At 65.0% G+C, this 99,338-nt stretch carries 85 protein-coding genes, 2 tRNA genes and 2 pseudogenes; 47 read left to right on the plus strand and 42 right to left on the minus strand.

The genetic code is table 11. The features are described from left to right. Nucleotides 1-287: 287 nt before the first annotated feature. Both SMD10_RS11515 and SMD10_RS11520 read right to left on the minus strand, forming a co-directional pair. A tRNA-Lys gene (locus SMD10_RS11515) sits at nt 288-363 on the minus strand. A 71-nt stretch (nt 364-434) separates the two neighbouring features. Continuing rightward, nucleotides 435-1,154 carry a hypothetical protein gene (locus SMD10_RS11520; protein WP_331685838.1) on the minus strand — a complete coding sequence of 240 codons (720 nt, stop codon included), beginning with the start codon at nt 1,152-1,154 and terminating at the stop codon, nt 435-437. 213 nt (nt 1,155-1,367) lie between these two features. On the opposite strand from SMD10_RS11520, the gene SMD10_RS11525 reads away from it, so the two are divergent. The 5 genes from SMD10_RS11525 (at nt 1,368) to SMD10_RS11545 (ending at nt 7,470) form a co-directional block, all read left to right on the plus strand. Continuing rightward, nucleotides 1,368-2,105: a cytochrome c biogenesis CcdA family protein gene (locus tag SMD10_RS11525; protein WP_331685839.1), complete on the plus strand. Its 738-nt coding sequence runs from the start codon at nt 1,368-1,370 to the stop codon at nt 2,103-2,105. A gap of 128 nt (nt 2,106-2,233) precedes the next feature. Beyond that, entirely contained in the window at nt 2,234-3,622 is a 1,389-nt protein-coding gene (gene glmU / locus SMD10_RS11530) for a bifunctional UDP-N-acetylglucosamine diphosphorylase/glucosamine-1-phosphate N-acetyltransferase GlmU (RefSeq protein ID WP_331685840.1), read from the plus strand. A 127-nt stretch (nt 3,623-3,749) separates the two neighbouring features. Beyond that, on the plus strand, nt 3,750-5,576 hold the full coding sequence (glmS, locus tag SMD10_RS11535) for a glutamine--fructose-6-phosphate transaminase (isomerizing) (protein WP_331685841.1): 1,827 nt from the start codon (nt 3,750-3,752) through the stop codon (nt 5,574-5,576). Nucleotides 5,577-5,725: 149 nt separating this feature from the next. Then, a complete protein-coding gene (locus SMD10_RS11540) occupies nt 5,726-6,424 on the plus strand; it encodes a DUF502 domain-containing protein (RefSeq protein WP_331685842.1) in 699 nt (232 codons plus the stop codon). Nucleotides 6,425-6,480: 56 nt separating this feature from the next. Further along, on the plus strand, nt 6,481-7,470 hold the full coding sequence (locus SMD10_RS11545) for an amidohydrolase family protein (RefSeq protein WP_331685843.1): 990 nt from the start codon (nt 6,481-6,483) through the stop codon (nt 7,468-7,470). Nucleotides 7,471-8,314: 844 nt separating this feature from the next. Here SMD10_RS11545 and recG read toward each other — a convergent pair. Next, entirely contained in the window at nt 8,315-10,423 is a 2,109-nt protein-coding gene (recG, locus tag SMD10_RS11550) for an ATP-dependent DNA helicase RecG (RefSeq protein ID WP_331685844.1), read from the minus strand. Between the two features lie 96 nt (nt 10,424-10,519). On the opposite strand from recG, the gene SMD10_RS11555 reads away from it, so the two are divergent. Then, on the plus strand, nt 10,520-10,816 hold the full coding sequence (locus SMD10_RS11555) for an FAD assembly factor SdhE (RefSeq protein ID WP_331685845.1): 297 nt from the start codon (nt 10,520-10,522) through the stop codon (nt 10,814-10,816). Continuing rightward, nucleotides 10,813-14,319: a transcription-repair coupling factor gene (gene mfd, locus SMD10_RS11560; RefSeq protein WP_331685846.1), complete on the plus strand. Its 3,507-nt coding sequence runs from the start codon at nt 10,813-10,815 to the stop codon at nt 14,317-14,319. Before SMD10_RS11555 ends, mfd begins: the two co-directional genes overlap by 4 nt. Before the next feature lie 89 nt (nt 14,320-14,408). Here the strand turns inward: mfd and SMD10_RS11565 are convergent, their stop codons facing one another. Beyond that, nucleotides 14,409-16,007 carry a flagellar biosynthetic protein FliO gene (locus SMD10_RS11565; protein WP_331685847.1) on the minus strand — a complete coding sequence of 533 codons (1,599 nt, stop codon included), beginning with the start codon at nt 16,005-16,007 and terminating at the stop codon, nt 14,409-14,411. 321 nt (nt 16,008-16,328) lie between these two features. Between SMD10_RS11565 and cckA the strand changes: the two genes are divergently transcribed. After that, nucleotides 16,329-18,851, plus strand: coding sequence for a cell cycle histidine kinase CckA (gene cckA / locus SMD10_RS11570; RefSeq protein ID WP_331685848.1), 2,523 nt, complete (start codon nt 16,329-16,331; stop codon nt 18,849-18,851). A 3-nt stretch (nt 18,852-18,854) separates the two neighbouring features. Here the strand turns inward: cckA and SMD10_RS11575 are convergent, their stop codons facing one another. Next, nucleotides 18,855-19,796, minus strand: coding sequence for a pseudouridine-5'-phosphate glycosidase (locus SMD10_RS11575; protein WP_331685849.1), 942 nt, complete (start codon nt 19,794-19,796; stop codon nt 18,855-18,857). Nucleotides 19,797-19,803: 7 nt separating this feature from the next. Then, nucleotides 19,804-20,757 (minus strand): PfkB family carbohydrate kinase, encoded by a 954-nt coding sequence (locus SMD10_RS11580; protein ID WP_331685850.1) that lies wholly within the window; start codon nt 20,755-20,757, stop codon nt 19,804-19,806. Between the two features lie 177 nt (nt 20,758-20,934). On the opposite strand from SMD10_RS11580, the gene recA reads away from it, so the two are divergent. Together recA and alaS are read left to right on the plus strand one after the other, a co-directional pair. Then, nucleotides 20,935-22,008, plus strand: coding sequence for a recombinase RecA (gene recA / locus SMD10_RS11585; protein WP_331685851.1), 1,074 nt, complete (start codon nt 20,935-20,937; stop codon nt 22,006-22,008). Nucleotides 22,009-22,380: 372 nt separating this feature from the next. After that, entirely contained in the window at nt 22,381-25,044 is a 2,664-nt protein-coding gene (alaS, locus tag SMD10_RS11590) for an alanine--tRNA ligase (protein WP_331685852.1), read from the plus strand. A gap of 98 nt (nt 25,045-25,142) precedes the next feature. On the opposite strand, the gene SMD10_RS11595 is transcribed toward alaS, so the two are convergent. Beyond that, nucleotides 25,143-25,520, minus strand: a complete 378-nt coding sequence (locus tag SMD10_RS11595) for a VOC family protein (protein WP_331685853.1) — start codon at nt 25,518-25,520, stop codon at nt 25,143-25,145. A 78-nt stretch (nt 25,521-25,598) separates the two neighbouring features. Further along, nucleotides 25,599-26,813 (minus strand): NADP-dependent isocitrate dehydrogenase, encoded by a 1,215-nt coding sequence (locus SMD10_RS11600; protein ID WP_331685854.1) that lies wholly within the window; start codon nt 26,811-26,813, stop codon nt 25,599-25,601. Nucleotides 26,814-26,963: 150 nt separating this feature from the next. On the opposite strand from SMD10_RS11600, the gene SMD10_RS11605 reads away from it, so the two are divergent. The 3 genes from SMD10_RS11605 (at nt 26,964) to murI (ending at nt 30,078) form a co-directional block, all read left to right on the plus strand. Next, nucleotides 26,964-28,442, plus strand: coding sequence for a carboxylesterase/lipase family protein (locus SMD10_RS11605; protein ID WP_331685855.1), 1,479 nt, complete (start codon nt 26,964-26,966; stop codon nt 28,440-28,442). A 74-nt stretch (nt 28,443-28,516) separates the two neighbouring features. Beyond that, a complete protein-coding gene (locus tag SMD10_RS11610; protein ID WP_331685856.1) occupies nt 28,517-29,296 on the plus strand; it encodes an RNA methyltransferase in 780 nt (259 codons plus the stop codon). Further along, nucleotides 29,293-30,078 carry a glutamate racemase gene (murI, locus tag SMD10_RS11615; protein ID WP_331685857.1) on the plus strand — a complete coding sequence of 262 codons (786 nt, stop codon included), beginning with the start codon at nt 29,293-29,295 and terminating at the stop codon, nt 30,076-30,078. Before SMD10_RS11610 ends, murI begins: the two co-directional genes overlap by 4 nt. Before the next feature lie 27 nt (nt 30,079-30,105). Here murI and SMD10_RS11620 read toward each other — a convergent pair whose 3' ends face one another. Beyond that, complete coding sequence (locus SMD10_RS11620) at nt 30,106-30,621, minus strand: hypothetical protein (RefSeq protein WP_331685858.1); 516 nt, start codon at nt 30,619-30,621, stop codon at nt 30,106-30,108. A 152-nt stretch (nt 30,622-30,773) separates the two neighbouring features. On the opposite strand from SMD10_RS11620, the gene SMD10_RS11625 reads away from it, so the two are divergent. The 4 genes from SMD10_RS11625 to SMD10_RS11640 all read left to right on the plus strand — a co-directional run bounded on the left by SMD10_RS11625 (nt 30,774) and on the right by SMD10_RS11640 (nt 33,612). Then, nucleotides 30,774-30,932: a YqaE/Pmp3 family membrane protein gene (locus tag SMD10_RS11625; RefSeq protein ID WP_331685859.1), complete on the plus strand. Its 159-nt coding sequence runs from the start codon at nt 30,774-30,776 to the stop codon at nt 30,930-30,932. A 215-nt stretch (nt 30,933-31,147) separates the two neighbouring features. Next, nucleotides 31,148-31,765, plus strand: a complete 618-nt coding sequence (gene rpsD, locus SMD10_RS11630) for a 30S ribosomal protein S4 (RefSeq protein WP_331685860.1) — start codon at nt 31,148-31,150, stop codon at nt 31,763-31,765. A 141-nt stretch (nt 31,766-31,906) separates the two neighbouring features. Beyond that, on the plus strand, nt 31,907-32,779 hold the full coding sequence (gene ttcA / locus SMD10_RS11635; protein ID WP_331685861.1) for a tRNA 2-thiocytidine(32) synthetase TtcA: 873 nt from the start codon (nt 31,907-31,909) through the stop codon (nt 32,777-32,779). Then, nucleotides 32,776-33,612: an inositol monophosphatase family protein gene (locus SMD10_RS11640; protein WP_331685862.1), complete on the plus strand. Its 837-nt coding sequence runs from the start codon at nt 32,776-32,778 to the stop codon at nt 33,610-33,612. The genes ttcA and SMD10_RS11640 overlap by 4 nt, the downstream gene beginning before the upstream one ends. 19 nt (nt 33,613-33,631) lie before the next feature. On the opposite strand, the gene SMD10_RS11645 is transcribed toward SMD10_RS11640, so the two are convergent. The 9 genes from SMD10_RS11645 to purC form a co-directional block, all read right to left on the minus strand. Next, nucleotides 33,632-34,912, minus strand: a complete 1,281-nt coding sequence (locus SMD10_RS11645; protein WP_331685863.1) for a multidrug effflux MFS transporter — start codon at nt 34,910-34,912, stop codon at nt 33,632-33,634. Between the two features lie 298 nt (nt 34,913-35,210). Then, nucleotides 35,211-35,558: a Grx4 family monothiol glutaredoxin gene (gene grxD, locus SMD10_RS11650; RefSeq protein ID WP_331685864.1), complete on the minus strand. Its 348-nt coding sequence runs from the start codon at nt 35,556-35,558 to the stop codon at nt 35,211-35,213. A gap of 144 nt (nt 35,559-35,702) precedes the next feature. Next, the gene (locus SMD10_RS11655; RefSeq protein ID WP_331685865.1) at nt 35,703-35,936 is read right to left on the minus strand and encodes a BolA family transcriptional regulator; all 234 of its coding nucleotides are present in this window, start codon (nt 35,934-35,936) and stop codon (nt 35,703-35,705) included. Nucleotides 35,937-36,031: 95 nt separating this feature from the next. After that, nucleotides 36,032-38,251, minus strand: coding sequence for a phosphoribosylformylglycinamidine synthase subunit PurL (purL, locus tag SMD10_RS11660; RefSeq protein ID WP_331685866.1), 2,220 nt, complete (start codon nt 38,249-38,251; stop codon nt 36,032-36,034). 84 nt (nt 38,252-38,335) lie between these two features. Continuing rightward, nucleotides 38,336-38,926 (minus strand): hypothetical protein, encoded by a 591-nt coding sequence (locus SMD10_RS11665; protein WP_331685867.1) that lies wholly within the window; start codon nt 38,924-38,926, stop codon nt 38,336-38,338. Between the two features lie 215 nt (nt 38,927-39,141). Then, nucleotides 39,142-39,504: a hypothetical protein gene (locus SMD10_RS11670; RefSeq protein ID WP_331685868.1), complete on the minus strand. Its 363-nt coding sequence runs from the start codon at nt 39,502-39,504 to the stop codon at nt 39,142-39,144. Nucleotides 39,505-39,581: 77 nt separating this feature from the next. Next, nucleotides 39,582-40,262 (minus strand): phosphoribosylformylglycinamidine synthase subunit PurQ, encoded by a 681-nt coding sequence (gene purQ / locus SMD10_RS11675; protein WP_331685869.1) that lies wholly within the window; start codon nt 40,260-40,262, stop codon nt 39,582-39,584. Between the two features lie 17 nt (nt 40,263-40,279). Then, nucleotides 40,280-40,522 carry a phosphoribosylformylglycinamidine synthase subunit PurS gene (gene purS, locus SMD10_RS11680; RefSeq protein WP_331685870.1) on the minus strand — a complete coding sequence of 81 codons (243 nt, stop codon included), beginning with the start codon at nt 40,520-40,522 and terminating at the stop codon, nt 40,280-40,282. Nucleotides 40,523-40,587: 65 nt separating this feature from the next. Continuing rightward, nucleotides 40,588-41,352 carry a phosphoribosylaminoimidazolesuccinocarboxamide synthase gene (gene purC / locus SMD10_RS11685; protein WP_331685871.1) on the minus strand — a complete coding sequence of 255 codons (765 nt, stop codon included), beginning with the start codon at nt 41,350-41,352 and terminating at the stop codon, nt 40,588-40,590. Nucleotides 41,353-41,605: 253 nt separating this feature from the next. On the opposite strand from purC, the gene SMD10_RS11690 reads away from it, so the two are divergent. Next, nucleotides 41,606-41,935 carry a DUF1476 domain-containing protein gene (locus SMD10_RS11690; protein WP_331685872.1) on the plus strand — a complete coding sequence of 110 codons (330 nt, stop codon included), beginning with the start codon at nt 41,606-41,608 and terminating at the stop codon, nt 41,933-41,935. A gap of 126 nt (nt 41,936-42,061) precedes the next feature. Here SMD10_RS11690 and SMD10_RS11695 read toward each other — a convergent pair whose 3' ends face one another. Both SMD10_RS11695 and SMD10_RS11700 read right to left on the minus strand, forming a co-directional pair. Continuing rightward, entirely contained in the window at nt 42,062-42,622 is a 561-nt protein-coding gene (locus SMD10_RS11695; RefSeq protein ID WP_331685923.1) for an RBBP9/YdeN family alpha/beta hydrolase, read from the minus strand. Between the two features lie 89 nt (nt 42,623-42,711). Further along, nucleotides 42,712-43,881, minus strand: a complete 1,170-nt coding sequence (locus SMD10_RS11700; RefSeq protein ID WP_331685873.1) for an ISAs1 family transposase — start codon at nt 43,879-43,881, stop codon at nt 42,712-42,714. A gap of 176 nt (nt 43,882-44,057) precedes the next feature. Between SMD10_RS11700 and prfB the strand changes: the two genes are divergently transcribed. Continuing rightward, nucleotides 44,058-45,186 (plus strand): peptide chain release factor 2 gene (gene prfB / locus SMD10_RS11705; protein ID WP_331685874.1). Its coding sequence is split into 2 segments (ribosomal slippage): nt 44,058-44,126 and nt 44,128-45,186, totalling 1,128 coding nucleotides; the frame shifts between segments, so codons are not numbered across the junction. Nucleotides 45,187-45,222: 36 nt separating this feature from the next. On the opposite strand, the gene SMD10_RS11710 is transcribed toward prfB, so the two are convergent. Then, nucleotides 45,223-46,542 carry a M23 family metallopeptidase gene (locus tag SMD10_RS11710; protein WP_331685875.1) on the minus strand — a complete coding sequence of 440 codons (1,320 nt, stop codon included), beginning with the start codon at nt 46,540-46,542 and terminating at the stop codon, nt 45,223-45,225. 171 nt (nt 46,543-46,713) lie between these two features. Continuing rightward, the gene (locus tag SMD10_RS11715) at nt 46,714-47,190 is read right to left on the minus strand and encodes a peroxiredoxin (protein ID WP_331685876.1); all 477 of its coding nucleotides are present in this window, start codon (nt 47,188-47,190) and stop codon (nt 46,714-46,716) included. Nucleotides 47,191-47,416: 226 nt separating this feature from the next. On the opposite strand from SMD10_RS11715, the gene SMD10_RS11720 reads away from it, so the two are divergent. Then, nucleotides 47,417-50,758, plus strand: a complete 3,342-nt coding sequence (locus SMD10_RS11720; RefSeq protein WP_331685877.1) for a hypothetical protein — start codon at nt 47,417-47,419, stop codon at nt 50,756-50,758. Between the two features lie 9 nt (nt 50,759-50,767). On the opposite strand, the gene tyrS is transcribed toward SMD10_RS11720, so the two are convergent. Continuing rightward, the gene (gene tyrS / locus SMD10_RS11725; protein ID WP_331685878.1) at nt 50,768-52,024 is read right to left on the minus strand and encodes a tyrosine--tRNA ligase; all 1,257 of its coding nucleotides are present in this window, start codon (nt 52,022-52,024) and stop codon (nt 50,768-50,770) included. A gap of 101 nt (nt 52,025-52,125) precedes the next feature. Here tyrS and SMD10_RS11730 point away from each other — a divergent pair, with 101 nt between their 5' ends. Together SMD10_RS11730 and SMD10_RS11735 are read left to right on the plus strand one after the other, a co-directional pair. After that, entirely contained in the window at nt 52,126-53,259 is a 1,134-nt protein-coding gene (locus SMD10_RS11730) for an anhydro-N-acetylmuramic acid kinase (RefSeq protein ID WP_331685879.1), read from the plus strand. 9 nt (nt 53,260-53,268) lie between these two features. Next, complete coding sequence (locus tag SMD10_RS11735) at nt 53,269-54,027, plus strand: nucleotidyltransferase domain-containing protein (protein WP_331685880.1); 759 nt, start codon at nt 53,269-53,271, stop codon at nt 54,025-54,027. A 35-nt stretch (nt 54,028-54,062) separates the two neighbouring features. Here the strand turns inward: SMD10_RS11735 and SMD10_RS11740 are convergent, their stop codons facing one another. Beyond that, nucleotides 54,063-54,737 (minus strand): alpha/beta hydrolase, encoded by a 675-nt coding sequence (locus SMD10_RS11740; RefSeq protein WP_331685881.1) that lies wholly within the window; start codon nt 54,735-54,737, stop codon nt 54,063-54,065. Nucleotides 54,738-54,935: 198 nt separating this feature from the next. Here SMD10_RS11740 and SMD10_RS11745 point away from each other — a divergent pair, with 198 nt between their 5' ends. From SMD10_RS11745 to SMD10_RS11795, 11 genes are all read left to right on the plus strand, one after another. Then, complete coding sequence (locus tag SMD10_RS11745; RefSeq protein ID WP_331685924.1) at nt 54,936-56,129, plus strand: cysteine desulfurase family protein; 1,194 nt, start codon at nt 54,936-54,938, stop codon at nt 56,127-56,129. 135 nt (nt 56,130-56,264) lie between these two features. Next, entirely contained in the window at nt 56,265-57,791 is a 1,527-nt protein-coding gene (gene sufB, locus SMD10_RS11750) for a Fe-S cluster assembly protein SufB (protein ID WP_331685882.1), read from the plus strand. After that, complete coding sequence (locus SMD10_RS11755; protein WP_331685883.1) at nt 57,788-58,117, plus strand: antibiotic biosynthesis monooxygenase family protein; 330 nt, start codon at nt 57,788-57,790, stop codon at nt 58,115-58,117. The genes sufB and SMD10_RS11755 overlap by 4 nt, the downstream gene beginning before the upstream one ends. A gap of 10 nt (nt 58,118-58,127) precedes the next feature. After that, entirely contained in the window at nt 58,128-58,883 is a 756-nt protein-coding gene (gene sufC / locus SMD10_RS11760) for a Fe-S cluster assembly ATPase SufC (RefSeq protein WP_331685884.1), read from the plus strand. A 2-nt stretch (nt 58,884-58,885) separates the two neighbouring features. After that, nucleotides 58,886-60,142 (plus strand): Fe-S cluster assembly protein SufD, encoded by a 1,257-nt coding sequence (gene sufD / locus SMD10_RS11765; RefSeq protein ID WP_331685885.1) that lies wholly within the window; start codon nt 58,886-58,888, stop codon nt 60,140-60,142. Between the two features lie 229 nt (nt 60,143-60,371). After that, nucleotides 60,372-60,752: a VOC family protein gene (locus tag SMD10_RS11770; protein ID WP_331685886.1), complete on the plus strand. Its 381-nt coding sequence runs from the start codon at nt 60,372-60,374 to the stop codon at nt 60,750-60,752. Then, the gene (locus SMD10_RS11775) at nt 60,742-61,992 is read left to right on the plus strand and encodes a cysteine desulfurase (protein WP_331685887.1); all 1,251 of its coding nucleotides are present in this window, start codon (nt 60,742-60,744) and stop codon (nt 61,990-61,992) included. The genes SMD10_RS11770 and SMD10_RS11775 overlap by 11 nt, the downstream gene beginning before the upstream one ends. A gap of 73 nt (nt 61,993-62,065) precedes the next feature. Further along, entirely contained in the window at nt 62,066-62,419 is a 354-nt protein-coding gene (locus SMD10_RS11780) for an SUF system Fe-S cluster assembly protein (protein WP_331685925.1), read from the plus strand. 256 nt (nt 62,420-62,675) lie between these two features. Continuing rightward, nucleotides 62,676-62,873 (plus strand): VOC family protein, encoded by a 198-nt coding sequence (locus SMD10_RS11785; RefSeq protein ID WP_331685927.1) that lies wholly within the window; start codon nt 62,676-62,678, stop codon nt 62,871-62,873. A 55-nt stretch (nt 62,874-62,928) separates the two neighbouring features. Further along, complete coding sequence (gene sufA / locus SMD10_RS11790; protein WP_331685888.1) at nt 62,929-63,306, plus strand: Fe-S cluster assembly scaffold SufA; 378 nt, start codon at nt 62,929-62,931, stop codon at nt 63,304-63,306. A gap of 11 nt (nt 63,307-63,317) precedes the next feature. Beyond that, on the plus strand, nt 63,318-63,689 hold the full coding sequence (locus SMD10_RS11795; protein ID WP_331685889.1) for a TfoX/Sxy family protein: 372 nt from the start codon (nt 63,318-63,320) through the stop codon (nt 63,687-63,689). A 25-nt stretch (nt 63,690-63,714) separates the two neighbouring features. Here SMD10_RS11795 and SMD10_RS11800 read toward each other — a convergent pair whose 3' ends face one another. The 4 genes from SMD10_RS11800 to parE form a co-directional block, all read right to left on the minus strand. Beyond that, entirely contained in the window at nt 63,715-65,163 is a 1,449-nt protein-coding gene (locus SMD10_RS11800) for a DEAD/DEAH box helicase (RefSeq protein WP_331685890.1), read from the minus strand. A 250-nt stretch (nt 65,164-65,413) separates the two neighbouring features. Further along, the gene (locus SMD10_RS11805) at nt 65,414-65,968 is read right to left on the minus strand and encodes a hypothetical protein (RefSeq protein ID WP_331685891.1); all 555 of its coding nucleotides are present in this window, start codon (nt 65,966-65,968) and stop codon (nt 65,414-65,416) included. Between the two features lie 233 nt (nt 65,969-66,201). Next, a complete protein-coding gene (locus SMD10_RS11810) occupies nt 66,202-66,852 on the minus strand; it encodes a hypothetical protein (RefSeq protein WP_331685892.1) in 651 nt (216 codons plus the stop codon). 806 nt (nt 66,853-67,658) lie between these two features. Then, nucleotides 67,659-69,698, minus strand: a complete 2,040-nt coding sequence (gene parE / locus SMD10_RS11815; protein WP_331685893.1) for a DNA topoisomerase IV subunit B — start codon at nt 69,696-69,698, stop codon at nt 67,659-67,661. Between the two features lie 279 nt (nt 69,699-69,977). On the opposite strand from parE, the gene SMD10_RS11820 reads away from it, so the two are divergent. Continuing rightward, nucleotides 69,978-70,841 (plus strand): alpha/beta hydrolase family protein, encoded by an 864-nt coding sequence (locus tag SMD10_RS11820; RefSeq protein WP_331685894.1) that lies wholly within the window; start codon nt 69,978-69,980, stop codon nt 70,839-70,841. A gap of 90 nt (nt 70,842-70,931) precedes the next feature. On the opposite strand, the gene glnA is transcribed toward SMD10_RS11820, so the two are convergent. Continuing rightward, nucleotides 70,932-72,341, minus strand: a complete 1,410-nt coding sequence (glnA, locus tag SMD10_RS11825) for a type I glutamate--ammonia ligase (protein WP_331685895.1) — start codon at nt 72,339-72,341, stop codon at nt 70,932-70,934. A 54-nt stretch (nt 72,342-72,395) separates the two neighbouring features. After that, nucleotides 72,396-72,734: a P-II family nitrogen regulator gene (locus SMD10_RS11830; RefSeq protein ID WP_331685896.1), complete on the minus strand. Its 339-nt coding sequence runs from the start codon at nt 72,732-72,734 to the stop codon at nt 72,396-72,398. A gap of 285 nt (nt 72,735-73,019) precedes the next feature. On the opposite strand from SMD10_RS11830, the gene SMD10_RS11835 reads away from it, so the two are divergent. Beyond that, entirely contained in the window at nt 73,020-74,531 is a 1,512-nt protein-coding gene (locus SMD10_RS11835) for an NAD(P)H-hydrate dehydratase (RefSeq protein ID WP_331685897.1), read from the plus strand. Between the two features lie 65 nt (nt 74,532-74,596). On the opposite strand, the gene SMD10_RS11840 is transcribed toward SMD10_RS11835, so the two are convergent. Next, on the minus strand, nt 74,597-74,962 hold the full coding sequence (locus SMD10_RS11840; protein ID WP_331685898.1) for a DUF2019 domain-containing protein: 366 nt from the start codon (nt 74,960-74,962) through the stop codon (nt 74,597-74,599). Nucleotides 74,963-75,552: 590 nt separating this feature from the next. Further along, nucleotides 75,553-76,359: a DUF72 domain-containing protein gene (locus SMD10_RS11845; protein ID WP_331685899.1), complete on the minus strand. Its 807-nt coding sequence runs from the start codon at nt 76,357-76,359 to the stop codon at nt 75,553-75,555. A 50-nt stretch (nt 76,360-76,409) separates the two neighbouring features. On the opposite strand from SMD10_RS11845, the gene SMD10_RS11850 reads away from it, so the two are divergent. Both SMD10_RS11850 and SMD10_RS11855 read left to right on the plus strand, forming a co-directional pair. Next, complete coding sequence (locus SMD10_RS11850; protein WP_331685900.1) at nt 76,410-76,679, plus strand: type II toxin-antitoxin system Phd/YefM family antitoxin; 270 nt, start codon at nt 76,410-76,412, stop codon at nt 76,677-76,679. After that, complete coding sequence (locus SMD10_RS11855; RefSeq protein WP_331685901.1) at nt 76,676-77,065, plus strand: type II toxin-antitoxin system VapC family toxin; 390 nt, start codon at nt 76,676-76,678, stop codon at nt 77,063-77,065. Before SMD10_RS11850 ends, SMD10_RS11855 begins: the two co-directional genes overlap by 4 nt. A 6-nt stretch (nt 77,066-77,071) precedes the next feature. On the opposite strand, the gene uvrA is transcribed toward SMD10_RS11855, so the two are convergent. Further along, entirely contained in the window at nt 77,072-79,954 is a 2,883-nt protein-coding gene (gene uvrA, locus SMD10_RS11860; RefSeq protein WP_331685902.1) for an excinuclease ABC subunit UvrA, read from the minus strand. Between the two features lie 294 nt (nt 79,955-80,248). On the opposite strand from uvrA, the gene ssb reads away from it, so the two are divergent. Next, the gene (gene ssb / locus SMD10_RS11865) at nt 80,249-80,764 is read left to right on the plus strand and encodes a single-stranded DNA-binding protein (protein ID WP_331685903.1); all 516 of its coding nucleotides are present in this window, start codon (nt 80,249-80,251) and stop codon (nt 80,762-80,764) included. Nucleotides 80,765-80,804: 40 nt separating this feature from the next. After that, nucleotides 80,805-81,716, plus strand: coding sequence for a 5'-methylthioadenosine/S-adenosylhomocysteine nucleosidase (locus SMD10_RS11870; protein WP_331685904.1), 912 nt, complete (start codon nt 80,805-80,807; stop codon nt 81,714-81,716). A gap of 40 nt (nt 81,717-81,756) precedes the next feature. On the opposite strand, the gene SMD10_RS11875 is transcribed toward SMD10_RS11870, so the two are convergent. The 6 genes from SMD10_RS11875 to SMD10_RS11900 form a co-directional block, all read right to left on the minus strand. Then, the gene (locus tag SMD10_RS11875) at nt 81,757-82,710 is read right to left on the minus strand and encodes an ABC transporter permease (protein ID WP_331685905.1); all 954 of its coding nucleotides are present in this window, start codon (nt 82,708-82,710) and stop codon (nt 81,757-81,759) included. Beyond that, nucleotides 82,700-83,638: an ABC transporter ATP-binding protein gene (locus SMD10_RS11880; protein ID WP_331685906.1), complete on the minus strand. Its 939-nt coding sequence runs from the start codon at nt 83,636-83,638 to the stop codon at nt 82,700-82,702. The genes SMD10_RS11875 and SMD10_RS11880 overlap by 11 nt, the downstream gene beginning before the upstream one ends. Continuing rightward, on the minus strand, nt 83,635-84,813 hold the full coding sequence (locus SMD10_RS11885) for an NEW3 domain-containing protein (RefSeq protein WP_331685908.1): 1,179 nt from the start codon (nt 84,811-84,813) through the stop codon (nt 83,635-83,637). Before SMD10_RS11885 ends, SMD10_RS11880 begins: the two co-directional genes overlap by 4 nt. Nucleotides 84,814-85,030: 217 nt before the next feature. Continuing rightward, nucleotides 85,031-85,999, minus strand: a complete 969-nt coding sequence (locus SMD10_RS11890) for a cation diffusion facilitator family transporter (protein ID WP_331685910.1) — start codon at nt 85,997-85,999, stop codon at nt 85,031-85,033. Nucleotides 86,000-86,022: 23 nt separating this feature from the next. Next, nucleotides 86,023-86,682, minus strand: coding sequence for a MarC family protein (locus tag SMD10_RS11895; protein WP_331685911.1), 660 nt, complete (start codon nt 86,680-86,682; stop codon nt 86,023-86,025). A 113-nt stretch (nt 86,683-86,795) separates the two neighbouring features. Continuing rightward, nucleotides 86,796-87,827 carry an NAD-dependent epimerase/dehydratase family protein gene (locus SMD10_RS11900; protein ID WP_331685913.1) on the minus strand — a complete coding sequence of 344 codons (1,032 nt, stop codon included), beginning with the start codon at nt 87,825-87,827 and terminating at the stop codon, nt 86,796-86,798. A 429-nt stretch (nt 87,828-88,256) separates the two neighbouring features. Here SMD10_RS11900 and gyrA point away from each other — a divergent pair, with 429 nt between their 5' ends. The 8 genes and pseudogenes from gyrA (at nt 88,257) to SMD10_RS11940 (ending at nt 97,803) form a co-directional block, all read left to right on the plus strand. Then, nucleotides 88,257-91,013, plus strand: a complete 2,757-nt coding sequence (gene gyrA, locus SMD10_RS11905; protein WP_432757228.1) for a DNA gyrase subunit A — start codon at nt 88,257-88,259, stop codon at nt 91,011-91,013. A gap of 452 nt (nt 91,014-91,465) precedes the next feature. Further along, nucleotides 91,466-91,972, plus strand: coding sequence for a pantetheine-phosphate adenylyltransferase (gene coaD, locus SMD10_RS11910; protein WP_331685915.1), 507 nt, complete (start codon nt 91,466-91,468; stop codon nt 91,970-91,972). 236 nt (nt 91,973-92,208) lie between these two features. Further along, entirely contained in the window at nt 92,209-92,757 is a 549-nt protein-coding gene (locus SMD10_RS11915) for a peptidylprolyl isomerase (RefSeq protein WP_331685916.1), read from the plus strand. A 114-nt stretch (nt 92,758-92,871) separates the two neighbouring features. Further along, nucleotides 92,872-93,342, plus strand: a complete 471-nt coding sequence (locus SMD10_RS11920) for a peptidylprolyl isomerase (RefSeq protein WP_331685917.1) — start codon at nt 92,872-92,874, stop codon at nt 93,340-93,342. A 107-nt stretch (nt 93,343-93,449) separates the two neighbouring features. Next, nucleotides 93,450-94,508 carry a tRNA preQ1(34) S-adenosylmethionine ribosyltransferase-isomerase QueA gene (gene queA, locus SMD10_RS11925; protein WP_331685918.1) on the plus strand — a complete coding sequence of 353 codons (1,059 nt, stop codon included), beginning with the start codon at nt 93,450-93,452 and terminating at the stop codon, nt 94,506-94,508. 4 nt (nt 94,509-94,512) lie between these two features. Further along, a complete protein-coding gene (tgt, locus tag SMD10_RS11930) occupies nt 94,513-95,643 on the plus strand; it encodes a tRNA guanosine(34) transglycosylase Tgt (RefSeq protein WP_331685919.1) in 1,131 nt (376 codons plus the stop codon). Nucleotides 95,644-95,975: 332 nt separating this feature from the next. Next, nucleotides 95,976-96,179 carry a hypothetical protein gene (locus SMD10_RS11935; protein WP_331685921.1) on the plus strand — a complete coding sequence of 68 codons (204 nt, stop codon included), beginning with the start codon at nt 95,976-95,978 and terminating at the stop codon, nt 96,177-96,179. 408 nt (nt 96,180-96,587) lie between these two features. Continuing rightward, nucleotides 96,588-97,803, plus strand: a pseudogene (locus tag SMD10_RS11940) (integrase core domain-containing protein). 44 nt (nt 97,804-97,847) lie between these two features. On the opposite strand, the gene SMD10_RS11945 reads toward SMD10_RS11940, so the two are convergent. The 3 genes and pseudogenes from SMD10_RS11945 to SMD10_RS11955 form a co-directional block, all read right to left on the minus strand. Next, a tRNA-Ser gene (locus SMD10_RS11945) sits at nt 97,848-97,937 on the minus strand. 78 nt (nt 97,938-98,015) lie between these two features. Next, complete coding sequence (locus SMD10_RS11950; RefSeq protein WP_331685922.1) at nt 98,016-99,167, minus strand: tyrosine-type recombinase/integrase; 1,152 nt, start codon at nt 99,165-99,167, stop codon at nt 98,016-98,018. A gap of 39 nt (nt 99,168-99,206) precedes the next feature. After that, nucleotides 99,207-99,338, minus strand: a pseudogene (locus tag SMD10_RS11955) (IS5/IS1182 family transposase); the annotation flags it as partial.

Genomic DNA, 99,338 nt, shown 5'->3' on the forward strand with positions numbered 1-99,338 from the left:
GCGCGACAGACCGCCCTCCAGCACCGCCGAAACCACCCGAGCTCGCAAATCCATCGAATAGGGTCGCGCCATCCGTGCTGGCCTCCAACTCCAGCCCGTATGGTGAATCACATTTCCAGCCCCCAGGGAATCCCAGCCCGATTCCGCCTATAGCCATCCCGCTCTAGCAACTCTCGTGTGAACGCCCCGCGAACACGAAAATCACATGTGTGACGTGTGACGGCTCACATGACGCCCCATGTTCCCGTCTCGTTCTCATCGTCTATCGGCTAAGTGATTGAAATCACTGGTGAGCGCGCAGGGGCTCGAACCCTGGACCTACTGATTAAAAGTCAGTTGCTCTACCAACTGAGCTACGCGCTCATCCATGACATCCGGCGGAAACAGCCGGCCGGGCCGCTGCCCCTGCGCCAGGATGCCGCCTTGTAGCCATTTCACAAGGGAGCATCAACCTCGTTTCCGTCGCCCGTGCGAAGGCGGATCGGCGCGCCGTCCGTTTCGGTGGTGCCGGAGGCCGATGTCGTGGCCTGCGAGCCGGCCGTCGTGCCGCTTGTAGATGCCGGGGCGGACGCAGCCGGCGACGCGGGGGCCGGCTCTTCGATGCTGCCGGTCGTCAGCTCGCTCTGGGTCGATTGAGGAGCCGTCGTCGCCAATTCGTCCGGCGTCCGGATGGACCGGGCCGCCAATCGCGCCTGGCGCCGTGCCAGGATCGCGGAGTTCTGGTCGGCGTAGCTCACGCAGTCGTCGATGACCGGAGCGCACAGCGTGTCCCGGCCGCTGGCCGCGTCGTTGTCGCCGGCATAGGCCAGCCGGCGCACGCGACCGTCGATGAAGAGGAACTGCACCTTGCAATCGCCGCCCGACGAATAGTTGATCGACGGCGTAGCCAGCCCGAAGACCAGAGGCGCCGTGACCGTGGCGCCGCCGTTCTTCTCGTCGAACTCGTAGCTCCAGATCTCGGTGCCGGCGTCGTCGTTCACCCGCGTGCGGGTCGGAAAGCCGGCGCACATGACGACATCGTCCTTGCTGAATCCGAGAACCGACTGGCGCGCCCGCTCGACCGAGCTGAACTCGTTGGGAACCATGCATCCCGAAAGGCCGATCAGCGACAGGCTTGCCAGAGAAACGAGGGCGAACAGGCGTCTCGGTCGCATGGGCACTCGGCATCTCGTGGAAAGGGAATGCTGCGGTGCAGCATCTAAATCCAACACGGTTTGTCAACTTTGGTTCCGCCACCGCGAAGCCATTTGCCGCGCAGGGCGGCGACCGATAGAAGGTGGTCGTTCGCGGATCGCCGTCCCCGAGACACCCACCGCTGCGGCGGAAACGGCGGCCGACGGCGATGGTTCAACGAAAGGCATGCTCCGATGATCTCGGACGTCTCCTATCCGACGGCGGTGCTGGCAGGCGCACTGTCCTTTCTGTCGCCATGCGTTCTGCCCCTGGTGCCGCCTTATCTGTGCTACATGGCCGGCGTGACGGTGGACGATCTGAAAGATGGGCCGGCTTTGCGGCTCGGTTATGGCCGGCTGATCGGGACGGCGATCGTCTTCGTTCTCGGGTTCTCGACGGTTTTCGTGCTGCTGGGCGCCAGCGCCAGCTCGATCGGCTTCATGCTTCGGCGCAACCTCGACTGGCTCGGCGTGGCGGCGGGCATCCTGATCATCGTCATGGGCCTCAATTTTCTCGGCGTGTTCCGCCTTTCGATGCTGTCGCGCGAACTCAGGCTGCGCTCGCCGGACAAACCGCGCAGCGTGTTTGGCGCCTATCTGATGGGGCTGGCCTTCGCCTTCGGCTGGACGCCGTGCATCGGTCCCGTGCTCGGCGCGATCCTGGGCCTGGCGGGCGCTCACGACACAGCGGGCGAGGGCGCGCTGATGCTCGCCTTCTATTCGGCCGGGCTCGGCATTCCCTTCGTGCTCGCGGCGACCTTTTCGGGAGCGTTTTTGAAGATGATGACCCGCTTCCGCCGCTATTTCGGCGTGGTCGAAAAGGCGATGGGCGGACTTCTGGTCGTCACCGGCGTGCTGTTTCTCACCGGCGGGATGCAGACCCTGTCCTTCTGGCTGCTCGAAACCTTTCCCGCGCTTCAGACGATCGGCTAGCGGCGGCATACCGTCTCCGGTCGCGCTCTGTCCTGCCGAACGTCCTCAACATCGAGCGATCGTGATATAGCGATCGCCGCCCGGCGCGTTTGCGCCGGTCCATCGAATCACCTCTGCGAGAGCATCTCATGCCCCGAACCTGCCTGTCGATCATCTTGGCCGCCGGCGAAGGAACGCGGATGAAATCCGCCAAAGCCAAGGTCCTGCACCAGGTCGCGGGTCTGCCGATGGTTCGCCATGTGGCCAATACCGCGGCGGCGGCCGGATCGGACCGTTTGGCGCTGGTGATCGGCCGCGATGCCGAGGAGGTGGAGACGGAGGTACGCAAGGCCCATGCCGACCGCGTGTCCACCCACGAGCAGACCGAGCGTCTCGGCACCGCCCATGCCGTGCTGGCGGCGCGCGGGGCGATCGAGGAAGGCTTCGACGATCTTCTGATCCTCTACGGCGACACGCCGCTCATTCGGCCCGAGACGCTGACGCGGGCCCGCGCGGCGCTGCTGGCCGGCGCCCATATCTGCGTCATCGGCTTCCGTGCCGAGGACCCGACCGGCTACGGACGGCTGATCGAGGCGGACGGGCAGCTGATGGCGATCCGCGAGGACAAGGACGCCAGCGAGGCCGAGCGGCTGCTCAATTTCTGCAACAGCGGCGTCATGGCGATCCGCGGCATGGTCGCGCTGGATCTGATCGAACGCGTCGGCAACGACAACGCCAAGGGCGAATACTATCTCACCGACATCGTCGCCATCGCCCGCGCCGCGGGCGGCACGGTGCGCGCCATCGAGGCGGCTGAGGACGAGGTGATGGGCGTCAATTCCCGCGTCGAGCTGGCGCGCGTCGAGGCGACGTGGCAGGCACGCAAGCGCCGCGAGATGATGCTGGCCGGCGTCACGCTGGTCGCGCCGGAAACGGTGTTCTTCGCCCACGACACGTCGATCGCCTCCGACGTGACGATCGAGCCGAACGTGGTCTTCGGTCCCGGCGCGACGGTGGAGACCGGTGCCGTCATCCATGCCTTCAGCCATGTCGAGGGCGCGGTGGTGGGCGAGGGCGCCTCGGTCGGCCCCTTCGCCCGGCTGCGACCCGGCGCGGACCTCAAGACCGGCGCCAAGGTCGGCAATTTCTGCGAGGTGAAGAATGCGGTCGTCGCCGAAGGCGCCAAGGTCAATCATCTCACCTATATCGGCGACGCCACGGTGGGGGCGAAGTCGAACATCGGCGCCGGCACCATCACCTGCAACTACGACGGTGCCTTGAAGCACCGCACCGAAATCGGCGCCGGCGTGTTCATCGGCTCCAACTCCTCGCTCGTCGCCCCGGTGTCGATCGGCGAGGGCGCCTATGTCGCCTCGGGCAGCACCATCACCGAGGACGTTCCGGCCGATGCGCTGGCCTTCGGCCGGGCCCGCCAGGTCAACAAGGAAGGCCGGGGCAAGGCGGTGCGCGAGCGCGCCCAGGCCGCGAAGGCGGCCAAGACGGCGCGCAAGGCCAAGGCCGGCAAGCCGGCATCGTAAGACCGGCTGTTCACCATCGTATATGGAAAGTGATGCTCGACGACGACCGCGCCGTGTATGAAGGTCGAGGTCGTTGGAGACCACGCGGATCGAGACCACACGGATCGAGACCACACGGAGGAACGCGATGTGCGGGATCATTGGCATCGTCAGCCGTGAGCCGGTGGCCGGGCGACTGGTCGACGCTCTGAAACGCCTGGAATATCGCGGCTACGATTCGGCGGGCGTCGCCACGCTGGAAGCCGGCCGGCTGACGCGGCGGCGCGCCCAGGGAAAGCTGGTCAACCTGGAACGCGTGCTGGCGCAGCGTCCGCTCGAAGGCGCCATCGGCATTGGCCATACCCGCTGGGCGACGCACGGCGCGGCCACCGAGGGCAACGCCCATCCGCATGCGACGCCCAAGGTCGCGGTTGTCCATAACGGCATCATCGAGAATTTCCGCGAGCTGCGCTCCGAACTGGAAGCGGACGGCTACAGCTTCGAAAGCCAGACCGACACGGAGACCGTCGCCCATCTGGTGACGCGCGAACTCGACGCCGGGGCCAGCCCCCAGGCCGCCGTGCAGCGCTCGCTGGGCCGCCTGGAGGGCGCCTTCGCGCTCGCCTTCGTCTTCGAGGGCCACGACGATTTGCTGATCGGCGCGCGGCGGGGCTCGCCGCTGGCGGTCGGCGACGGCGAGGGCGAGATGTTCCTCGGCTCGGATGGGATCGCGCTGTCGCCGTTTACCGAGGCCGTGCGCTATCTGGAGGACGGCGACTGGGTGGTGCTGACGCGCCAGGGCGCCGAGATCTTCGACGAGGCCGGCAATCCGGTGACGCGGCCGGTCCGCCGCGCGACGGGCCGGACGTTCTATGTCGACAAGGGCGATTTCCGCCACTTCATGCAGAAGGAGATCCACGAGCAGCCCGAGGTGATCTCGCATACGCTTTCGGCCTTCGTCGACATGGCCAGCGGCCGCACGCGGCTGCCGATGGGCCAGGAAATCGACTTTACCAAGGTGCGCCGGATGGCGATCTCGGCCTGCGGCACCGGTTACTATGCCGGGCTCACCGGGCGCTATTTCTTCGAACGCTACGCGCGCATTCCCTGTGATATCGATGTCGCCTCCGAGTTTCGCTATCGCGAAAGTCCGCTCGACGGCGTCGATCTGGCGCTGTTCGTCTCCCAGTCGGGCGAGACGGCGGATACGCTTGCCTCGCTGCGCCATGCGAAGGCCGAAGGGCTGACGACCGCCGCGGTCGTCAACGTGGCGGAATCGACCATCGCGCGCGAATCCGATCTCGTCTGGCCGACGCTGGCCGGGCCGGAAATCGGCGTCGCCTCGACCAAGGCCTTCACCTGCCAGCTGATCGCGCTCGCCGCGCTCGCCGTGCGCGCGGGCGCAGAGCGCGGTGTCCTGGGCACGGACGAGGAACTGGCGCTGACCGAGGCGCTGGCCGAGGCACCGAGGCTGGCGAATGCCGCGCTCAGGCTGGACGCCCGTATCGAACGGCTCGCGCACGACATGGCGACCAAGCGGCATGCGCTGTTCCTGGGACGCGGCTTTTCCTATCCGCTGGCGCTGGAGGGCGCGCTCAAGCTGAAGGAAATCAGCTACATCCATGCCGAGGGCTACGCCGCCGGCGAGCTGAAGCACGGTCCGATCGCGCTGATCGACGATACCATGCCGGTGGTGGTGGTGGCGCCGAGCGACCGCGTGTTCGAAAAGACGGTCTCCAACATGCAGGAGGTCGTGGCGCGCGGCGGGCGCATCATCCTTTTGACCGACGAGAAGGGCGCGAAGAGCGGCGCGGTCCAAGACGCCGAGACGATCGTCCTGCCGGCGATGCCGGAGATCCTGACGCCGATCGTCTACGCCATTCCGTTGCAGCTTCTCGCCTATCACACGGCGGTTCACATGGGGACCGACGTCGATCAGCCGAGAAATCTCGCCAAGTCGGTCACGGTCGAGTGATCAGGTTGGATCAGGAAAATGCTGCCCTGCAACAGAGCCGGACTTGAAAAACGCCGTCAATAGAAAGAGATGTTGAGGGATCCGCACATCGAGCGGAGCTGCAGCGGCCTGCCGCGCAAGGTGATGCTCTCGAGAGGGTGACTGCCGGCATGACGCGGCTTCGCACGTATTTTCTGACCGGTTTCGTGGTGCTGGCCCCGCTGGCGATCACAATCTGGCTGACCTGGTCCTTCGTCCAGTGGGTGGATGGCTGGGTGACGCCCTATATTCCCGCCCGCTATACGCCGAACACCTATCTGCCGTTTCCGATTCCCGGCTTCGGGCTTCTGGTGGCGCTGGTGACGATCACCCTGGTCGGCTTCCTGGCCGCCAACCTGATCGGCCGTACGGTGCTGGGCTGGGGCGAGCATTTGCTCGGGCGCATGCCGCTGGTCAGAACCGTCTATACGGCGCTGAAGCAGATCTTCGAGACGGTGCTGTCCGACCGCGCGTCGTCGTTTCAGATGGCGGGCCTGATCGAATATCCGCGCAAGGGTCTGTGGTCGCTTGCCTTCATCGCCACCAGCGCGCGGGGCGAGGTGGCCACGATCTTCGCCGAGGATGGGGTGGAGGCCTATGCCGTGTTTCTCCCGACGACGCCGAATCCGACATCCGGTTTCCTGCTGTATGTGCCGAAGGAAGACGTGCGCATTCTCGACATGACGATCGAGGAGGCGGCCAAGCTGATCATCTCGGCCGGGCTGGTGACCGCCGATCGTGAGCGCCAGGTCAAGAGCGTCAAGGAAGCCTCGCGCGAGGTCGAAGCCCAGATGCGGCCCCGGCCACGCGCGACGGAACTGGCGGAATAGCCCGCCGGCGAGACTGAACGCCGCCGGGCTGCGGCATGTGTCGAAAGCGTCCCCTCATGAAGATCGTCGGCCTGGAAGAGCATTTCGTCACGCCTGCGGCGCTGTCCGCATGGCGCGGGCTGGACCCGCGCTGGCGCGACCCGGCCTTTCAGATTTCGGAGCGCGGCGAGATCGGAGCGCGGCTGGCCGATCTCGGCGACCAGCGCAGTGCGGACATGGACGCGAGCGGCGTCGACGTTCAGGTCCTGTCGCTGACGGCCGCCGGCCTGCACGGCCTGGAGCCGGCGGACGCCGTAGCCTTGCAGAGCGCGACCAACGACCTGCTGGCCGAGACGGTGCGGGCGCGGCCCGATCGCTTCCAGGGGTTCGCGACGCTGGCCGCGCCCGCCCCGGACGCGGCCGCGCAGGAGCTGGAACGCGCGGTCAGGAGCCTCGGCCTGAACGGCGGCATGCTGTTCGGCCGCACGCGCGAGCGCAATCTCGACCATCGCGACAACTGGCCGATCTTCGAGACGGCGGCGGCCTTGCGCGCGCCGCTCTACATCCACCCGCAGTCGCCGCAACCCGAGGTCCGCGAGGCGCTTTATGGCGGCCTGGGCGACCTCGGAATGGGACTGGCGACCTTCGGGGTGGGCTGGCACTACGAAACGGGCATCCAGATTCTGCGCATGGTGCTGGCCGGCGTGTTCGATCGCTTTCCCGATCTCCAGCTCATCACCGGCCATTGGGGCGAGGTGGTGCTGTTCTTCCTCGATCGGATCGACAATCTGACCGGCCCGGCCAAGCTCGACCGGCCGATCTCCGACTATTTCCGGCACAACGTCTCGGTCACGCCGAGCGGCGTGTGGAGCCAGCGCTATCTGCGCTGGGCCATGGAGGTCCTCGGTCCCGAGCGCATCCTGTTTTCGGCCGACTACCCTTACGTCTTCACGCCGGACGGCGGCGCTCGCCATTTTCTGGAAACGGCCGACCTGTCGGACACCGATAAGACCGCGATCGCGCACGGCAACTGGGACCGGCTCGTCGCCGACATCCGCCGGGGCTGAGAACCGCTCCCGGACACGGTTGGCGGCGAAGGCGACGCGGATGCTGAAGCGATGATCATTCCTCCCGCGAGATGGGAGGGGTCAATCTTCAGCCGAAGCGGACGTAGAGTTCGTACAGGCCTCGATCGACGAGGGCAGAGGCCTAGTAGTCCCCGATATTAATACGATGCATGTCGCTAGCATGAAAGTCGACGCTATCTGGAAGCATAAAGACCAATCGAGAAATGGCATAGTCCACGACTTCTGGCGACCTAGCCTTTCAAAGTTGGGTTCCGTAGGCAGCAACTCGCCTTTGACAGCAGCTTCAGCGCAGGATGCCCAATAGTTGCGTTTATGTCGATCAAGACGATGTGCATTCCAGGTGCCTCGCACCCATAGCGCATGGACCAAGACAGCGATGTATACAAGCCAGACCTCCCAGCCAAGATCTTTATCGGTTGTAAAATTGATGCCAAATGCCAACACCGCCCAAAGTGCAACGGTTACCTGCCACTCTATTTTCTGCCTACCAGCATAGCTTTCATGCCAATCTCGAGAGAGATCAATAAATAACTCCAGATTTTTCTCTGACATACGACATCTCCATCAAAAGGTTGGCACATGAGTCAATCACGAAGCGGCCGGACGGATTCTGGGGGATCACAGAAGCACGCGGACGGCGCGCGTGCCGGCACAACAGGCACAGCTCGCTCCTCCGATCCATGTAAAGAAGCTACTTCAGATGCCATTTCTCTACGTCAATCGGCCGAAGATAGTGATCCTCGGCGCGAGTGCGACAGTTACGGCGAACTGAGTGACATGGGAGCGCTATCCGGCCACCCCACCTCGGCCTAGAGTGGGGCAGCTACCCCGAGCGCAGCAGCCGCACCGCCTCGTCTCTCCCGAATAGATAGAGCAGCGTCCGCAGAGCCTCGCCGCGGGGCGTCTGGAGCTCCGGATCTTTGGCGAGGATCATGCGGGCGTCGTCACGCGCGATCTCCAGAAGGTCGGCGTGGTGCTCCAGCCGCGCGATCTTGAAGCCCGGCAGGCCGGACTGCTTGGTGCCGAGCAGGTCGCCTTCGCCGCGCAGCTTCAGGTCTTCCTCGGCGATGCGGAAGCCGTCCTCGGTCTCGCGCATCACCGCGATGCGAGCCTTGGCGACCTCGCCGAGCGGCGGGCGATAGAGCAGCACGCAGGACGACGGTTTCGAGCCGCGCCCGACCCGGCCGCGCAGCTGATGCAGCTGTGCGAGGCCGAAGCGCTCGGCGTGCTCGATGACGATGATCGTGGCGTCCGGCACGTCGACGCCAACCTCGATCACCGTGGTGGCGACGACGAGGCGGGTCTGGCCGTCCTTGAACGCGGCCATGGCGGCGTCCTTTTCCTCGCCGCTCATGCGCCCGTGGACGAGCCCGACCTGGTCGCCGAAATGGGCGCGCAGGCTCTCGTAGCGCTCCTGGGCGGCGGTCAGATCGCTCTTTTCCGACTCCTCGACGAGCGGGCAGATCCAGTAGATCTTCTCGCCCTGGTCGATCGCTTGGCCAGCCCTGGCCACGATCTCGGAAAGCCGGGCGTCCGGTACGGCCACCGTGGTGATCGGCTGGCGTCCCGGCGGCTTGCCGGCCAAACGCGAGACGTCCATGTCGCCGAAGGCGGCAAGCACCAGCGTGCGCGGGATCGGCGTCGCCGTCATCACCAGCAGGTCCGGGCGCTGGCCCTTGCGGGTCAGGTTGATGCGCTGGTGGACGCCGAAGCGGTGCTGCTCGTCGACGACGACAAGGCCGAGATCGTGATAGACGACGTCATCCTGGAAGAGTGCGTGCGTGCCGACGACGATCTGGGAGCGGCCGGAAGCGATCGCGTCGAGCTTTTCGGCGCGTGCCCGGCCGCTGTCACGTCCGGTCAAAAGCACCATCTCAAGTCCCGCCGCCTCGCAGAGCTGCACGAGGCCGGCATGGTGCTGGCGCGCCAGAATCTCGGTCGGCGCGAGCAGGGCGGACTGCGCGCCAGCCTCCGCCGCCGCCGCCATCGCCATCAACGCCACCACCGTCTTGCCCGAACCCACGTCGCCCTGGAGCAGCCGCAGCATGCGGTCGGGCTCCGCCATGTCGGCGAAGATTTCGTTCAGCGCCTGATCCTGGGCGTCGGTCAAGCGGAAGGGCAGGGCGGCGAGGATGGCGCGGCGCAAATGGCCGTCGCCCGCCAGACTGCGCCCCTTGGCCTTCTTCATACGCTGGCGCGACAGGCCGAGCGCCAGCTGGCCGGCCAGGAACTCGTCATAGGCGAGGCGGCGGTGGGCGGCACTTTCCGGCGCCACAGACAACGGATCGGCCGGATTGTGCAGCCGATCGATCGCCTCCTCGAAATTCGGAAAGGTCTGGCGGGAAACGACGCTCTCGTCGATCCATTCGGGCAGCGCCGGCGTGCGCTCCAGGGCCGACAGCACGGCCTTGCGCAGCACCTTGGGCGACAGGCCGGCCGTCATCGGATAGATCGGCTCGACCATCGGCATTGAATCGGCTTCGTCCAGAGGACAGACGAAATCCGGATGCACCATCTGCGGCCGGCCGTTGAACCATTCGACGCGGCCCGAGACGAGCATGGTCTCGCCGACCGGCAGCAGCTTGTCCAACCATTGCGGCTGGCCGCGGAAATAGACCAGCGCGATCTCGCCGGTCTCGTCGTCGGCGAACACCCGATAGGGCGCGCCCTTGGCCGCCCGATTGGGCGCCTGGTGACGGTCGATGCGCACGGTCAGCGTGACGATCGAGCCTTCCGGGGCGGTGGCGATCTCGCCGCGCTGGCGCCGGTCGACCACGCCCGAGGGCAGGTGGAACAGAAGGTCGCGCACCCGCGCCTCGCCCGGTGCCCCGGCCGGCATGAGCAGGGTTTGCAGAAGAGCCGCGACGCGCGGCCCCACGCCGCCTAGAACGGACACCGGAGCGAACAGCGGATCGAGCGTGGACGGGCGCATGGGCGAGACCTTTATCCCACCCGAGCGGCGAGACAAGGCTGACAGGCGAAATCGCTCCCTATATAGAGACGACATCCCTTGAACGAGACGAAGACGATGACTGGTACTGAGCGCTCTTCGAGCGATCTCGACGTCCGCCGGCGCAAGGCGCTGTTCCGCTCCTGGCATCGCGGCACCCGCGAAATGGATCTGGTGCTCGGCCGTTTCGCCGACGCCGAGATCGCAAACCTGCCCGATTCCGAGCTGGAGGACTACGAGCGCCTGATGGAACTTCCCGACGTGACGCTGTTTTCCTGGCTGGCCCAGAACGAACCGGCGCCGGAAGAATACGACACGCCGCTGTTCCGGCGGATCAAGCAGTTCTACGCCGTGGGAGATGTCGCACAGTCATGAGCCTTCCGGCCAAACTCGACAAGGCACTGGCGGCCGGCGGCGGCCTGACGATCGGGCATGTGGCGGACGGCTATGACGCCTTCCTGCTGGCCGAGATCGCCAGGCGGCGCGGCGAGGCGCCGATCGTCTTCGTCATGCGCGACGGCGCCCGCATGGGTGAACTGGAAGATGCCTTGCGCTTCGTGGCGCCGGAGCTTCCGGTGCTCGGTCTGCCCGGCTGGGACTGCTTGCCCTATGACCGCGTCGGCCCGTCGAGCGAGGCGGCGGCACGCCGGCTGTCGGCGATGGCGGCGATCGGCGCCCTGCGGCAGAACCCGCACCGCGCGATCATCCTGACCACGGCCAACGCGCTGTTGCAGAAGATGCCGCCTCTGGAAGTGCTGCAGGCCGAGTCGATCTCGGCGCGCGCCGGCAACCGGCTGGCCATGGACGCCATCATCGCGGTGCTGACGCGCGGTGGGTTCGAGCGGGTGGCCACGGTGCGCGAGCGCGGCGAATACGCGGTGCGCGGCGGCATTCTGGATCTCTTCGCGCCGGGTGAAGAGGAGCCGGTGCGGCTCGACTTTTTCGGCGACACGCTGGAGACGATCCGCTCCTTCGATCCCCAGAGCCAGCGCACCACCGGTCAGCGCAAGACCTTCGAACTGTCGCCGGTCAGCGAAGTGGCGCTGAAGGACGAGACGATCAGCCGTTTCCGCTCCAACTACGTCCGCCGATTCGGTGCGCCGGCGCGCGACGACGCGCTCTATACGGCGATCAGTGAGGGCCGCCGCTTTTCCGGCATGGAGCACTGGCTGCCGCTGTTCTACGAAAAGCTCGACACGCTGTTCGACTATGCGGCGGGCTTCACCGTGGTGCTCGACCATCTGGTCGGCGAGGCGGTGGGCGAGCGCCGCAAGACCATCGACGATCACTACCAGGCGCGCCGCCAGAGCGTCGCCGAGGGCTCCGCCGACAGCGTGCCCTACCATCCGGTCGAGCCGGACGCGCTCTATCTCTCCGAGGACGAGCTGGCCGGCGGGCTGGCGAGCGCCGATCCGATCCGACTGTCGGCCTACGCCACCACCGACGCCGGAACGCCGGAAACCTATAATCTCGATGTCGTGCGCGGCCGCAATTTCGCGGGCGAACGCCAGGCGGGCGACGTCAACGTCTTCGAGGCGGCCGTCGCGCATATCGCCAGCCAGCGCGCCAGCGGCAAGCGTGTGGTCGTCGCCGCATGGTCGGAGGGCTCTCGCGACCGCCTTTGCCAAGTGCTGGAAGAGCATGGTCTCGGTGGCCTGGCGCCGGTGGAATCGCTCTCCGAGGCGTTGGCGCTCGACAAGTCGAAGGTCGCCGCGGCGGTGCTGGGCATTGAGGCGGGCTTCGAGGCCGGCGATCTCGCCGTCATTGGCGAACAGGACGTGCTGGGCGATCGGCTGGTGCGGCGCGGCCGCCGCAAGAAGCGCGGCGCGGACTTCATCTCCGACGTCACCGGGCTCAACGAGGGCGACATCGTCGTCCACGTCGACCACGGCATCGGCCGCTTCGTCGGCCTTCGCACCATCGAGGCGGCTGGCGCGCCGCACGATTGCCTCGAGCTGCGCTACGCCGGCGAGGATCGGCTGTTCCTGCCGGTCGAGAACATCGAGCTTCTGTCGCGCTACGGCGGCGAGGGCTCCGACGCGGTGCTCGACAAGCTCGGCGGCGGGGCCTGGCAGGCGCGCAAGGCCAAGCTCAAGAAGCGCCTGCTCGATATGGCGGGAGCCCTGATCCAGCTTGCCGCCCAGCGGATGACGCGCGGCGCGCCGAAACTGGTGCCGCCGGACGGGTTGTGGGGCGAGTTCGCCGCGCGCTTCCCCTATGAAGAGACCGACGACCAGATGGCGGCGATCGACGCCGTCGTCGACGACCTCGCCGAAGGCCGGCCGATGGATCGGCTGATCTGCGGCGACGTGGGTTTCGGCAAGACGGAAGTGGCGCTGCGCGCGGCCTTCGTCGCGGCCATGAATGGTTTGCAGGTTGCCGTCGTCGTGCCGACGACGCTGCTCGCCCGCCAGCATTACAAGACCTTCGCGGCGCGTTTCCGCGACCTTCCGCTGACCGTCGGCCAGGCGTCCCGTCTGGTCACGGCGAAGGATCTGACGGCCACCAAGAAAGGCCTCAAGGAGGGCACGGTCGACATCGTCGTCGGTACCCACGCGCTGCTCGGCAAGAGCGTCGACTTCAAGAACCTCGGGCTGCTCATCGTCGACGAGGAGCAGCATTTCGGCGTCAAGCACAAGGAACGGCTGAAGGAGCTGAAGTCTGACGTTCACGTCCTGACGCTGTCGGCGACGCCGATCCCGCGCACGCTTCAATTGGCGCTGACCGGCGTGCGCGAACTGTCGCTGATCACCACCGCGCCGGTGGACCGCATGGCGGTCAGGACCTTCGTCGCGCCCTTCGATCCGCTGGTGGTGCGCGAGACGCTGCTGCGCGAGCGCTATCGCGGCGGGCAGAGCTTCTACGTCGTGCCGCGGATCAGCGATCTCGCAGGCATCAAGGAGTTTCTCGACGACCACGTCCCGGAGCTGAAGGTCGCCGTCGCTCATGGGCAGATGCCGGCCGGCGAGCTCGACGACATCATGAACGCCTTCTACGACGGCCAGTACGACGTGCTCTTGTCGACCACCATCGTCGAATCCGGGCTCGACATCCCGTCGGCCAACACGATGATCGTGCATCGCGCCGACATGTTCGGCCTCGCCCAGCTCTATCAGCTTCGCGGCCGGGTCGGGCGCTCCAAGCAACGCGCCTACGCGCTCTTGACCATTCCGGCAAACAAGACGCCGACGGCTGGCGCCGACCGCCGGCTGAAGGTGCTGCAGTCGCTCGATACGCTGGGCGCCGGCTTCCAGCTCGCCAGTCACGATCTCGACCAGCGCGGCGCCGGCAATCTGCTCGGCGAGGAGCAGAGCGGCCACATCAAGGAGGTCGGCTTCGAACTCTACCAGCAGATGCTGGAGGAGGCTGTCGCCGAGATGAAGGGGGACGCGGCCGCGACGGATGGCCAATGGTCGCCGCAGATCAGCGTCGGCACGGCGGTGATGATCCCCGAGAGCTACGTGCCCGATCTGCAGCTTCGCATGAGCCTCTATCGCCGCCTGGCCGATCTCGACGACCCGCGCGAGATCGATGCCTTCGGGGCTGAGCTGATCGACCGGTTCGGACCGATGCCGACGGAAGTCGACCATCTGCTCAAGGTGGTCTTCGTCAAGGCGCTGTGCCGGCAGGCGAACATCGAGAAGCTCGATGCCGGGCCGAAGGGCATCGTCATCCAGTTCCGCGACAAGAGCTTCGCCAATCCGGCCGCGCTGGTCCGCTATATCGGCGAGCAGGGTGTTCTGGCGAAGATCCGGCCCGACCAGTCGATCGTGCTGCAGCGTGACTGGCCGACGCCCGAAAAGCGCCTGAACGGGGCGGCCGTGGTGGCGACACAACTCGCCAAGTTCGCCGAACAGGCCAACCAGCAAGCCGCCTGATCGTCGTCATGGCACCGGCGGAAAACTCCGCCGGTGCAGCAGATGCGTGCGGCCGCTCGGCAGTTGCCGCCCGGTCCCGCCAGAGATTCTCAGCGGCGCTCCGGCGCGTCGAGCGAGAAGTCGCCCAGCAGCGCCTCCATCTCCTCTTCCAGCGTCTTCGGCCGCGACGCGGTGCCCTTCGTTTCGCCGTCGGTGAACGCTGCAGGTTCAGGCTCCTGCGATGAAGGCTGCTGCAGAGGCGACGACGCGCCGGCCGCCGTGCGCGAGGGCGAGATCGGATCGTCAGCATCCTCGGTGAAGAGCCGGGCCAGCGAGGGACGCGGCTGGACGTCGGGCTGAGGCGGCCGCGCGGGCATCGGGCTGTCGGCGGCGGGTACGGGGCTTTCCTGCGCCGCGCTCTGTTGAGGCCGAGGCGGCTGCGGCAGTTCGGGTTCGATCCGTGGCTCGCGGCGCGGCGGGAATGTCGGCCGGCTGGGGCGAAGGTCGAGCGGCCGCGGTTCGACGGCCGGCGCTGGCGAGCCTTCGCGGCTGCGGCTCTGCTGTACGTTGGTGACGAAGCTGCGAACCGAGAGTGGTCCTCGACCGACCGTATCGGCCCCGTCGAGCAACGAATCCTCCGGCTTGATGGAAGGGACGAACGGCTCGCGCTGTTCCTCCGTGGGCGCGGTGGGTTCGGCCGAAACGCGTGCCGCATCGCGGCGCGGCTCCCCAGCCTGCGGAGACGCAGCGACCGCCGAGGGCTGCGACACCGGCGCCGGTGTCGCACTCGCCCCGACACGGCCGCTACGGTCGCCCGCCGATATCGCCGGCTGTTCGGCCTGCCTGGCTGGTGCCGTTACCGGCTGCTGCGGCCAGGTCGGTGTCGTTACCGGACGTGGAGGAGCGGCGGGGCGCACCGGTTCTGCCGGCGCTTGATCGCTGCCTTCCACAGAGCGGGAGCGGAGAAACGAGGGGGCCGGTGCCGCTGGCTGCCGCGGCGCGCTTAGGCGCGGGCTGGCCGGCGCCGACGACGGTTCCTGCCGGGCAGCCGGCGCGGCGACACGCTCGTCCGGGACAACCGGTTGGACCGACGGCAACGGTGCATCGGCATGGGACGCATCGGCATCGTCGGGGTCCCGCTCTTCGGCCTCTTCGGGAGCCGAGAAGACCGGCCACTCGACGGGAGCGGTGGGCGTCTCCGCCGGTAGGATCGTCGGCAACGGCGCCACGCTCGGCTCGGTGACAACCGCCGCTGCCGCCGTGACCTGGGGCGGTTGCGTCTTGGGTTCCGGGCGCCGCGTCGCCGGGACGGGCGCTTCCGGCTTCAGACGGGCCGGTCGCGGCGCGGCCTGCGGCGGAGCGCCGGTAGCGACGTCGTCCGCCGAGGATTCGGCGAGGTCCGGCCAGGGTTCGGAGAACAGCGGCGGCTGCCGCTTGGCGGTTTTGCCGGTTCGGGCGATTCCAGGCTCCACCAGCATGTCGTTTTGCCCGCCGACGAGAAGAAGGTGCTCGACATCGTCGCGGCGGATCAGCACCAGCTTCCGCTTCGGATCGATGTTGACGGCGTCGACGATGCCGAGTCGCGGCTGCTTGCCCTTGGCGCCGGCGCGTAGCGAGCCGGTGAAAAACTTGCGAATGATCCAGACCGAGACGAGAGCCAGCCCGATGACGATGGCGGCGGCCATGAAGGTCCAAACGATTTGAGCCAAGCCCTCTCCCAGGAGTTCTACAAGCCAAGCTCGCATCGTTTTGTCCTCATTTTCGTTCCGAGTCGGATCATCGGCGGCAGCTGGCCGCGAGCGCTCCGTTGAATTTCCGCACCATGTGGGGCATGGGATGAGTTGCGCAACTGCGAAGTGTCAAGAGCTTAGGGCAAAACACTCGAGGGAAATCATCCGTATTGCAACCAAAAGATGTCGCCGAGATAACAGGCTCGGCCGGACGCGGCCGGGCGCCGTTGCGGTACTCGCCTTGTCGTGCCTTTTCGGTCCAAGATGCGGCCGCAGGAAGCAGATCACCATAAGGACCAGATGAAAGTGGTAGCGGGCAACATGGGCGAAAAGCCCCTCGTGGACCGAACCGGTAGCGCCAGCGGCATTCGCCGCCTCCTGATCCTGGGCGGATTCATCCTGGTCATGGCGGCTGGGCTGGCCCTTGCCGGAAATTCCTACGGTGGCCGGGCGCTGTTGGTGACGTTCGCCATCCTGGCCATGGTGGGGATGCTGACGATCTTCGCCTTGGCGCTCGGGCTGGTGCAACTGGGCAGTCGGGCCGCCGACAGCGGCATCGCCCGCGACTATCTCGACAGCCTGGCGGTCGGAACGCTGATCGTCGATCGCCGTGGCCGAATCATTTATGCCAACCGCGCCTATGGCGAGGCGACGGGCGCGGCCTCGGCTGGCGACGTCAAGGGCATCGAGCGCCTGCTGGCGCGCGAACCCGACGCCTCGGAGGCGATCTATCGTCTGGCCAGCCTGGCCCGCGAAAATCTGTCCGGGCAGGAGGAATTCCGTCTGCCGCGGCCGCTCGCCGGCGCCCCGGCCAACGATCCGCGCTGGTATCGCGTGTCGGTGCGCCCGCTCGCTCATCGCGGCGGACCGCTGCTCGCCTGGCAGATCGCCGACATTACGGCGGAGCGTGAGAAGGAAGAGACGTTCTTTAAGGATCTGCAGCACGCGATCGACTACCTCGACCACGCGCCGGCGGGATTCTTCTCCGACGACCGGTCCGGGCGGCTCGTCTACATCAATGCGACGCTCGCCAACTGGCTCAAGATCGACCTCGGCTCCTTCCAGCCGAGCACCCGATCGATCAGCGACTTCATCGCCGAGGATTCGCTGCCGCTTCTGGAGGCAGATCTCGATTCGGAAGACGCGAGCGACAAGGCGATCGATCTGGACCTGATCACCGCGGACGGCCACCGTTTGCCCGTCCGCCTGCTGCGCAGCGTCGGCGGCGAAAACGGCACTGTCGGCCTCAGCCGCACCCTCGTTCTCAACCGCAGCGTCGAGCCCGGCGGTGCCGATGCGCTGCAGGTCGCCGAGGTCCGCTTCACGCGCTTCTTCAATTCCTCGCCGATGGCGATCGCCGCGCTCGACGAGACCGGCCAAGTGCTGCGCGCCAATGCCGCCTTCGCCCGGATGTTCGGCCAGACCACCGGGGGCAACATCCTCGGCGGCCTGAACGAAGAATCGCATACGCTCCTCAAGCAGGCTCTCTCCGCCGCCAAGCGGGGCGAAGCCGACATCGCGCCTGTCGATGCCGAGATTCCGGGCGCTCAGGGGCGGACGCTGAAGCTCTATATGAGCGCCGTCTCCGACATCACGGACGAGTCCGGCGACGCCGCCATCCTGTATGGCGTCGATATCACCGATCAGCGGGCCCTGGAGGAACAGTTCGCCAAGAGCCAGAGAATGCAGGCGATCGGCAATCTCGCCGGCGGCATCGCGCACGACTTCAACAACGTGCTGACGATCATCACGGCCTCGGTCGACTTCCTGCTCTTGAACCACAAGACCGGCGATCCGTCCTTCCAGGATCTGCTCTTGATCAAGCAGAGTGCCAATCGGGCGGCTTCGCTGGTGCGCCAGCTGCTCGCCTATTCGCGGCGGCAGACCATGCGCCCGAAGATGCTGAACCTTACCGACGTGATCGCCGACATGAACCTGCTCCTGCAGCGGATTTCCGGCGATCTGGTCAAGTTGGAGCGCCATCACGCCCGCGATCTCTGGCCGGTGATGGCCGATATCGGGCAGTTCGAGCAGGTGATCACCAACCTCGTCAAGAATGCCCACGACGCCATGAGCAGCGAGGGCGGCAAGATCACCATCTCGACGCGCAACGTGCCGTCCGACGAGGTAAAGGCCCTGGGTTATGCCGAGATGAACGAGGGCGACTTCGTTCTCGTCGAGGTCGCCGACACCGGCTCCGGTATGCCGCCGCAGGTCGCCGAACGGATCTTCGAGCCGTTCTTCACGACGAAGGAGATCGGCAAGGGCACCGGCCTCGGCCTGTCGATGGTCTACGGCATCATCAAGCAGTCGGGCGGCTTCATCTTCGTCGAATCGAAGGAGGGCGAGGGCACCACCTTCCGCATCTTCCTGCCGCGCCATATCCCGACCGCGCTGGAGGCCCCGCGTGCCGAAGGCGCCGTGGCGCAGGCGGGAGCCAAGACGGATCTGTCCGGCACCGCCTCAATCCTGCTCGTCGAGGACGAGGACCAAGTTCGCGCCGGCAACATGCGTGCGCTGAAGATGCGCGGCTACGAGGTGCACGAGGCGGCTTCGGGCGTCGAGGCGCTGGAGGTGATGGAGGAGCTCGACGGCAAGATCGATCTGGTGGTCTCCGACGTGGTGATGCCGGAGATGGACGGACCGACGCTGCTGCGCGAACTGCGCAAACAACACCCGGGCCTGAAGTTCATCTTCGTCTCGGGCTATGCCGAGGACGCCTTCGCCAAGAACCTGCCGGAAGGCGAGAAATTCGGCTTCCTCGCCAAACCCTTCAGCCTTCGCGACCTCGCCATCGCCGTCAAAAGCATGCTCGAGGAATAGCGTTTAGGACGAGAGGCCGGCGGCCACGTCGGCGGCCTTCAACGCGCCCGCGATTCGGGCCGCCACACGCGCGTTCGATTCCACCAGCGCGATGTTGGTGGCAAGCGTGCGACCTTCGCTCAGCTCGAACATGCGATTGAGCAGATAAGGCGTCACGGCCTTGTGCGTGATGTGGGCGGCGTCGGCATCGGCCAGGGCCTGGTCGATCCACGCCCCGACGGTGGAGTTGTCGATGGCCGAGGCTTCCGGCACCGGATTGGCGACCAGCATGCCGCCGGTCAGGCCCAAGGCCTGGCGAGCGCGCTGAAACGATGCAACGGCATCGGCGGTATCGAGCCGCAGGGGGGCCGCCAGACCGGACGAGCGGGACCAGAAGGCGGGAAGGTCGGAGGTATCAAAACCGACGACAGGAACGCCTTTTGTCTCCAAAACTTCAAGTGTTTTCTCAATGTCGAGAATGGCCTTCGCCCCGGCGGAGACGACGATCACCGGCGTGCGTGCGAACTCCTCCAGATCGGCGGAAATATCGAAGCTTTCGGCCGCGCCGCGATGCACGCCGCCGATGCCGCCGGTGGCGAACACCTCGATGCCGGCGAGCGCCGCCGCGATCATCGTCGCGGCAACCGTCGTCGAACCAGTCCGGCCGGTGGCGATGGCATAGGCCAGATCGGCGCGCGACAGCTTCAGCGCATCCTTGGTCTGGGCGAGCGCCTCGAGCTGCGGCCGTTCCAGGCCGATGGTCAGTTCTCCGCCGAGCACCGCGATGGTCGCCGCCAGCGCGCCTTCCTCGGCAACGATCGCTTCGACCTTTTCGGCCATTGCGAGATTCTGCGGCCAGGGCATGCCGTGCGTGATGATCGTCGATTCGAGGGCGACGACCGGCTTGCCGATGGAAAGAGCGTCGGCCACCTCGCGCGACAGTTTGAAGGGCGGGGTCGTGGGCATGGAAATCTTATCCTTCGAAATAGCACTCGGGGGCCGGCAGGGCGTTCGCGATCTCTGGAACGTCCCGCTCGAAGCCTGTCGCCGTCAGCGTGCCCGTCGCAATCCGGATCATCGCGGACGCCATCCCGAGGCGGGCTCCTTCATAAAGCGACAAGCCGCGGCAGAGCGACAGCAGGGCGATACCGGCGAGCGTATCGCCGGCGCCGGTGACATCCATGGAATCGGAGATCGGGATGGGCGCCTGCAATTGCACGGCGCCGTCCTCCAGGATCGCTGCCGACCGCGGCCCGTCGGTCACGACGGCGCGCCGGCAGCCCAGAGCACGAAGACGGAAGGCGAGGGCGCCGACACCGGCGTCGGGGTCGCCCTGGGCCAGGGCACAGGCCTCGGCCCGCGATACGAACAGCACCGACAGGTCCGGCAGCGCGCCGCTCAGCCGCACCACCTTGGCCGGCGACACGCCGATCGCCGCGGATGGCCGCGCGCCGGCCTCACGGACGAAATATTCGACGCTTCTGGGCGGCAGGTTGGCGTCGACCAGCAGGGCGTCCGCTTCTGCGATCATCGTGCGGATATGACGGCGCTGGAACGCCCGTGGCGACAGGAGATCGTAGAGGGCCATGTCGGCGATACCGGCAACCAGATCGCCGCGGTCGTCGAGAATCGCGGTATAGCTCGGTGTCGTGCGGTCGAGCCACGTCAGCGGACAGTCGTGAATGCCGGCCTCCGCCAAGGTCTGTCCGACCAGCTCTCCATCCGCATCGCCGCCGCGCGCGCCGAGATACGTGGCCTTCGCGCCAGCCGCGCGAAGCGCCAAACCGGCGTTGAGTACCGAACCTCCGGCCTGGGCGACCAGGCGCCCGGGGTTGGACGCGGCGGGCACGAAGCCATCGACGGCGCGCGCACGGCGGTCGATATGAGCGGCGCCGGCCAGGAGAATCACGGGATGGGACGAAGGCATGGCGTCTCTTTTCACCATTTCGCAACACTTGGCTAGGTGGCGGGCCTGCCCGAATCGGCTCGTGGAGCGGGAACAAAACAAGATCATCTCTTGTATAGCGAGAACAAATAGAGTACATAGGGTCGGAAACGGCACGATTGCGTCGACCCTCAACGCGTGGAATAAGGTCCCGTCCCCATGGCTCAGAACATGCTTCGTCTCGTAGAGGATAATTCGTTGGACAAGGATAAGGCTCTCGATGCCGCCCTGGCGCAGATCGAGCGGGCGTTCGGCAAGGGCTCGATCATGCGGCTCGGTGCCAACGACAAGATTGTCGAGGTCGAGACGGTTTCTACGGGCTCACTCGGACTGGATATCGCGCTCGGTGTCGGCGGCCTGCCGAAAGGCCGCATCGTCGAGGTTTACGGACCGGAAAGCTCGGGCAAGACCACGCTGGCGCTTCACACGATCGCGGAAGCGCAGAAGAAGGGCGGCATCTGCGGCTTCGTCGACGCCGAGCACGCGCTCGATCCGGTCTATGCGCGCAAGCTGGGGGTCGATCTCGAAAATCTCCTGATCTCGCAGCCCGACACGGGCGAGCAGGCCCTAGAAATCACCGACACATTGGTGCGCTCCGGTGCGCTGGACGTGCTCGTCGTCGATTCGGTCGCAGCTCTGACGCCGCGTGCCGAGATCGAAGGCGAGATGGGCGATTCTCTGCCGGGCATGCAGGCCAGGCTGATGAGCCAGGCACTCCGCAAGCTAACGGCATCGATCGCCCGGTCGAAATGCATGGTCATCTTCATCAATCAGATCCGCATGAAGATCGGCGTGATGTTCGGTTCTCCGGAGACGACGACGGGCGGCAATGCCCTGAAATTCTATTCGTCCGTGCGCCTCGACATCCGTCGTATCGGCGCGATCAAAGATCGCGACGAGGTCACCGGCAACCAGACGCGCGTCAAGGTGGTCAAGAACAAGCTCGCGCCTCCCTTCAAGCAGGTCGAGTTCGACATCATGTATGGCGAGGGCGTGTCGAAGACCGGCGAACTGATCGATCTCGGCGTGAAGACCGGGATCGTCGAAAAGTCCGGCGCCTGGTTCTCCTACAACAGCCAGCGGCTGGGCCAGGGGCGTGAGAACGCCAAGCAGTTCCTGCGCGACAATCCCGATACGGCCAACGAGATCGAACTGGCGATCCGCCAGAATGCCGGATTGCTGGCCGATCAGATGCTCGACAGTGGCGAAGAGGGCGACGCGGCCGAAGAATAGACGCGCGGTCGGCGGCCCGACGGGGCGCCCGAGAAAACGATGATATCGGGCGCGGCTCTATGCAAGGGGTCGCGCCCTTCGTCGTTGCAGCGCGGGAAACGCCATCGCACGCGGCCGCGGCAATTGCGCGGGCTGCGGTGGACGCGTAGCCGCCGCTAGGTCGAAACCGCAGGGCGCCGCAAAGTCAGGCGCCGGATGGACAGCGCCCGGTCCCCTCGGTAAATAGCGCTCTCGACCGGCAACGGCCGTTTGGTCGGCCGGATCGGACGGGTGTTGCTTTATAGATGACCGGCGCCGGTGGTGCTGCTCTTCCCGACCGGGCAAGAGTTGCCGCCAGCGACGGTATAACGATGGTTTTGCGAAGGTTCTCCGATGAGCGGCGTGAACGAAATCCGGTCGACATTTCTCGACTATTTCGCCAAGGACGGGCACGAGAAGGTGCCGTCTTCGCCGCTGGTGCCGCGCAACGATCCGACGTTGATGTTCACCAACGCCGGCATGGTGCAGTTCAAGAATGTCTTCACCGGTCTTGAACAGCGGCCCTACAAACGCGCGACCACGGCGCAGAAGGTGGTGCGCGCCGGCGGCAAGCACAACGATCTCGACAATGTCGGCTACACCGCGCGGCATCACACCTTCTTCGAGATGCTCGGCAACTTCTCCTTCGGCGATTATTTCAAGGACCACGCGATCGAGCTCGCCTGGACGCTGATCACCAAGGAGTTCGCGCTACCGAAAGATCGGCTGCTGGTCACCGTCTATTCCGAGGACGACGAGGCCGCGGCCCTGTGGAAGTCGATCGCCGGCTTTTCCGACGACCGGATCATTCGCATTCCGACGTCGGACAATTTCTGGACCATGGGCGAGACTGGTCCGTGCGGCCCATGCTCGGAGATTTTCTATGATCAGGGCGAGGATGTGTTCGGCGGTCCTCCGGGAAGCCCCGACGAGGACGGCGACCGTTTCCTGGAGTTCTGGAATCTGGTTTTCATGCAGTACGATCAGGTCGACCGGGAAACGCGGCTCGACCTGCCGCGCCCGTCGATCGACACAGGCATGGGCCTGGAGCGTATGGCGGCCGTGCTGCAGGGTGTGCACAGCAACTACCAGACTGATCTCTTCCGGCGCCTGATCGGCGCGGTCGAGGATGCCGTCGGCTCCGAGGCCAAGGGCGATGCGGCGCCGAGCCACCGGGTCATCGCCGACCACATCCGCTCGACGGCATTCCTCATCGCCGACGGCGTGCTGCCCTCGAACGAAGGCCGCGGCTACGTGCTGCGCCGGATCATGCGGCGCGCCATGCGCCATGCCCGGCTGCTCGGCGCGCAGGAGCCGGTGCTTTACCAGATCCTGCCGACGCTGGTCTCGGAGATGGGGCGCGCCTATCCCGAACTGGTGCGCGCCGAGGCGCTGACCACCGAAACGCTGAAGCTGGAGGAGAAGCGTTTCCTTCAGACGCTCGACCGGGGCCTCGCCCTGCTTGCGGAAGAGACGCGGTCGATGTCGAAGGGCGATCTGCTCTCCGGCGTGACGGCATTCAAGCTTTACGACACCTATGGCTTTCCGCTCGACCTGACCCAGGACGCGCTTCGCCAGCGCGGCATTGCCGTCGATCTCGCCGGCTTCCAGGACGCCATGGAGCGCCAGCGCGCCGAGGCGCGCAAAAGCTGGGCAGGATCCGGCGAGGCGGCGGCCGAGAGTGTCTGGTTTGCGATCCGCGAGCGGGTCGGGCCGACCGAGTTCCTGGGCTATGATACCGAGCGCGCCGAAGGCGTGGTGGTGGCCGTGGTCAAGGACGGTGCCGAGTGCTTCTCGGCCGAAGCCGGCGACGAGATCTCGCTGGTGCTCAACCAGACGCCGTTCTACGCGGAATCCGGTGGCCAGGTCGGCGACACCGGCCGGATGCGCGGCGAGAATTCCGAGATCGAGATCACTGATACGCAGAAGATGGCGGACGGCCTGTTCGTGCATCGCGGCAAGGTTGCCAAGGGAACGATCAGGCCGGACCAGGCGCTCGAACTGATCGTCGACGGCGAGCGCCGCGGCCGCACGCGGCTCAACCATTCGGCCACCCATCTTCTCCATGAGGGCCTGCGCGAGGTGCTCGGCATGCATGTGGCGCAGAAGGGATCGATGGTCTCGCCGGAGCGGCTGCGCTTCGACTTCTCCCACCCGAAGCCGGTGGAGCCTTCGCAGCTTGCCGAAGTGGAACGGCTGTCGAATGCGATCGTGCTGCAGAATGCGCCGGTCGAGACGCGGATCATGGCCGTCGACGACGCGATCGAACTCGGCGCGATGGCGCTGTTCGGCGAAAAGTACGGCGACGAGGTCCGCGTCGTGTCGATGGGTACGGCGACGGAAGGCGAAAAGGCTGGCCGAACCTATTCGATGGAGCTGTGCGGCGGCACCCATGCGCGCTCGACCGGCGATATCGGCCTGATTCACGTGGTCTCCGAGGGCGCCGTCGGCGCTGGCGTGCGCCGGATCGAGGCGCTGACCGGTGCCGCTGCGCGCGACTATCTGCTGGAGCAGGACGCCCGGGTGCGCCGCATGGCTGCGACGCTCAAGGTGGCGCCCGCCGAGGCGGCCGAACGTCTGGAGACGATCGTCGAGGAGCGCCGCCGGCTGGAGCGCGAGCTGGCCGAGGCCAAGAAGAAGCTGGCGCTGGCGGGCGATGGCGGCGGCAACGCCGGCGAGGCGACCCGAGAGGTCGGCGGCGTCAAATATCTGGGCCGCGTGCTGAGCGGCGTATCGGGCAAGGACCTGAAAGGCATGGTCGACGAGGCCAAAGCTTCTCTCGGGTCCGGCGTCGTCGCCTTCGTCGGCGTGGCCGATGGTAAGGCGAGCGTGGTGGTCGGCGTCACCGGGGACCTCACCGAGCGCTTCGATGCCGTGGCGCTGGTGCGCGCGGCGAGCCAGGCGATCGGGGGCAAGGGCGGCGGCGGGCGTCCCGACATGGCTCAGGCCGGAGGCCCGGATGCGTCCAAGGCCGATGAAGCGATCGCCGCGGTGGAGCAGGCCCTGGAAGCCGCCTGAGGCGGACGGAGGCCTATCAAGCCGTCCGATTCCCGATCAGGCGGCTTGATTCATTCCATCCGAGCGGTCGTCCGATCGTCTCGGCGTCGTGATCGCAATCAGCCGTCGACGGATCGGGCATTCTCGGAAAAGTCCGGGCGTGATGGGCCAACCACGCAGAAACGGTGACCGGTCGGAGCCTCCATCACAATCCAGGTCTTGATCGCGGCAATCCGTTTCGCGCCCAGCGCTTCCAGGCGCTTCGCCTCCGCCTCCTTGTCGTCCGTCTCGATATCCAGATGCACGCGCGGCGAATGATCGACCGCCTGGATGAGCACTCTCGGCTCGCCGTCCGGCATTTTCAGAACGGCATATCTGCCGTCTTCGTCGATCTCGCCCGAGCACCCGAAGAGGCCGGACCAGAAGGCGAGTGCGCCTTCCAGTTCCGTCGTCTGGCAGTCGACGACAAGGCATCCCAGTCGGCTTTTGTGAGCCATCGATCCTCCTCCGAAACGACAAACCCGGCGTGGAGGCATCCGCGCCGGTTTCGAACCTAGACGACCTGCCTGCTTCGGCTAGGCGGCCATGACCTTTTTCAGGTTTTCGTCGAGCTTGTCGAGGAAGCCGTTGGTGGTGAGCCACGACTGCTCGGGGCCGATCAGAAGCGCCAGATCCTTGGTCATGTAGCCGCTCTCGACGGTGTCGATGCAGACCTTTTCCAGCGTTTCGGCGAAGGCCTTGAGGTCGGCATTGTCGTCGAGTTTGGCGCGATGCGCGAGACCGCGCGTCCATGCGAAGATCGAGGCGATCGGGTTGGTCGAGGTCTCCTGGCCCTTCTGGTGCTGGCGATAGTGCCGGGTCACCGTGCCGTGTGCGGCTTCGGCCTCCACGGTCTCGCCGTCCGGCGTCATCAGCACCGAGGTCATCAGGCCGAGCGAGCCGAAGCCCTGCGCCACGATGTCGGACTGCACGTCTCCGTCGTAGTTCTTGCAGGCCCAGACATAGCCGCCCGACCACTTCAGCGCAGCCGCCACCATGTCGTCGATCAGGCGGTGCTCGTAGGTCAGGCCCTTGGCGTCGAACTGGGTCTTGAACTCGGCGTCGAAGATCTCCTGGAAGAGGTCCTTGAACCGGCCGTCATAGGCCTTGAGGATCGTGTTCTTGGTCGAGAGATAGCAAGGCACGCCGCGCTGCAGCGAATAGTTGAAAGAGGCGCGGGCGAAGTCCTTGATCGACTCGTCGAGATTGTACATCGCCATTGCCACGCCCGAGGCCGGGGCGTCGAACACTTCGTGCTCGATCGTCTCGCCGTCCTCGCCGACGAACTTGATCGTCAGCTTGCCCTTGCCGGGGAACCGGAAGTCGGTGGCGCGGTACTGATCGCCATAAGCATGGCGGCCGACGATGATCGGCTGGGTCCAACCGGGCACCAGTCGCGGCACGTTCTTCATGATGATCGGCTCGCGGAAGATGACGCCGCCCAGGATGTTGCGGATCGTGCCGTTGGGCGAGCGCCACATCTTCTTGAGCCCGAATTCCTCGACGCGGGCCTCGTCGGGGGTGATCGTGGCGCACTTCACGCCGACGCCGTATTTCTTGATGGCATTGGCGGCCTCGACCGTGATCTGGTCGTCGGTCTCGTCGCGCTTCTGGATCGACAGGTCGTAATAGTGCAGGTCGACGTCGAGATACGGGTAGATCAGCTTGTCCTTGATGAACTGCCAGATGATCCGGGTCATTTCGTCGCCGTCCAGCTCCACGACCGGATTGTCGACCTTGATCTTCGCCATGAACCTCTTCCTCTGCACGTGGCCAGCCGGATACACCGGCAATTTGCGGTGAATCTGCAGCCGAATGTCAAACTGTCGCGCCTATAACACTGCGACAGCAAGACGCAAAGCAGTTCGCGCCCGCAAAGGCCGTACGGAAACGGAGTCGGATTGGACGCCTTGATCCTCGTCGATGCCCCATGTGGGCCGATCCTCGGACAGCGTGACGAGACGGGCTGTCGTTTTCTCGGCATTCCCTATGCCAGGCCGCCGCTCGGCGACCGACGCTTTGCCGCGCCCGAAGCGCGGGAGCGTTTTTCGGCGCCTTGGGAGGCCTTCGCCTACGGTCCGGCGGCGCCGCAGAAGCGCGCTCTGCCGCAACCGATCGGAAGCTTCATGGCGGCCGTCCGGCGGTTCGACGAGGACTGTTTGTCGCTGAATGTCTGGACGCCGGCGACCGACGGAGCGCGCCCGGTGCTGGTCTTCATCCACGGTGGGGGCTTCATCATCGGGTCGAGCGCGCAGTATCCCGGCGCCGATTTGGCGGTCCGCGGCGACGTCGTCGTGGTCACCATCAACTATCGGCTGGGCCTGTTGGGCTTCAACGGATTCGCGGAACTGTATCCGGATGATCCGCGATTTGCGGCCAATGCCGGCCTGCTCGATCAGGCTCTGGCGCTGCAATGGATCAGGACGAACATCGCGGCTTTCGGTGGCGATCCCGACCGCGTGACCCTCGCGGGCGAATCGGCTGGAGCAGCCTCGGTCGCCTTCCACCTCGTCCATCGGCCGTCCTGGCCGCTGTTCAACCGAGCGATTCTGCAGTCCGGCGGGCTCAACATGTTCTGGTCGCGCCGCGAGGCTGTGGAGGTCGCGGCCGACGTGGTGACGGCTCTCGACGCCGACGCCGAGCCCGGCCGCCTGTTCTCCCTGCCGGCCGCCGCATTTTCGCGGGTTCTGCGAAAGCTGGGCAAGACGCAAATGGGCATCCTGGCGCGGCCCTATCTGGACGGCATTCAGGTGCCCGAGCGGCCGCTGCGCGAGCTTTACGCCCTGGCCAAGCCCGTACCGCTCCTGGTCGGCACGACCCGCGACGAATTCTCTCTGTTCTCCGATCTGTCGCTGTTTCCGATCCAGTCGGACCTGACCTCGCTCTCCGGCTGGGCCGAGCGCGTGGCGGGCGCGTCCCGCGCAGCCGAAATCGCGCAGCTCTATCCCGAGACGCGGGAGGGCCGCATCGCCTTCGGCACGGACATTCTCTTCCGCATGCCGGCCGTCCATTTCGCCGATCTCCACGCCGAGCGTGCCCCGGCCTTCTGCTACCGGCTCGACTGGCCGGTGAAGGGGCTGCTCAACCGGCTCGGCGCGACCCATTCGGTGGATCTGCCGCTGCTGTTCGACGATTTCGTCAAGCGGTTTCGCAGTCTCTATCTGGGGCTGCTGGCGGATCCGAAACGGCGTGCCCTGTCGACGCGCATGAAGGCGCATTGGCTATCCTTCGTGCGAGACGGCCGCCCGGGCGAGGATTGGCCGGTCTACGAGCCGCTCCGTCGCGAAACGATGATCTTCAACGAGGTCGATCGGATCCAAAGCGATCCGGAGGGGAATCGCAGACCTGCCTGGGACGGCGTCGATCATTTCGTGGTGTAGGAGAGGCGCGGACGCCGCAATGGCCTTGGCCGCCGGTGTCCGTTGTTCTATCAGCGTCCGTCATGGACGACACAATGCATGACGACGATTGCGATGCCTCGGCCGCCGAGCGCGGACCGGCCATCGTTCTGGTCGAGCCCCAACTCGGCGAGAACATCGGCATGGTCGCTCGGGCCATGGCCAATTTCGGCCTGTGCGATCTCCGCCTGGTCAAACCGCGCGACGGCTGGCCGAGCGACAAGGCGCGCGCCACCGCCTCGCGGGCGGACCATGTCATCGACGCCGCGCAGTTGTACGACAGCGTCGAGGCGGCGGTCGCGGACCTGACCTATGTTCTCGCCACCACGGCACGCGCCCGAGACAGCTTCAAGCCAGTGCGCGGGCCCGAGGAAGCGGGGGCGGAACTGCGAGCCCGGGTCAAGGCAGGGCAGACGGGCGGCATCCTGTTCGGCCGCGAACGCTTCGGGCTGTCCAACGAGGAAGTCGGTCTGGCCGACGAGATCGTCACCTTTCCCGTCGATCCGAATTTCGCCTCGCTCAACATCGCCCAGGCCGTTCTGCTGATGAGCTATGAGTGGCGGAAGTCCGGCATGCCGTCAGGGTCGGGGCCGAGGTTTTCGGCGCCCGACATGCCGCCAGCGAGCAAGGACGATCTCTATCGGCTGTTCGAGCATCTGGAGACCGCGCTCGATCCGACCGGCTATTTCCGACCGCTGGAACGTCGCGACATCCTGGTCCAGAACCTGCGGGCGATGCTGTCGAAGGCCGGCTTCTCCGAGCCGGAGGTGCGCATGCTGCGCGGCGTGGTGCGCGCGCTGGAGCGGGGGCCGAGGTCCGAAAGCACCGACCCATGAGCGACCGTCCGATTCTGGTCTTCGATTCCGGCATCGGCGGCCTGACCGTGCTCCGCGAACTGCGGGTGCTGATGCCGGCCCGACGGATCGTCTATGTCGCGGACGACGCGGCGTTTCCCTACGGCGACTGGGAAGAAGGCGCGCTGACGCGACATATCGCCGACCTCTTCGCCACGCTTCTCGCCGAGCATGAGCCCGACCTGGCGGTGATCGCCTGCAACACCGCGTCGACGCTGGTGCTGCCGGCTTTGCGGCGTCGCTTCGCCCTGCCGTTCGTCGGCACGGTGCCGGCGATCAAGCCGGCGGCGGAGAGAAGCCGGTCGGGCTTGATCAGCGTCCTGGCGACGCCCGGCACGGTGAAGCGCGACTATACGCGCGATCTCATCCGCACCTTTGCCGGCCACTGCCATGTGCGTCTCGTCGGGTCCGCGCAACTGGCGCCGATGGCTGAGGCCTATCTGCGCGGCGCCGTCCCCGAAGACGAGGCGCTCGCCGCCGAGATCGCCGACTGCTTCGTCGAAAAGGAAGGCCGTCGCACCGATATCGTGGTGCTGGCCTGCACGCATTATCCGTTTCTCGCCAACGCCTTCCGCCGTCTGGCGCCGTGGCCGGTCGACTGGCTGGATCCTGCCGAGGCGATCGCCCGCCGCGCGCTCGACCTGCTGCCGCACGACGGTCCCGTTGCGTTTTCCAACGAGCAGGATCTGGCCGTCTTCACGTCAGGCGAACCATCCACCGAGACCCGCAGCTTGGTCCACGGCTTCGGTCTGACGGTCCGATAGGGGCGCCAGCTGCGGCCGGATCGGCGATTATGCTCGATGGAACGAGACGTCCGTCGTCTTTACGGCTCGCCCCTCGACCTGATCCGTGATGGCCAGCGAGAACGTGCCGTTGCCGGTATTGGTCAGCGTCAGCACGGAAGACCGGTCGCCGAAAATCGGCTTGCGCCACGTCATGTTAAGCACCAGCGAATTGCCCTTCTGCCGCCCTTCCAACTGGGCCGGCCCCTTCTTCGATCCGGTAAAGACGCCGGTGAAGACGCCGCTGCCCGGATCGTAGTCGAGGCTGGCCCCGATGCTGCGGGTGAAGATGACGGCCGCACGGCAATCACCGTCCATAGAAAAGGAATTGGCGGCGCGGTCGACGGCGATCGAGCATTTTATGGCGTTGGGTTTCGACGGACTTTCCTCACGAATGACTTCGCCCGAACCGCTCCACTGTCCGTCGAACCGGGACAGAAAGTCGCCGGCGGCTGCCGCCGGTTGGCTGACGGGCAGGGCGGTCGCCAACAGCGAAGCCGCAGCCAAAAGTGCAATGGTCTTCATCCTTGAACCTCTCACAATCTCTGCCGTGCGCCGCCTGTCAAAGCCGAGGGCCGAATAGGTCGCCTCTGTGGTTGTCGGCGCAATCGTTGGATCTGGAACGCTCCAGCCGCCATTGCGTTCGCTTGAGACAGTGAGTTTGAATGGAACGCGTCATGGACCTTATTCGAATTATTATCGCCATCCTGGTTCCGCCGCTCGGCGTCTTCCTCCAGGTGGGTCTCGGCAAGCACTTCTGGATCAACATCCTCCTGACGTTGCTTGGCTACATTCCCGGCATCGTGCACGCCGTCTGGGTGATCGCGAAGTACTAAGATCAGAGACGGCTTGACATCGGCGGACGATTTCCGTAACGACGGCTCAGCCAGTTGGAGAAGCCTCCGACTGGCTTTTTGACGTGTCCCGTGGACGGTTCGCATCGCGTATGCGCCGTCCTGTCAGCCCGTTTGAACCGATGGGCAGAGGAGGGCGCGTTTCCTCACCCGGTCGAGATGGTCTCGATCGGCGTTTTTGGTTTGAAGGAAATGCGATGAGCAAGCGCGATTCCGCGAAATATAAAATTGATCGCCGTATGGGCGAAAACATCTGGGGGCGTCCGAAGTCCCCGGTGAATCGCCGCCAGTACGGCCCCGGCCAGCACGGCCAGCGCCGCAAGGGCAAGATGTCCGACTTCGGCCTGCAGCTGCGCGCCAAGCAGAAGCTCAAGGGCTACTACGGCGACGTGTCGGAGAAGCAGTTCCGCAAGGTCTACGAAGAAGCCGCCCGTCGGCGTGGCGACACTTCGGAAAATCTGATCGGCCTCCTGGAGAGCCGGCTCGACGCCATCGTCTATCGCTCGAAGTTCGTTCCGACGATCTGGGCGGCGCGTCAGTTCGTCAACCATGGCCATGTCAACGTCAACGGCCGTCGCACCAACATTGGCTCCTACCGCTGCAAGCCCGGTGACGTGATCGAGGTGCGCGAGAAGTCCAAGCAGCTCGCCATCGTGCTGGAGTCGACCCAGCTCGCCGAGCGCGACGTGCCCGACTATGTCGAGGTCGATCACCAGAAGATGGTGGCGACGTTCAATCGCACGCCTGGTCTGCACGACGTGCCCTATCCGGTGCAGATGGAGCCGAACCTGGTCGTCGAGTTCTACTCGCGCTGATCGGTCCCAACGATCGCTTTATGGAAAAGGCCGCCTTCGGGTGGCCTTTTCTTTTGCTCCCCGGCTGAGGTATCACCCGACCGTCGGCCGTGCAGCGCAGCATGCGCCGTTGAAGCAGGTTTCACGGACGGATGCGGGCGGATGCTGGACCAGCCAAACTCCCTTGAGACGGACCTCGGCGACGACGAGGCGGCGGTTCATTCGCTGTTTCGTGACGCGCCGGCGAGCGTCTCGTTCAAGAAGCTGCGCAAGCGTCTGTTGCGTCAGACCCGCGAGGCGATCGAGGAATTCGCGATGGCGCGGCCCGGAGCCCGCTGGCTCGTCGGGCTGTCCGGCGGCAAGGATTCCTATGCGCTGCTGGCGGTGCTGACCGACCTCCAATGGCGCGGACTGTTGCCCGTCGATCTGCTGGCTTGCAATCTCGACCAGGGCCAGCCCGGCTTTCCCAGGCACATTCTGCCCGACTTCCTGGCGCGACACGGCATCGCCCACCGCATCGAATATCGCGACACCTACTCCATCGTGACCGACAAGGTGCCGGAAGGGGCGACCTATTGCGCGCTGTGTTCTCGGCTGCGCCGGGGCCATCTCTATCGGATCGCCCGTGAGGAGGGTTGCGAGGCCCTGGTGCTCGGACACCATCGTGAGGACTGCCTCGAGACGTTCTTCATGAACCTCTTCCACGGCGGCCGGCTGGCCGCGATGCCGCCCAAGCTGCTGAACGACGAAGGCGACGTCATGGTCCTCAGGCCACTGATCGGCGCCGCCGAGGAGGATCTCGCGAAGTTTTCCGCAGCGCTGCAGTTTCCAATCATTCCCTGCGACCTGTGCGGCAGCCAGGACGGGCTGCAACGCAATCTTATGAAGCAGATGCTGAACGACCTGGAACATCGGTTTCCAGGCCGCAAGGACGTGATGGTCCGCGCTCTCGCCCATGCGCGGCCAAGCCATCTGCTCGACCCGGCCCTGTTCGATTTCGCAGGGCTGATGCCGAAGAAGGATATGGTTTCGTGACCCGTAGCGTTGATATCGACCGCCTCGCCTCGATCCTCAAGCAGGCCGCGGCGGCGGAGATCCTGCCGCGCTTCCGCCGTCTGGAGCCGGACGACATCCGGCGCAAGACGTCGGCGATCGATCTCGTGACCGAGGCCGACGAGGCAGCCGAGCGCTTCATCCGCGCCGAATGCGCGACGCTCTGGCCGCAGGCCACGTTCGTCGGTGAGGAATCCGTTGCGGCCGATCCGGACCTACTGGCAGCCGTGCCCGAGGCCGACATGGCGATCGTCGTGGACCCGATCGATGGAACGGCCAACTTCGCCGCCGGCGCTCCGGTCTTCGCCGTCATGGCGTCCGTGGTCGTGAAGGGAGAAACCGTGGCCGGGCTGATCTACGATCCGCTTGGCGACGATGTCATGCTGGCCGAGCGCGGCGCCGGCGCCTTGCTCAAACGGGCGGACGGTTCGAGCGCCAAGATCGCAGTCGCCGAAGCGGTGCCGCTGGGTGACATGGTGGGCGCGGTGTCGCTGACCTATTTCCAGCCGGACGACAAGCGCGACCTCTTCGGACGCCTGTCGCAGGTCCGCGTGGTCGCCAATTATCGCTGCGCCGGCCACGAGTGGCGGCTCGCCGCCTCGGGCCATCTCCATTTCCTGGCCTATCAGAAGCTGATGCCGTGGGACCACCTGGCCGGGGCGCTGATCTATTCCGAAGCCGGCGGCCTCGTCCTGCGCCTCGACGGCGGACCCTATCTGCCTCAACACACCTCGGGCGGGCTGATCGCCGCGCCCGACCGGGAGAGCTGGTTGGTTCTGCGCCGGGAGGTGTTCGGCGATCTGAAGCCGGTCTGATCCTGGCTTGGCCGCCGCGTCACTCCGCCGTGGTGCGGATCTGGACGGTGTCGGGATGATCCGACACCGGACGATAACGCGGCTCGAACAAGCGTCCGCCCTCGGCGATGAACACCAGCATCAGCGACGTCAGCGACAGCACGAGAAAGCCGGTGAACAGCGGCAGCAGCGTGCCGTCGAAGAAGTAGCCGACGCTCGCGCCCAGCAATCCGCCGCCGAGCGTCTGCATGAAGCCGAGCACCGAGGAGGCGGTTCCGGCGACGTGACCGAGCGGATCCATGGCAAGCGCGTTGAAATTCGTGCCGATGAAACCAAACATGCAGAACATCGGCACGAACAGCAGGAAGAACAGCCAGAAGGGCTGGGCCCCGTCATAGGCGACGGCCAACGCCAATTGCACGGCGCTCAGCGTCGCGAAGCTGAGCAGCGCCGTATGCGATAGCCGGCGCATGCCGAAGCGGCGGACCAGCCTCGAATTGAGAAAGCTGGAGGCGGCCATGAAGATCGCGACGGCCGAGAAATAGAGGGTGAATTCGGGCCCGAAGTCGAACACCTCCGTATAGATCTGCTCCGCCTGATTGATGAATGCGAACAGCACGCCGAAGGCGACCGAGGTGGCCAGCGCGTAACCGAAGGCGACGCGGTTGGTGAAGACGACACGAAACGCCTCGCTGACGCGCTTGACCGTCAGCTCGCGCCGATCGTCGGGATGCAGCGTTTCCGGGAGACGCAGGCCCAGCCAGAGAAGAACGACCAGGCCGAACAGGAAGATCACCAACGAGATTTCGCGCCAGCTGCCGAACAAAAGGATCATTTGCCCGACATTCGGTGCCAGCACCGGAATGACCATGAAGACCATCATGATCAGCGACATGACGCTGGCCATCTGCCGGCCGCCGAAACAGTCGCGGACCACGGAGATCGCCAGAACGCGAGTGGCGGCCGTGCCCACGCCCTGAATCGCCCGGCAGAGCAGGAGGATGCCGAACGTCGGCGCAAACACCGCAGCGAGGGCCGCCGTCACGTAGATGCTCAAGCCGGCATAGAGCAGCGGCTTGCGGCCGAAGCGGTCGGACAATGGCCCGTAGAAAATCTGCGCCGCGCCGAAACCCAGCATGTAGGACGAGATCACGAATTGCCGCTGGTTTTCCGATTCGACCTGCAGCGCGGTGCCGATGTCCTGCAGGGCGGGAATGAAAATATCGATTGCCGCCGAGTTGAGCGCCATCAGGCTGGCGATCATCGTCACGAGCTCCCAATAGGGGAGGCCGCGCGTGTTGGTACTGGACGCGTCCGGCATGAGTAGACCTTTTCGGAATTGCCGCCGAGCCGTAAGCTCTCCTGAAGGGAACTGCAAGCCGCGCACCGACAGGACGATGACCGGCTTGTCATCCGAGGCGAGGCATCGTCTCGTCAGCTACGGATTTCTCGGACAATATGACGTTGAACGAAATTCGATAGAATGAAGCGGTAAGTCTGCGACGTGGCACGGAAATGCCATATCCCCGATCTGTTGAGGAAACGCGCAGACCTTGAAAAAGCCCCCCGGCAGGACCGGAGGGCGACGATCGTCGGCTAAAATGGGCGACGACGGATGGCTAGCTGGCGGCGGGCGCCGCGGCCTTCGTGGCGATACCCTTCTCGGCGAAAAGGCCCTTCAGTTCGCCCGCCTGGAACATCTCGCGGACGATGTCGCAGCCGCCGACGAACTCGCCCTTCACATAGAGCTGCGGGATCGTCGGCCATTGGCTGTAGGACTTGATCCCCTGGCGCAGATCGTCGGACGAGAGGACATTGATGCCCTTATAGGCGACGCCGAGATAATCGAGGATCTGAACGACCTGACCGGAGAAACCGCACTGCGGAAAATCCGGGGTGCCCTTCATGAAGAGCACGACGTCGTTGCTCTTGACCTCGCTATCGATCCAATTGTTGATTTCACTCATAGGGTTATCCTGATTGTGTCGTCGGTCTTGGGAAGAGGAATCTCCGAGGCATAAAGCGGCTCGGACTGCCGCGAACTGTTCCACGGTCTTGGCCATCCGGCAAGGCCTTCGCTCGAGCGCAGCTCCAATCGGGCGCCGGGTCGCCTATTTCGGCGCGCTGGTCTGCAGCGCAAGGGCATGCAGAATGCCGCCCATGTTGCCCTGGAGCGCCTGGTAGACCATCTGGTGCTGCTGGACGCGCGACTTTCCGCGAAAACTTTCGGAGACGACCTCGGCGGCGTAGTGGTCGCCGTCGCCGGCGAGATCGCGGATGCTCACTTGCGCGTCGGGGATGGCGTCCTTGATCATCCTTTCGATGTCGCGAGCATTCATTGCCATCGTGTCGGTCTCCACTTCTCGCGCCTCGCGAATCCGTTTCGAAGATAGGACCCGCGCGAGGGGTGATCAATGATCCTGACGCGACGCCGTCGGCGTCAGGCGGCTGCGGACGGTTCGACGACCTCGCCGGACATATAGGCGGGCAACCACGATTCGTGCGTGACGGTCATCTCGCCGACGCTCAGAGACAGGCGTTCGCCGATCGCCAGTCGATCGCCACCGACCGCGCCGAGACGGCGCCAGGCAATGCCGCTCGCAGCCGCTTGCGCCTCCAGGACGCCAGCGTCTGCCGACGAGACCGCAAGCACGTAGCGAGCCTGATCCTCGCCGAACAGCAGGGCGTGCCACGCTCCTTCGCCGATGTCGACCTGGGCGCCGCGTCCCGAAGCGATGCACATTTCCGCGAGCGCCACTGCCAGTCCGCCGTCGGAGATGTCGTGGCAGGCCGATACGCGGCCGGCACGAATCAGCGCACGCACGAAATCGCCATTGGCCTTTTCCTCGGCGAGATCGACGAGCGGCGGCGCACCCTCCTCGCGGCCATGAATTTCGCGCAGAAAGAGCGAGGCGCCAAGATGGCTGCCGTCGCGGCCGATAAGAAAGAGGACATCGCCATCCCGCATGCCGCCGACGCGGGCGGTGGTGGTGCGGTCCTCGATCAACCCGACGCCGCCGATCGTCGGCGTCGGCAGGATCGCGGCACCCTGCGTCTCGTTGTAGAGCGACACGTTGCCGGAGACGATCGGAAAGGCGAGCGCCTCGCAGGCCGCGCCGACGCCTTCGACCGCCTTGACGAACTGGCCCATCAACTCCGGCTTTTCCGGATTGCCGAAGTTCAAATTGTCCGTGGCCGCCAACGGCTCCGCGCCGACGGCGGAGAGATTGCGCCAGCACTCGGCCACGGCCTGCATCCCGCCCTGATACGGATCGGCTTCGCAATAGCGCGGGGTCACGTCGCAGGAGAAGGCCAGCGCCTTGGTCGGATGCCCGTCGACGCGCACGACGCCGGCGTCACCGCCAGGGGTCTGCAGGCCATTACCCTGGATGAGCGTATCGTACTGCTCGTAGACCCAGCGGCGCGAACTGCCGTCCGGCGAGCCGAGCAGAGCCAAAAGCGCGGCGCCGTAATCCTCAGGCTCGGGCAGGTCGGCGGCATGGATGCGCACGGCCGGCGCCGGCTCGATCCAAGGACGGTCGTATTCGGGAGCCTCGTCGCCCAACTCCTTGATCGGCAGGTCGGCCACTTGGCTGCCCCGCCAGAGAACGCGGAAGCGCAGGTCGTCGGTCGTCTTGCCCACCACCGCGAAATCCAGGCCCCATTTGGCGAAGATCGCCTCGGCCTCGCCGCGCTTTTCCGGAACCAGCACCATGAGCATGCGCTCCTGGCTTTCCGACAGCATCATTTCGTAGGCGCTCATCTGCGCCTCGCGCACCGGCACCTTGTCGAGGTCGAGCTCGATGCCGAGGTCGCCCTTGGCGCCCATCTCGACGGCCGAGCAGGTGAGGCCGGCGGCACCCATGTCCTGGATGGCGACCACCGCGCCCGTCGCCATCAATTCCAGGCAGGCTTCCAGCAGGCATTTCTCGGTGAAGGGATCGCCGACCTGGACCGTCGGCCGCTTCTCGTCGATATCGGCGTCGAACTCCGCCGACGCCATGGTGGCGCCACCGACGCCGTCGCGGCCGGTCTTGGCGCCGAGATAGACCACTGGCAGGCCAACGCCCTCCGCCTTGGAATAGAAGATCGCGTCCGACTTCGCGAGCCCGGCGGCAAAGGCATTGACCAAGCAATTGCCGTTGTAGCGGGAATGGAAATTCACCTCGCCGCCCACGGTAGGCACACCGAAGGCGTTGCCGTAGCCGCCAATGCCGGCGACGATGCCGGCCACGAGATGGCGCGTCTTGGGATGATCGGGCGCGCCGAAACGCAGGGAATTCATCGCCGCGATCGGCCGCGCGCCCATGGTGAAGACGTCGCGCAGGATTCCGCCGACGCCGGTCGCGGCACCCTGATAAGGCTCGATATAGGAGGGGTGGTTGTGGCTCTCCATCTTGAAGACCACGCAGTCGCCGTCGCCGATATCGACGACACCGGCATTCTCACCCGGCCCCTGAATGACGCGCGCCCCTTTGGTCGGCAGCGTGCGCAACCACCGCTTGGACGACTTGTACGAGCAGTGCTCGTTCCACATGGCCGAGAAGATGCCGAGTTCGGTCAGCGTCGGCGTCCGTCCGATCAATTCCAGGACCCGGTCGTATTCGTCCGGTTTCAGGCCATGAGCCTGGGCGAGGGCAGGGGTGACGGAAGGTTCCACGTGGCGGCATCCGTGGCTGAGCAGGAACACGGCGCCCCTGCGCGTTTGAGGAGAGCGTCCGCAGAGCGGAAAGCTTGATCCGGTCTAGACGATCGGCCGACCAAAGGGAACGTGCGAGCGCTCAGACCGTCCTGTCGGCTGTGGACGTCGCGTCTGGCCGAAAACCCAGACGCTGAAGCAGAAAGCGTGGATATAGGCCGAGAATTCGAGCATTTCCTCGATTCCCTCATGGCCGAATTTCTCGCCGACCTCTGCGACGATCAACAGCAGAAATGCGATCCCGAGCGGCCAGAAGACGAAGCTCCAGCGCGGCTTGATCATCGCCATGAGATTATGGCGTCGCAAAAAGAATCCGACGAGCATGATCGCGCCGCCAGTGGTCACGAGGACCGTTTTCCAGGACCTCTCGATGCACGCGCCGCCGTCGTAGAAGTGGCTTTCACAGGCCGGCATTTCCCGGACGATCGCGCAGGCGAGCAGATAGGCGATCGGGATGCACCATGTGCCGAGCGGTCCGGGCGAGCGCCAGGCACAGACGGCGAAGACGACGGCAGCAAGCCCCACTACGACGGCCTGTGGCCATTCGACAGGGCCGTTTTCGGCAAACCATGTGGCTGCGTACGGGGTCTCACTCTCGATGAACCAGCCGATTCCCGCGCCGATCAACAGCAGCACGATTCCGAGGCCGAGCCATTGGGGAACAGAAGGATATTGGGGGGGACGCACTGCAGCACCATCGAACAATTACTAAGGCTGGATGACAGTGAACGCGGCCGACGGCAAGCGCTTTGCCGGTCGTCCGCAAAAATTATTCTCCGCTTGTTCGGATTTGGCACAGCCAACCCTTGCAAATGCACCGTGGCGATATCGCCCCGATGGGATCGCCGTCGTCAGGCCGAACAGGCGTCGGACCCGTGGCCCCAGCGGTCCAGATCGCCGTGGATGCGCGGGCCGATATCCGGCTTGCCGGACAAAGGACCGTAGATCGCGACATCCCGCGCGCCGCTTTGTCCCTCGACGACCAGCAACGGTCGGGCCTCCGGCTGGCCATGCGGCACCAGAAGGAACCGCGGCCGGCCCGAATAGGACGACAGCTCGGGCGCTAAGGTATAAGTGGCAAACGCCGGATCGTTCGACTGGAACCAGCAACGGTTGGCGAGAAGCGTCAGCCGCTCCATCCGGTCGAGGCCGGTATCGGTAGCCGCGGTCGGCGACGGCGGCGGCGTACCGCATCCGGCCAGAAGAGTGGCCACGCCGAGCGCGGCAACCGCCGCCGGTCGAAGAGCCGGTCTTGCGGGTGACGGGAGAGCCCTCCTGGGCCGCGGCTCGATCACGCGGCCGCCCTGGCCGCCAGCCCGAGCACGCTTTCGAAGACGCCGCGTCCGTCGGTGCCGCCATGCTCCGGCTCGATGAGATTTTCCGGATGCGGCATCAGGCCGAGCACGTTGCCGGCTTCGTTGACGATCCCGGCGATGTCGCGGACCGCGCCATTGGGATTCGTTCCCTCGGCGTAGCGGAACACGATCTGGGCATTGCCCTCCAGCCGCTCCAGCGTCGCGTCGTCGGCAAAATAGTTGCCGTCATGGTGGGCGACGGGACAGCGGATGACTTGGCCCGCCGAATAGGCGGAACTGAAGCGCGTGTCGGCGTTGACGACCTCGAGCTTCACCTCGCGGCAAACGAAACGCAGCGACGTGTTGCGCATGAGGACGCCGGGAAGAAGCCCGGCCTCGCAGAGGATCTGAAAGCCGTTGCAGACGCCGAGCACCGGCACGCCTCGGCCGGCCGCCTCGGCCACCGCTCTGAGCACCGGCGCACGCGCCGCGATGGCACCGCACCGCAGGTAGTCGCCGAAGGAGAAGCCGCCCGGAATGACAATCAGGTCGGCCGGCGGGATGTCCGTTTCGGTCTGCCAGACCGTGACCGGCGGCTTGCCGGTGATCGTGGTCAGCGCCGCGATCATGTCGCGGTCGCGATTGAGGCCGGGCAGGAGGACGACGGCGGTTTTCATCGGTTCTCCTGCGGTCTCTAGCCGATCTCGACGGAGTAGTTCTCGATCACCGTGTTGGCGAGCAGCTTGTCGCACATGTCCTTGAGGTCGGCTTCGGCCTTCGCTCTGTCGTCGCCTTCCAGCACGACGTCGAAGACCTTGCCCTGCCGAACCTCATCGACGCCGCTAAAGCCCAGAGAGCCCAGCGCTCCCTCGATCGCCTTGCCCTGCGGATCGAGCACGCCGGTCTTGAGGGTGACGATGATGCGGGCTTTGATCACGGCTCAGTCTGCCTTGCGTGGTACGATGCGGAGGGGTTGTCGGGGTCCCGGTGCCAGCCTGCGGGCTACTTGACCAACACCGGGCCGGAAGGGCGGGGCGGATCGTTCTCGTTCATGATCCCGAGCCGGCGGGCGACTTCCTGATAGGCTTCGACCAGTCCGCCCATGTCGCGGCGGAAGCGGTCTTTGTCGAGCTTGTCCTGGGTCTGCACGTCCCACAGCCGGCAGCAGTCCGGCGAGATCTCGTCGGCCACGACGATGCGCATCATGTCGCCCTCGAACAGGCGGCCGGTCTCGATCTTGAAGTCGACGAGCTGGATGCCGATGCCGAGGAAGAGCCCGGAGAGGAAATCGTTGACACGGATGGCGAGCGCCATGATGTCGTCGATCTCCTGCGGGCTGGCCCAGCCGAAGGCGGTGATGTGTTCTTCCGACACCATCGGGTCGTCGAGCGCATCGGCCTTGTAATAGAACTCGATGATCGAGCGCGGCAGCACCGTGCCTTCCTCGATGCCCAGGCGCTTGGCCAGAGAGCCGGCCGCGATGTTGCGCACCACGACTTCGAGCGGAATGATCTCCACTTCCTTGATCAGCTGCTCGCGCATGTTGAGCCGCCGGATGAAGTGGGTCGGGATTCCCATCTTGTTCAGATGGCTGAAGATGTGCTCGGAAATGCGGTTGTTGAGGACGCCCTTGCCGTCGATGATGTCGTGTTTCTTCTTGTTGAAGGCGGTGGCGTCGTCCTTGAAGAACTGCACCAAGGTGCCGGGTTCCGGACCTTCGTAAAGAATCTTGGCCTTGCCTTCGTAGATACGGCGGCGACGTGTCATAAGGGGCTCTATCTGATGGGCGCGCCCCTGGGAAAGGGCGCCACAAGCTGATGATCTTCGAGCGGGTGTTAGACCAATCGCCCACGGCAAACAATTGCCGTGATTGCAAATTGGGATTTGGAAGAGGTCAAGGCAAGATCGCGCGAGGCCTATCCCCCACCATTTTGCCAACCCGTCACGTGGCAAAATGGTGGGAAAAATGCTATCCTGCCCATTGGAAAGAGTGCGGCTCTTTGTGGGGAGGACCACGATCATGTCGATCAGCGATCGAAGCCGGGATTTCGAGGCCGGCTATGTCAACGACGAAACCTTCCGCTTCCGGGCAAGAGTGCGGAGGAACGAGCTTCTGGCTCTATGGGCGGCCGAAAAACTCGGCAAATCCAATATCGAGGCCAAGGTCTACGCGCGGGAGGTCGCGACGGCCAACGTCAATGCTCCCACCGACGACGAGGTCTTTGCCAAGATCCGGGCGGATTTCGACGAGGCGGGCGTACGGCAGTCGGACCACCAGATCCAACGCACCATGAGCGACATGCTGGCGAAGGCCGAACTCGAGCTGAAGACCCTGGCCCAGGACCAATAGCGAAGCTCGGGGCTCCGGGCGGTCGACGCGGGCTCCCATCGCGCGAGATGAAGCGCCGTCGCCTTGTCTCGCGGCGACATCGGGCGGGCCGCCGAGCGCGGCCGTGGCCATGTCGGGCTCGATGGCTCAGGGCCGGGGCGAAAGGCGGGACAGAAACTTGCCGAACGTCAACAGCCCTTCGGGCCAGGGGCCATGGCCGCTCTCGGCGTTGAGGTGGCCGGCTTCACCGGCGTCGATGAAGAGAGATCCCCAGGCTGCTGCGGCGTCCTCCGCTGCTTCGAAGGAGGAAAACGGATCGTTCCGGCTCGCGACCACCACGGACGGAAAGGGCAGCGGATCGCGCGGGTAGGGGCCGAACGTCATCAGATGCTTGGGTCTGATCGCCGGGTTGGCGACGTCCGGCGGCGCGACGAGGAATGCGCCCGCGACCGGCTTGGAGAACTGCGGCACGGATTGGACGGCGGTCGCCACGCCGAGCGAATGGGCGACGAGTACGATCGGCCGCTCACAGTCGGCGACGACATCGGCCGTCGCCGCGGTCCAGAGATCGCGCTCGGGTTTGCCCCAATCCGCCTGTTCCACCCGTCGAGCGGTCGACAGGCGTCGTTCCCATCGGCTCTGCCAATGCTCCGGCGGGGAATTCTTGTATCCGGGGATGATCAGGATATCGGCTTCGGAAACGCGCATCCTGGCGCAGATGTGGAAGGCGAGGGGGCTTGTCAAGGACGCCCCGCCCGGGCCGCAGCTTGGGCCGGACGCAGGGCTCCGAATCCAAATTACTGAAGGGATGGTGTGAGGAGTTCGGCGAGGTAGTCTGTCGACCATCCTGCGAGTTTACGGCGGGTTTTCAGGGAGTTCTTGTCGGTTGCGCTGCGGATGAGGTTGAGGGCAAAGTGGCGGACGACGGCCATATTCTTGGCGCCATGGCCCTTTCTGAGGCGGGATTGATCGTCGGCGAAGGTGACGTCGAGCACCCAGTGAAGCCGGTTCTCGATGGCCCAGTGGCCGCGCACGGCCTCGGCCGCCTTGGGGGCGGAGAGGGCGGCGGAGGAGATGAAGTAGCGCGTGTCGAAGCGCCTGCGGTCGGCCAGTTGGGTGCGGCTCTGCACCCTGACGATGCAGGCAGCGTCGGGCAAGCGCAGTTCGCCGGGAAAGCGGCGCTGGCCGGCGAGCCAGTCGACCTCGCGGAGCACGTGGACGGTCCGCTCCTCGATGCGGCCATGGCCCTTGTCGCACTGGATGTCGGTGTCGATCGTGCCGGAGGAGGCGTCGTCGAAGCAGGCTTCGACCTCGGCCCGAAGCGTCGGCTGGTTGGCCTTCACGGCCAAGAGGTAATCGGCGCCCTCGGCGCGGATGGCACTGGCGATGGTGGCGTTGGTGGCGATGGCGTCGATGGAGACGAGCGCCCCCTCGAGCCCGCCCTCGGCCCCAAGCCGCTCCAGGAGCACCGGGATTGCCGCGAGTTCGCTGGCCTTGTCCGGCACCGCCTCCTGGCCGAGAACGAGCCGGCCAGTGGTGGCGAAGGCCGAGACCAGGTGGATCGGTGCCTGGCCCTTGCCCCTGTCGTGGCTGCGGCGGGAGGTCTTGCCGTCGATGGCCACGAGGTCGGCCCGCTCCGGCCAGGTGGCGCGCACCCAGTCGGTGAAGGCCTGGGAGAACAGCGCCGGACTGATCCGGTTCATCAGGATGGTCAGCCAGCGATCGCCCGGCACGCCATGCTCGTAGGGCAGGAAGCGGCGCAGGAACGACAGATGCGCCTTTCCCCAGGCGGCGATGTTCTCGTAGTCGTCGCAGTCGGCCATCGACCCGCAGACGACGAGGAGCAGGATCTCCGGCAATGGATGATAGATCCGCCTGACATCGCGCGGGTCCTCGATCTCGGCAAAATGCTCCAGCAGAACAGCCAGACGCGACTTGGCGCCCAGGGCATCGGCAGTAGGCGACATGGCGGCGGCTCCTCGAATCAACCGCCGCCATGGAATCAGTCTCTGCGCAACCCGTCACCCAATGTCATTTGAGTTCGGAGCCCTGGGGCCGGACGGCGGGCGCTTTACAGTCTTGGGCGCCATCCCTATGTTCGCGGCCCGACTCTCAACTGATCCCTTGCAAGCGAGGTTGCGGCATGCGTGCCGAGATCGAATCCATGGTCGACGAAATCAAGCAGGCGATCGGCCTGCTGAGGAGGCATCTTTGACTGGGATGTCTCCCTCAAACGACTGGAAGAACTGAACGCCAAGGCCGAGGACGCCTCCATCTGGAACGATCCGGTCGAGGCGCAGAAGCTGATGCGCGAGCGTCAGCAGCTGGAAACCTCGATCACCGCCATCCGTGGCATGGAGCGGGACCTGAGCGATAGTCTCGATCTGATCGAGATGGGCGAAGCGGAGGGCGACCGAGACGTCGTCACCGAGGCCGAGGCGGTGATCCGTCACATTCAGGGCGATCTCGCCAAGCGGCAGGTCGAGGCATTGCTGTCCGGCGAGGCCGACGAGAACGATACCTATCTGGAAGTGCATTCGGGCGCCGGCGGCACCGAGAGCCAGGATTGGGCGTCGATGCTGCTGCGCATGTACATGCGCTGGGCGGAACGCGCCGGCATGAAGGTCGAGGTGCTCGAGGAAAATCCGGGCGAGGAGGCCGGCATCAAGTCGGCGACGATTCTGGTCAAGGGCCACAACGCCTATGGCTGGCTGAAGACGGAGTCCGGCGTTCATCGTCTCGTCCGCATCTCGCCTTTCGACAGCAATGCGCGGCGGCACACCTCCTTTGCGTCGGTGTGGGTCTATCCCGTTGTCGACGATTCTATCGAGATCGAGGTCAACGAGTCCGACTGCCGCATCGACACCTACCGGTCGTCGGGCGCGGGCGGGCAGCACGTCAACACCACCGACTCGGCGGTGCGCATCACACATCTGCCCTCGGGCATCGTCGTCCAGTGCCAGGCCGAGCGGTCGCAGCACAAGAACCGGGCGACGGCGTGGTCGATGCTGCGGGCCCGCCTCTACGAAGCGGAGCTGAAGCGCCGTGAGGAGGCGGCCAGCGCGGAAGAGGCTTCCAAGACCGATATCGGCTGGGGCCATCAGATCCGTTCCTACGTCCTGCAGCCCTATCAGCTGGTCAAGGACCTTCGCACCGGCGTGGAGAACACCGCGCCGCAGGACGTGCTCGACGGCGAAATCGACGAGTTCATGGAAGCCGCCTTGGCGCATCGGGTGCACGGCGGCGACACTGCTGTGGCCGATATCGACTGACGCACGAGAGGGAGCCGCGCCGGTGCGCGCGTCCGGTCAGGCGATGGACCGGATTTCGCGGCCGATCTGCAGGAAGCGGCTGGGATTGACCGCCCGGCCGTTCTCGCGAACCTCGTAATGCAGGTGCGGGCCGGTGCTGCGGCCCGTCGAGCCCACGGCGCCGACCACCTCGCCCGCCATCACCTCCTGGCCGACGCTCACGGAGATGCGCGACAGGTGAGCATAGCGGGTCGTGAACCCGCCGCCGTGATCGACCTCGACCATGTTGCCATAGCCGCCGTTGCTGCCCGCATAGACGACGCGGCCACCGGCCGTCGCGGTGACGGCCGATCCCCGGAGCGCGACGAAGTCGATGCCGGTGTGCATCGCCTTCGTCCCGAGAAACGGATCACCGCGCACGCCGAAGCTGCTGCTGATCCGCAAGGCGACGACAGGGGAACGCAGCGGCAGCCGCGTAGTCGCCGTCTTCAATGCTTCCAGCTCGCCGAGCGCCGCATCGAGCTCATTGAAGGCCGAGTCGAACACCGATGATTCGCGGATCGGAACGAGCGGGCCGCCTTGGCCGTCCGTTTCCGACTGCGGCGGGACCGTCAGGCCGCCGGCTCGCAGCGCGGCCGCGATCGCACCGGCCTTCTGCCAGGCGTTCTGCGTCAGGATCTGGACCTGCGCGATCTGGTCCTTTTCCACGTCGTCCAGCGAATCGCCGATCCGCAGAATGAAGTCCCCACGGTCGATATCGGCGCCGGCAGGGGGCTGAGCCGAGGCGCGGGCATCAGACGAAACGACCGGATCCTTCTGGGGGGAGTGATCGATGAGCGAGAAGCGGGCCAGCCTGTCGGTCCGCGCGGCCGGCGCGAACGCCAGCAACGAGGCATCGAGATCCGCTTCGGCGGCGGCAAACTTCTCGCTACGAGCGGGTCGGGGTGTCGGCACCGGTATATCGGTCGGTAGCAGGCCCACGGCCTCCGCCTTCTTCAACAAAGGCGTCAGCTTGTTGTAGCGCTCGGAGAGTTCGTCCTGCTGGTCGAGAAGCACGTCGACCTTGGTGCGCAGCGTTTGCTGGTCGATCATCTGTCGGCTGGTCACGCGATCGAGCTGGGCCCTCAGGGCCGCGATCCGCGTTTCGTAGTCCTGCTCGACCTCAGCCTGCCCGCCGATCGACGGCAGTTCGCCGCTGATCACGACGTAGGACGCGGAGCCGAGGGAGCCCATCAGGAGCAGGGAAGCGGCACCGGCCGCGAGAGCCAGCACCAGGGGACGCACCGTGAACTCGCGGCTCTTTTCACCGCGCGCAATGATGACGGTATGCGGCTGCTTCGATTCTCCGAAGATACTTCTAAGCTGGGCTGCCGTCATCGTTCGGTCCAACTGATTACACGTCCTGCGGGGGCTTATGCCTTCTCAATGTCGTGATTAGACCTTGTTAGGGTTAACAAAGACTTTCAGACGGCCTCGCGCCCCTCGCAAAGCCTTGTCGCGCAAGCCTTGGACCGTTGCTCAAGCGACGTCGGAGGTAAGCTCGGAGCGCTATCCCGCTGCCAGGTCGCGGGCGGCGGCGAGCACCTCCTGGGCATGACCGGGAACCTTGACCTTGCGCCAGATGCAAACGATTCGGCCGTCGCGGCCGATCAGCGCCGTCGTGCGCTCGACGCCCATATATTTGCGGCCGTACATGCTTTTCTCGACCCAGGTGCCGAACGCACCGAGCAACGCCTTCTCCTCGTCGGCCAGAAGCGTGACGGCGAGAGCGTGCTTGTCCTTGAACTTCGCATGCTTTTTCACCGGATCTGGCGAGACGCCCAGAACGGCCACGCCGATCTTGTCGAAATCGTCGGCGAGCGCGCTGAAATCGATCGCTTCGGCGGTGCAGCCGGACGTATCGTCCTTGGGATAAAAATAAAGGACGAAGATCCTGTCGTTGAACGTCTGGGACGAGACCGTCTGTCCGGCCTCGTCCGGCAGGGCGAAGTCCGGGCAGGGATCGCCCACGTCGATCGTTGTCATCATGCCTTCCTTTCGGCGAAAAGGATTGTGAGAGAGAAGCTTGGGCAGAGCGCGGAGCCCCACGCAAGCTTCACTTCCGGTTGGTCGCATATAGCCGTTGAAAGCGCCACAGGCCTGCGCGTCGCTTTGCTGCTTGACTATGGAAAGGCAACGTTCGATGGACGGCTTCGACGAGACCAGGATCGTGCCATGACAGACGTCGAGAAACCCGGCCAGTTTCTCTAGGATGATCTCGTCTTCCATCAGACACGCCATTCGATTCTCTGCAGCGATCCTGGCCGCCGTCGTCGCTTTGTCGATCATCGCGATCGCTCTCCTGTTCGCCGTGCTGAACACCGAGGCCGGGCAACGATTCGTTGCCGAGCGTACGGAGGCTGCGGTCGGCAGGCTGCTCGGCCCACACTACACGATCCGGCTGGACGACCAGCACGTCGGCTTCGGCCCCGAGGGAACGCTTGCGGTGCGATGGCAGGATGCCGAACTGGCGCGCCTCGATGCGCCCGATCAGTCGACGCACGTGGAAAGTATCGAAGTCGGCCTCAAGCTTTGGCCGCTTCTGGCGAACAAGCTCGCCCTCGACCATCTCGCGGTTCGCGGGGCGGCTATCGACGTCGGCGGCCTGCTGCCGCCGCTGCCGGGTGAGCCTCGACAGGACGAGAGCGAGGTCGACGCCCCGCAACGCATCGTCGGACTGGCCGACGCGCTGGTCCAACACTTGCGCGATCAGACCCAGCTCTTCGCCCGTTTCGATTTCCATCTCGTGACGCTGGAGGATATCGAGCTGACGGGGCTGGCGGCCTTGCCGATCCCGGCCCGCTCCATCCTCATTCGATCCTCGCGGCTGGAACGCGATTCGACGGGCTCGATCCGCCTGGCCTCGACGGCCGAGGTCGACGGCTTCGTTCTTCCGTTGTCGGGCCGCATGGTCGTAGACCCGCGCGACGGTCGTTTCCAGTGGCTCGAACTGGGCGCAACCGACCTCGATCTCGGCGCCGTGATGCCGCCGACCGAGGAACCCGGCGCGCGCAAACCTATTGCAACCGATGCTCATGCACGGCTCTCCCTCGTCATCGACGACCGCGAGCCGAACGAGGGGTATGATCTGCGTTTTTCGGGTGGGCTCGGCGACGGCACGATCCAGGTCGGCAAGGCCAAGACGATCGTTCGAGATGCCGAGCTGAACGTGTCGCATCGCGAGGGTGACGGCCGGTTCGTGGTCGAACCGTCGCCGATGGCCTTCGAGGGCGTCTCCTTCGATCTGGTCGGTGCCGTTTCCGCCGAGCGGCCGGCCGGCCAGAAGCCAGGACCGATGGCCATATCGCTGGCGACGCGCAATCTGCGCTCCACGATCGGACTTGCGCCGGGACAGACCCAGGCGGCCGATTTCAGCTTGGAGGCCGAGCTCGATCTCCCCGGTCGCGTCTTCAATCTGTCCGAGATCTCGATCGGATCGGACAAAAACGCCTTAGTCGGTTCGGGACGTGCCGAATACGGCTCTCCGGACGGGACGGTTCGCGCGCGTTTCGACACGGTCGGCATCGACACGGCCACCGTCAAGGCGTTTTGGCCGTTCATGCTTTCGAGCGAGACGCGTGGCTGGATCCTCGACCATTTCGGCGATGGCGGCCGCGTGACCGGCGGCTCGATCGTTCTGAACTTCGATCGACAGGGCCTGCAGCGGGCACTCGACCCGGACAAAGATCCGAACGAGGACGAACTGCAACTCGACGTCGATTTGGAGAACGTCGATTTCGGCACGCTCGGCGACATGCCGCATCTCTCCGCCGTCAGCGGTCATGTCGCGACCCGGGGCCCGCACACCGCGGTCTCGGTCGAACAGGCAAAGGTCGACGGATTCGCGAATGTCGCCGTCGAGCCTTCCTCGATCAATTTCGCCAAGCAACCTGACCGAACCACGCTGGCGAACCTGTCCCTGGCGCTGTCCGGTGCGGCCGACGAACTCTTGTCGATCGCCGACCTCGATCCGGTCAACGCCCTCCGCAAGGAGGATATCTCCGCGTCCGACTTTTCCGGCAATGCCCAAGTTCAGGTCGAGGTCGAACTCGTTCTCGGCAGACAGCTGGAGGAGAAGGATCGCCTGCGGTCCTGGTCGGTCGGTTTTCAGTTGGACAAGGTCGATATCGCCAAGCCCGTCGACGGCCGCAACCTCTCCGAACTCAGTGGAACCGGCACCGTTCTTCCCGACCGGATCACCGGCGAACTCGGCGGCAAGTTGGACGGCCTGCCGGCAACCTTTTCCGTCGTGCATCCGCTGCGGGAAGGGGCGGATCTCAAGGAAACGATCACCATCGGCCTGCTCTTGACCGGCGATGAGATCCACCAGGCGATGTCGGGCCTGAGCGATATCGTGGACGGGACCGTCACGGGCACGGTGGTGCATGAGGCCGATAGGGACACCGCGTCGTTCGATCTCGAAAACGCCGAGTTGACCTTGCCATGGGTGGGCTGGAGCAAGGGCAAGGGCGTGGCCGCCGGGCTGACCTTCGATCTCGTTTCGGCCGAAAACGGAACCGAGCTGAAAAACGTCGTCCTGTCGGGGCAGGGTTTCGAGGCCCGCGGCGAGATGATTCTCGACGGCAAGGGGCTCCGTTCAGCCTCGTTCGACAAGGTGGCCCTCAATCCGAACGACGACATCTCGTTCGGGCTGCAGCGCGTCGCCAATGGACTCAGCCTCCGGGTTGGTGGGAAGCGGTTCGACGCCCGATCTCTGCTGCAGGACATCCGCTCCGATCTCGCCACCGAAATCGACAGCGCCGATCGCCCTTCCGATACTGGAGACCAGCTCGATATCGGCGTGACGATCGATCGCGTCACCGGCTTCGGCGATTCGGACCTGATCGGCTTCATGCTCAACTATGCCGGCACCAGCCGCGAGATTGCCGCCCTCTCCGTCGCGGCGAAGACCACCACGGGCGGCAAGGTTGCCGTGGACATCGCGCCGCGAAACGGTGCGCAAGCGCTGAGCGTCACCAGCAGCGACACCGGTGCGATGCTGGCGTTCACGGGGCTTTACGAGCACATGCGCGGCGGCGGCGGCTCGCTGCAGCTGATCGGCTCGGGCACGACCGGCTATCGCGGACGGTTGCAATTGCAGGATTTTACGCTGGTCGACGAGCCGCGGCTGTCGAGCCTGGTGACGGCGACGCCCGATCCCGAACGCGCCAGCCTGGCCGGCGCCCTCGGCCGCGACATCGAGACAGAGCGGGCGTTTTTCGACCATGCCTCGGCGAACATCACCTATGGAGCCCGCCGCCTGATGGTCGAGGACGGCATCGTCCGCGGTCCGGTCTTCGGCTCGAGCTTCGCCGGAACGCTGCGCGACGAACACGGCCGCATCGATATCTCCGGCTCGTTCATGCCGGCCTACGGCGTCAACCGCATCTTCGGCGCGATCCCGCTGTTCGGCCAGATCCTCGGCAACGGCAACGAGGGCGGACTGATCGGCATCACCTATCGGCTGGCCGGCGCTTTTTCCTCGCCGACGCTCACCGTCAATCCGATCTCGGCGATCGCACCGGGCATCTTCCGGCGCATCTTCGAGTACTGAGGCGCCCCGTCAGCCGACGGGCCGCACCAGCACGTGGCGCTTCTTGCCGAGTGACAGCTTCACGACATCGCCGTCCTGAAGCTGGGCCGGCCCGATCGCCATCTTTTCGTTGGAGACCGGTTGATCGTTGACCCTGACCGCGCCGCCTTTCATGTGGCGACGGGCCTCGCCATTCGATGCCGCCAGACCCGCGGTGACGAACAGCGAGAGCAGGCCGATGCCGCCCTGGAACTCGGCCGCCGGCACGTCGATCGTCGGAAGCGTTTCGGCCAGCGCGCCTTCCTCGAAGGTCTTGCGCGCCGTCTCCGCCGCTTCATCGGCCGCAGCGCGTCCGTGCAGCAACGCGGTGGCTTCGGTCGCCAGCACCTTCTTGGCCTCGTTGATCTCAGCGCCGCCCAGGGCTTCGAGCTTGGCGATCTCGTCCATCGGCAGGATCGTGAAGAGCTTGAGGAAGCGCCCGACGTCGGCGTCCTCGGTGTTGCGCCAGTACTGCCAGAAATCCCATGGGCTGAACTGCTCGGCGTTGAGCCAGACCGCGCCCTTGGCCGTCTTGCCCATCTTGGTGCCGGAGGCCGTGGTCAGCAGTGGCGTGGTCAACGCGTAGAGCTGATGCGTCCCCATGCGGCGGCCGAGATCGACGCCGTTGACGATGTTGCCCCACTGATCCGATCCGCCCATCTGCAGATTGCAGCCATAGCGGCGCGCCAGCTCCACATAGTCGTGGGATTGGCAGACCATGTAGTTAAACTCGATGAAGCTCATCTCCTGCTCGCGATCGAGCCGCAGCTTGACCGAATCCATGGTCAGCATGCGGTTGACCGAGAAATGGCGGCCGACCTCGCGCAGCATGTCGATATAGCCGAGCTTCAGAAGCCATTCCGCGTTGTCGACCATCGTCGCGTCGGTCTTGCCGTCGCCGAAGGACAGCACCTTGGCGAACACGCCGCGGATCGACGCCTTGTTGGCCTCGATCTCGTCGAGCGTGCGCATCGGGCGCGTCTCGTCCTTGCCGGACGGATCGCCGACCATGGTCGTGCCGCCGCCCATCAGTGTGATCGGCTTGTTGCCCGACTGCTGCAGCCAATGGAGCATCATCATGGTCAGGAAGTTGCCGATGTGCAGCGATGGCGCCGTGCAGTCGTACCCCACATAGGCCACGACCTCGCCCTTGGCAGCCAGGGCATCGAGCCCCTCGAAATCGGAGCATTGGTGGATGAACCCGCGCTCTTCGAGCGTGTTCAAAAACTCGGACTTGAAGCCGGACATGATTGCTGATCCTCTTGGCGGCGCTGGAAACAACGCCAACTCGGCACGGACCGCAGCGGTTTATCAGCATTCACTCAGAATTCCAGACCGGGAGAACGACAATGCCGACATCAGGGAGGGTACGGGCCATCGGCCTGATGAGCGGCACCTCGATGGACGGCATCGACGTGGCCCTGATCGAGACGGACGGCGAGGCCGTGGTCGCGCGCGGTCCGTCCATGGGCTTTCCGTATGATGCGGATCTGCGGGCGCGCGTCATCGCCGAGCTGGAGCCGGCGAAGTCGATCCTGCATCGCCAGGACCGGCCGGACGGCCTCAAGGCGCTGGAGGACGACCTGACCGATCGCAACGCCGACGCGGTCGCGCGGTTTGCGGCCGGGCAGGGCATCGATCTCGGCAGCGTCGACGTGATCGGCTTCCACGGCCAGACGGTACTGCATCGACCGGATCATGCCCTGACCGTGCAGCTCGGCGATGGAGAGCGCCTGGCAAAGGCTCTCGGGCGTCCGGTGGTCTACGACCTGCGCGCAGCCGACATGGCGGCCGGAGGCGAAGGCGCGCCGCTGGCTCCGGCCTATCACGCCGCCCTGGCCGCCGGACCGCTGGCGGACCTCAGTGGGGATGGCCCGGTGGTCTTCGTCAACATCGGGGGAATATCCAACGTCACCTTCATCGAGCCCGGACACGATCCGATCGCCTTCGACAGCGGGCCCGGCAACAACCTGCTCGACCAATGGGTCGAGCAGGAGGCCGGGCTGGCCTACGACGAAGACGGCGCGATCGCAGCGCGCGGGCGCGTCATCCCGGCACTGGCTCAGACCTATCTGACATCGGCCTTCTTCGTGCACCCGGCGCCCAAGTCGCTCGACCGCGCCGATTTCATCGCCCCGGCTAAGGAAGCGGGTTCGCTTCAGGATGTGGCGCGTACGCTCTGCCATGTGACGGCGCAGGCCATCGCGCGTTCGGTCGAACACTTCCCGAAGGCGCCGATGCTCTGGGTGGTCTGCGGCGGTGGCCGCCGCCACCCGGTGATCATGGCCGATCTGGCGGCGGCAGTTGCCGAGCGCGGCGGTCGGGTCATCGCCGCGGAAGAGGCCGGGATCGCCGGCGACGCGGTCGAGGCCGAGGCCTGGGCCTATCTGGCGGTGCGCTCTCTCAAGGGGCTGCCGATCACCTGGCCGACGACCACGGGCTGCCATGCGCCGACGACGGGTGGCGTGCTGGTCGAACCATAGGTCGAGGGCATGGGAGGCGAAACGGACGATCGAGAAAAGCGCGCGCTCGAGGCCGCGACGGTTATCCTGCTCTCGCGCTTCCCGGAGGCCCGGTGCGGCTTCGCTGCCGGTTCGATCATGCGAGGCGAAGGGACGGCGACCTCCGACATCGATCTGGTCGTCGTGTTCGAACGTCTCGATGCCGCGTGGCGGGAATCCTTTTATGCCGAAGGATTTCCCGTCGAAGCCTTCGTCCACGATGACGAAACGCTGGCCTGGTTCATGGCCGAGGATGCCCAGAGAGGCGTTCCGAGCATCGTCGCCATGGTCGCGGAGGGCCGGCCGGTTGGTCCGGATGCGGCGTTGGCTTGCGCATTGCAGACTGAGGCGGCGGACATGCTGGCGCAGGGCCCGCCGCCACTGACGTCAACTCAGCTCGATGAGCTTCGCTACCGCATCACCGATCTCTTGGAGGATATCGGCGCCGGCCGCTCGGCGGCCGAGCTTCGGGCGATCGCCGCAAGCCTTCATAAGCCGTTGGCCGACCTCATCCTTCTCGGCAGAAGACGATGGTCCGGCCAGGGCAAATGGATTCCTCGGCTGCTCGCCGACCTGGACCCGGCACTCGCCGGCGAATTCGACGATGCCATGTATCGCCTTTGCGAAGGGGACGGCGAGCCGATCGCGTCTCTGGCCAAGCGTGAGCTTGCCCGGCACGGCGGAGCGCTTTGGGTCGGGTATCGGCTCACCGCGCCGGCAAGCGCAAGGTTGTCTCGCGACCAGACGTAGGCCGACAAGACCGGTCCGGCGAGAGACCGGGCGTCCTATCGGAGACGCTTCGGCCTCGGATCGGAAAGCTCGCCGGCAATGCGGCGGTCGAGGTAGTCCGCGCATTCCGCCAGCAGTTCGTCGGTCCTGTCGGTGAAAAAGTGGTTCGCGCCTTCCATCGTCTTCTGAGTGATGACGATGCCTTTTTGCGAATGCAGCTTATCGACCAGGACCTGCACATCCTTCGGCGGTGCCACACGATCCTTGTCGCCGTGGATGATCAGGCCGGATGACGGGCAGGGCGCCAGGAACGAGAAGTCGTAAGAGTTGGGCTGCGGCGCGATCGACAGGAAGCCCTCGATTTCGGGGCGCCGCATCAGCAGTTGCATGCCGATCCACGCGCCGAACGAGTAGCCGGCCACCCAGCACTGCTTGGAATCCGGATGCAGGCTCTGCACCCAGTCGAGCGCGGCGGCTGCGTCCGACAGCTCACCGGCGCCGTGGTCGAACTCGCCCTGACTGCGGCCGATGCCGCGAAAATTGAAGCGCAGCGTGGTGAACCCACGTTCCACGAACATATAGAAGAGCTGGTAGACGATCTGATTGTTCATCGTCCCGCCGAACCGCGGATGCGGGTGCAGAACCATGGCGATCGGCGCGTTCTTCTGTTTGGCGGCCTGATACCGGCCTTCCAGGCGGCCGGCAGGTCCATTAAAGATGACTTCGGGCATAACTGACTTCCTGTCGAAACGAACGCGTGTTTTCAGGATGGTTTGACAAAGGACACGCGATTTCGCGGGTCTCGACGTTAGAACGCTTCTAAGATACGCTCATTCACCAACGGCGCTATCTAGTGTAGGACGATGCGCCAATTCAAGAAATTTGCGCATGAAGATCAACGAAGGTCGTTGGAGCACTTGTCTTCGCTGATGGCTGCCGCACCGCACCGGATTTACCTCGACCACAACGCCTCGGCGCCGCTGTTGCCGGAGGCGCGCACCGCGCTGGTGAACGCCCTGGATCTGGTCGGCAATCCGTCCTCGGTCCATCAGGAGGGCCAGGCTGCGCGTGCGGTCGTGGAAGAGGCCCGGCGCAGCGTCGCCAGACTGGTGAACGGCAAACCGGCGGAAGTGGTCTTCACCAGCGGCGCCAGCGAGGCTGCCTCGACCTGCTTGTCACCAATCTGGATCGAAGACGGCCAGGAAATCGAACTCGACCGGCTTGCCGTCATCGACACCGATCACCCGGCGATCCGCGACGGCGGACGGTTTGCGCTTGACCGCGTGACGCGGCTTGCCGTCGATGCCGACGGGCTGCTGCGTATGGATACGCTGCACGCCTGGTTGCGGACCCTGCCGGAGCCGGGTCGGGGCATGCTGGCCTTCACCTGGGCCAACAGCGAGACCGGCGTTGTGCAGCCGTTGTCCGCCATTGTCGACGTCTGCCGCGAGCATGGCGTGATCCTGGTGGTCGATGCCGTTCAGGCGGCGGGGCGGTTGCCCATCGACATGGCCGCTTCCGGCGCGGACGCCTTGATCCTCTCCGGCCACAAGATCGGCGCGGCCAAGGGTGTCGGCGCCTTCGTCCTGTCCGGCAAGCGACGTCGGCCGCTGCCGCTCGTCACCGGTGGCGGACAGGAGGGCTACCGGCGCGCCGGAACGCCGGCCGTGCCCCTGATCGCGAGCTTCGGCGCGGCCGCTGGTACGGCTGCGAGTCGGATGCCCGACGCCGATCTGCGGATAAGGAGCCTGCGTGATCGCCTGGAAGCCGGCCTGCATCGGTTGTCCGGGCGATGCCTTGTCCTGGGAGGCGCGGCGCCGCGACTGGCCAACACGCTGGCCGTGGCGTATCCCGGTCTCCGCGCCGAGACGGCGCAGATCGCGCTCGATCTTGCGGGATTTGCCGTGTCGGCGGGCTCGGCCTGCACATCGGGCAAGGTCGGGCCGAGCCATGTGCTGGCCGCGATGCATGCGGCCGGTTGCCCCGTGGATCCAAAGGACGGTGCCATTCGGCTCAGCCTGGGTTATGAGACGACGGACGAGGACATTGATGCGTTTGTTGGAGCGTATGAGGCATTGATCGCGCGGACAGACAAAGAAGCATCCGGCCGCGCCGCGGCTTGAGGAGGAATGAGCCGGGGACCACGCACTTTTCGCCTTCATTTTCGGCGCGCGAGGCCCCATGTGAGACTGACGGCCGTGATCGGCCGGTCCGAACCGACCACCGGACTTTGAATCCGGCGAGTATGGAGACGCCAAATGCCTGCTGTTCAGGAAACCATCGATCAGGTGCGCCAGATCGATGTCGATCAATACAAGTATGGTTTCGAGACCCTCATCGAGATGGACGTGGCCCCCAAGGGGCTGAACGAGGACATCATCGCGCTGATCTCCGCCAAGAAGGGCGAGCCGCAATGGATGCTCGACTGGCGGCTCGAGGCCTTCGCCCGCTGGAAGACCATGGAAGAGCCGTCCTGGGCGCGGCTGAACTATCCCGAGATCGACTTCCAGGACATCCACTACTACGCGGCGCCCAAGTCGATGTCCGGTCCCAAGTCGTTGGACGAGGTCGATCCGGAGATTTTGGCGACCTATGAAAAGCTCGGCATCCCGCTGAAGGAGCAGGAGATCCTGGCCGGCGTGCGCAAGCCGGAGGAACCCTCGCAACTCGACGAGGACGGCGGCGAGGACGCGGGCAGCCAGCGCGGCCGCGTTGCCGTTGACGCGGTGTTCGATTCCGTCTCGGTGGCCACCACCTTCAAGAAGGAGCTTCAGAAGGCCGGCGTCATCTTCATGCCGATCTCCGAGGCGATCCGCGAACATCCGGATCTGGTGCGCAAGTATCTGGGCTCGGTGGTGCCGACCTCGGACAATTTCTACGCGACGCTCAACTCGGCGGTCTTTACCGATGGCTCGTTCGTCTACGTGCCGGAGGGCGTGCGCTGCCCGATGGAGCTGTCGACCTATTTCCGCATCAACGAGCGCAACACCGGCCAGTTCGAGCGCACGCTGATCATCGCCGACAAGGGCGCCTACGTCTCCTACCTGGAAGGCTGCACCGCGCCGCAACGCGACGAGAACCAGCTTCACGCCGCAGTGGTCGAGTTGATCGCGCTCGACGACGCGGAAATCAAATACTCGACCGTCCAGAACTGGTATCCGGGCGACAAGGACGGCAAGGGCGGCATCTACAACTTCGTCACCAAGCGGGGCGATTGTCGCGGCAAGAACTCCAAGATCTCCTGGACCCAGGTCGAAACCGGCTCGGCGATCACCTGGAAGTATCCGTCCTGCATTCTGCGCGGCGACAATTCGCAGGGCGAGTTCTATTCGATCGCGGTGTCCAACGGGTATCAGCAGATCGATTCCGGCACCAAGATGCTGCATCTCGGCAAGAACACCGTGAGCCGCATCATCTCCAAGGGCATTTCGGCCGGCAATTCGAACAACACTTATCGCGGCCAGGTCGTGGCGCAGCGGCGGGCGTCGAACGCGCGCAACTTCACCAACTGCGACTCGCTGCTGATCGGCAACGAATGCGGCGCACATACGGTGCCCTACATCGAGGCGAAGAACTCCTCCGCCCGCTTCGAGCACGAGGCCACGACGTCGAAGATCTCCGAGGACCAGCTGTTCTACTGCATGCAGCGCGGCATCCCGGAGGAGGAGGCCATCGCGCTGATCGTCAACGGCTTCGTCCGTGACGTGATCCAGCAGCTGCCGATGGAGTTCGCCGTCGAGGCGCAGAAGCTGATCAACATCAGCCTCGAAGGTTCCGTGGGATGATCAAGCGGATCTGGCATGGCTATACGTCTCCAGACCGCGCTGACGAATACGAAACCCTGCTTCGCAGCGAGGTGATGAAGGAGATCGAGGGAAAGCACATTCCCGGTCTGCGCCGTTTCGAGGTGCTGCGGCGGGCGCTTTCCGACGAGGTCGAATTCATCACCATCATGGAGTTCGAATCGCTCGACAGCGTGAGAGCCTTCGTCGGCGAGGATTACGAGCAATGCTACGTGCCCGCCGCGGCCCGCGCTGTCCTGAAGCGATACGACCAGCGCTCACAACATTACGAACTGCGCGATGCGCGCATCTACGGCCAAAGCTTTTAGGAAGCGAACAATGCTTGAAATCAAGAACCTGCACGCCCGTGTGGCCGAGGACGGCACCGAAATCCTGCGCGGCGTGAACCTGACCGTGCAGCCGGGCGAGGTTGCCGCCATCATGGGGCCGAACGGCTCCGGCAAATCGACGCTGTCCTACATCCTCGCGGGCCGCGAGGACTACGAGGTCACCGAGGGCGACATCCTCTACAACGGCGAATCCATCCTGGAATTGGATCCGGCCGAGCGCGCCGCGTCCGGCATCTTCCTGGCCTTCCAGTATCCGCTGGAGATCCCCGGCGTCGCGACGATGACCTTCCTGCGCACGGCGCTCAACGCCCAGCGCAAGGCGCGCGGTGAGAGCGAACTGACGACGCCGGAGTTCATGCGTGCCGTCAAGGAGGCGGCCGGCCACCTGCAGATCGACACCAATATGCTCAAGCGGCCGCTCAACGTCGGCTTCTCGGGCGGCGAGAAGAAGCGCGCCGAGATCCTGCAGATGTCGCTGTTCGAGCCGAAGCTCTGCATCATGGACGAAACCGATTCCGGCCTCGACATCGACGCGCTGCGCATCGTCTCCGAGGGCGTCAACGCGCTGCGCTCGCCGGAGCGCGCGTTCCTTGTGATCACCCACTACCAGCGCCTGCTCGAGCACATCGTGCCGGACACCGTGCATGTGCTCTACAAGGGCCGCGTCATCACCACGGGCGGCAAGGAACTGGCCCTGCAGCTCGAAGAACAGGGCTACGCCCAGATCATCGACGAGGCGGCCTGATCATGGATATCGCGAAGACCAGACAGAAGTCGCCCGGCGAGGAGGTCCTGATCGAGCGGGCCGCCCTGCTCGTCGGCGAGACGTCGAGCGGTTCGGACGGCCGCCAGACGGCGCTCGACATCCTGCGGCAGGAAGGACTGCCGAGCCGGCGGACCGAGGCTTGGCACTATACCGATCTGCGCAACCTTCTCGGCCGAACCGCGCCGGAGGTGGTCGCGGGCGATGAGGCGGACGACAGCCTTCTGCCGCCGCTGCTACCGAACGGCTATGTCGTCAATGTCGGTTCCGACGGTGGCTCCACACCGCCCGCCGGCGTCACCGTCGAGACGGTCGACCAGCAGGCCGAATGGAATCATTCCTTCAACCATCTCGACCGAGACTTCGACACCATCCGGCTGCTCAACGTCGTCTTCGGCGCCAAAGCATCGCGGGTGACGGTCGCCGAAGGGCAGCAGCCTACCGCCTCGATCGAGCTGCGGCCGGAGCCCGGTGCCGCCGGCAGCCACGCCTTCGCGGTTTGCGAGGTCGGCGCGGGCGCCAAGGCGACCTTCGTCGAGCGCCTGTCGCCCGGAACGGCCAGCGCGCTGTCGACCGGGGTCGCGGAACTGGCGCTGGGCGACGGCGCGGAAGTGCTGTGGATCGTCGACCAGGAAAAGAGCGGCGGTGAAACGCACCTCGGCCAGCTCAATGTGAGGCTCGGCGCCGACGCCAAGCTCCTGCTCTTCGTGCTCAACGCCGGCGGCGCGCTCGTGCGCTCGGAAGTGCACGCCGTGACCGAAGGCGAGGGCGCCGATATCCGCATTCGCGGCGTCAATCTGCTCGCCGACGGGCAGCACGTGGACGTGACGACGACGCTCAACCACCAGGTTCCCAACACCACGGCGACGGAGACCTTCCGCAACGTGGTGCGCGGCGGGCAGGGCGTGTTCCAGGGCATGATCCGCGTCTCGCAGCCGGCCCAGAAAACCGATGCGAAGATGGCGTGCAATTCGCTACTCCTGTCGGATGAGGGCGGGTTTTCCGCCAAGCCGGAGCTGGAGATCTTCGCCGACGACGTGCTGTGCGGGCATGGCGCGACGGCCGGCGAGATCGATCCGGACCATCTGTTCTACCTGATGTCGCGCGGCATTCCCGAGCAGCCCGCGCGGGCGCTTCTGGTCAAGGCCTTCGTCGACGAGGTGGTCGAGGAAATCGAGGACGAGGCGATCGTCGAAGCGTTGGAGGCACGCATCGATCGCTGGCTCGAAACGCACGCCTGACTTAAGTGGCACCTTCATCTTCGGGCTCCGGCCCGAGGACCCGGAAAAGCGGCAGCGTCATCGCAGGCATGAGTTGGGCCCGATATCCGTTGGCGCCCGCTTGACGAGAAAGGCTGGATCCTCGGGCTGTGGGGTTCGAGGACGACGACAGAGTTCTTTCGGGATCGGCAGTGATGACCCGATCGGCATCACGGACCCAGCCAGGACGAACGACCTTGGAGGTACACCGGTGGAGATCTCGCTCGATCATTGCGTCATCCATGTTTCCGACTGGGACCGCTCTGGCGACTTTTACAGCCGGGTTCTGGGCGCCGAGATCGTGCCGGAGAAGGTCGGCTTCGCCTTGCGCTTCGGCGCTCAGCAGCTCAACTGCCATGGCCCCGGCAAGACCGCCGAACCCGTGGCCAAGTTTCCGGTAATGCCCGGCGGCAGCGACCTCTGCTTCCGCTGGTACGGCGCCATCGACGGCGCGGTCGAACATCTCGAACGGGAGGGTGTCGCCATCGAACTCGGTCCGATTTCACGGATCGGCGCCATGGGCCGAGGCCTGAGCGTCTATTTTCGTGATCCGGACGGGTCGCTTCTGGAGTTCATTTCCTATGACATCTGACGTGCTCAGCGATACCACCTCGGCCTACGATGTCGAGGCGATCCGCCGCGACTTTCCGATCCTCCAGACCCAGGTCTACGGCAAGCCGCTGGTCTATCTCGACAGCGGCGCGTCGGCGCAGAAGCCGCGCCAGGTCCTCGACGCCATCCAGCGGGCCTACACCGAAGACTACGCCAACGTTCATCGCGGCCTGCATTATCTGTCGAACCGGGCGACCGATGCCTTCGAGGCGGCGCGCGAGAAGGTTCGCGCCTTTCTGAATGCGCCGAGCGCGGAGGAGATCGTCTTCACCCGTTCGGCCACCGAGGCGATCAACCTGGTCGCCTATTCCTACGGGATGGCGGAAATCGGCGAGGGCGACGAGATCGTGCTCACCATCATGGAGCACCACTCGAACCTCGTTCCGTGGCACTTCATCCGTGAGCGCAAGGGGGCGAAGCTCGTCTTCGTGCCGGTCGCCGAGGACGGCTCGATCTCTGTCGAGGCCTTCGAGAGCGCCTTGAGCGAGCGCACCAAGCTCGTCGCCATGACCCATATGTCGAACGTGCTCGGGACCGTGACGCCGGTCAAGGAGGTGACGGCGCTCGCCCATGCCCGCGGCATTCCCGTTCTGGTGGACGGCAGCCAGGGTGCGGTGCATCTGCCCGTAGACGTCGCCGATATCGGCTGCGACTTCTACGTCTTCACCGGACACAAGGTCTACGGGCCGACCGGCATCGGTGTGCTCTTTGGCCGCAAGGAGATGCTGGAGCGCATGCGGCCTTTCAACGGCGGCGGCGAGATGATCTCGGAGGTGACGCTCGAAACCGTTACCTACAACGAGCCGCCGCACCGCTTCGAGGCCGGCACGCCGCCCATCGTCGAGGCGATCGGCCTCGGCGCGGCACTCGACTATATGCGTTCGATCGGGCGGGAGGCGATCGCCGAGCACGAGACTCGGCTGCGCGATTATGCCCACGAGCGGCTGAGGGCGATCAACGCGTTACGCATCTATGGCAACGCGCCGGGCAAGGGTGCCATCGTCTCCTTCGACCTCGAAGGCATTCACGCTCACGACGTGGCGATGCTCATCGATCGGGAGGGTGTGGCGGTCCGGGCCGGCACGCACTGCGCGCAGCCGCTCTTGAAAAGCTTCGGGACGAACTCCACTTGTCGGGCGTCCTTCGGTATGTATAACACGGTGGGTGAGGTCGACCGCCTGGCCGATGCGCTGGAGAAGGCGAGGCGTTTTTTCGCCTGAAGGAAATGCTATGAGCGACGACATCGACAGCCGGATCTCGACCGCAGACGGCACTGCTGCCGCGAATATCGCGATGGCGGACGGTGGCGTATCTGCAGGTTCGGCGATTCCGGCGGACGAATTGACCCGGCTGACCGGCGATATCATCGGCGCGTTGAAGACCGTCTATGATCCAGAAATTCCGGCCGATATCTATGAACTCGGGCTGATCTACAAGATCGACATCGAGGACGACCGCAGCGTGCGCGTCGAAATGACGCTGACCGCCCCGGGCTGCCCGGTGGCCGGCGAAATGCCGATCTGGGTCGAGAACGCGGTGTCGTCCATCGAGGGCATCTCTCACTGCGACGTCGATATCGTGTTCGATCCGCCGTGGACGCCGGAGCGGATGAGCGAGGAAGCGCAGATCGCGGTCGGCTGGTTTTGACGGTGGAGCGCGGCGTCGCTGAAGGGCGCCCGCGTATTTCGGGTGTGCTTGAGACATGCGTCTATGTCGACGACATGACGGAAGCACGCCGGTTCTATGAGGATGTGCTCGGTCTGCCGATCATTCTAAGCCAGGATCGGATCACCGTCTGCGATGTTGCCCCCGGCGCTGTGTTCATTCTGTTCCAGCGTGGCGGAACGCTGGAGCCCATCGAGACGTCGGGCGGGACCGTACGCCCCATGACGGCACCGGGCCGATGCACATGGCGTTCTCGATCGCGGCCGACTCATTGCCGGCGTGGCGGCGACAGCTCGCCGAGGCGTCCGTCGCCGTGGAAAGCGAGGTCACCTGGTCGCGGGGTGGCACCAGCCTTTACCTGCGAGACCCGAGCGGCAATCTGATCGAACTGGTGACGCCGGGTCTTTGGCCGAACGAGGCCAATGACTTGCGCTGAGCGTCCGGAGATCTCATCTTTGGGCGGAAATGGCGAGGATTTGAAAGGAAGCGCAATGGCCCGTTTTGCCGTGATGACCATGACCGACGCCGCGGCCGAGCGCGTTCGCGCGATCACGGCGGCTCGCGAGGGCGAGGCGCTGGGCGTGCGCGTCGGCGTCAAAAAAGGCGGCTGCGCCGGTATGGAGTACACCGTCGAACTGGCCAAGGAGCAGGTGCCGCAGGACGACGTCGTCGAGAAGGACGGGGCGCGCGTTTTCGTCGCGCCCGAGGCGGTTCTCTTCCTGCTCGGCACGGAACTCGACTACGAGGACACGGTTCTGCGCTCGGGATTCGTCTTCAACAATCCGAACCAGACTTCGGCCTGCGGCTGCGGCGAGTCGGTGGAGCTGAAGAAGGCGGACCTCGCCGCGCGCGACGGCTTGCCCGCCTGAAGCGGCCAGCCGTGGACGAAGAGCTTCTCCTCGATCTTTTCGCGTCGCTTCCCGATGCCGACGTTCGGCGGATGTTCGGGGGGCAGGGGGTGTTTTGCGGCGGCCTGATGGTCGCCGTTGTCATTTCCGGCGAGCTTTACCTGAAGACCGACGCCGAGACGGAAGCCGCGTTCCAGGAAGCCGGGTCGCTGCAATGGACCTACGCGCGCAAGGATCGCGCGGCAGTGCGCATGTCGTTCTATCGCTTGCCCGATGCCGCTTTTGACGATCCTGACGAGATGGCGCTCTGGGCTCATCGAGCCCTGGATGCGGCGCGCAGAAGCGCGATCGCCAAACCGAAAAAAAGCAGACGCAAGGTCGCGGCCGCCCTCGACGACGAATAGCCTCGTGCGTCGCCCCCGACCGGCGTCAGGCGCCGGTGCCGATCAGCATGAAAGCCGGAATGTCGTCACCGAAGCCAACAGGTGACGGCTCGTCAGCCTGCTTCTTGCCGCGGGACTTATTGCGCCGGTCGTCGCCCTTGGTGTCCGAAGCGTGCCGCCGCGTTTCCTTCTGCGGAGCGGAGCGGGCCGTCTCTTCGCCAGTCTTGGCGTCCCTCGTCGCGACCTCGTCCGAAACCGACGATGGCTCTCGCGCTTCCTTGTTGTCAGAGCGACGGCCGCGCGAACGGCCACTGCCTGACCGCGATGACGACGATCGACGTTCGCGCGGTTCCAGTTCGTCCAACCCTTCCGGCCGCTGGTCCACCCACTCTATCGAATTGCCGAGCATGCGTTCGATGGCGTCGACATATTTCTTGTCGATCTTGCTGGCGAGCGAGAAGGCTTTGCCCGAGCGACCCGCACGTCCGGTGCGGCCGATGCGGTGGACATAGTCTTCCGCATGGGTCGGAATGTCATAGTTGAAGACGTGGCTGACGGCCGGGATGTCCAGTCCGCGAGCCGCCACGTCCGACGCGACGAGCAGCTGGATCTTGTTGTCGCGGAAGCCTGCCAGCATGGCCATGCGCGCACGCTGGTCCATGTCGCCGTGCAGTGCGCCGACCGAAAAGCCATGGCGCTCCAGCGAGCGGTACAACACCGAGATTTCGCGCTTGCGATTGCAGAAGATGATCGCGTTGGTGAGATCCGTCTGGTCGCGCAGGAGACGGCGCAGCCGGTCGCGCTTCGCCCAGTCTTCCTTGTGGGTGGCAACCAGCTTCTGCTCGACCGTCAGCGCGGCCGACGACTGCTTGGCCACCTCGATCCGCACCGGGTTCTGCAGGAACTGCTGCGTCAGACGGGTGATCTCGGGCGGCATGGTCGCGGAGAAGAACAGGGTCTGCCGGGTGAACGGAAGCAGCTTGCAGATGCGCTCGATGTCCGGGATGAAGCCCATGTCGAGCATGCGGTCCGCTTCGTCGATCACCAGGATCTCGACACCTGTCAGAAGCAACTTGCCGCGCTCGAAATGATCGAGCAACCGGCCGGGCGTGGCAATCAGGACGTCCACACCGCGATCGAGCTTGCGATCCTGCTCGTCAAACGACAGTCCTCCGATGAGCAGCGCAACCGTCAGCTTCTGATCCTTGCCCAGGACGCTGAAGGATTCTTCGACCTGAGCGGCCAGTTCGCGCGTCGGCTCGATGATGAGAGTGCGGGGCATTCGCGCGCGGGCGCGGCCCTTCTCCAGCATGGTGAGCATGGGCAGGACGAAGGACGCCGTCTTGCCGGTTCCGGTCTGCGCGATGCCGAGCACGTCACGGCGCTGCAGCGCGTGCGGAATGGCCTCGGCCTGGATCGGTGTGGGCTCGGTGTACCCGGCGGCCTCGACGGCGGAGAGAACCTTGTCGCTAAGGCCAAGTTCGGAAAAACGCATTCAGCTCGATTGTCTCTTGGGAGGCTGCTTGTGCGGCCAGTAGCACCGCATCTGCCTTGGCGATAGGGCGAAGAACAATTGAAGTCAACCGGATGACGGCCTCGAACGGCCGTTCCGCCAGTTCAGCGAAGATGATTGTTCGTGATCCTTTACGCCGCGTTGCAGGATGACAACAAGTCGATTGATGCGCACAAGATATTTGCGCCACCTTTGGCGCCGCGCGCACATCCCCGCGGGGACGCCATCTCCGTCAGTTGCTGGCCGGTCCGAACTCGTAGGGCGAGTCGGAGAAGAAATGGAGTTCGTAGGTTTCCGAAATTTCGGCATCCGAGGGGAGAATGTCGAAGAACAACGTCAGGCTGCCCTCCTGCCCCTCGGTCGGCTCGTCGGCGCGATATCCCAGAATGGCACCGTCGATCGCTGCGATTTCGGTGACTTCGGTGGTCGCCAGAAGAGAGAGGCCGCCCGCGGCGTCTTCAATCTTCTGGACGAAGAAGCGATAGCGGCCGGAATCGTCTGGCGACAGCGCCAGGATCGTGCGCCAGACGCCCTGATGATCGGCGTCGCTCCAGGGACCGACGATCTGCACGTCGTGCACGAGCGGTGACAGGTGCTCTGCCTCCGCTGCGACAGCGTCGGTGGTCGTGGCCTGATCCGCTTCGGCCGGCTTGCCAGCCAGCGTCGTCGGATCACTCTGCCTCGGTTCGGCATCTGGAGTGCCGGCATCCTCCGCGAGGCCCGGCACGGTCAAAACCATCGAGGCAGCAATCAGGCTCGCTGCCGCGAACAGAGCATGTTTGGACATCGTTCCGCCTTCCAGAGCCTGCGGGCGACGTTTCAAAAGGAGCTTTGAACTCGGTCGCAGACGGGCTCGGTCACCCTCGATGTCATGAGATATAGCCGACCTGTCTCGACAGTCCTACGGAATTTATTGACTTACGACATGCGTCTTGGCGTGCCGTCAGATCGGGCGCAGTCAATGGGGCCGGGGCCTCGGTCCGCGACCCCGGCCGGCGATCGGCACGGGTGATCGATGCCTCAGAAATGATACGCGACGTCGATAAAGCCGCCTACCCGTTCGATCTCGAAGTCGACTTTTTGGGCGTCGTATAAGCCGATGGGGAAGGCGCTTCGTTCGAAATGAAATTCACCGTCGTCTGTTTTCAGGTGCCAGTATCGCGCGCCGAGGCCCAGGGAAAAGCTTCCGGTTATAGCGTAGCTCAACTTCGCTTCCAGTTGATAGCCGTCGCCCTCTCCGTCGTAGTCCGTCGGCCCTATAAAGTCGCTGCCGATCTGCAGCACGTGAGTGTCCTCGCCTGACAGGTCGACGTAGGGGAGGTAGGCGGCGTTGGCCGTGAGGGTAAGCCGATCGGTGATGGCGACGTCTCCCGACAGGCCGACCCGCAACGCGTTCCAGTCGCCTTCATTGGAGATCACGCGAATGTTGGTGTCGATCGGGCCGCCGAAGGCACCGCAGATGAATGGATTGCCGGCCGTTTGAGTGCAGCCGTAGGCGTTTTCGCGTTCGTGCATATAGAAATAGCCGACGAAAGCGCCGAGATCGAAGCGCGGACGCCTGAGAAAATTGTAGCCGAGATCGACCTGCCCGTAGGTCAGACGGTTGTCTTCCAGATCGGAGTCGGTGGCCGAATAGGGCACGGTATAAGGCAGAAAGTCCTCGTCTTTCAAATTTCAAAGAACCATCGTCTGCCCAACCCAGTCCCAGAAAACCGTTCAGGTAGATGCCGCTTGAGTGCTCGATGTTGCCGAAGAGCTCGATCGAACTCGTCGTCATATCGTCATAGGTCAGCCGGGAGACCTCTTCATCGCCGCTCGCTGTGTAAAGGTCGTAGCGGGTGCGCGCGCTGCTGATGAAATAGCGCGTTCCGAAGCTGCCGCTGAAATCCGGCGTCTCGATCGTCGTCGGATCTGCCGCCGTCGCTGGCCCGGTCCCCGACATGGCCCAGAAGCCGATCGACGCGACGCTGAGCACGAGAACTTTCATCGAGGCTTGAAAATGCGCCATTGCGGCATTTCCCTATCGTTGGCCCGGCAAAAGATTGACGTGCGCCTCATGGAATCGTCAATATTGTTTCTTATTCGAAAGCGAATACATTCATGTTTAAATTCAGGTGTTGCTAAAAGATGACGCAAGGGAATGAAGGCTTGGTGTCTCGGCGAATGTCGGTTGGGCTTACTATAGTCGTTGCCGGCTTGCCTTTCGCTGGTGCGCAGATGGATGGGGGCATATTGAGCGTCACAGTCGTTTCGCCTTGCGCCAACGTCGAAGCTGCCATCCGACAGTCATCGGAGAAGCATTGGCTAGCGCAGTGCCAAGCTGCGGTTCAACGCGGCGGCGCCTCAAAAGTCGAGGCATCACGAATCTGTGGTGCTCAACTGAATGCGTGTAGGGACCACCCAGCGCCACAAAAAAAGCGCGGGGTGATTACGATGTAGAGCGGTCCGAAGGCGGCCGTCGTCCCGACCGCGTAGCCTCAGATGTCTATCGCCTCGTCTTCCGCGAACGCGGCACGCTCCTGAATGAAGCGGAAACGGGCCTCCGCCTTGTTGCCCATCAATGCATCCACGGCGCCCGCCGTGCCGCTTTCCGGCGCATCGTCAGCCACGACCCGAAGCAGCGTCCGCTTGCGAGGATCCATGGTGGTTTCTTTGAGCTGCGACGGCAGCATCTCGCCCAGACCCTTGAAGCGGCTGACTTCGACCTTGCCGCGACCACTGAACTCCTTCGCCATCAGGCGCTCCCGGTCGCGATCGTCGCGGGCATAGGCCGTCTTGCCGCCCTGGCTCAGCTTGTAGAGCGGTGGCACCGCAAGAAAGAGGTGGCCTTGCCGGATCATCTCCGGCATCTCGCGGTAGAAGAAGGTGATCAGCAGCGACGCGATGTGCGCGCCGTCGACGTCGGCGTCCGTCATGATGATGACGCGCTCGTAACGCAGATCTTCCTCGCGGTATTTCGACCGCGTGCCGCAGCCCAGCGCCTGGACAAGGTCGGCGATCTGCTGGTTCGCCCCCATCTTTTCACGTCCGGCACTGGCGACATTGAGGATCTTGCCGCGAAGAGGCAGGATCGCTTGGCGCATCCGGTCGCGTGCCTGTTTGGCGGAGCCGCCGGCCGAGTCGCCCTCGACGACGAACAGCTCAGCGCCGGCCGCGTCCTTCTGGCTGCAGTCTGCGAGCTTGCCGGGCAGGCGGACCTTGCGCGTCGCGGTCTTGCGCGCGACCTCCTTTTCCTGGCGCCGGCGCACCCGCTCCTCGGCGCGGTCGACCACCCAGTCGATCAGCCGGGCGGCGTCCTGCGGGGAGGAGGCGAGCCAGATGTCGAAGGAATCGCGCATGGCCGCTTCGACCATCCGCTGCGCCTCGACGGTCGCCAGGCGGTCCTTGGTCTGGCCGACGAACTCGGGCTCGCGGACGAAGACGGACAGCATTGCCGACGCCGTCAGCATGACGTCGTCGGCCGTGACGATGGCCGCCCGCTTGTTGCCAGAGACCTCAGCGAAAGCCTTGAGCCCCCGCGTCAGCACGGCGCGCAGGCCGTATTCGTGCGTGCCGCCCTCCGGCGTCGGAATGGTGTTGCAGTAGGAGTGGACGAAACCGTCGTCGGCCGTCCAACTCACCGCCCATTCCACCGCGCCGTGACCCGTGACCTTTTCGGTCCGGCCGGAGAAGATCTGCGCGGTGACGCGGCCGTCCTGGCCCAGCGTATCGTCGAGGAAATCCTTCAACCCACCAGGATAGTGGAACGTCGCCCGCGACGGCAGCTTGCTTGCCTCGCCGAGCAGCGCAGGATCGCAGGACCAGCGGATTTCGACGCCGCCGAAGAGATAGGCCTTGGACCGCGCCATCGAAAACAGCCGGGCCGGATCGAAGCGCGCCTGGGCGCCGAAAATCTGAGGGTCCGGCAGAAACCGGACGCGCGTGCCGCGACGGTTCTGCACCTCGCCGACTTCCTCGAGCGCCGACGTGGCGACGCCGCGCGCATAGGTCTGGCGGTAGAGCTTACGGTTGCGGGCGACCTCGACCTCGAGCCGCTCGGACAGGGCATTCACCACGGACACGCCGACGCCATGCAGGCCGCCCGACGTCTCGTAGACCTTGGAGTCGAACTTTCCGCCGGCGTGCAGCGTGGTCATGATGACCTCGAGCGCCGACTTGTTGCGATATTTGGGATGCGGGTCGATCGGGATGCCGCGGCCGTTGTCGGTGACCGAGAGAGAGCCGTCCGCCTCCAGCGCGACCTCAATGAAGTTGGCATGTCCGGCGACCGCCTCGTCCATCGCATTGTCGATGACCTCGGCGAAGAGATGATGCATCGCCTTGTCGTCGGTGCCGCCGATGTACATGCCGGGGCGCCGCCGGACGGGCTCCAGCCCCTCCAGCACTTCGATGTCAGCGGCCGTATACTCCGCGCCGTTGACCTGCGTCGTCGCCGGCGCTTCCACCGGTTTGGGGCGCGCAGGAGACCGGGGGGCGCGTACCCTGGCAGTCGCGCCGGAGAAGAGATCGTCGCTCATGAAATCAGCAGTGCCGCCTGAGTGCCTGGGAGGAACTGGAGAACGGATACCATGGATCGTGCGTATACTTTCACGAAATGTTCTTCAAGCGATCCATATCGAATCAGGGTGGTCTGGCCCTGGATTCACAGACTTTTCAACGATAAATGACCACAAACGGCCGGTGAGCGGGCGTCGCCACAAAACTCGCCCAAAGTCGTGGATCGAAGGGGACAGGTGATTCGGAAGCTTGCAACTGAGCGTCGGCGCGGTCGCACGGCCGCCGTCGGGACACTGGCCTTGATCTTCGCGACCGCGTCGAGCCTCGCCACTGCGGAGCCTTTGACGCTGCCCTCTTATAAGGACGCGCTGTTCGCCTATCCAGGACTGACCGCCTATCGAGACGACGGGCGCTATGTCGACGTCGACTATTCCGAAACGCGGGACATCGATCAGCGCGACGCCGTGCCGGAGCGCCGTGTCCGCCCGAATTATGTCAGCCGGATCGCCGCCGGCCTGAGCCATGAACAGACGCTGCCGACCGAGGCCGGGCCGTTGCCGGTGGCCACCGTGGGAGACACGGCCCATCCGCATGCCATCGTCGTCTTCATCCACGGCCGCGGCGGCGACCGCCGGCTGGGGATGAACGACTGGACCTTTGGCGGCAATTTCAACCGCCTGAAGAACCTGATGGTGAAGGCGGGAGGGCTCTATGTCACCGCCGACGCCGGCGCGTTCCAGCCGGACGACGCGGCCCGCATCCGCGGACTTCTGGAGCAGCTGGGGCGCAACAATCCCGGCACGCCGCTGGTGCTGGCCTGCGGCTCCATGGGCGGCGAACTGTGCTGGCAACTCGCTGGAGAGCCGTTCTTCGCACGCTCCGTAAACGGATTCGTCCTGCTGGGCGGCAACTCCAGTTTGGAGCGCTATCGGCGCATGCATTCGGCCGCCGGCACAACGACGATCCCGCTGGTCATGGCGCAGGGAACGGAGGATTCCGTCTATCCCTGGTCCCGCCAAAAAGCGGCGTTCGATGACATCCGCAAGGCCTATCCGCAGCAGCCCGTCCGGTTCGTCTCTTTCGACGGAGGCAGCCATGGCACGCCGATCCGCATGATCGACTGGCGCACCGCGCTGAACTGGATCTTCGCATCTATCCGGTAACCTGCGGGCGGCAGCCTGCAAAAACGCATCCCGAAACGCAGAAGGCCCCGCCGAAGCAGGGCCTTCCCGATGCAGTGGAAGCCGGACGGCTCAGACCGAGTAGTACATCTCGAACTCGACCGGATGCGGCGTCATCTCGAAGCGCAGCACCTCGGCCATCTTGAGCTCGACATAGGCATCGATCTGGTCGTCGTCGAAGACGCCGCCGGCCTTCAGGAAGTCACGGTCGGCATCGAGATGCTCGAGCGCCTCACGAAGCGAGCGGCAGACGGTCGGGATGTCCTTCAGCTCCTCCGGCGGCAGATCGTACAGATCCTTGTCCATGGCTTCGCCCGGGTGGATCTTGTTCTTGATGCCGTCGAGACCGGCCATCAGCATCGCCGCGAAGGCGAGGTACGGATTGGCGGTCGGATCGGGGAAGCGGACTTCCATGCGCTTGGACTTCGGCGACTGGCCGAAGGGGATGCGGCAGGACGCCGAACGGTTGCGCGCCGAGTAGGCGAGCAGCACCGGAGCCTCGAAGCCCGGAACCAGACGCTTGTAGGAGTTGGTCGACGGATTGGTGAAGGCGTTCAGCGCGCGAGCGTGCTTGATGATGCCGCCGATGTAGTAGAGGCAGGTCTCGGACAGGCCGGCGTACTCGTTGCCGGCGAAGACCGGCTTGCCGCCCTTCCAGATCGACTGATGCACGTGCATGCCCGAGCCGTTGTCGCCATAGACCGGCTTCGGCATGAAGGTCGCCGTCTTGCCGTAGGCGTTGGCCACCTGATGGATCACGTACTTGTAGATCTGCAGCTTGTCGGCGTTGCGGGTCAGGCTGTCGAACTTCATGCCGAGCTCGTGCTGAGCCGCAGCCACCTCGTGATGGTGCTTCTCGGTCTCGACGCCCATCTCGGCCATGACCGTCAGCATCTCGGAGCGGATGTCCTGAGCCGAATCGATCGGCGGCACCGGGAAATAGCCGCCCTTGACGCGCGGCCGGTGGCCGAGGTTGCCGGTCTCGTATTCGGCGTCGTCATTCATCGGCAGCTCGGTGGAATCGAGCTTGAAGCCGGTGTTGTAGGGGTCGGCCTTGTAGCGGACGTCGTCGAAGATGAAGAACTCGGCCTCGGGACCGAAGAAGGCGGTATCGCCGATGCCCGACTGGTTGAGATAGGCCTCGGCCTTCTTGGCGGTGCCGCGCGGATCGCGGTTGTAGCTCTCGCCCGAGATCGGATCGAGAATGTCGCAGACCACGGCCATGGTCGACTGCGCGAAGAAGGGATCCATATGGGCCGATTCCGGATCGGGCATCAGCACCATGTCGGACTCGTTGATCGCCTTCCAGCCGGCGATCGACGAACCGTCGAACATCACGCCTTCGGCGAATGCGTCTTCATCGACGACAGCGACGTCCATCGTGACGTGCTGCATTTTGCCCTTGGGATCGGTGAAACGGAGATCGACGAATTTGACGTCGTTGTCCTTGATTTGTTTCAGCACGTCGTTGGCCGTCGTCATAGCGGTCCTTTCTACTAAACGACAAAGTTACGAAAATGAGGAGGTGAAGTCCGTTCAGACAGCGTCTGTGCCGGTCTCGCCGGTGCGGATACGGATGGCTTCCTCGATGTTGGAGACGAAGATCTTGCCGTCACCGATGCGCCCGGTCTGAGCCGCCTTGCGGATCGCCTCGATGGCGCCGTCGACCGCCTCGTCCGCCAACACGATCTCGACCTTCACCTTGGGAAGGAAGTCGACAACGTATTCGGCGCCGCGATAGAGTTCGGTGTGCCCCTTCTGACGACCAAAGCCCTTGGCCTCGGTGACGGTGATACCCTGCAGCCCGACCTCCTGAAGGGCTTCCTTCACCTCGTCCAGCTTGAAAGGCTTGATGATGGCCTCGACCTTCTTCATCGACAATCCTTCTCGACGTCTTCTCCGCCCACGAGTCCCCGCCCGTCGCCCGAACGGATGCAGGAGCCGTGCCAACTATGGTCTCTGGCGAACCGCCGCGCCCGGCGCGGCTGTACCCCTTCAACCGATAGGCTTTTCGGCCCGAACGGGCAACCACCATCGCGATTCTGGCCGTTTGATCCCGCACTTTCCCGGTTTCTGTCCACTCCTATGACAAACGGACTATTCTGCCTGCTGAGCAGGCTGAATAATCCCGCGCCAACATGCACATGAAATGAGCACTTCATGGTTCGATCAACCGACGATCTTTGCCTGTTAATACCGGAAGAGATGGCTCTTGCCGACCAACTGGCGATCGCCGGGGGCGTTCCGGGGATCGTTTTGATGGAAAATGCCGGGCGTGCGGTCGCCGAAGCCGCAAGTTCGGCGTTTCCCGAGGCGCGCCGTATTGCCGCACTTGCGGGTCCCGGCAACAATGGCGGCGACGCCTATGTCGCGGCCCGCCATCTGCGAGCGGAGGGGCGCGACGTTACCATATTCGCTCTCGACCCGAATGCCGGGCTGAAGGGCGACGCCGCGGTGGCCGCAAGCGGTTGGGGCGGAGCGGTCCAAGACTTGCGCGACTTCGATGCTGATGCGTTCGATCTGGTGCTCGACGGGCTGTTCGGCGCGGGGCTGGCGCGGCCGGTGGAGGGCCGCGCCGCACAGGTGATCGAGGCCGTGAATCGCTCGCGCGCGCGCGTCGTCGCCATCGACCTGCCGTCCGGCGTCTCGGGCAAGAGCGGCGCCGTCATGGGCACGGCCTTCAAGGCGGACGTCACCGTGACCTTCTTTCGCAGGAAGCCGGGTCATCTGCTCCATCCTGGACGAGGGCTGTGCGGGCATACGATCCTGGCCGACATCGGCATCCCCGCGTCGGTTCTGCCGGAGATCGGCGCCGAGGCCTTCGCCAACGAGCCCGCGCTCTGGCCGGACGCCGTGGCCGCGCCGCAGACGACCGGCCACAAATATGGACGCGGCCATGCCGTGGTCTTTTCCGGCTCGGCCTCGAAGACGGGGGCGGCGCGGCTCGCCGCCGTTTCGGCACTGCGCGCGGGCGCCGGGCTGGTGACGATCTTCTCGCCGGCCTCGGCGATGCTGGTCAACGCCGGCGCCTTGACGGCGGTCATGCTCAAGCGCTGCGAGGATGGCGACGAACTCGGCGAACTCATCGCCGACGAACGGTTCAACGCCTTCGCCCTCGGGCCGGGGTTCGGCGTGGGCGAGAAGGCGCGGGTGTTCGTCGCCGCCATTCTGCGGGCAGGGCGCCATCTCGTGCTCGACGCCGACGGCATCACCTCCTTTGCCGACGACCCGGCGGCGCTGTTCTCGCTGGCGCGCGCATCCGGCGGCGGGTTGGTGCTGACGCCGCACGCCGGAGAGTTCAGGCGCCTCTTTCCGCAGATCGCCGACGACGAGGCGCTCTCCAAACTGGAGAAGGCGAGGGGTGCCGCCAGCGCATCCGGCGCGGTCGTCATTCTCAAGGGGGCCGATACGGTGATAGCGACGCCGGACGGTCGGGCGGCAATCAACGCGACCGGGACGCCGTGGCTGGCGACCGCCGGCACGGGAGACGTCCTCGCCGGCATCATCGCCGGTCTGCTGGCTCAGGGCGCCGAGCCGTTCGACGCGGCGGCCGCCGCCGTCTGGATGCACGGCAAGGCAGCCGAGTTGTTCGGCCCGGGGCTGATTTCGGAGGACTTGCCCGAAATGCTGCCGCAGGTGTGGGGGCTATTGGAGGAGAAGAGCAGGGCCTGACTCGATTGCGACGCCGGTCGCATTATCCCATCGGTGTCTCCTGCCGAGAGTCCTGCGGCGTGAGGCTATTCGGGTTGCCAGCTGCCGTCCTCGAGCCCGCTCAGAAGCAGCCCAGCATCAGGACCGAATGGACTGATGCCCCAACTCCGGATTTCTTCGAGCTTCCGGTGCGCCTCTTCGGGAAACAGGGCGAGCGTCGCTGTGGCTGCGTTGAGCTGCACCTGAATGTTCGGATGCTCGTAGTAATTGATGAGCAGCCGCCGTGCATCGCCCGGCCGGGACTTCAACTCAGCCTCGACGGCGAAGCGCTGGCGAATCGCGCGGTTGACCTTGGATTGCTCGAACGTCATCCAGGCCTGATCCTGCTCCACGCCCAACGCAACGAAGTGGGAGAGGAGTTGATCGAGAGTGGCAGCCTCCAAATCAAGCATTCTCATGGCTTGAGCACCCCATATTCGCGCATTGCATCGAGCCCCACCTCGAAGCGCACGTCCCAACTTTTGCCGCGAACATATTGCCTCGGGGTCGCCCCGCATCGAGCGCCGGCTTCCGCTCGACGATGTGATGGATATCAAGGCAGCCGGGCTCGCCTTCAGCAGGGCAAGCATTGCGCGCATGGCCGCGAGTTCGAGACGCAGTGCCGCGAGCCGATGCCGCGCAACGATCCGATCCTGTCGTGTTGGCCTCGCCCCTCCGATCATTCTCGCCTGCCCCGCCCGTTGCTCCATAGACGGAGTCTACGAGCGGGCGGAAAGGCGGGATAAAAAGGGGCCATCCCAGGGCCGATGCTGCAGCCAAAGACTTCTGCCTATGGCTGACCTTTCATGGCGGTGTCATAGAGCACAGCGGCCTTCACCATCGGGCGTGTCTCAAGGATCTCTACAAGCGATCGTTGCCGCCAATCCGTTGCCGGAAAGACTGTCATCAATGCTCCTGGCGTAAGGCCGGGATGACGTCGCGAGAGGCTTCCGAGGACGGCGCACCAGTTAGCGGGCGCGGCAAGGAAGGCGAGGCAAGGGCGTCAACCCGTGCCGAGCCGCTCCATCAGCGCCATGGCGCCCTGGGGCGCGCGCACCTTGCCCTCGTGGATGAAGTAGACGAACACGTCGCGCTTCTTTTTCGCCACGGCATGGTCCGCATCGCAAAGCGGAAGATCACCCGGCTGGCCGCCCTCGGCCCACAGCTTGGCGCGCTCCGCCCATTGGTCCAGCGCCTTCGGCGCATAGCAGGTCGGCGTGTCGTCCTCGCCCTTCTGCAGCCGCGCATAGACGAAATCGGCCGTCACGTCGGCGATCTCGGGATAGGTGTGGTGCTCGGCATAGACGATGGCGACGCCATATTTTCGTGCCAGCGCCACGAAGTCCGGCACTGCGAAGCTGTCGTGGCGCACCTCCACCGCATGGTGCAGCGCGAGACCATCCTGTTTGTCCGGCAGGAGCTTCAGGAAGCCTTCGAAATCCTCCGGGTCGAACTTCTTGGTCGGCGCGAACTGCCAGAGCAGGGGGCCGAGCTTCTCGCCCAGTTCGGTGATGCCCGAGGTGACGAAGCGCTGCATCGATTCGCCGGCTTCGGCGAGCACCCTGCGGTTGGTGACGAAGCGATTGCCCTTGAGCGCGAAGACGAAACCGTCCGGCACCTCCGAGGCCCATTTGGCGAAGGTCGCCGGCTTCTGGCTGGAATAGTAGGTGCCGTTCACCTCGATCGAGGCGAGCTTTGACCCGGCATATTCAAGCTGCCGCTTCTTTGGCAGGTCGTCCGGGTAGAACGTGCCTTCCCAGGGGGCGAAGGTCCAGCCGCCGATGCCGCTGCGAATGGTGCCACTGGCCATTTGATACCCTCCAACTTGAACTTAGCTAGAAATGATCGTATCTAGCTAACATGACCATCTTCAATATGCATCAGGCGAAGTCGGACCTCTCCAAGCTGGTCGCCAAGGCCGAGGCGGGCGAGGAGATCGTCATTGCGCGTCGGGGCAAACCGGCGGTCAAGCTCATCCCGCTCAACGAGACGGCCCAGCCGAAGAAGCGGCGCGAACCGGGCACGCTGGCGCATTTGCAGCCGATCCCCGATGCGCTGTTCTTCGATCCGATGCCGGAGGAGGAGCTGCGGGCCTGGGAAGACGGCGACGAGCCCGACATTCGATCGTGAGGCTGCTGCTCGACACCCATGCGCTGTCATGGTGGCTTTTCGGCAGCCGGCGGCTCCCGCATCGGGTCTCGCAGCTGATCGCCGGCGATGCCGAAAAGGTCTTCGTCAGCGCTGTCTCGGCATTCGAACTGGCCACGAAATATCGCATTGGCAAATGGCCCGAAGCACGGCCTCTCGTCGAGGGTTTCGATGCGCTTGTTGGCGCGCAGGATTTCGAGATTCTTCCGATCACCGTGCGCCACAGCTTACGCGCCGGCCTTCTGGCGGGAGACCATCGAGACCCCTTCGATCGATTGCTGGCGGCCCAGGCGAGCCTGGAAGGCCTGGATCTAGTATCGGTCGACCATGTGTTCGGGAACCTCGGCATCGTCCCTCTCTGGGAGTGATGAGCGCTACTCCGCCGCCTCGGTCTTCATCTCGATCCGCCGTTCCAGGATGTCCTTGAGGAAGCGGCCGGTCCAGGACCGCTTTTCCTTGACGATCGCCTCCGGCGTTCCGGTGGCGACGATCTGGCCGCCGCCGTCGCCGCCTTCCGGGCCGATGTCGATCAGCCAGTCGGCGGTCTTGATGACCTCCAGATTGTGCTCGATCACCACCACCGTGTTGCCCTTGTCGACGAGCCCGTGCAGCACCTCCAGCAGCTTGGCGACGTCGTGGAAATGCAGGCCGGTGGTCGGCTCGTCGAGGATGTAGAGCGTGCGGCCGGTCGCCTTGCGCGACAGCTCCTTGGCGAGCTTGACGCGTTGCGCCTCGCCGCCCGAGAGTGTGGTGGCCTGCTGGCCGACCTTGACGTAGCCGAGGCCGACCTCCTTGAGCATGGCCAGCTTGTCGCGCACCGCCGGCACCGCGGCGAAGAACTCGACGCCTTCCTCCACCGTCATGTCGAGCACATCGGCGATCGACTTCTCCTTGAACGTCACCTCCAGCGTCTCGCGATTGTAGCGCTTGCCGTGGCAGACATCGCAGGTGACGTAGACATCGGGCAGGAAGTGCATCTCGATCTTGATGACGCCGTCGCCCTGGCAGGCCTCGCAGCGCCCGCCCTTCACGTTGAAGGAGAAGCGGCCTGGCTGATAGCCCCGCGCCTTGGCCTCCGGTAAGCCGGCGAACCAGTCGCGGATCGGTGTGAAGGCGCCCGTATAGGTGGCCGGGTTGGAGCGCGGCGTGCGGCCGATGGGCGACTGGTCGATGTCGATCACCTTGTCCAGGTGTTCGAGGCCCTCGATGCGGTCGTGCTCGGCCGGAATGTCGCGGGCGTTGGAGATGCGCCGCGCCGCCGCCTTGAACAGCGTCTCGATAAGGAAGGTGGACTTGCCGCCGCCCGACACGCCGGTGACGCAGGAGAACAGCCCGAGCGGAATCTCGGCCGAGACGTTCTTGAGGTTGTTGCCGCGCGCGCCGACGACCTTGAGCGCCTTGCCCTTCTTGGGCTTGCGCCGGTTTTCCGGCACCGGGATGCCGAGCGCGCCGGAGAGATACCGGCCGGTCAGCGATTTCGGATGCGCCATGATCTCGGCGGGTGTGCCCGAGGCGATGACCTCGCCGCCGTGGATGCCGGCGGCCGGACCGATGTCGACGACGTAGTCTGCGGTGCGGATCGCGTCCTCGTCGTGCTCGACGACGATCACTGTGTTGCCGATGTCGCGCAGGTGCTTCAGCGTTTCGAGCAGGCGCTCGTTGTCGCGCTGGTGCAGGCCGATCGACGGCTCGTCGAGCACGTAGAGCACGCCGGTCAAGCCCGAGCCGATCTGCGAGGCCAGGCGGATACGCTGGCTCTCGCCGCCCGACAGCGTGCCGGACGATCGCGACAGGGTGAGATAGTCGAGGCCGACATCGTTCAAGAAGCGCAGACGCTCGCGGATCTCCTTCAGGATGCGCGCGGCGATCTCGTTCTGCTTGGCATTGAGCTTTTCGGGCAGCGCCGCAAACCAGTCGTTGGCGGCGCGGATCGACAACTGCGTGACTTCGCCCACGTGGCACCCGGCGATCTTCACCGCGAGCGCCTCCGGCTTCAGGCGATAGCCGTTGCAGGCCGGGCAGGGCGTCTCCGACATGTAGCGATCGATCTCTTCGCGCACCCAGGCCGAATCCGTCTCCTTCCAACGACGCGCCAGATTGGGCACCACCCCCTCGAAGGTCTTGGTGGTCGAATAGGAGCGCAGGCCGTCATTGTACTTGAATTCGATCTTCTCCCGGCCCGTGCCGTTGAGGATCGCGTTCTGCGCTTCCGCCGACAGATCGCACCAGCGATCGGTCTGCTTGAAGCCGAAGCGTTTGCCGAGCGCGTCCAGCGTCTGGCCGTAATAGGGCGAGGAGGACTTGGCCCAGGGCGCGATGGCGCCGGCCTTCAGCGTCCTGTTGTCCTCCGGCACCACGAGCGCCGGATCGATCGCCTGCTGGAAGCCGAGCCCGTCGCAGGTCGGGCAGGCGCCGAACGGATTGTTGAAGGAAAACAGGCGCGGCTCGATTTCAGGGATGGTGAAACCCGATACCGGACAGGCAAACTTCTCGGAGAAGATGATTTGAACCGGCTTGCCGTTCTCGTCCTGGCCGTCGGCCAGTTCCGCCACCGCCAGGCCGTCCGCCAGTCCCAACGCCGTTTCAAGGGAGTCGGCCAGACGCGCGCCGAGGTCCGGACGCACCACGATGCGGTCGACCACCACCTCGATATCGTGCTTCAGCTTCTTGTCGAGCGAAGGCGCGTCGGCGATGTCGTAGAACTCGCCGTCGATGCGCACGCGCTGGAAGCCCTTTTTCTGGAGCTCCGCCAGTTCCTTGCGATACTCGCCCTTGCGGCCACGCACGATCGGCGCCAGCAGATAGAGCCGGGCACCCTCGTCGAGCGCCAGCACCCGGTCGACCATCTGGCTGACGGTCTGGCTTTCGATCGGCAGGCCGGTCGCCGGAGAATAAGGCACGCCCACGCGCGCGAAGAGCAGACGCAGATAGTCGTAGATCTCCGTGACGGTACCGACCGTCGAACGCGGGTTCTTCGACGTCGTCTTCTGTTCGATGGAGATCGCCGGAGACAGCCCGTCGATCTGGTCGACGTCCGGCTTCTGCATCATCTCCAGGAATTGCCGGGCATAGGCCGACAGGCTCTCGACATAGCGCCGCTGGCCTTCCGCATAAATCGTGTCGAAGGCGAGCGACGACTTGCCCGAGCCGGACAAGCCGGTCATGACGATCAGCCGGTCGCGCGGAAGGTCGAGATCGACATTCTTCAAATTGTGCTCGCGCGCGCCGCGAATGGAGATCTGCTTCAGTTCCGCCATGGCCTGCCAGAAAATAACGATGAGGGGCGCTGCCGCCGGGATTTCGCGGCCGGTCCGATGCCATAGATAACGATCCGTTCGCCGATTGGGAGGGGGCCGCGAAGCGAAACGGACTCATCAACGGCTCTTGCGTGGTAGGGAACATAATGCGAACATGATGGCGCCGCAATGCCCAAACGGCGCCTGTGGAAATCTCGCCGAACGACGCCTCGCCTTTGTTCGGCGGGCGCCATTGCTCTATGGTGGGCGCGACCGGGCGGATCGCCCGCAAAGGATAAGTTGGAGTGTGACCGAATGGCTGGCAGCGTGAACAAGGTGATCCTGGTCGGAAATCTGGGGGCCGATCCGGAAATCCGCCGGCTGAACTCCGGCGACATGGTGGTGAACATGCGCATCGCCACCTCCGAAACCTGGCGCGACCGCCAGTCCGGCGAGCGCCGCGAGCGCACCGAGTGGCACAACGTGGTGATCTTCAACGAAAACCTCGCCAAGGTGGCCGAGCAGTTCCTGAAGAAGGGCTCGAAGGTCTATGTCGAGGGCCAGCTGCAGACCCGCTCCTGGGACGACCAGTCCGGCCAGAAGCGCTACACGACCGAGGTGGTGCTGCAGCGCTTCCGCGGCGAACTCCAGATGCTCGACGCTCGCGGCGAAGGCGGCGGCTCGGGTGGCGGAGGCGGAGGCGGAAACTACTCCCGCGGCGGGAGCGGCGGCGGCGGGTATGATCGCCAGGACGATCGCGGTGGCGGTGGCTATGGCGGCGGGGGCGGCGGTGGCTCGTCGCACGACCTCGACGACGAAATTCCGTTCTGAGCCGGGCCTCGTGATGGAAGACAACAGGCTGGGGGCTGTCTTGCGCTTAACGACGTTCTCCATCGCGCTTTTGGCGGCCTCGACCGCGATCTCCGCTCCTGATGCGCTCGCCCAAGAGGCCTCCGATGCGCCGATGATCGCGGTGATGTCGGCGTTCGAGCCGGAATGGCAGAGCCTCAAGGCAGCCGTTCAAGACCCGCAGGAAGAGACCATCAACGGCAACCTCTTCGTCACCGGCACGCTGGAGGGGCAGGACGTGGTCCTGTTTCTTTCCGGCGTCTCGATGGTCAACGCGGCGATGACGACGCAACTCGCGCTCGACCATTTCGACGTCTCCTCGATCGTCTTTTCGGGCATCGCCGGCGGCGTCGATCCGGAGCTCTCGATCGGCGACGTCGTCGTCGCGGACCGGTGGGCCGAGTATCTGGAGGCCGTCTTCGCCCGCGAGACCGCGGACGGCTACGAACTGCCGAGCTATGCCGAGGAGATCTTTCAGAACTACGGGATGATGTTCCCGCAGAAGGTCGGCGTCTTCGCCGACGGCCATGACGGGCTGGAAGAACGCTTCTGGTTCCCCGTCGACGGGAAGCTGCTGGACGTCGCCCGCCAAGTGGCTGGCTCGGTCGAACTCGAGGATTGCAACGCCGACAAGGCCTGCCTGACGCAGGCGCCGAAGATCGTCGTCGGCGGCAACGGCGTGTCGGGCATGGCCTTCGTCGACAATGCCGATTTCCGCCAATACGTGTCCGACACGTTCAGCGCCAAGGTGCTCGACATGGAAAGCGCCGCGGTGGCCCACGTCGCCTATGCCAACGGCGTGCCCTTCATCGCCTTCCGCAGCCTGTCGGATCTTGCCGGCGGCGGCGAGGGCGAAAACGAGATGGGCACCTTCTTCAGCCTGGCGTCGGAAAATTCGGCGCGGGTGGTCCGCGCCTTCCTCGCGGCAATGTAGCAGGGATCGGCGGCGCTACGGCCGCCGATCCCGGCTCTCGTCAGGTGCGGATTTCCTGCCGCTGAAACGAGACGTAGGCGATGGTGTAGACAAGCATCATCGCCGCCACGAGGCCGGAGAGTTGCGGCCAGATCAGCAGCGCGCTCTGCCCGAAGGGCAGCGGCGAACCCATCAGCGCCCCCTGCAACTGGTTCAGGAAGACGATCCCGAGCGAGCGCGTCGACGGGTCGAGGAGCGCTGTGGTGATCTCGCCGTAGAGCGTGTTCGGCGAAATCCGGGCGATCGCCTGCTGAGTCTCCACCAGATGCAGCGTCGCGACCGGATCGAACGGATCGGCCGGTACGACGATGCTCGCCACCAGCGGCGCCAGCATGCCCCAGAAGATCGAGAACAGAAGCCAGAGCGTCAAAGCGGCGAGGGCCGAGGTCGCCGGTGCCCGGAAGACCGTGGAAAACAGCACGGCCACGGCCAGCCAGACGCCGGCGTAGATGAGCGAGGCGAACAGGAAGGCAATCCCCCGCAGGATCTCCTCGCCGGACGGCGGCAGCCCCAATGTCAGGATGCCCATGCCGGTGACGAGCAGCCACAGCGTGACGAGACAGATCGCGATGACGAGCAACCCGCCGAGGAATTTTCCGGCGAGCAGTGCATCGCGATAGATCGGTTGCGACAGGATGCGGCTCATCGTTCGCCGGCTGTATTCGCCGTTCACCGCGTCGAAGCCCAAGGCGATGCCGACCAGGGGCAGCAGGAAGCCCAGGAAGGACACGAACGAGGGCAGGGGCTCCTTGGCCGTGGTGAAGAGGTGCAGGAAGAGGAACGAATCCTGGCTGACCATATCCTTGATCTGCCCGATCGCGCCGTAGATCGAGCCGATCGCCGTCAGGATGACGAGCAGCATGACGAGATGCATGCGCGCGCTCGTCATGTGGTCGGCCGCCTCCTTCAGGGCGACCGTGGAAAGCCCCGTAAAGGGCGAGCCTTCACGCTGCATGATCCACCTGTTCAAAGTAGTTGGCATAGACTTCGTCGAGGCTCGAGCGGCTCATGGAGAGCTGCTTGAGATTGCCGCCCGCCGCGACCACGGCTCTTGCCAGATCGCCGCGAAGGTCGCGGCTCGCGTCGATATGCACGAGGCCGGACGGCAGCGCCGCGGCGCGCGTAAAGCCGGGAATGGCGGCTGCCGCCTGCGCCACGTCGCAGCCTTCGGCCTCGACCTCCACAACATAGGCGCCGCCGAGAACCTGGCTGGCCAGGTCCGGGACACGACCGACCAGCCCGACCCGGCCGCGATGGAACAGCGCGACGCGCGTACAGATCGCCTGCACCATGGTCAGCAGATGCGAGGAGAGCACGATCGTCATGCCCTCGCGCGACAGCCGGCCGATCAGATCGAGCAGCTCCTGCGTCGATTGCGGGTCCAGCCCCGACGTCGGCTCGTCGAGAATGGCCACCTCGCAGCCCTTGACCAGAAGCTCGGCGATGCCGAGCCGCTGTCGCATGCCGTGCGAGTAGGTCGAGACCCGGCGTCCGGCCACGTCGGCAAGGCGCACGCGATGCAGTGCCTCGTCGATGCGGCCAGCCGCTTCGGCACGGGGGATGCCGGCGAGCCGCGCCGTGTAGGCCAGGTTCTCCTCCGCCGACATGGTGTCGTAGAAGCCGACCGAGTCCGGCAGATAGCCGACCCGACGCTTGACCTTGAGCGGTTCGCGCAAGGGATCGAAGCCGAGCACGCGAACCTGCCCCGCCGAGGGCTCAGTGAGGCCGAGGAGCAGCAGGATGGTGGTGGTCTTGCCGGCACCGTTCGGGCCGAGCAGGCCGAACACCTCACCGCGCTCGATGGTGAGATCCAGCGCGTCGACCGCGACGACGCGGCCGTAGCGCTTGGTGAGGCCCTTGGCCTCGATGACTGGCGCGCTCATCGCCGGCCATACCGGGTGACGGAGAAGCCGAGGACGACGACGGCCGCGGCAATCACGCCGAGCCCACCGATGCCCCACAGCGTCGAGGTGGTCACGCTCACGCGGAAGTCGGCGCTATCGGATGTCCCGTCGCCGGAGGCGCGCATCGTCACCATGTAGTCGCCTGCGATCGCCTTGTCCGACGGGGTCACATGCGCCACGACCTGCTGGTTCTGCTCGGGCGCGAGCGCATCGATGGTGGCCGGATCGAACGCGACCGTCCAGCCGGACGGCGCGCTGGCCGAGAGCTTCACCGCCTTGGCCGGGGCCGTGCCGCTGTTGCTCACAGTGAAATTGAACGTCGCTTCCTGGCCCGCCTCGGCCTTTCCCGAGAGCCGGCCGTCCGGCCCGGTTAGAGACACGGTGGGCTGTCCGGTGATGTCGAGGGCGAGTTGCGCCTGGCCCTGGATGTCCCCGTTGGCGGCCGCGACCGCGACCGGATATTGGCCGGCGTTGACGGTCTTAGGCGGCGTGACGGAGAGCTTGACCGCCTTGTTCTCGCCGGCCTTGATCGGCAGGCTCGTCAGTTCCTGGCTGCCGTATTGCTCCTTGAAGGTCGCTTCGAATCCCGGCGGGGTCTGAGCCAGGAGGTTGAAGGTGGCGTCCTCGGCGCTCGAATTGGTGATGGTGAGGTCGAAATCGAAGTTCGAGCGCGGCGTGCCGACGAGTGCGGGAAGCTTCGGCTCGACCTTGACCTCGGCGGGTTCGGCCTCGGCCAGCGTCATCTTGACCGGCAGCGTCAGGGTCTGGCCGGCATCGGTTTTCGCACTGACGGTGAAGGCGTAGCTTCCCGGCTTGGCGGTTTTGGGTTCCGTCAGCTTGAGGTCCAGCGAGCGGCTGTCGTCCGGGCCGACCATCGCGGCCATCACCGGCTTGCCTGCTCCGTCGATTTCCCACGACCAACCGTCGGGCAAACCCGCGACTGCAAACTCCACCCGCGCTGGCGGCATTCCGGCGTCGGTCAGCGTTAGCGGGATCCGAACAGCGTCGCCGATGCGCTCGGTCAACTCCGGAAAATCGGTCGTCAGCCAGAGGCCGATCGGCTTGGTGGGACTCTCCTGAGCAAAGCTCGTTTGGGCAAACAGGACCATCCCCGCGGCGAGGGTCGCCGCGGGCAAAAGCGGAACGCGGATCATGCGGATCACTCCCGACTGATTTGCAAGATGCTGGAAGCGGTCCTGGCAGAATGGGCGGGGCCGCCTCGATGACGGTGTAAGGTTTTGCGACGACCGTGACCAAAATCCGGCACAAAAAGGCCGCCGCGGATTAAATCTTGGTCATATTCGGGCCGAAGTCAGGCGACCGAGGCGGCTCTGATGAGGAGGACGGGGGCCGGCTAAGGGCCGAGCGACATCAGTCCAAGTTAGCCTCGGCCAGTTCCATCCGCCGATGCGCCTCGCGCGACTGCACTTCGATATAGAGCCGCCGGATGATCGGAAACTTGGCCTTTACCTCGGCTTCGAGCTCGCTCACTGCCGCCTCGACGTCCTGCGAGAGCACGTTGTCCCTGAAATCGCAGCTGGCGGTCAGCAGAACGTCGTTCGGCCCGAGGTGCAAGGTCCGCAACTCGTTGATGGCAATGATCTCGGCATGGCGCTCCATGGCCCGGCGCACGGCGGTCTCGATCTTGTTGGAGGCCGCCTCGCCGATGATCAGTCCCTTGACCTCGATCGCCAGGAAAGTGGCCGTCGCGGCGAGCAGGATGCCGATCAGGATCGAGCCGATCGGGTCGAAGACGGGATTGCCCGTCGCCCAGGACAGGCCGACGCACACCGCCGCGATCAGCACGCCGACGCAGGCCGCGCTGTCTTCGAACAGGACCACGAAGACCGACGGATCTTTCAGGTCGCGGAAATCGGCGATCAGTCCTTCGCCATTCCGACGCTTCTGGAACTCGCGGAACGCGACGCTCCACGAATAGCCTTCGAAACAGAAGGCAAGGCCGAGAACGACCAGCGCGACGATCGGCGCCTCGATGGCCGACGGCTCCTCGGTCAACAAGCCTTCGACGCCCTCGAACACCGAAAACCCTGCACCTAGCCCGAAGATGAGGATCGCCACGATGAAGGCCCAGAAGTACACTTCCACGCCATAGCCGAACGGGTGGCGGGCGTTGGCGGGCTTCTTCGCCCGATGAAGTCCGAGCAGCAGAAAACCCTCGTTCGCGGTGTCGATGAAGGAGTGGATGCCCTCCGCGAGCATCGAGGACGAGCCGGTGAACAACGCCGCGATCAGCTTGGTGATGGCGATCCCCACATTGGAGGCGATCGCGGCATAGATCGTCTTGCTGCTGCCGCCATCGTGTCGCCGGGAGCGCGCCATTCAGGTCTCCGATCTGTTCGAGTCTACGTCGGATCGTTTTGCAGGAATGCGATGAGGCCGTCGTTGGTTCGCATCAGCTCCTTGGCGCCGTCGGCCACGAACTGGACGGCGAGGGCGGCCAGCACGACCCCGAGGAGGCGGGAGATCACGGCTCGGCTGGTCGGTCCGAGCAGGCGTTCGACCGTGTGGGCAAGCGCCAGGACAGCAAAGGACAAGGCAAGGGCCGCGGCGATGACGAGGATGAGCCCCAATTGGCCCGCGAGGCTCGGCAACGCACCGGCCAGGAGAATCACCGCCGCGATCGCCCCCGGGCCGGCCATCAGCGGGATGGCGAGCGGAAAGGCCGCAATGTCGTGCTCCGGGTCGTCGACGGCTTCCTCCGCGCTCTTTTGTTTGCGCTCGCCCCGTTTCTCGAACACCAGTTCGAAGGCGATCCAGAACAGGAACACGCCGCCGGCTACGCGGAAGGCGCCGAGCGTGATGCCGAGCGCCTCGAGCACGGTCAGACCAGCCACGGCGAACACCGACAGGATGATGCCGGCGATCAATGAGGCCCGCAATGCGATGGCGCGCCGGTGAGCCGCCCGTACGCCGGGCGTCAACGCCAGGAAGACCGGCACCAATCCGAGCGGGTCGATGATGACGAACAGCGTCACGAAGCCGTTGACGAGGAGGTGCAACATCCGGCTGCGTTAGAACGGCCGGCATCGGACTGCAAGGACGATCGCCGAAACGCTCGAGTCGGATCGGTGCGAAGCCCAACTGTCTGCCGAGCCGAGAGGCGAACGGCGTCCGTTCAAACGCGCCGCAGCGCGAAGAATTCGTCCTCGGCGCGGTAGTCGAACAGCTCGAACGGATAGGCCGCCAAGCCCGGGAAGAGCGTGCGCCAGCGAGCGCCGTCTTGAGCCGTCAGCCAATCGCAGGTCGGACCGACGGCGTCCTGATAGATCGTCGCGGGGCCGTAACCCAGCGCGAGCGCCCGGCTGGTATCGAGCGTGAAGGGCGAGGGGACCGACCAGGGTGTCCATCCGACCGAGCCGCCGCTCTCCGGCGTTTCGATCGGCATCAACCGGCCCTCATAGCCGAGGTGCGTGGCGATCGCGGTTCCGATCTCCGCAACGCTCGGCGCCTCTGGATCGGCGATGTTGAGAATATGCGTCTTCGGTGCGTCGAGCACGACACCGATCAGCCGGGCGATGTTTGCCGCCGCCGTGCTGTGGAATTGGCTTCGCCCCTGATAGGCCAGTGGGATGGCCGGACGCCGGTCGAGCATGCGCTTGACGAACCACCATTCGCGCGGATGGGTGGAATACGGCCCGTAGATCGCGGCCGGGCGCAGGATCGTGACTGGTTGCCGGGCATGATCGAGCAGGCGGCGTTCCAAGGCAACCTTGCGGGTCGAATAGGTTTCGGGACCCGGCTCGACCGTTGGCTGGGCTTCGTCGATCGGGCCCAGAAAGATCGGAAACCCGTTGTCGCGGGCTTCGTCCAGGGTGCGCCCGGCATCGTCCCGATAGACGCTCGATGACGAAATGACGACGAAAGCGCCGACAGCCTGCTCGATCTCCAACAACTGATCGGCATGAGTCTCGGTGAAGGCGATGGTGTCGATCAAGGCGTCGGTGCCCTCCGCCAGGACGTTGCCGAGAGCGCCTGGCGCTTCGCGATCCAGCGCGACAGACGAGATGCCACGCGACGCAAGTTCGTCCGCATCGGACGGTTCGCTTCGGCTCGACAGAGTGACCCGCCACCCACGGCTGGCAAGTTCGGTGGCAACGGCGCGGCCAATTTGGCCGGTGCCGCCGATGACGAAGGCGTGGCGGGGCATGGCTGTCCTTCCATCGTGGGATCGCGGGCTTAGCAGGAAGCGCCTTAGGGCATCTGGGCGAGGATGCCGGCGAAGCAAGCGCTGCGGTTTGCAGAAACGGCTACCAGCCGTGCTTATCCGAGTAACGACAGCGCCTGTCGACGCCCAAAGACCGCGTTCGATCCAGACGATTCGGCCGCAAAAGCCCGGTTCTGGCCGGATCAGGCGAGGTCGGCGGGGAATTTTCTTTTTGCCCTCCCGTAAGGCATTGTGAATAAATAGGAAAATAGCCTTGATGAGAGCCCTGCGGATTTGGATTCGTGGGTTCGGCGCGCTATACAGCTTGCACCAAAATCGATTCATCCGAGAGTGCTCTTGGCAGACGAAAAGACTCCAGAAGGCCAGCCCGAGCGGCCTTCCGATATCGAATCCATTTCCATCGTCGAGGAAATGCAGCGCTCCTATCTCGATTACGCGATGAGCGTAATCGTCAGTCGTGCATTGCCCGACGTCCGCGATGGTCTGAAGCCGGTTCACCGCCGCGTTCTGTATGCGATGCACGGCATGGGGCTGGCCTTCAACCGGCCGTTCCGCAAGTCGGCCGGCGTGGTCGGCGAAGTCATGGGTAAATATCATCCCCACGGCGATGCTTCGATCTACGATGCCTTGGTGCGCATGGCCCAGGACTGGGCGATGCGGGCGCCGCTGATCAACGGCCAGGGCAATTTCGGCTCGATCGACGGCGATCCGCCGGCGGCCATGCGCTACACCGAATGCCGTCTGCAGCGCGTTTCGGAGCCGATGCTCTCCGACATCGACAAGGAAACGGTCGACTTCCAGGAGAACTACGACGGCCGCGAGCTGGAGCCCGTGGTGCTGCCGGCGCGTTTCCCGAACCTGCTGGTCAACGGCTCCGGCGGCATCGCCGTCGGCATGGCGACCAATATCCCCCCGCACAATCTCGGCGAGGTGATCGACGGCTGCGTGGCGATGATCGACAATCCCTCGATCGGCCTCGACGAACTGACCGAGATCATTCCCGGGCCGGACTTCCCGACCGGGGCGCTCGTTCTCGGACGTGCCGGCATCCGCTCGGCCTACGCCACCGGTCGCGGTTCGATCCTGATGCGCGGCAAGGTGCATACGGAGGCGATGCGCGGCGATCGCGAGGCCATCGTCATCACCGAAGTCCCCTATCAGGTGAACAAGGCGACGATGATCGAGAAGATGGCCGAGCTGGTGCGCGACAAGCGCATCGAGGGCATCTCCGACATCCGCGACGAGAGCGATCGCGAAGGCTATCGCGTGGTCGTCGAGCTCAAGCGCGACGCCAGCACCGACGTGGTGCTCAATCAGCTCTATCGCTTCACGCCGCTGCAGACCTCGTTCGGCGCCAACATGGTGGCGCTGAACGGCGGTAAGCCCGAGCAAATGACGCTGATGGATATGCTATCGGCCTTCATCGCCTTCCGCGAGGAGGTGGTGAACCGGCGCACCAAGTACCTGCTGCGCAAGGCCCGCGAGCGGGCCCATGTGCTCGTCGGCCTCGCCATCGCGGTTGCCAACATCGACGAGGTGATCGCCCTGATCCGCCGCGCGCCGGACCCGGCGACGGCGCGCGAGCAATTGATGACGCGCGAGTGGGACGCCAAGGACGTCGCGCCACTGATCCGCCTGATCGACGATCCGCGCCATCGCATTTCGGAGGCCGGCACCTACCGGCTGTCGGAGGAGCAGGCGCGCGCCATCCTCGACCTGCGTCTGCAACGCCTGACGGCGCTTGGCCGCGACGAGATCGGCGACGAGCTCAACAAGATCGGCGAGGAGATCAAGGACTACCTCGACATTCTGTCCTCGCGCGTCCGCGTGCGCGAGATCATCAAGACGGAACTCGGCGAGGTCCGCGACGCCTTCGCCACGCCGCGCCGGACTGAACTCACCGAGGGCGCCGCCGATCTCGAGGACGAGGACCTCATTCCGCGCGAGGACATGGTGGTCACCGTCAGTCATGGCGGCTACATCAAGCGTGTGCCGCTCGCCACTTACCGGTCGCAACGCCGCGGCGGCAAGGGCCGCTCCGGCATGAGCTTCCGCAGCGACGAGGATTCGGTCACCCGCCTTTTCGTGGCCAACACCCACACGCCGGTCCTGTTCTTCTCCTCGCGCGGCATCGTCTACAAGGAGAAGGTCTGGCGGCTGCCGCTCGCCAATCCGCAGTCGCGCGGCAAGGCGCTGGTCAACATGCTGCCGCTGGAAAAGGACGAGCGCATCACCTCGATCCTGCCTCTGCCCAACGAGCCGGAGGCGGCCGAGGCGCTGAACGTGATGTTCGCGACCACACGCGGCACCGTGCGGCGCAACAAGCTGTCGGATTTCGTCCAGGTCAATCGCAACGGCAAGATCGCGATGAAGCTGGAGGAGGGCAGCGACGACGAGATCCTGGCCGTGGCGACCTGCTCGGAAACCGACGATGTGCTGCTGACCGCTTCCAACGGCCAGTGCATCCGCTTCCCGGTCACCGACGTGCGCGTTTTCGCCGGGCGCAATTCGGTCGGCGTTCGGGGGATTTCGCTCGACAAGAGCGAGACGGTCGTCTCGATGGCGATCCTGCGCCATGTGGATGCCACGCCGCCGGAACGCGCCTCCTACCTCAAGCTGCGCCGTGCCGTCGAAGGCGATACGGGGGCGGACGCGAACGGCGAAACTGTGACGACCGAAGAGGACAATCTCGAGGAAGTCGCGATCGACCAGGAGCGCTACGCCTATCTCAGTGCCGCCGAGGAGTTCATCCTCACGGTCAGCGAGTATGGCTACGGAAAGCGCTCCTCGTCATATGAGTTCCGCACCAGCGGTCGTGGCGGCAAGGGCATTCGCGCGACCGACACCAACCGGCTCGACAAGCTCGGTCAACTGGTGGCCGGCTTCCCGGTCGAGGCGGAGGATCAGCTGCTTCTCGTCACCGATCGCGGCCAAGTCATCCGTGTCCCGGTCGACGGCATCGGCATGAAGGGTCGCGCCACGGGCGGCGTCACGATCTTCCGTACCGGCGACAACGAACGCGTCGTCTCGGTGGAGCGGATTCCGGTGCAGGAAGAAGATGACGTGGAGGCCGAGGGGGAGGACGGTGAGATGCCGGAGGGCGATGCCGCCCCTGACGGATCGATCGAGCCCGACGGGCCAGACGGACCGGACGGACCGGACGAATAGGTCGCTCGGCACACCCTGGGGCAACAGGAAGAGACACGAAAGCCATAAAAAAGCCGCTGTGAACCAGCGGCTTTGCTTCCGTGCACGACAGGATGTGGGCTGAGTCGCAGAAGACCGCCTATCAGCCCACGAAATGACGAGAGTTCTATCGCATCAGTCGCTGCTTACGGATCGTCGCTTTTGCTCTCGCCTGCTCTAAGTCGGTGTGCAAAGCGATTGCGGTGGCCGAAACCAAAGCCGCTGCCATAGTCAGGGAAAGAGCAAACACAAACATTGTCGGCCTCCGTTGTTGATCCGATAACGGTCGATGTTTCGATCCAGTTCCATCTTGGCTGACAGAGATGAATGAGCTGCTAGCGAGTGCTTCATCTTCGGTTCACCATGACGGAGACGGCGGACGCCGGCAGGAGGAGCGCGCTGGCGCGATAAAGAGGGCAGAGCAGCGGGGTTTCATGCAGCGTATCGGCCTTTATCCCGGATCGTTCGATCCGATGACGCACGGCCATCTCGATGTGCTTCGACAGGCCTTTACTGTGTTCGACCGAGTCGTGTGCGCCATCGGAATTCATCACGGCAAGACGCCGCTGTTCAGCTTCGAGGAACGCGCCCGGATGATGCGCGAAGCCGCGGCGGAGGAAGTCGCCGATGTCGACGATCGCCTTCAGGTCATCGCCTTCGAGGGCCTTGCCGTGGATGCTGCACGCCAAGTCGGGGCCGTCGCCCTCGTCCGCGGCCTGCGCGACGGCACCGATCTCGACTACGAAATGCAGATGGCCGGAATGAACTCCGTCATGGCGCCCGATTTGACGACCATCATGTTTCCAGCAAGCCCGGCTCGGCGTCCGATCACCGGCAGTCTGGTCCGCCAGGTCGCCAGCATGGGCGGGGACATCTCGTCCTTTGTCCCGGCCGTCGTGGCGAGCGCGCTCAAGGCCAGATATGCCGGGCGCAACGGATAGAGCCTGATGTGGGCAGGAAAAGTCGGGGGCTTTTCGGGCCACATCATGCGGAAAAACAGAGGCTGGAGTGACACCGCGATCTAACCTGACCGCGGGCTCGTTCTAGCGCAGCCGCATCACCGCGCGAGATCGCGGAGGCGGCCGACGGCGGATCGATGATGGCCTTCGAGGCCACCGCAGGGGCCGCCGACGCGTAGACGAATAGGGACGACACGATTCACAACGGGGACTGCCCAATGAAATTCATGACTTCCATCGGCACCGCGGCCTTGGCGCTGGCGCTGCTGTCGCAGCCGGCGGCGGCTGCCGATCCCGAAAATACGCTGGTGATCACCACCGACCACGGCGAAATCGATATCGCACTGCGGCCTGACCTCGCGCCGAACCACGTGGCGCGGATCAAGGAACTGGCTCGCGAAGGGTTCTACGACGGCGTCGTCTTCCACCGCGTGATCGACGGCTTCATGGCGCAGACCGGCGACCCGACCGGCACCGGCATGGGCGGTTCCGACAAGCCGGACCTGAAGGCGGAATTCTCCGACGAGCCGTTCGAGCGCGGCACCGTGGGCATGGCGCGGGCGAGCGATCCCAATTCGGCCAATTCGCAGTTCTTCATCATGCTGGCCGACGGCGATTTCCTGAATGGCCAGTACACTGTGGTGGGGGAGGTCGAGACCGGCATGGACGTGGTCGACCAGATCAAGAAGGGCGACCCCAGCCGCAACGGACAGGTCGACGCTCCCGACAAGATGGTCAAGGTGTACGTGGCGGCCGACAAGCAATAGCGCGAGCATCGAAGGCTTGTTTCCAGGCCGCCGATGGTCCATCTGCGTGCCATGCCATGGTCCGGGCTTCTGGCCCGGACCTTCTCGTTTTCCGATCCAGCAAAGGAACACACCTTGGCCTACGAAAACCCCGAAGACACCCTCGTCCTCGAAACCACCAAGGGCACCGTGGCGATCAAGCTGCGGCCCGACCTCGCGCCGGGGCATGTGGCGCGGGTCAAGGAACTGGCCCGCGAAGGGTTCTATGACGGCGTCGTCTTCCACCGCGTGATCGACGGTTTCATGGCGCAGACCGGCGACCCGACGGGCACCGGCATGGGCGGTTCCGACAAGCCGGACCTGAAGGCGGAATTCTCCGCCGAGCCCCACAAGCGCGGCACGGTCTCCGCGGCGCGCACGGCCGATCCCAATTCTGCGAATTCGCAGTTCTTCATCTGCTTCGATCGCGCGCCGTGGCTCGACAAGCAGTATTCGGTTTGGGGCGAGGTCATCGAAGGCATGGACGTCGTCGACCAGATCAAGCGCGGCGAGCCGGTGAAGAACCCGGACTCGATCACCACCATGCGCGTGGCCGCCGACCTCTAAAGCATGATGCCGAAAAGTTGCAGACTTTTCGGAGCGACATCACGCGACGAAACAAGAGGATAGAGCGACATGGCGATTCAACCTGAACGCATGGCGCTCTAGGCGTCATGCGGGTCGATGCCTTCGATTTCGCGCTGCCGGAGGAGCGCATCGCGCTTCGTCCGGCGGTGCCGCGCGAAGCGGCCCGGCTGCTGTCCGTTGCGGCGGACGGCGGCCTGGCCGACCATGTGGTGGGCGAACTGCCGGACCTGCTGCGCTCCGGAGACGTGCTCGTCTTCAACGATACCAAGGTGATTCCGGCGCGGCTGGTCGGCCAACGCCGGCGTGGCGAGCATGTCGCCCGGATCGAGGCGACGCTCCACTTGCGCGCCGGGCCGGATCGCTGGCAGGCGTTCGTTAAGCCGGCAAAGCGTCTCGCCGTTGGCGAGACCATCGCGTTCGAAGGGAAGGGCGCTCGTCTTCTGGCGACGGTCGCCGAGAAGGGCGGGGGCGGTGATGCGCTGCTCGTCTTCGATCGAGGCGGGCCGGATCTCGACGCGGCCCTGGCCACTGTCGGACTGGTGCCGCTTCCGCCCTATATCGCCGCGCGCCGTGATATCGACGAACAGGACAGGGCCGACTATCAGACCGTCTATGCGCGGGAAAACGGCGCCGTCGCCGCCCCGACGGCGGGCCTGCATTTCACGCCCGACCTGCTTGCGCGTCTCGATACATCAGGCATCGGCCGCGCCTTCCTGACGCTGCATGTCGGCGCCGGCACCTTCCTTCCGGTCAAGGCCGAAGAGACCAGCGCCCACAAGATGCACGCCGAAATCGGCGTTCTGGACGAGACGACGGCCGATCGGCTGAACGCGGCGCGCTCCGAGGGCGGCCGCATCATCGCTGTCGGAACCACCTCGCTGCGGCTTCTGGAGAGCGCCGCCGATCCGGATGGCCAGCTGCATCCGTTCAAGGGGCCGACCGACATTTTCATCACGCCCGGCTATCGGTTCCGCACCGCCGATCTGCTGATCACTAACTTTCACCTGCCGCGTTCGACGCTGTTCATGCTGGTGTCCGCCTTCAGTGGGCTGGAGACGATGCGAGACGCCTACGCCCATGCCATCGAGAGCGGCTATCGCTTCTATTCCTATGGCGACGCCTCGCTCCTGGAGCGGGCGTCCTGACGAGATGACCGACACGTTCCAATTCCGGCTGCTTGCCAAGGACGGCCGCGCCCGGCGTGGCGAGATTTCGATGCCACGCGGCACCATCCGCACGCCGGCTTTCATGCCGGTGGGCACCGGTGGCACCGTCAAGGCGATGTATCTCGACCAGGTGCGCGAGATCGGCTCCGACATCATTCTCGGCAACACCTATCACCTGATGTTGCGGCCGGGACCCGAACGCGTCGCCAGGCTCGGCGGGCTGCACGATTTCGCGCGATGGCCATATCCGATCCTGACGGATTCCGGCGGCTTCCAGATCATGTCTCTGGCCGGCCTGCGCAAGCTCGACGAAAAGGGCGTGACCTTCCGCTCGCATGTCGACGGGCAGGTCCATGCCTTGAGTCCCGAGCGCTCGATCGAGATCCAGGGCCTACTCGACAGCGACATCCAGATGCAGCTCGACGAGTGCATTCGCCTGCCGGCGGAGCGAGTGGAAATCGAACGCGCCATGGAGCTGTCGCTGCGCTGGGCCGACCGCTGCGCCGAAGCCTTCGGCGAGCAACCCGGCAAGGCGATGTTCGGCATCGTGCAGGGGGGCGACGTCCCCGAGCTCAGGGTCCGCTCCGCCGAGCGCCTCGCCTCGCTCGGCCTCAAGGGCTACGCGGTCGGTGGTCTGGCAGTCGGAGAGCCGCAGGCCGTGATGCTGGAGATGCTCGACATCACCCTGCCGGTGCTGCCGAGGGAAAAGCCGCGGTATCTGATGGGCGTGGGCACGCCCGACGACCTGCTGGAATCGGTGCGGCGCGGCATCGACATGTTCGATTGCGTGATGCCGACGCGCGCAGGACGGCACGGTCTCGCCTATACGCGGTTCGGCAAGATCAACCTGAAGAATGCGCGTCATGCCGAGGATCCGCGGCCGCTCGACGCAGACTCGTCGTGCCCGGCGGCGCGCGATTATTCGCGCGCCTATCTGCATCATCTCGTGCGGTCGAACGAGATCCTGGGCGCGATGCTGCTGACCTGGGTGAATCTGGCCTATTATCAGGCTCTGATGGCCGGCATTCGCCAGGCCGTGGCAGATGGTTGTTTCGACGACTTCGCGGCGGCGACGAAAGAGGGATGGGCCAAAGGCGACCTGCAGCCGCTCTGACATCGTCATCCTGGACCGGCCATCGTGGCGCGGCGCGCAACCTTTGATTCAGGCTGTCTCCACGATTTCGATGCCCGCACTATCGGCTTTGCCGGTTCCGTTCGCCTGGCCGCTTTAACACTTTGCCTGACGGAGTAAGACCAAAGGCTTACTCTACCAGGCAATTCGGCCCTTAGGATATTCTTAAGTCGTAAATATAAGCCAATCCATACTTAATCGGCGTTATTATACTTCAGCCTCACTTGTATATAGGTCCAGAAAATCTTCACCTGCTAGCAAGCTGTGGAGGCCATGATGGTTTCATCAAGGCTCTAGCAGGAAAGGACGATCCGATGTCCCAAACGATCTCGACCATCGCAGTGGATCAGTTCGCAGCCGAAGCCTCGGGCGACAATCGGCACGCCATCAGCATCATCCACGGTCTCGGCATCGAATACGAGTGGTCGGAGCGCGATGCCGCGCGCGAAACCCGCGTGTTCCATGGCTGCGTGAACGTCCCGCACCGCCTGCCCAACTACATTCGCCCGCTCAACTGAGTCCGGGGGATCTCGTTAGAACGCTGGGAATGCCGCCGGCTCGACCCGGCGGCCCAGCGCGCCGTCGATCGTTTCCGTTCATGGCGTCCCGCTGCACAGATTGCAGTGGAATGCCACGAGGCGGACAGCCGCTCCACGACCGAGAGGCCGCATAATCCACGGGGCGTCCGAGAGACGCGCTTTGGGCCGATGAAACTGTGAGACTGGCGCGACAGGCGATGTTTCCTCTCGTCCTGCCACGCGGCACATGGCGATCCTGCCGTTGACCCCGTCCACCGACAAGCACCGCCATTTTGCGGCGCCCTGTACTTGCGCCCCCGGGCCGGACAACTGACCGACCCGAGAGATAGGTGACGCTTTGTACCGGACACATGGGTAACAGTTTCCCGCTTTTCGCGGGAGGTGTTGATGCCGTGGAAAGAGAGTTCGGTGATGGAGGAACGTCTGCGTTTTGTGGCCCGCCTTTTGGACGGCGAAGGCATGAGCGATGTGTGCCGGGAGTTCGGCATATCGAGGAAGACGGGCTACAAGATCTACAACCGCTACAGAGACGAGGGCGTGGAGGCACTGAGCGACCGCTCGCGGCGATCAGTGCGCTACGCCAACCAGTTGCCCGATCCGGTCGAGCGGCTGATCGTCGATTGCAAGAAGGCCAAGCCGCACTGGGGCGCCCGCAAGATCCGGGAGATGCTGGTCAGGAAGCTCGCCGGGGACGTGCGCGTGCCGGCCAAGTCGACGGTGCACGCGGTGCTCGACCGCCATGGCCTTGTGAGCCAGGCCCGCCAGAGGAACCGGGCGAACAAGGCCATGGGCACGCCGCTATCGGAAGCGATCAAGCCCAACGATTTGTGGTGCGCCGACTTCAAGGGCGAGTTCAAGCTCGGCGACGGGCGCTATTGTTACCCCCTGACGCTGACCGACCAGGCCTCGCGCTACCTGCTGCTGGCCGAAGCACTTGAATCGATCCGCGAGGGCCCGGTGATCGAGGCCTTCGTGCGCCTGTTCCAGGAGCGCGGCCTGCCGATCGGAATCCGGAGCGACAACGGCGTCCCCTTCGCCAGCCCGAACGGGCTCTACAACCTCTCGAAGTTGTCGGTGTGGTGGCTGCGCCTCGGCATCGCGATCGAGCGCATCAAACCGGGCCATCCGCAACAGAACGGCCGGCACGAACGCATGCATCTGACGTTGAAGAAGGAGGCGACACGGCCACCGGGCATGAACATCCTGCAGCAGCAGGTCCGGTTCGACACTTTCCAGAGCGAATTCAACACCGAGCGTCCGCACGAGGCGCTCGGAATGAAGACGCCGAGCGAGGTCTACTCGCCCTCGTCACGGCCCTACCGGGGCCTGCCGGAGCTGATCTATCCCTTCCACGACAAAGACGTCATGGTCACCGCCTGCGGGCGCATCTGCATGCACCGCAAGAAGATCAACGTCTCCACCGTCATGGCGGGACAGCGGCTCGGCATCAAGGAAGTCGACAGAGCCTGCCCCGGACTTGATCCGGGGGCATTTGGCTCGTCAGCTTCATGACCTATGATCTGGGATATATCGACCTGGAACAGAGAACCCTGCAGACCATCGACAATCCTCGTCTAGCACGAGGTTGTCACCCATGTCTTAGGGACGATCTGTTACCTATGTCTCCGGGTCGGACAATTGAGCTTCTGGCGGATGGGGTGGGATTCGAACCCACGGTACGCTCTCACGCACGCCGGTTTTCAAGACCGGTGCCTTCAACCGCTCGGCCACCCATCCAAGCATTGATTTCGTTAGCTTTTCCGGTTTTCGAGCGGCCCCCGAAAAGGCCGCTGCTACCATTTTGCTACCGAATGCTCACGACGCAGGCTTTACAGCCCGGCGGATCATGGCGTCAACCTGCTCGGCGGCGTCGGCCTGCATTCCCGGCATGACGTGGCTGTAGAGGTCAAGGGTGATCGCGATCGTCGAATGGCCAAGCCGTTCCTGGGCGATCTTCGGATGGACGCCGGCGGCGAGCATCTGCGTCGCGTGGCTGTGGCGAAGGTCGTGGAAGCGGATGCGGGGCAGGGCGGTCTTGGCGGTGATCCGTGTCCACTCGTGCGACAGCGAGCGCGGCTGCACGAGTTGGCCGTCGATCTGCGCATAGACGAACGAATCGTCGTCGGGCCGCAGGCCGAGGCGAAGCTGTTCCTCGGCCTGACGGGTGCGGTGGGCGCGTAGCTCCTCCACGACGGTCGACGACAGGCTGACGACGCGTGACAGGCCCGACTTCGTTTCCTTCAGCCGGACCACGCCCTTGATCTGCTCGGCGGTCTCGACCACGGCCAGCGTCTTGTTCGCGAGGTCGACGTTGCGCCAGCGAAGGGCGACGACCTCGCCGCGCCGCAGCCCGCACATGACCGCCAGCAGCACCGGGACGAAGATCCGCGTCGGGCGCACCGCGTCGAGCAGCAGGGCCGTCGTGTCGGCGCCATAGGCGGACATGGCCTTGCGCTCGACCTTGGGAGGTTGCGAGGCGGTCGCCGGGTTCCTGGCGATCATCTCCCACGTCACCGCCTGATTGAGCGCCTTGATCAGCACCCGGCGCATGTGGTGGACAGTTCGAGGCGAGAGCCCGCCCTTACCGCTGCGGCGGCCACTGGCGAGCGCCTTCGTCCAGGCCGCGTCGATCCGCTCGGTTTTCAGCTTCGACAGCGTGACCTCGCCGAGCAGCGGGACGATGTTCTTGCGGGCAATCTCGGCATAGCGCTCGTGCGTCTTCGGCGAGACGCTCGTCTTCACGTGGTCCAACCAACGGTCGAGGTACTGCGCCAGCGTCGTCTTCGTCGGCTCAGCATAACCGCCATGCCGGATAAGGGAGACCAGACGCGCGCACTCCTCCTGCGCCTGGCGCTTCGTCCCTTCGAAGCTGTGCCACTTCCGCCGGCGCTTGCCCGTGGTCGGGTCCGGCAGGTCGACGATGATTGCCCATTTGCCGGGCGAGCGCTCGCGGATGGAGCCTTTCATTTGTGGTCATCCCCGAGAGTCTGAGTGTCCGATTCAAAACTAAGCAGATGAATTAGCGAGCCTTGCGACGCGGCGAGCGAGGAGTTGGACCGAGGCGAGGAACAGCCATGCATTGGCAGATGCGATGGTCTGCTCGAAGTCCTTGGCAAGCCGTCGATTGCGATTGAGCCA

The organism is Consotaella aegiceratis (assembly GCF_036541425.1).
Classification (GTDB): domain Bacteria; phylum Pseudomonadota; class Alphaproteobacteria; order Rhizobiales; family Rhizobiaceae; genus Consotaella; species Consotaella aegiceratis.

What these genes read in the sequence shown, in the direction of transcription:
- sufB (WP_331685882.1), top strand. Translation starts at nt 56,265, where the DNA reads ATGCCTGCTGTTCAGGAAACCATCGATCAGGTGCGCCAGATCGATGTC.
- ssb (WP_331685903.1), top strand. Translation starts at nt 80,249, where the DNA reads ATGGCTGGCAGCGTGAACAAGGTGATCCTGGTCGGAAATCTGGGGGCC.
- tyrS (WP_331685878.1), bottom strand. Translation starts at nt 52,024, where the DNA reads ATGTCCGGCTTCAAGTCCGAGTTTTTGAACACGCTCGAAGAGCGCGGG.
- SMD10_RS11780 (WP_331685925.1), top strand. Translation starts at nt 62,066, where the DNA reads ATGGCGGACGGTGGCGTATCTGCAGGTTCGGCGATTCCGGCGGACGAA.
- SMD10_RS11785 (WP_331685927.1), top strand. Translation starts at nt 62,676, where the DNA reads ATGCACATGGCGTTCTCGATCGCGGCCGACTCATTGCCGGCGTGGCGG.
- queA (WP_331685918.1), top strand. Translation starts at nt 93,450, where the DNA reads ATGCGGGTCGATGCCTTCGATTTCGCGCTGCCGGAGGAGCGCATCGCG.
- SMD10_RS11835 (WP_331685897.1), top strand. Translation starts at nt 73,020, where the DNA reads ATGGTTCGATCAACCGACGATCTTTGCCTGTTAATACCGGAAGAGATG.
- SMD10_RS11595 (WP_331685853.1), bottom strand. Translation starts at nt 25,520, where the DNA reads ATGGCTCACAAAAGCCGACTGGGATGCCTTGTCGTCGACTGCCAGACG.
- purQ (WP_331685869.1), bottom strand. Translation starts at nt 40,262, where the DNA reads ATGAAAACCGCCGTCGTCCTCCTGCCCGGCCTCAATCGCGACCGCGAC.
- SMD10_RS11710 (WP_331685875.1), bottom strand. Translation starts at nt 46,542, where the DNA reads ATGACGGCAGCCCAGCTTAGAAGTATCTTCGGAGAATCGAAGCAGCCG.
- SMD10_RS11580 (WP_331685850.1), bottom strand. Translation starts at nt 20,757, where the DNA reads ATGCCTTCGTCCCATCCCGTGATTCTCCTGGCCGGCGCCGCTCATATC.
- SMD10_RS11950 (WP_331685922.1), bottom strand. Translation starts at nt 99,167, where the DNA reads ATGAAAGGCTCCATCCGCGAGCGCTCGCCCGGCAAATGGGCAATCATC.
- SMD10_RS11690 (WP_331685872.1), top strand. Translation starts at nt 41,606, where the DNA reads ATGTCGATCAGCGATCGAAGCCGGGATTTCGAGGCCGGCTATGTCAAC.
- recG (WP_331685844.1), bottom strand. Translation starts at nt 10,423, where the DNA reads ATGCGCCCGTCCACGCTCGATCCGCTGTTCGCTCCGGTGTCCGTTCTA.
- SMD10_RS11610 (WP_331685856.1), top strand. Translation starts at nt 28,517, where the DNA reads ATGCATGACGACGATTGCGATGCCTCGGCCGCCGAGCGCGGACCGGCC.
- coaD (WP_331685915.1), top strand. Translation starts at nt 91,466, where the DNA reads ATGCAGCGTATCGGCCTTTATCCCGGATCGTTCGATCCGATGACGCAC.
- SMD10_RS11830 (WP_331685896.1), bottom strand. Translation starts at nt 72,734, where the DNA reads ATGAAGAAGGTCGAGGCCATCATCAAGCCTTTCAAGCTGGACGAGGTG.
- SMD10_RS11645 (WP_331685863.1), bottom strand. Translation starts at nt 34,912, where the DNA reads ATGCCGGACGCGTCCAGTACCAACACGCGCGGCCTCCCCTATTGGGAG.
- SMD10_RS11575 (WP_331685849.1), bottom strand. Translation starts at nt 19,796, where the DNA reads ATGCCCACGACCCCGCCCTTCAAACTGTCGCGCGAGGTGGCCGACGCT.
- SMD10_RS11555 (WP_331685845.1), top strand. Translation starts at nt 10,520, where the DNA reads ATGACTGGTACTGAGCGCTCTTCGAGCGATCTCGACGTCCGCCGGCGC.
- SMD10_RS11885 (WP_331685908.1), bottom strand. Translation starts at nt 84,813, where the DNA reads ATGATCCGCGTTCCGCTTTTGCCCGCGGCGACCCTCGCCGCGGGGATG.
- glnA (WP_331685895.1), bottom strand. Translation starts at nt 72,341, where the DNA reads ATGACGACGGCCAACGACGTGCTGAAACAAATCAAGGACAACGACGTC.
- alaS (WP_331685852.1), top strand. Translation starts at nt 22,381, where the DNA reads ATGAGCGGCGTGAACGAAATCCGGTCGACATTTCTCGACTATTTCGCC.
- SMD10_RS11655 (WP_331685865.1), bottom strand. Translation starts at nt 35,936, where the DNA reads ATGGCAATGAATGCTCGCGACATCGAAAGGATGATCAAGGACGCCATC.
- SMD10_RS11730 (WP_331685879.1), top strand. Translation starts at nt 52,126, where the DNA reads ATGCCGACATCAGGGAGGGTACGGGCCATCGGCCTGATGAGCGGCACC.
- SMD10_RS11775 (WP_331685887.1), top strand. Translation starts at nt 60,742, where the DNA reads ATGACATCTGACGTGCTCAGCGATACCACCTCGGCCTACGATGTCGAG.
- ttcA (WP_331685861.1), top strand. Translation starts at nt 31,907, where the DNA reads ATGCTGGACCAGCCAAACTCCCTTGAGACGGACCTCGGCGACGACGAG.
- SMD10_RS11900 (WP_331685913.1), bottom strand. Translation starts at nt 87,827, where the DNA reads ATGCCCCGCCACGCCTTCGTCATCGGCGGCACCGGCCAAATTGGCCGC.
- SMD10_RS11805 (WP_331685891.1), bottom strand. Translation starts at nt 65,968, where the DNA reads ATGTCCAAACATGCTCTGTTCGCGGCAGCGAGCCTGATTGCTGCCTCG.
- SMD10_RS11915 (WP_331685916.1), top strand. Translation starts at nt 92,209, where the DNA reads ATGAAATTCATGACTTCCATCGGCACCGCGGCCTTGGCGCTGGCGCTG.
- SMD10_RS11850 (WP_331685900.1), top strand. Translation starts at nt 76,410, where the DNA reads ATGACCATCTTCAATATGCATCAGGCGAAGTCGGACCTCTCCAAGCTG.
- SMD10_RS11620 (WP_331685858.1), bottom strand. Translation starts at nt 30,621, where the DNA reads ATGAAGACCATTGCACTTTTGGCTGCGGCTTCGCTGTTGGCGACCGCC.
- mfd (WP_331685846.1), top strand. Translation starts at nt 10,813, where the DNA reads ATGAGCCTTCCGGCCAAACTCGACAAGGCACTGGCGGCCGGCGGCGGC.
- recA (WP_331685851.1), top strand. Translation starts at nt 20,935, where the DNA reads ATGGCTCAGAACATGCTTCGTCTCGTAGAGGATAATTCGTTGGACAAG.
- SMD10_RS11875 (WP_331685905.1), bottom strand. Translation starts at nt 82,710, where the DNA reads ATGCAGCGTGAAGGCTCGCCCTTTACGGGGCTTTCCACGGTCGCCCTG.
- SMD10_RS11740 (WP_331685881.1), bottom strand. Translation starts at nt 54,737, where the DNA reads ATGCCCGAAGTCATCTTTAATGGACCTGCCGGCCGCCTGGAAGGCCGG.
- sufD (WP_331685885.1), top strand. Translation starts at nt 58,886, where the DNA reads ATGGATATCGCGAAGACCAGACAGAAGTCGCCCGGCGAGGAGGTCCTG.
- sufA (WP_331685888.1), top strand. Translation starts at nt 62,929, where the DNA reads ATGGCCCGTTTTGCCGTGATGACCATGACCGACGCCGCGGCCGAGCGC.
- SMD10_RS11540 (WP_331685842.1), top strand. Translation starts at nt 5,726, where the DNA reads ATGACGCGGCTTCGCACGTATTTTCTGACCGGTTTCGTGGTGCTGGCC.
- rpsD (WP_331685860.1), top strand. Translation starts at nt 31,148, where the DNA reads ATGAGCAAGCGCGATTCCGCGAAATATAAAATTGATCGCCGTATGGGC.
- SMD10_RS11845 (WP_331685899.1), bottom strand. Translation starts at nt 76,359, where the DNA reads ATGGCCAGTGGCACCATTCGCAGCGGCATCGGCGGCTGGACCTTCGCC.
- SMD10_RS11755 (WP_331685883.1), top strand. Translation starts at nt 57,788, where the DNA reads ATGATCAAGCGGATCTGGCATGGCTATACGTCTCCAGACCGCGCTGAC.
- SMD10_RS11800 (WP_331685890.1), bottom strand. Translation starts at nt 65,163, where the DNA reads ATGCGTTTTTCCGAACTTGGCCTTAGCGACAAGGTTCTCTCCGCCGTC.
- cckA (WP_331685848.1), top strand. Translation starts at nt 16,329, where the DNA reads ATGAAAGTGGTAGCGGGCAACATGGGCGAAAAGCCCCTCGTGGACCGA.
- SMD10_RS11695 (WP_331685923.1), bottom strand. Translation starts at nt 42,622, where the DNA reads ATGCGCGTTTCCGAAGCCGATATCCTGATCATCCCCGGATACAAGAAT.
- SMD10_RS11600 (WP_331685854.1), bottom strand. Translation starts at nt 26,813, where the DNA reads ATGGCGAAGATCAAGGTCGACAATCCGGTCGTGGAGCTGGACGGCGAC.
- sufC (WP_331685884.1), top strand. Translation starts at nt 58,128, where the DNA reads ATGCTTGAAATCAAGAACCTGCACGCCCGTGTGGCCGAGGACGGCACC.
- SMD10_RS11840 (WP_331685898.1), bottom strand. Translation starts at nt 74,962, where the DNA reads ATGCTTGATTTGGAGGCTGCCACTCTCGATCAACTCCTCTCCCACTTC.
- SMD10_RS11895 (WP_331685911.1), bottom strand. Translation starts at nt 86,682, where the DNA reads ATGTTGCACCTCCTCGTCAACGGCTTCGTGACGCTGTTCGTCATCATC.
- glmU (WP_331685840.1), top strand. Translation starts at nt 2,234, where the DNA reads ATGCCCCGAACCTGCCTGTCGATCATCTTGGCCGCCGGCGAAGGAACG.
- glmS (WP_331685841.1), top strand. Translation starts at nt 3,750, where the DNA reads ATGTGCGGGATCATTGGCATCGTCAGCCGTGAGCCGGTGGCCGGGCGA.
- SMD10_RS11525 (WP_331685839.1), top strand. Translation starts at nt 1,368, where the DNA reads ATGATCTCGGACGTCTCCTATCCGACGGCGGTGCTGGCAGGCGCACTG.
- SMD10_RS11545 (WP_331685843.1), top strand. Translation starts at nt 6,481, where the DNA reads ATGAAGATCGTCGGCCTGGAAGAGCATTTCGTCACGCCTGCGGCGCTG.
- gyrA (WP_432757228.1), top strand. Translation starts at nt 88,257, where the DNA reads ATGCAGCGCTCCTATCTCGATTACGCGATGAGCGTAATCGTCAGTCGT.
- SMD10_RS11720 (WP_331685877.1), top strand. Translation starts at nt 47,417, where the DNA reads ATGATCTCGTCTTCCATCAGACACGCCATTCGATTCTCTGCAGCGATC.
- murI (WP_331685857.1), top strand. Translation starts at nt 29,293, where the DNA reads ATGAGCGACCGTCCGATTCTGGTCTTCGATTCCGGCATCGGCGGCCTG.
- SMD10_RS11890 (WP_331685910.1), bottom strand. Translation starts at nt 85,999, where the DNA reads ATGGCGCGCTCCCGGCGACACGATGGCGGCAGCAGCAAGACGATCTAT.
- SMD10_RS11745 (WP_331685924.1), top strand. Translation starts at nt 54,936, where the DNA reads ATGGCTGCCGCACCGCACCGGATTTACCTCGACCACAACGCCTCGGCG.
- SMD10_RS11735 (WP_331685880.1), top strand. Translation starts at nt 53,269, where the DNA reads ATGGGAGGCGAAACGGACGATCGAGAAAAGCGCGCGCTCGAGGCCGCG.
- SMD10_RS11935 (WP_331685921.1), top strand. Translation starts at nt 95,976, where the DNA reads ATGTCCCAAACGATCTCGACCATCGCAGTGGATCAGTTCGCAGCCGAA.
- SMD10_RS11880 (WP_331685906.1), bottom strand. Translation starts at nt 83,638, where the DNA reads ATGAGCGCGCCAGTCATCGAGGCCAAGGGCCTCACCAAGCGCTACGGC.
- SMD10_RS11700 (WP_331685873.1), bottom strand. Translation starts at nt 43,881, where the DNA reads ATGTCGCCTACTGCCGATGCCCTGGGCGCCAAGTCGCGTCTGGCTGTT.
- parE (WP_331685893.1), bottom strand. Translation starts at nt 69,698, where the DNA reads ATGAGCGACGATCTCTTCTCCGGCGCGACTGCCAGGGTACGCGCCCCC.
- purC (WP_331685871.1), bottom strand. Translation starts at nt 41,352, where the DNA reads ATGACACGTCGCCGCCGTATCTACGAAGGCAAGGCCAAGATTCTTTAC.
- tgt (WP_331685919.1), top strand. Translation starts at nt 94,513, where the DNA reads ATGACCGACACGTTCCAATTCCGGCTGCTTGCCAAGGACGGCCGCGCC.
- SMD10_RS11625 (WP_331685859.1), top strand. Translation starts at nt 30,774, where the DNA reads ATGGACCTTATTCGAATTATTATCGCCATCCTGGTTCCGCCGCTCGGC.
- grxD (WP_331685864.1), bottom strand. Translation starts at nt 35,558, where the DNA reads ATGAGTGAAATCAACAATTGGATCGATAGCGAGGTCAAGAGCAACGAC.
- uvrA (WP_331685902.1), bottom strand. Translation starts at nt 79,954, where the DNA reads ATGGCGGAACTGAAGCAGATCTCCATTCGCGGCGCGCGCGAGCACAAT.
- SMD10_RS11715 (WP_331685876.1), bottom strand. Translation starts at nt 47,190, where the DNA reads ATGACAACGATCGACGTGGGCGATCCCTGCCCGGACTTCGCCCTGCCG.
- SMD10_RS11520 (WP_331685838.1), bottom strand. Translation starts at nt 1,154, where the DNA reads ATGCGACCGAGACGCCTGTTCGCCCTCGTTTCTCTGGCAAGCCTGTCG.